Source organism: Sneathiella sp. (assembly GCF_036960985.1).
Lineage (GTDB): Bacteria > Pseudomonadota > Alphaproteobacteria > Sneathiellales > Sneathiellaceae > Sneathiella.
In genome coordinates this window covers 57672-153445 of sequence record NZ_JBALWD010000007.1, presented here as the reverse complement: position 1 = coordinate 153445, position 95774 = coordinate 57672, and the positions used below count along the sequence as shown (strand labels likewise).

General features: G+C 48.5%; 85 protein-coding genes (1 of these 85 only partly in view). 41 read left to right on the top strand and 44 right to left on the bottom strand.

Annotated elements, in window-relative coordinates; translation table 11 throughout:
* On the bottom strand, positions 1 to 1659 hold a 1659-nt coding region (locus tag V7723_RS06085), incomplete at its 3' end, for a cadherin domain-containing protein (RefSeq protein ID WP_335683551.1).
* Between the two features lie 324 nt (positions 1660 to 1983).
* On the opposite strand from V7723_RS06085, the gene V7723_RS06080 reads away from it, so the two are divergent.
* From V7723_RS06080 to V7723_RS06070, 3 genes are read left to right on the top strand one after another with little or no spacing between them, the layout of a single operon-like run.
* Positions 1984 to 3783, top strand: coding sequence for a peptidase domain-containing ABC transporter (locus tag V7723_RS06080; RefSeq protein WP_335683550.1), 1800 nt, complete (start codon positions 1984 to 1986; stop codon positions 3781 to 3783).
* Positions 3780 to 5909 carry a peptidase domain-containing ABC transporter gene (locus V7723_RS06075; protein ID WP_335683549.1) on the top strand — a complete coding sequence of 710 codons (2130 nt, stop codon included), beginning with the start codon at positions 3780 to 3782 and terminating at the stop codon, positions 5907 to 5909. Before V7723_RS06080 ends, V7723_RS06075 begins: the two co-directional genes overlap by 4 nt.
* Positions 5909 to 7288 carry an HlyD family type I secretion periplasmic adaptor subunit gene (locus tag V7723_RS06070; RefSeq protein WP_335683548.1) on the top strand — a complete coding sequence of 460 codons (1380 nt, stop codon included), beginning with the start codon at positions 5909 to 5911 and terminating at the stop codon, positions 7286 to 7288. Before V7723_RS06075 ends, V7723_RS06070 begins: the two co-directional genes overlap by 1 nt.
* A gap of 10 nt (positions 7289 to 7298) precedes the next feature.
* On the opposite strand, the gene hrpB is transcribed toward V7723_RS06070, so the two are convergent.
* Positions 7299 to 9830 (bottom strand): ATP-dependent helicase HrpB, encoded by a 2532-nt coding sequence (gene hrpB / locus V7723_RS06065; protein ID WP_335683547.1) that lies wholly within the window; start codon positions 9828 to 9830, stop codon positions 7299 to 7301.
* A complete protein-coding gene (locus V7723_RS06060) occupies positions 9827 to 11953 on the bottom strand; it encodes an efflux RND transporter permease subunit (RefSeq protein WP_335683546.1) in 2127 nt (708 codons plus the stop codon). Before V7723_RS06060 ends, hrpB begins: the two co-directional genes overlap by 4 nt.
* Positions 11954 to 12041: 88 nt before the next feature.
* Here V7723_RS06060 and V7723_RS06055 point away from each other — a divergent pair, with 88 nt between their 5' ends.
* A complete protein-coding gene (locus tag V7723_RS06055) occupies positions 12042 to 12788 on the top strand; it encodes a GNAT family N-acetyltransferase (RefSeq protein ID WP_335683545.1) in 747 nt (248 codons plus the stop codon).
* Here V7723_RS06055 and V7723_RS06050 read toward each other — a convergent pair.
* Genes V7723_RS06050 through V7723_RS06030 form a run of 5 tightly spaced genes read right to left on the bottom strand, consistent with a single transcriptional unit; the run spans position 12783 to position 16495 of the window.
* Positions 12783 to 13271 (bottom strand): ureidoglycolate lyase, encoded by a 489-nt coding sequence (locus V7723_RS06050; protein WP_335683544.1) that lies wholly within the window; start codon positions 13269 to 13271, stop codon positions 12783 to 12785. The two genes, V7723_RS06055 and V7723_RS06050, sit on opposite strands and share 6 nt — an antisense overlap.
* Before the next feature lie 5 nt (positions 13272 to 13276).
* Positions 13277 to 14281: an allantoicase gene (gene alc, locus V7723_RS06045; protein ID WP_335683543.1), complete on the bottom strand. Its 1005-nt coding sequence runs from the start codon at positions 14279 to 14281 to the stop codon at positions 13277 to 13279.
* Between the two features lie 37 nt (positions 14282 to 14318).
* Positions 14319 to 14831 (bottom strand): 2-oxo-4-hydroxy-4-carboxy-5-ureidoimidazoline decarboxylase, encoded by a 513-nt coding sequence (gene uraD, locus V7723_RS06040; protein WP_335683542.1) that lies wholly within the window; start codon positions 14829 to 14831, stop codon positions 14319 to 14321.
* 2 nt (positions 14832 to 14833) lie between these two features.
* Entirely contained in the window at positions 14834 to 15751 is a 918-nt protein-coding gene (gene puuE, locus V7723_RS06035; RefSeq protein WP_335683541.1) for an allantoinase PuuE, read from the bottom strand.
* Positions 15752 to 15763: 12 nt separating this feature from the next.
* The gene (locus tag V7723_RS06030) at positions 15764 to 16495 is read right to left on the bottom strand and encodes a GntR family transcriptional regulator (protein ID WP_335683540.1); all 732 of its coding nucleotides are present in this window, start codon (positions 16493 to 16495) and stop codon (positions 15764 to 15766) included.
* A 177-nt stretch (positions 16496 to 16672) separates the two neighbouring features.
* Between V7723_RS06030 and uraH the strand changes: the two genes are divergently transcribed.
* From uraH to V7723_RS05975, 11 genes are all read left to right on the top strand, one after another.
* The gene (gene uraH, locus V7723_RS06025) at positions 16673 to 17026 is read left to right on the top strand and encodes a hydroxyisourate hydrolase (RefSeq protein WP_443024196.1); all 354 of its coding nucleotides are present in this window, start codon (positions 16673 to 16675) and stop codon (positions 17024 to 17026) included.
* A 90-nt stretch (positions 17027 to 17116) separates the two neighbouring features.
* The gene (locus tag V7723_RS06020) at positions 17117 to 18487 is read left to right on the top strand and encodes a uracil-xanthine permease family protein (RefSeq protein WP_335683538.1); all 1371 of its coding nucleotides are present in this window, start codon (positions 17117 to 17119) and stop codon (positions 18485 to 18487) included.
* Between the two features lie 70 nt (positions 18488 to 18557).
* On the top strand, positions 18558 to 20024 hold the full coding sequence (gene xdhA, locus V7723_RS06015) for a xanthine dehydrogenase small subunit (RefSeq protein ID WP_335683537.1): 1467 nt from the start codon (positions 18558 to 18560) through the stop codon (positions 20022 to 20024).
* Complete coding sequence (gene xdhB / locus V7723_RS06010) at positions 20017 to 22365, top strand: xanthine dehydrogenase molybdopterin binding subunit (protein ID WP_335683536.1); 2349 nt, start codon at positions 20017 to 20019, stop codon at positions 22363 to 22365. The genes xdhA and xdhB overlap by 8 nt, the downstream gene beginning before the upstream one ends.
* Positions 22362 to 23417 carry a xanthine dehydrogenase accessory protein XdhC gene (gene xdhC / locus V7723_RS06005; RefSeq protein ID WP_335683535.1) on the top strand — a complete coding sequence of 352 codons (1056 nt, stop codon included), beginning with the start codon at positions 22362 to 22364 and terminating at the stop codon, positions 23415 to 23417. The genes xdhB and xdhC overlap by 4 nt, the downstream gene beginning before the upstream one ends.
* A 62-nt stretch (positions 23418 to 23479) precedes the next feature.
* A complete protein-coding gene (locus V7723_RS06000) occupies positions 23480 to 25033 on the top strand; it encodes an ABC transporter ATP-binding protein (protein WP_335683534.1) in 1554 nt (517 codons plus the stop codon).
* Complete coding sequence (locus V7723_RS05995) at positions 25023 to 26099, top strand: ABC transporter permease (protein ID WP_335683533.1); 1077 nt, start codon at positions 25023 to 25025, stop codon at positions 26097 to 26099. Before V7723_RS06000 ends, V7723_RS05995 begins: the two co-directional genes overlap by 11 nt.
* Positions 26099 to 27028 carry an ABC transporter permease gene (locus tag V7723_RS05990; protein WP_335683532.1) on the top strand — a complete coding sequence of 310 codons (930 nt, stop codon included), beginning with the start codon at positions 26099 to 26101 and terminating at the stop codon, positions 27026 to 27028. Before V7723_RS05995 ends, V7723_RS05990 begins: the two co-directional genes overlap by 1 nt.
* A gap of 42 nt (positions 27029 to 27070) precedes the next feature.
* Positions 27071 to 28150: a BMP family ABC transporter substrate-binding protein gene (locus V7723_RS05985; protein ID WP_335683531.1), complete on the top strand. Its 1080-nt coding sequence runs from the start codon at positions 27071 to 27073 to the stop codon at positions 28148 to 28150.
* A gap of 84 nt (positions 28151 to 28234) precedes the next feature.
* Entirely contained in the window at positions 28235 to 29257 is a 1023-nt protein-coding gene (locus tag V7723_RS05980) for an adenosine deaminase (RefSeq protein WP_335683530.1), read from the top strand.
* A complete protein-coding gene (locus tag V7723_RS05975) occupies positions 29244 to 30419 on the top strand; it encodes a cysteine desulfurase family protein (protein ID WP_335683529.1) in 1176 nt (391 codons plus the stop codon). Before V7723_RS05980 ends, V7723_RS05975 begins: the two co-directional genes overlap by 14 nt.
* 217 nt (positions 30420 to 30636) lie before the next feature.
* Here the strand turns inward: V7723_RS05975 and V7723_RS05970 are convergent, their stop codons facing one another.
* The 3 genes from V7723_RS05970 to V7723_RS05960 all read right to left on the bottom strand — a co-directional run bounded on the left by V7723_RS05970 (position 30637) and on the right by V7723_RS05960 (position 32870).
* Positions 30637 to 31665, bottom strand: coding sequence for a hypothetical protein (locus V7723_RS05970; RefSeq protein ID WP_335683528.1), 1029 nt, complete (start codon positions 31663 to 31665; stop codon positions 30637 to 30639).
* A 128-nt stretch (positions 31666 to 31793) separates the two neighbouring features.
* The gene (locus V7723_RS05965) at positions 31794 to 32711 is read right to left on the bottom strand and encodes a LysR family transcriptional regulator (RefSeq protein WP_335683527.1); all 918 of its coding nucleotides are present in this window, start codon (positions 32709 to 32711) and stop codon (positions 31794 to 31796) included.
* A gap of 21 nt (positions 32712 to 32732) precedes the next feature.
* On the bottom strand, positions 32733 to 32870 hold the full coding sequence (locus V7723_RS05960; RefSeq protein ID WP_335683526.1) for a hypothetical protein: 138 nt from the start codon (positions 32868 to 32870) through the stop codon (positions 32733 to 32735).
* 124 nt (positions 32871 to 32994) lie between these two features.
* Here V7723_RS05960 and V7723_RS05955 point away from each other — a divergent pair, with 124 nt between their 5' ends.
* Both V7723_RS05955 and V7723_RS05950 read left to right on the top strand, forming a co-directional pair.
* The gene (locus V7723_RS05955; RefSeq protein ID WP_335683525.1) at positions 32995 to 34194 is read left to right on the top strand and encodes a urate hydroxylase PuuD; all 1200 of its coding nucleotides are present in this window, start codon (positions 32995 to 32997) and stop codon (positions 34192 to 34194) included.
* A 111-nt stretch (positions 34195 to 34305) separates the two neighbouring features.
* Complete coding sequence (locus tag V7723_RS05950; protein WP_335683524.1) at positions 34306 to 34668, top strand: hypothetical protein; 363 nt, start codon at positions 34306 to 34308, stop codon at positions 34666 to 34668.
* Between the two features lie 68 nt (positions 34669 to 34736).
* Here the strand turns inward: V7723_RS05950 and V7723_RS05945 are convergent, their stop codons facing one another.
* Positions 34737 to 35849: a hypothetical protein gene (locus V7723_RS05945; protein ID WP_335683523.1), complete on the bottom strand. Its 1113-nt coding sequence runs from the start codon at positions 35847 to 35849 to the stop codon at positions 34737 to 34739.
* Between the two features lie 184 nt (positions 35850 to 36033).
* Between V7723_RS05945 and V7723_RS05940 the strand changes: the two genes are divergently transcribed.
* A complete protein-coding gene (locus V7723_RS05940) occupies positions 36034 to 37356 on the top strand; it encodes a hypothetical protein (protein ID WP_335683522.1) in 1323 nt (440 codons plus the stop codon).
* 268 nt (positions 37357 to 37624) lie between these two features.
* Here the strand turns inward: V7723_RS05940 and V7723_RS05935 are convergent, their stop codons facing one another.
* Complete coding sequence (locus V7723_RS05935) at positions 37625 to 38206, bottom strand: MarR family winged helix-turn-helix transcriptional regulator (protein ID WP_335683521.1); 582 nt, start codon at positions 38204 to 38206, stop codon at positions 37625 to 37627.
* A 60-nt stretch (positions 38207 to 38266) separates the two neighbouring features.
* Here V7723_RS05935 and V7723_RS05930 point away from each other — a divergent pair, with 60 nt between their 5' ends.
* The 4 genes from V7723_RS05930 (at position 38267) to V7723_RS05915 (ending at position 40794) form a co-directional block, all read left to right on the top strand.
* Positions 38267 to 39025: a hypothetical protein gene (locus V7723_RS05930; RefSeq protein WP_335683520.1), complete on the top strand. Its 759-nt coding sequence runs from the start codon at positions 38267 to 38269 to the stop codon at positions 39023 to 39025.
* Between the two features lie 104 nt (positions 39026 to 39129).
* On the top strand, positions 39130 to 39561 hold the full coding sequence (locus tag V7723_RS05925; RefSeq protein WP_335683519.1) for a hypothetical protein: 432 nt from the start codon (positions 39130 to 39132) through the stop codon (positions 39559 to 39561).
* On the top strand, positions 39558 to 40160 hold the full coding sequence (locus tag V7723_RS05920) for a LysE family translocator (RefSeq protein ID WP_335683518.1): 603 nt from the start codon (positions 39558 to 39560) through the stop codon (positions 40158 to 40160). Before V7723_RS05925 ends, V7723_RS05920 begins: the two co-directional genes overlap by 4 nt.
* A 229-nt stretch (positions 40161 to 40389) precedes the next feature.
* Positions 40390 to 40794, top strand: coding sequence for a VOC family protein (locus V7723_RS05915; protein ID WP_335683517.1), 405 nt, complete (start codon positions 40390 to 40392; stop codon positions 40792 to 40794).
* Here V7723_RS05915 and V7723_RS05910 read toward each other — a convergent pair.
* From V7723_RS05910 to V7723_RS05900, 3 genes are read right to left on the bottom strand one after another with little or no spacing between them, the layout of a single operon-like run.
* Positions 40791 to 42008 carry a serine hydrolase domain-containing protein gene (locus V7723_RS05910; RefSeq protein WP_335683516.1) on the bottom strand — a complete coding sequence of 406 codons (1218 nt, stop codon included), beginning with the start codon at positions 42006 to 42008 and terminating at the stop codon, positions 40791 to 40793. The genes V7723_RS05915 and V7723_RS05910 overlap by 4 nt on opposite strands.
* A gap of 45 nt (positions 42009 to 42053) precedes the next feature.
* Positions 42054 to 42899 carry a fumarylacetoacetate hydrolase family protein gene (locus V7723_RS05905; RefSeq protein WP_335683515.1) on the bottom strand — a complete coding sequence of 282 codons (846 nt, stop codon included), beginning with the start codon at positions 42897 to 42899 and terminating at the stop codon, positions 42054 to 42056.
* Positions 42900 to 42928: 29 nt separating this feature from the next.
* Positions 42929 to 43921 (bottom strand): zinc-dependent alcohol dehydrogenase family protein, encoded by a 993-nt coding sequence (locus V7723_RS05900; RefSeq protein ID WP_335683514.1) that lies wholly within the window; start codon positions 43919 to 43921, stop codon positions 42929 to 42931.
* A 141-nt stretch (positions 43922 to 44062) separates the two neighbouring features.
* On the opposite strand from V7723_RS05900, the gene V7723_RS05895 reads away from it, so the two are divergent.
* Together V7723_RS05895 and V7723_RS05890 are read left to right on the top strand one after the other, a co-directional pair.
* Complete coding sequence (locus V7723_RS05895; RefSeq protein ID WP_335683513.1) at positions 44063 to 44827, top strand: sulfite exporter TauE/SafE family protein; 765 nt, start codon at positions 44063 to 44065, stop codon at positions 44825 to 44827.
* A gap of 37 nt (positions 44828 to 44864) precedes the next feature.
* Positions 44865 to 45326 (top strand): YtoQ family protein, encoded by a 462-nt coding sequence (locus V7723_RS05890; RefSeq protein WP_335683512.1) that lies wholly within the window; start codon positions 44865 to 44867, stop codon positions 45324 to 45326.
* 22 nt (positions 45327 to 45348) lie between these two features.
* Here V7723_RS05890 and V7723_RS05885 read toward each other — a convergent pair whose 3' ends face one another.
* The 9 genes from V7723_RS05885 to V7723_RS05845 form a co-directional block, all read right to left on the bottom strand.
* Positions 45349 to 48099 carry a sensor histidine kinase gene (locus tag V7723_RS05885; protein ID WP_335683511.1) on the bottom strand — a complete coding sequence of 917 codons (2751 nt, stop codon included), beginning with the start codon at positions 48097 to 48099 and terminating at the stop codon, positions 45349 to 45351.
* On the bottom strand, positions 48099 to 48365 hold the full coding sequence (locus tag V7723_RS05880) for a hypothetical protein (protein ID WP_335683510.1): 267 nt from the start codon (positions 48363 to 48365) through the stop codon (positions 48099 to 48101). The genes V7723_RS05885 and V7723_RS05880 overlap by 1 nt, the downstream gene beginning before the upstream one ends.
* A 4-nt stretch (positions 48366 to 48369) precedes the next feature.
* The gene (locus tag V7723_RS05875; protein WP_335683509.1) at positions 48370 to 48762 is read right to left on the bottom strand and encodes a response regulator transcription factor; all 393 of its coding nucleotides are present in this window, start codon (positions 48760 to 48762) and stop codon (positions 48370 to 48372) included.
* Positions 48763 to 48927: 165 nt separating this feature from the next.
* Positions 48928 to 50868 carry an acetate--CoA ligase gene (gene acs, locus V7723_RS05870; RefSeq protein ID WP_335683508.1) on the bottom strand — a complete coding sequence of 647 codons (1941 nt, stop codon included), beginning with the start codon at positions 50866 to 50868 and terminating at the stop codon, positions 48928 to 48930.
* A gap of 129 nt (positions 50869 to 50997) precedes the next feature.
* Positions 50998 to 51723 carry an ABC transporter ATP-binding protein gene (locus tag V7723_RS05865; RefSeq protein ID WP_335683507.1) on the bottom strand — a complete coding sequence of 242 codons (726 nt, stop codon included), beginning with the start codon at positions 51721 to 51723 and terminating at the stop codon, positions 50998 to 51000.
* The gene (locus V7723_RS05860) at positions 51723 to 52481 is read right to left on the bottom strand and encodes an ABC transporter ATP-binding protein (protein ID WP_335683506.1); all 759 of its coding nucleotides are present in this window, start codon (positions 52479 to 52481) and stop codon (positions 51723 to 51725) included. Before V7723_RS05860 ends, V7723_RS05865 begins: the two co-directional genes overlap by 1 nt.
* Positions 52482 to 52491: 10 nt before the next feature.
* The gene (locus V7723_RS05855) at positions 52492 to 53640 is read right to left on the bottom strand and encodes a branched-chain amino acid ABC transporter permease (RefSeq protein ID WP_335683505.1); all 1149 of its coding nucleotides are present in this window, start codon (positions 53638 to 53640) and stop codon (positions 52492 to 52494) included.
* Between the two features lies 1 nt (position 53641).
* The gene (locus V7723_RS05850) at positions 53642 to 54658 is read right to left on the bottom strand and encodes a branched-chain amino acid ABC transporter permease (protein WP_335683504.1); all 1017 of its coding nucleotides are present in this window, start codon (positions 54656 to 54658) and stop codon (positions 53642 to 53644) included.
* A gap of 103 nt (positions 54659 to 54761) precedes the next feature.
* Entirely contained in the window at positions 54762 to 56111 is a 1350-nt protein-coding gene (locus V7723_RS05845; protein WP_335683503.1) for a substrate-binding protein, read from the bottom strand.
* A gap of 207 nt (positions 56112 to 56318) precedes the next feature.
* Here V7723_RS05845 and V7723_RS05840 point away from each other — a divergent pair, with 207 nt between their 5' ends.
* Positions 56319 to 57935 (top strand): helix-turn-helix domain-containing protein, encoded by a 1617-nt coding sequence (locus tag V7723_RS05840; RefSeq protein ID WP_335683502.1) that lies wholly within the window; start codon positions 56319 to 56321, stop codon positions 57933 to 57935.
* 17 nt (positions 57936 to 57952) lie between these two features.
* On the opposite strand, the gene V7723_RS05835 is transcribed toward V7723_RS05840, so the two are convergent.
* The 7 genes from V7723_RS05835 to V7723_RS05805 all read right to left on the bottom strand — a co-directional run bounded on the left by V7723_RS05835 (position 57953) and on the right by V7723_RS05805 (position 68223).
* Positions 57953 to 58498, bottom strand: a complete 546-nt coding sequence (locus V7723_RS05835) for a hypothetical protein (RefSeq protein ID WP_335683501.1) — start codon at positions 58496 to 58498, stop codon at positions 57953 to 57955.
* A gap of 144 nt (positions 58499 to 58642) precedes the next feature.
* Positions 58643 to 62389 (bottom strand): VWA domain-containing protein, encoded by a 3747-nt coding sequence (locus V7723_RS05830; protein ID WP_335683500.1) that lies wholly within the window; start codon positions 62387 to 62389, stop codon positions 58643 to 58645.
* 343 nt (positions 62390 to 62732) lie between these two features.
* Positions 62733 to 63950 carry an MFS transporter gene (locus V7723_RS05825; protein WP_335683499.1) on the bottom strand — a complete coding sequence of 406 codons (1218 nt, stop codon included), beginning with the start codon at positions 63948 to 63950 and terminating at the stop codon, positions 62733 to 62735.
* Between the two features lie 63 nt (positions 63951 to 64013).
* On the bottom strand, positions 64014 to 65006 hold the full coding sequence (locus tag V7723_RS05820) for an aldo/keto reductase (RefSeq protein ID WP_335683498.1): 993 nt from the start codon (positions 65004 to 65006) through the stop codon (positions 64014 to 64016).
* A 17-nt stretch (positions 65007 to 65023) separates the two neighbouring features.
* Complete coding sequence (locus tag V7723_RS05815; RefSeq protein ID WP_443024195.1) at positions 65024 to 65971, bottom strand: Gfo/Idh/MocA family oxidoreductase; 948 nt, start codon at positions 65969 to 65971, stop codon at positions 65024 to 65026.
* A gap of 1 nt (position 65972) precedes the next feature.
* The gene (locus tag V7723_RS05810) at positions 65973 to 66878 is read right to left on the bottom strand and encodes an NAD(P)-dependent oxidoreductase (protein ID WP_335683496.1); all 906 of its coding nucleotides are present in this window, start codon (positions 66876 to 66878) and stop codon (positions 65973 to 65975) included.
* Between the two features lie 121 nt (positions 66879 to 66999).
* Positions 67000 to 68223, bottom strand: a complete 1224-nt coding sequence (locus tag V7723_RS05805) for a LysR family transcriptional regulator (RefSeq protein ID WP_335683495.1) — start codon at positions 68221 to 68223, stop codon at positions 67000 to 67002.
* Between the two features lie 158 nt (positions 68224 to 68381).
* On the opposite strand from V7723_RS05805, the gene V7723_RS05800 reads away from it, so the two are divergent.
* The 8 genes from V7723_RS05800 to V7723_RS05765 all read left to right on the top strand — a co-directional run bounded on the left by V7723_RS05800 (position 68382) and on the right by V7723_RS05765 (position 75247).
* On the top strand, positions 68382 to 69119 hold the full coding sequence (locus V7723_RS05800) for a PIG-L deacetylase family protein (protein ID WP_335683494.1): 738 nt from the start codon (positions 68382 to 68384) through the stop codon (positions 69117 to 69119).
* Positions 69119 to 69790: a 4-carboxy-4-hydroxy-2-oxoadipate aldolase/oxaloacetate decarboxylase gene (locus V7723_RS05795; protein ID WP_335683493.1), complete on the top strand. Its 672-nt coding sequence runs from the start codon at positions 69119 to 69121 to the stop codon at positions 69788 to 69790. Before V7723_RS05800 ends, V7723_RS05795 begins: the two co-directional genes overlap by 1 nt.
* Entirely contained in the window at positions 69783 to 70838 is a 1056-nt protein-coding gene (locus V7723_RS05790; protein WP_335683492.1) for a 4-oxalomesaconate tautomerase, read from the top strand. Before V7723_RS05795 ends, V7723_RS05790 begins: the two co-directional genes overlap by 8 nt.
* Positions 70839 to 70850: 12 nt before the next feature.
* Entirely contained in the window at positions 70851 to 71756 is a 906-nt protein-coding gene (locus V7723_RS05785; protein WP_335683491.1) for an amidohydrolase family protein, read from the top strand.
* A complete protein-coding gene (locus tag V7723_RS05780) occupies positions 71753 to 72109 on the top strand; it encodes a protocatechuate 4,5-dioxygenase subunit alpha (protein WP_335683490.1) in 357 nt (118 codons plus the stop codon). Before V7723_RS05785 ends, V7723_RS05780 begins: the two co-directional genes overlap by 4 nt.
* A gap of 1 nt (position 72110) precedes the next feature.
* Positions 72111 to 72956, top strand: a complete 846-nt coding sequence (locus V7723_RS05775; protein WP_335683489.1) for a class III extradiol dioxygenase family protein — start codon at positions 72111 to 72113, stop codon at positions 72954 to 72956.
* Positions 72957 to 73086: 130 nt separating this feature from the next.
* A complete protein-coding gene (glpK, locus tag V7723_RS05770) occupies positions 73087 to 74577 on the top strand; it encodes a glycerol kinase GlpK (RefSeq protein ID WP_335683488.1) in 1491 nt (496 codons plus the stop codon).
* 46 nt (positions 74578 to 74623) lie between these two features.
* Positions 74624 to 75247 (top strand): 2-hydroxychromene-2-carboxylate isomerase, encoded by a 624-nt coding sequence (locus V7723_RS05765; protein WP_335683487.1) that lies wholly within the window; start codon positions 74624 to 74626, stop codon positions 75245 to 75247.
* 13 nt (positions 75248 to 75260) lie between these two features.
* On the opposite strand, the gene V7723_RS05760 is transcribed toward V7723_RS05765, so the two are convergent.
* The 4 genes from V7723_RS05760 to ugpB all read right to left on the bottom strand — a co-directional run bounded on the left by V7723_RS05760 (position 75261) and on the right by ugpB (position 79490).
* Positions 75261 to 76349: a sn-glycerol-3-phosphate import ATP-binding protein UgpC gene (locus V7723_RS05760; RefSeq protein ID WP_335683486.1), complete on the bottom strand. Its 1089-nt coding sequence runs from the start codon at positions 76347 to 76349 to the stop codon at positions 75261 to 75263.
* Between the two features lie 18 nt (positions 76350 to 76367).
* Positions 76368 to 77216, bottom strand: coding sequence for a sn-glycerol-3-phosphate ABC transporter permease UgpE (gene ugpE, locus V7723_RS05755; RefSeq protein ID WP_335683485.1), 849 nt, complete (start codon positions 77214 to 77216; stop codon positions 76368 to 76370).
* On the bottom strand, positions 77216 to 78097 hold the full coding sequence (gene ugpA / locus V7723_RS05750) for a sn-glycerol-3-phosphate ABC transporter permease UgpA (protein ID WP_335683484.1): 882 nt from the start codon (positions 78095 to 78097) through the stop codon (positions 77216 to 77218). The genes ugpE and ugpA overlap by 1 nt, the downstream gene beginning before the upstream one ends.
* Positions 78098 to 78173: 76 nt before the next feature.
* A complete protein-coding gene (gene ugpB / locus V7723_RS05745) occupies positions 78174 to 79490 on the bottom strand; it encodes a sn-glycerol-3-phosphate ABC transporter substrate-binding protein UgpB (protein WP_335683483.1) in 1317 nt (438 codons plus the stop codon).
* A gap of 246 nt (positions 79491 to 79736) precedes the next feature.
* On the opposite strand from ugpB, the gene V7723_RS05740 reads away from it, so the two are divergent.
* The 7 genes from V7723_RS05740 to V7723_RS05710 all read left to right on the top strand — a co-directional run bounded on the left by V7723_RS05740 (position 79737) and on the right by V7723_RS05710 (position 88103).
* A complete protein-coding gene (locus V7723_RS05740) occupies positions 79737 to 80633 on the top strand; it encodes a LysR substrate-binding domain-containing protein (RefSeq protein ID WP_335683482.1) in 897 nt (298 codons plus the stop codon).
* Between the two features lie 68 nt (positions 80634 to 80701).
* Positions 80702 to 81625, top strand: coding sequence for a bifunctional helix-turn-helix transcriptional regulator/GNAT family N-acetyltransferase (locus V7723_RS05735; protein ID WP_335683481.1), 924 nt, complete (start codon positions 80702 to 80704; stop codon positions 81623 to 81625).
* A complete protein-coding gene (locus tag V7723_RS05730; RefSeq protein WP_335683480.1) occupies positions 81622 to 82533 on the top strand; it encodes a DMT family transporter in 912 nt (303 codons plus the stop codon). Before V7723_RS05735 ends, V7723_RS05730 begins: the two co-directional genes overlap by 4 nt.
* 39 nt (positions 82534 to 82572) lie before the next feature.
* Entirely contained in the window at positions 82573 to 83685 is a 1113-nt protein-coding gene (locus V7723_RS05725; RefSeq protein WP_335683479.1) for a dimethylsulfoniopropionate demethylase, read from the top strand.
* 3 nt (positions 83686 to 83688) lie between these two features.
* On the top strand, positions 83689 to 85002 hold the full coding sequence (locus tag V7723_RS05720; RefSeq protein ID WP_335683478.1) for an O-acetylhomoserine aminocarboxypropyltransferase/cysteine synthase family protein: 1314 nt from the start codon (positions 83689 to 83691) through the stop codon (positions 85000 to 85002).
* Positions 85003 to 85005: 3 nt separating this feature from the next.
* On the top strand, positions 85006 to 85806 hold the full coding sequence (locus V7723_RS05715; RefSeq protein ID WP_335683477.1) for an alpha/beta fold hydrolase: 801 nt from the start codon (positions 85006 to 85008) through the stop codon (positions 85804 to 85806).
* A complete protein-coding gene (locus V7723_RS05710; protein ID WP_335683476.1) occupies positions 85803 to 88103 on the top strand; it encodes a 3-hydroxyacyl-CoA dehydrogenase/enoyl-CoA hydratase family protein in 2301 nt (766 codons plus the stop codon). The genes V7723_RS05715 and V7723_RS05710 overlap by 4 nt, the downstream gene beginning before the upstream one ends.
* 25 nt (positions 88104 to 88128) lie before the next feature.
* Here the strand turns inward: V7723_RS05710 and V7723_RS05705 are convergent, their stop codons facing one another.
* The 6 genes from V7723_RS05705 to V7723_RS05680 all read right to left on the bottom strand — a co-directional run bounded on the left by V7723_RS05705 (position 88129) and on the right by V7723_RS05680 (position 93959).
* Entirely contained in the window at positions 88129 to 88473 is a 345-nt protein-coding gene (locus V7723_RS05705; protein ID WP_335683475.1) for a RidA family protein, read from the bottom strand.
* 17 nt (positions 88474 to 88490) lie between these two features.
* Positions 88491 to 89540, bottom strand: coding sequence for a gentisate 1,2-dioxygenase (gtdA, locus tag V7723_RS05700; protein WP_335683474.1), 1050 nt, complete (start codon positions 89538 to 89540; stop codon positions 88491 to 88493).
* A 10-nt stretch (positions 89541 to 89550) separates the two neighbouring features.
* Positions 89551 to 90726 carry a 3-hydroxybenzoate 6-monooxygenase gene (locus V7723_RS05695; RefSeq protein WP_335683473.1) on the bottom strand — a complete coding sequence of 392 codons (1176 nt, stop codon included), beginning with the start codon at positions 90724 to 90726 and terminating at the stop codon, positions 89551 to 89553.
* A 52-nt stretch (positions 90727 to 90778) separates the two neighbouring features.
* The gene (locus V7723_RS05690; RefSeq protein ID WP_335683472.1) at positions 90779 to 91741 is read right to left on the bottom strand and encodes a hypothetical protein; all 963 of its coding nucleotides are present in this window, start codon (positions 91739 to 91741) and stop codon (positions 90779 to 90781) included.
* A gap of 120 nt (positions 91742 to 91861) precedes the next feature.
* Complete coding sequence (locus V7723_RS05685; protein ID WP_335683471.1) at positions 91862 to 93373, bottom strand: adenylate/guanylate cyclase domain-containing protein; 1512 nt, start codon at positions 93371 to 93373, stop codon at positions 91862 to 91864.
* A 166-nt stretch (positions 93374 to 93539) separates the two neighbouring features.
* Positions 93540 to 93959 (bottom strand): VOC family protein, encoded by a 420-nt coding sequence (locus tag V7723_RS05680; protein WP_335683470.1) that lies wholly within the window; start codon positions 93957 to 93959, stop codon positions 93540 to 93542.
* Between the two features lie 115 nt (positions 93960 to 94074).
* On the opposite strand from V7723_RS05680, the gene V7723_RS05675 reads away from it, so the two are divergent.
* Positions 94075 to 94677 carry a helix-turn-helix transcriptional regulator gene (locus tag V7723_RS05675; protein ID WP_335683469.1) on the top strand — a complete coding sequence of 201 codons (603 nt, stop codon included), beginning with the start codon at positions 94075 to 94077 and terminating at the stop codon, positions 94675 to 94677.
* A 314-nt stretch (positions 94678 to 94991) separates the two neighbouring features.
* Here the strand turns inward: V7723_RS05675 and V7723_RS05670 are convergent, their stop codons facing one another.
* Complete coding sequence (locus tag V7723_RS05670) at positions 94992 to 95201, bottom strand: cold-shock protein (protein WP_251935827.1); 210 nt, start codon at positions 95199 to 95201, stop codon at positions 94992 to 94994.
* Positions 95202 to 95492: 291 nt separating this feature from the next.
* Positions 95493 to 95774, bottom strand: partial view of a DUF1636 domain-containing protein gene (locus tag V7723_RS05665; protein ID WP_335683468.1) — the 3' portion only. The gene runs 147 nt beyond the window's last position; the window shows 282 of its 429 coding nt (coding positions 148-429); its start codon lies off the right edge, out of view; the stop codon is at positions 95493 to 95495.

The following is a 95774-nucleotide window of genomic DNA, read 5'->3' as shown; positions in this document are numbered from 1 at the left end:
ATAGAGACGATCATTACCCTCACCGCCAGTAAGCTTGTCCTTACCGTCACCACCATAGAGACGATCACTACCTTCTCCGCCGGTGAGTTTATCGTTGTCCGCACCACCGTTCAGGTAATCGTTGCCGTCACCGCCGGACAAGTTATCCTTGCCAGCATCCCCGACGAGTGTGTCGTTCCCATCTCCACCTGTCAGTTTATCGTTTCCGGCACCCGCATAAAGACGGTCATTACCATCACCGCCAGATAAATTATCTTTACCGTCTCCGCCGTTCAGGTAATCATTTCCAGTGCCGCCGGACAATTTGTCGTTGCCGTCTTCTCCATACAGAATGTCATTGCCTGCGTCACCATAAAGGCTGTCATTGTCGTCACCGCCGTATAGGCGATCATTACCCTCGCCGCCAAAAAGCTTGTCTTCGGACTCGTATCCGTAGAGAGTATCGTTCCCGCCGTTACCCGACAACGTGTCGTTATCTTCACCGCCATAAAGGCGATCATTGCCATCCGTTCCGTCCAAGTTTAGGCCCGATTTTCCATCTTTAACATCATCAATGTTAATGGTAAAAATCTGCTGTGTAATTTGCGTGCCATCGTCGACATTTACAACAAGTTGATGGTTTTCTGATGTTTCATAGTCCAAAGCACTCGCCACGGAAATTTCTCCCGTTGTGCTGTCGATGGTAAATTTTCCATCCGCATCATCACCCAAACTGTAAGTAAGCGTTTGACTTTCTGGATCTATAGCCGACACAGTTCCCACGACGTCACCAACTTCAGCATCTTCTGCAATGGTCTGATCATCCATGGATACTGAATGAGCAGCTTCATCAATGTCCGCAACAGAAAGACTAAAACTCTGCTGAGTGGTATTTACACCATCGAAGACATCCACAACTACTTCATAATTATCCGTCGTCTCGAAATCCAGAGCCGTGTTTACGGTAATCTCACCAGTGTATGAATCAATTAGAAAACTGCCGCCGGCATCATCGGCCAAACTGAAAGACAGTGTTTTGCCTTCAGGATCAACTGCAGAGACCGTTCCCACGACATCCCCAATATCCGAATTCTCTGAAACTGACTGATCGTCCATAGCTAAGGAATGAGGTGCTGCATCCGTTGCATCAACTACCTGCTGTTCTTCGCGCGATAGGCCTGCAGCTTCAGAAGAAAACCCAGTTACTGAGGACGACGTTTCAGATCCTTCTGCGGCGCTTCTTTCGGACCCTGCACTCGTTTCATTTTTTTCATCATTCCCCATGCCGCGGCGGGTTTCACTATTCTGATTGTCCTCCATGGAGTCGCCTTGACGGCCTGAAGAGCTTCCATCACCGGAAGCTGACGTTCCCTCCTGATGCTGCGAATTCTGATCATCATCTGCCTGTTCGCGCGCACGGGAATTTTCATCTTTATTATCGGTATCGGACACCTGGGCGGATTTGTCGTCGTCACTGCCTTGTTCATGTTTAAGATCATGATCTTTCTTGCCGCCCGTATGGATCGCTTCGCGAGAGCGGTCATCAACAGTATTCATTTCCCGCATATCAATTCTATCGGCACGGTTGCCAAGAGGGTCTCCTTCGACCTGTCCGCTAGTCTGCGTATTGTCCAGAAGCGCCTCTTTTGCGGCTTGATCTATTGCGACATCATCACTCATTACTAAATCCACTTATCATTAAGGCCTGGGGCGGCCTGAGAAAACAGATGATTTAAACCTAATCTTCCTAAATAAACCCAACGACTTAATGTTCCTTTAATATTTAGGTAAAATTATCCGAACATCTTCAACAAAATTAAGAACTTGTTAGGGATATTGGTGTTTATTCGAACCGCAGGAATCAAGGGATTTTTGAACCAATTCCGTCTTCCGGACAATTTGTCGGTGATAAAAATAAAATATTATGAAAATTAAATATTAATACTTTTGGCTTAATTTTTACGTTTACTTCCAATTGTTGGGCGTAATTTAAATGGTGAATAAATGGCGCTTTTTCAAAGACGGCGTGTAAAGACGGCTAATCCGGAATTGGACGATAAGCCAATGCTCCGGCAAGCTAGGTTGCCAAAGCTACGTCATGGTCGTGCCGATATTATTTACGCATCCGGCGCACTGAACGTGCTGGCCCTTGCTTTACCCATCATGATTTTACAGGTCTATGATCGCATAATTCCCAATAATGCTACGGAAACTCTACTGCTTTTGGTTATTGGCGTCGGAATTGCGTTGATATTTGAGACCTGCTTTCGGTTAGCGCGGTCTTATTTGACGGCGAGAGCCGGTGCTAGTTTCGAGCATATAGCAGGTTGTCGAGCTCTACACCGTACTTTGGGAACAAATATCGTACGATTTGAAAAAGAAGCCACAGGTGTTTATTTACATCGGTTCAACGCCATAGAGAGTTTGCGCGAATTTATGTCCGGCCATAGTTTGCTGGTTTTCATAGATTTACCATTCGCTTTCATATTTTTGTTTCTCGTTGGGTTTATTGCCGGGCCTCTAATTTTTGTTCCACTGATCCTTCTCATAGTATTTTCCGTCGTTACAATTGCTGTTGGGCATGGACTGAAAAAAGCGCTAAATGACAGATCTGTTTGGGATGAAAGACGATATAATTTCCTGATAGAAGTCCTGACTGGAATACATACTGTCAAAGGTCTTGCACTAGAAGCGCAAATGGTTCGTCGTTACGAGCGACTGCAGGAAACGACGGCCAGCGTCGTCCGCACTGTCGCTTTTAAAAATAATGTCGCTCAAAGTTTAGGGACTATTTTCTCGCAGATCACGCTTGTGGCGGTCGCAGCATATGGTTCCGTTTTGGTTATAAATGAATCACTAACCATCGGTGGACTGGCCGCCTGTACTTTACTTTCGGGCCGAGCATTGCAGCCGTTGTTGCGTGCAATGGGCGTTTGGACCCATTACCAGAATATCAAACTATCTCAAGACCGGGTGAAAGCAATATTAGAGCTTCCCCAAGAAAAGAACCATATTTCTACTGAAGAGACCAATTCATTTGCAGCAATGCCAATGCCAGTTGCGCAAACAGGTTCGCAAATAACTCTAGAAGATGTCTCCTTTGGTTATGGCGGAAACACGTCCCCTTTGTTTGAAAATGTGAGCGCAACTTTTACTGCAGGAGAAACAACCGCTGTTTCCGGTGCCAATGGATCCGGCAAGACTACTCTGCTGTGGCTAATGTTAGGTCTAATAAACCCCCAATCCGGCCGCGTTTTGTTAAACGGCGTTGATATCTCAAAAGCAGACCCAAACAAGGTTCGTCAACATATCGCCTACCTGCCACAAACTGGTATTGTTTTTCACGGCACGATTATGGAGAACCTTACCATGTTTCGCCGGGGGCAGATTGTCGATGAAGCAATCAAGCAATGTAATATTCTGGGGCTAGATTCAGTTATAAAACGATTGCCGAAAGGCTACGATACCGTCATCGGTGATGGCGCGATGGACAGTCTCCCTGGCGGTGTCCGTCAAAGAATTGCCATCGCCAGAGCTATCGTCACCAGGCCTGAAGTTATTTTATTCGACGAAGCCAATACGTCACTCGATATGGCCGGGGACGAAATCCTCAAAAATGCTCTGCTTCAAATGAAAGATCAAAGTACCATAATTCTAGTCAGCCATCGCCCATCGCTCCTAAAAATTAGCGACAGTGGATACAAGATACAAGATCGAAATGTTGTGCCGACACCTATTGAAAACCTTACCAGGTTCCGGCCGGTTCCGGCAGCACCTAAATTAGAAATGGTTTCCGGACAATGACGTTTCTTTCTCCTGCCAGCGATGCCTCCGGCAGAATGAACTGGGGCCGTGAAACACAGTATGCCGCGTGCATTTCACCTTTGCTAGAAGCCCTTGGCTGGCGCGGTGATGCAGCGCAAGTTATTGAAGCTATGCCGCATTTTTCCTCGACCATGGACCTGATGGATTTCAGAAGCTCGTTAGCAAATCTCAATTTCGAAAGCAAGCCGACGAAATCGACCCTATCTTCGCTCGATGGTCGATTGATGCCCTGCCTTTTCGATAGAAAAAACGGGTCCGTCCTAGTTCTATTTTCTACGAATAAGAATGGTATTCAAGCTTTTGATTCCGCCACACAAGAGAATATCGATATCTCGAAAGAAGAGGCTGAAGGTGTCCAGGGCACAGCTTTTTTCTTTCGACCTATCGATCAGGAGAAAATTGGCCAATGGAGTACGGGGAAAGATTGGTTTCAAAGCGTTCTCGCGCGATTTATGCCGCTGATCCGTCGCATCCTGATGATGACATTTTTGCTTAATCTATTAGCCCTCGCGACACCTCTTTTCATAATGGCTGTTTATGATTTAGTAATTGGATCTGGATCTTTTGATACGTTGAATTATCTTCTGGTTGGGGTCGGCCTAGCCTTGCTTTGTGATACCGGCCTACGCTTTATGCGCGGAACAATGTTGGCCTATATCGGCGCGCGTCTTGATTACATCATTGGCAGCGCTGTACTGCAAAAAATACTGTCCCTCCCTACGGCACAAACTGAGCGAACGTCTCTGGGATCAAAAATGGCACGGTTCAGAGAATTCGACATGATCCGCGAGTTCTTTATTGGCCCAATGGCAATCGCATTTCTGGAGCTTCCTTTTATATTCGTTTTCTTGATCGCTATTGGCCTTTTGGGAGGAAGCCTCGTACTCGTTCCAATTGCCATGTTATTAGTGTACGCCTTGATAGGATTTGGTCTCTTTCCGGCCATCCAGCGCAGAGTTACTCAAAATATTGCAAGTACAGCCTCTAAAAGCTCTTTCATAACGGAAAGCTTAAACAGTATGCGGGTTATTAAGCAATTGGGAGCAGAGGAAGTCTGGCTGGATCGTTACCGAGATATATCTTCCGTTAACGCTCGCTCAAATATGAGAAACAGCATGGTCGCCGCAAGTGCACAAACCTTTGCCCATGTTCTAATGGTGACATCCGGTGTCTTAACTTTAGCGCTGGGTATCTCACGCGTCTTTGAAGGATCGATGAGTGTCGGAGCACTCGTGGCGACCATGGCCCTTGTTTGGCGGCTTCTTGCCCCAACACAAACCTTGTTTCTCGCTTTTACGAAGCTTCAGCAAGTTGGGATTAGTGTGAAACGCCTTAATCAACTTTTCACAATGCCTAGCGAACGTAATCCGTATACATCGTCCGCCCTAAAAGAGTTTGATGGTGCGATTTCTTTCTCCAGAGTAAGTTTTCGTTATTCCGCCGATCAAGATCCCGCTGTAATGGGCATCGATTTAAAAATAAATCCTGGTGAAGTAGTCGCATTTGCTGGTGGAAACAGCTCCGGTAAATCTACTTTGGTAAAACTATTACTGGGCATGTATCAGCCGCAAGTCGGCGGCATCACGATTGACGGCATCGATATCAGGCAAATTGATCCACTGGATTTACGTAGATCAATTGGTTATATGCCGCAAAATTGTGAACTTTTCCACGGAACCATCCGCCAAAACCTTTTACTCGCCAACAGTGCCGCAACGGAAGAACAGGTTGTTGAAGCTTGCGAATGGGCAAACCTTGCGGAAGATATTAATGCACTTCCAGATCAGTACGACACCCGTATCGGCGATCAGATCCTGCGACAACTTCCAGCCGGGTTTCAGCAACGGCTCATTATGGCAAGGGCATTTATGACAGACGCCAAGATAATGATATTTGATGAGCCCGGAAACATGCTGGATGACGAGGGTGATCAGGCCTTTTTGGATGCGATTGAACGCATGCGCGGCAAGGCCACCATTATTATTGTTACCCATCGCCCAAGCCACATGCGGGCGGCGGATAAAGTTGTGTTGTTAAAACAAGGAATGGTACGGGCAGTAGAACCAGCCTCGACTATAATTCCTAAAATTATTGAAGGTGCGTAATGGCAAAACCATCAGATAACGAAGGCACTGAGCCCATCGAACAAGCGGCAGAAAAACTCGTGCTGAACAAGGGTAAACCTTTTAGCAATCGTCTTGGGTTGTCCATCATGCTCGAAGAAACCGGCCCAACACCATTTCTGCGCGCGGCCATGCTATTTGGCTTCGCCATTGTTGTCGCTTTTGTCATTTGGGCAAATTTTGCGGATATTGATGAAGTTGCCGTTGCGTCTGGTAAAGTCGTCCCTTCAGGTGCCGTGCAAATACTGCAACATATCGATGGCGGCACCATTAGCAACATAGCCGTCACCGAAGGGGAAATTGTCGAAAAAGGCCAGGTTATAGTGCGTCTGGATCCCACCGACTTACTCGCCGAAAAAAGTCAGATCACCACTCAACTCGTTATCCTAAAAATGAAAATTTCTCGCCTTGTTGCATTCACAAACAATGAGCCATTGGAATATTCGTTAGACAATGATCGATACCTGCCGTTCTTAAAAGAACAGCAAGCACTTTTAGAAGCCCAACGACTTGACCTCAAGAACCAGGTTGCAATTTTGCGGACGCAAGTAGAGCAACGCAAATCCGAAAAAGCTCTACTGAAAACACAGCAGATTGTCCTGGCAAATCAGGTAGCGCCGCTTGAAGAACAGTTAAACATTCGCCGGCGCCTATTAAAAACCAGCACATTAAGTCGGTTTGACTACTTGGAATCTGAGCGTTTATACCTCAAAGAGAAAGGTAGTTTACAGGAACTGGCGTTAAAATCTCGATCCGTTGATCAATCTATTTCTGAGGCAAGAAGCCGCCTTTCGGAAGTTGTAGATCATGCAAAACGCGAGGCGCTGGATAAACTGGCCGTAATAAATGCCGAAGCGGCCGAAATGGAAGAAAAACTTAACAAAATTATTAGCAAGCTTAGACGGTTGGATATTTTTGCGCCCGTAGACGGTGTCATTCAGGGGCTTGACATAAAGTCCATTGGTTCGGTCATCGCGCCCGGTAGTACTATCGTCACAGTTGTGCCTGTCGGGCAAGAACTGGTTCTGGAGGTTCAAATCCGTCCTGAGGATATCGGACATCTTGATATTGGTCAGCGCGCAACCGTAAAATTTGTTACCTATAATTACTCCAGGTACGGCTCTGTAGAGGGTGAACTAAACCATATTTCTGCTACGACTTTTCAGGATGAACAAGGTGAGAACTATTACAAAGGCAAAGTCAAACTTGCTCAATCCTATGTCGGAGAAGATCCAAATCGGAATTTAATTCTTCCAGGAATGACCGCGACAGCGGACATTCATTCTGGAAAGAAAACTGTGTTGGAATATCTTCTTAAGCCCATACATACAACCTTAGGACAGTCATTCCGCGAAAGGTGATTTTTCAAAATCAATCTCGCTTACGCTTTTTGACACGACTGGTCGCTTCTGCTTGAAGTGGGTCGTCCGGCCAATAATGTTTGGGATAGCGACCTTTCATATCTTTTTTAACGTCAATGTAGGTTGTCCGCCAAAAACTCTCCAAATCCGAAGTGACTTGTAGGGGGCGGCGGGCGGGCGACAGTAAATGAACAGTGACAGCTACGTTGCCTTTCGCAATTTTTGGTACTTCTCTAAGGCCAAAGATTTCTTGCAATCTAACGGACAGTACAGGAATCTGAGGATTAGAGTAATCCAGACTAATATTGGATCCGCTGGGAACCTTGATCGATGACGGCGCAAATACCTTCAGTCGTGCCTCTAACTCATATCCAATTTTGTTCTTTAAAATGCTTGCAAGATCTAACGATTTCAGATGTGTTAAGCTCGTCAATCCAGCAAGATACGGCAAAAGCCACTCTTCCAGATGCAGGGTAAGGCCTTCGCTGGAAAAATCTGGCCAATTTTCATCTGGCTCATGATATCTAGCAAATGCGACGCGGTCGGCAAGCGATTTTGTCGCTTCGTCCCAAGGAAGAATTTGCACCCCCTTATTGCGAATTACTGATACAAGTGCGGCGGAAATTTCTTCATCCGAAGCGTCTGTAAGCCGAGTACTTTCCATGACCAGCGCCCCAAAATACGTCTCGCGTACCGCTTCTATTCGCCGACGTTTTTCGTTCCAAAATACCCGACGTCGTGTTTCAAATTCTGCTTTGAAAGCGGATTCGATATCAGAATATGATAATGCCGCCGCTAAATATACCCGAGCGTCACTGCCCTTGCCATCCACATCTGCTGCAACCAGATAAGGCTCACCCAATAGTTTGTCGTTTGCGTCAAGCTTGGCTCCCCTGCCGCCGGATAAACGATAGTTCAATTGGCTATTATTTCGCAACTCCCCAATACGATCTGGATAGCCAAACGCGAGTAACATTCCGGCTTGATTTACGTCATATCTTCCTTCTTGTTGCTTCAAACGGCGCATCAAATCCGCGCTAGAACGATTTATCTGTCGCAAGGCCATATCATTAACATCTCGACGAGGAGCTGCTTTCTGTTGGCGTTGGCGATAAAGCAAATTCAATCTATCTTTTATATCTGAGCTTGGTGCCTCCCGATCCCGGCGCAAGATGTCTCGTTCCGACAAAAGGCTCGCAATATCACAGGCTAATTTAGAAGCAGAATATTCTGACGACTTTATAATCATCCTTGCCAAGCGCGGATGTAAGGGCAATTTAATAATTTGCTTGCCGAGTGTTGTTATCTTTTTTTGCTTATCAAGTGCACCAAGACTGACAAGCAATTCCTCCGATTGTGCCATTGGACCTGCTGGTGGAATTGTCATCCACGGGAGTTCTTCAACGTCCTGGACGCCCCAATTTGCAAGCTCAAGCACCAATGAACATAAATCGGTCGTCATGATTTCCGGTGGCGAATGCTCTACCAGGCTGCGATCTTCAGCCGCAGTCCATAATCGATAACAAATGCCGGCGGCCTGCCGTCCACACCGCCCGCGACGCTGGTCTGCCGATGATCGGGAAATTCTTTTTGTTTCCAGTCGGCTCATTCCGGAATTCGGATCAAAAATTGGTGACCGTGCAAGGCCCGCGTCGATAACAATCTTAACGCCTTCGATGGTCAAACTAGTCTCAGCTATATCGGTTGCCAATACTATTTTTCTACTTCCAGCCGCTGACGGTCGGAGAGCAAGGTCCTGATCTTTCTGACTGAGGTTTCCGTATAACGGCAAAACTGACACACCGTTTTCCTTATTGGAAGAAGCAACAAGCGATTGAACCCGATTAATTTCCCCCGCGCCGGGTAAAAAAACGAGAATGTCCCCTTTTTCTTGCCTTAGAGCCAGATCGATGGCTCGCACCACTTTTGTTTCTACACGATCTTTCGTGGGCTTCTCCAAAAAGCGTGTTTTAATTGGGAATTGACGCCCCTTGCTAGAAATCACGGGTGCATTTCCGAGAAGAGCTGACAATTTTTCTGTTTCCAGTGTCGCGGACATGATCAATATTCTCAGATCTTCGCGTAACACCTCCTGTATCTGCCGAGACAAGGCCAGCCCTAAATCAGTCTGCAGGCTCCGTTCATGAAATTCATCAAAGATCAGTATGCCAATATCGGACAATTCCGGATCTGCCTGCAATCGACGCGTAAGGACACCTTCCGTCACGACTTCAATGCACGTTTTCGTGCTTACTTTGCTGTCAAGCCGAATGCGGTAGCCCACCGTTTCGCCGACGTCCTCACCTATCATGCTTGCCATTCGTTGGGCTGCCATCCGGGCCGCCAACCGTCGCGGCTCTAGCATGACAATTTTTTTTCCGGGCTCCAACTGTTCTTGCAGTAGATAAAGTGGGGCAAGTGTTGTTTTTCCAGCGCCGGGGTCCGCCTGTAAAATAGCAATGTTATTGATTAAAAGTGCGTTAGAAATCTCTTCCAGCACCCCACCAATTGGAAGTTCAGAATTTAGGAAAACGTCGTTCATTTGCGGCGACCAATCTTCATAAAAAATTGGCCCAACACAGGAAATAGACTAATGGTCGCGCAGCCCGCAAATAAGGCTCCAATGACAATCGCTCCACCAAACCGTGCCGTTGGCGGGAAACCAGAATAGGCGAAAATTACAAATCCGATCGCTATTATGCCTGTTGAAGCCAAGACCCCCGGTGTTTGTTCCTTCAATGCCGCAGACCAAGCTTCACGGGCTTTCATCATCGATAAGCGCTGTCTAATTGCTATTGCCAAATGTATGAGAGCATCGACAGCAATTCCAAAACAGACGTTAGCTGCTGGGGCCGAGATAATGTCAACCGGAACTCGCAACCACCCCCATCCTCCCAAAATTGTTAATGGAATCAATGCCGCGGTCGCACCCAATGCGATAGTCAATGCCAAGTTGCGCGTAACAATAAACGCTATTCCAACAAACAAGGCGAGCAGGGCAAGGATGCCGGAGCTCAGACTGCTGGCAACGAGATCGGAAAGGCGGCCTTGCAAAACATACACGCCCCCCGACAAGCTGGTATCAAAACCAGCGTTATCAACAATTTCCTGCAACTCAGCCGTGACCACATTTCGATCCTGAAGTCTTCCTCCCTCTTTCATTCTTAAGATATAAAGCGCTTGGCTTCTATCCTTAGTCAAAAAACTCTCCGCTATCCTCTGGTTAAAATCAGAAGACAAGAGGCTTATTATTTCACGCCAAGGCAAAATGAATGCGAGGGGATGGTCATTGGCTTCCGCCATCAAAGCTGGCAGAGAAATGACGGTGCCCACATCCTTATGGGCAAGCAATGCATTGTGCAATTTCCACATCGCATCATAACTGGCTTCGCTATCAAGGCTTTCTCCGGTTTTCAATCGCACGACGAGCGACATCGGGCTGCTCCCGCCATTGGCGTCAATGAAGGTAAGGCCTTCGTGGAGATCATTCCCTTCGTCAAAATACGAAAACAAACTCGGATCCGTATTCAATCGCATTAATCCGGGAACAGAAAAAATTGCCACAACCAAAAGCAAAAATGCCGCAGATATACGGAGCCAATATGTCACTTTCGACTGACTTATGACCAAGCGCTTTTTATTCTTATTCGCGGCTTTACGGGTCGCGAACAATAGGAAGGCCGGATAAAGTAGAAAACTGCATAGCAGCGCTGATAATGCACCAACTATCCCACCCTCACCAAGTTGTCTAAGAGGTTCCGCCGCCACAAAGAGCAGGGTAGAAAATCCCAGCAAAGTCGTGATTGTGCACCATAGAGACGCCTTGAGTGTTTTCGAAACAGCCTGTCTGACTGCTTCCGTTTTTGTTCCGTTATGTATCTGGCGCCAATTAGACGTCAGATAAATCAACTGCGACTGAACCAACACAAATATAATAATAGCCAGGTTAGCCGTAAGAATTCCCATAGCTTGACCCATCAATTGCAGCACAATTAGGGTAAGAAACACAGCAGTAATACCGCTAACCGCTGCTCCGAGAGCGATCATCGGCGATCGGAAAACAAGTAACAGAACAACAGTAAAAATGGCCAAGGCGGAAGAGCTGAAGATCTTTATATCCTGCACCAGGCTTCGCCTGATCTGATCTACAATGTATGGCATTCCAGATAACCGAATCTGGAAACTACCCTCCGTATCAAAAAGCCGGGCTACGGCTTCTACTTCAGAAACAAGACTTCCAGGTGTTGGATTTTCGACGAAGGCAATTATCAGCGTCGCTTCCTCTCCTTTGCTGATAAGAAGGGGGCGCCAAAAAGGGCTATCCCTCGCCTCCTCGACACTTCCTGGTCCATCGGCAATACTTACCAGTCGAGAAATACCGTCAATCTTTTTAATATCCGCAGCCAGAATGGTTAAGTTCGCGAGGTATTTTGCCGAACCAATATCATCGCTGGCGACGCTCACAATCAAAAACTCGTCTGAAGGAAAAATAGAGCGTATCTTTTCTGACTGCGCCAGATCTGGATCGTTTGATCCAAAAAAGAAATCCGGGGTTACCTGCGGCCGCAAATCAACGAAGCCCAAGAAAACGGCAAAAATCAAGGTAACTACGCACAGACATCCGGCCAACAGCCGTGTCTCCAAAGACGAAAAACAAGAGCCCATATGCAGGTCAATTCTCCTGTGGCACAATGCCATTGATTATTGTTTGCTCCGCAGCGAATTCAAGAACAAAAGGATTATATCGCGCCTCATGTCAGCAATTATATCTGAAATCGAAGCACATGCACGTGCGGCGCTGCCTGCGCTAGATACCGAATTCTATGATGGTTGGCAATTACGCTTTGCCAATGGTCATACGCGTCGGGCAAATTCTGTGAATTTTATTCATCGGAGCTCGCTGCCGTTGGATAAGAAAATATCCCATTGTGAAACCGCCTTTGAACAAAATAACCAACCCTGTCATTTTCGGCTGACACCGCTGGCCGATAGTAGCCTGGATGCTTTGCTTTCCTCTAGCGGGTATTCACTTTCAGATCCAACGAATGTTTTAATCCAGCCTCTTAAGGAAATTACGTTTAGCAGACGAAACGCTGACGTTGTCATTGAGAAAGGTATATCAATCGAGGGCATTGACGCCATTGCCAGGCTTACAGGCTTGTCGCCAAAATCTCGTATAATTTTCAGGAAAATGCTTGAGCGGACTGAGTACAATTTGCTCTTGGCGATGGTAAAGAGCGAAGACAAAATTGTAGCTTGCGGACTAGGTGCCCTATCCAATACCTATTTGGGACTTTTCGAATTCGCAACTGATCCGGAATTTCGGCGGCGGGGGTATGCTGCAGCAATGGTCCATGAATTATTTGAAGAAGCCGTCAAAGTCGGTGCTGGCACCGCCTATTTGCAGGCCGTTCAATCGAATGTCGTCGGCACAAATTTTTGGAATAAAATGGGTTTTAAGAATTGCCTGTACAGCTATCACTATCGTAGCAAGCTATAGCCCTATCCAGATTTCCGGCTCGTCGAAAAAATACTCATCACAATTTGGTCCTTCGCCGCCGCGGTCAATAACGAGAAAGTCGCTGATCGCATCAAGGGCGAGAACCGGATGATGCCAAGTCCCTGCATGATAATTAATCCCTTGGTCTCCCCGCGCAGAGAAAATCTTCACATCTTTGACCGATACGGCCTCCCCTTTAGGCGCAACCGCAACTAAATATGGGCGATTATTGAGTGGGACAAATGCCTGGCTCCCCACTGGATGCCGCTCGACCATTCTCATGTTGAGAGGGTAATCCAAAGGCGTCGCCCGAAATATATTGACCAGCGTCCTAGCTCCTGCATCCAATTGTATTTCAGCAAGATCATGAAAACGTTGTGTCGAGCCATTATTTATCGGAAAAAAATCGGATCCAGCCGTTTCGATCACATCTCCAAATGGGCCGAAGGCTTCTTTGGTAAGCGGTTCAATGGATAGCTTCATGTTTTCTACCTCGAAATTTTACCAAACAGACGCAGTCGACTGACGCCGCCATCAGGAATAATATTCAACCGCACATGACTTATGGGGCCTATATCCTGAATTTCGGAATTGAATTTATGAATGTTATCCATGGAGAGTTTTTGTTCCGGCAAAAGTGTTTTCCAAAACATACTTTGTGTGACCAGTGACTCATCGGTTCCGGCAGTTACCATCGCGGCCTGAATAGAACAACTATCCGGAAAGTTACCTTTAAAATGAGCGGTATCCACTTCGATGCTCGAAATGATACCTGGATGGCCGAGGGAAACAATGGCCCAATCGTTACCAGGCTCCCGGCGCCGGCGTGTTTCCCAGCCGTCGCCCATATCCACACCGCGCCCCGGTGCAAGGATATTGGAGGGCGATCCGAAATGCTGGTCGCTAGCGACAATCCCGCGCCCCCCATTTACGAGCGCCGCAAGATCGATGACTTCATTCGCATCCCGACTTTCCCAATTACATTGCACCTGACCATAAACACGTAACCGGGCAACGCCACCGTCTGGATAAATATTCAGTCGCAGATGGCTCCAGGTGCCTTCGTTTTCTATTCCAACAAGATGATGACTATTTCCCTGTAGCGTAAACGAGCCAACAACTTCCGTCCAAACGGTTGCCGCATTTGGCTCACCGTCTACAAAACAAGCATCGATTGAGGCTGCCGGAGGGAAATTTCCCGTGAAATGACTGGTATCAATATTGACGCCATGAAGAATTCCCGGAAGAGCCAGTCGAATAATACAATGATCATACCCTTCCCCGCGCTTGCGGCGGCTTTCCCATCCATCCATCCATTTCCCATTGTCGTCGTATTTTCCTTCTATGAAGACGGGATCGGCGGGATCAATTAAGCGCGACTTATCCGCAAAAAAGTCATCAGTCGCGTAGGTTACTTCAGCTCCCAGCCGAGGCGATGCCAAATTCGTATATTTTGTCACAAACTCGGCGGAACCAGTGGATACCAGTGTCATGTAATTCTCCATCCGCACGGTTTGTGCGCCTATGTTACTAAAGTTCCAACAGTCGAAAGCGGGCTATCTTGTCTATTTCCAGCAATGCTGTCTTAAATTCCTTATCCGGATTGTTACCAATCCGCGCTGCAAACCCGGCCATGATTTCATGTCGGTTACTATTCTTGACGGCTTTAATGAACGGAAAACCAAACTTTTCTTTGTACGCTTCATTATAGGCTTGAAATTTCTCGAATTCGCTCGATGTGCACTCTCCAAGCCCAGCGCCGGATTGTTCCGTTGTTGAGGCAGCCGTCAATTCACCGCGAACTGCCGCTTTTCCGGCCAGATCCGGATGGGCGTTGATAAGCTTCATCTTGGTATCATTATCAGCGCTTTCAACTACCTTTGCCATACAAACTGCCAACGTTTCAATGACGTCATGTGTGGGCGCAATGCCAGCGCGCCATATCGCTTCCGCAACCCAGGGGGAATGTTCATAAACACCGCCAAAGGTCTCGATGAAAGTTTCCTTATCCATGGAGCTTGGGCGTTTCTTAAACTCACCCATAACTATTGAGTTCCTGTTTGAACTGGATGGTGGTCATGCCAATGCCGCGCTATTTCAAGTCGACGGCAAAACCAAACTTTATCATGGCTTTTGACGTACTCCAAAAACCGCTTCAAGGCGGCAATGCGCCCCGGGCGACCAACCAGCCGGCAATGCAAACCGACGGACATCATTTTCGGCGTATCGGCTCCTTCTTCATACAGCGTGTCAAAACTATCTTTCAGGTATGCGAAGTACTGATCGCCACTATTAAAACCCTGCAATGAAGCAAATCTCATATCGTTTACATCAAGTGTGTAAGGTATGATCAACTGATCTCGACCCGCCTCTTGTATCCAGTACGGTAGATCATCATCATAAGCATCGGCATCATATAAAAAGCCCCCCTCTTCTGCGACCAGCCGCCTCGTATTTGGACTGGTTCTTCCCGTATACCAACCAAGAGGTCGCTCTCCAGTCAATTCTCCTATGATGTCGATTGCCTTTCTCATGTGGTCGCGCTCAACGGCTTCGGGTACATACTGATAATTAATCCAGCGATAACCATGGCTGCAGATTTCATGACCAGCGTCAACGAAGGCCCTCGCGACATCGGGATGCCGCTCCAGCGCCATCGCAATGCCAAAGATAGTGAGCGGAATGTCGAATTTCTCAAATAAGCGCAGAAGACGCCAAACGCCCGCGCGACTCCCATATTCGTAGATTGATTCCACGCTGATATGACGCACACCTTCGAGCGCCTGTGCCCCGACGATCTCTGACAGAAATGCTTCGGAAGCCTCATCACCATGCAAGATGCAGTTCTCTCCACCCTCTTCATAATTCAACACGAATTGGAGGGCCACTCGCGCATTTCCCGGCCATTTGGGGTCAGGAGGGTTGGCGCCATATCCAATCAAGTCACGCGGATAATCCGTCATTAATACAGATCCTTAATTTTCTGAGGCTTTGGAAAAAACGGCATATAGATCACTTTTCGGCTCGCCACCGTTTAGATTGAGTTGATCCTCGCATGCCTGAAGATGTTCCAGCATTAAAGCTGCCGCCCGGTCTTCGTCCCGTGCGTCAATCGCGTCAATAATTTCTGAATGCTCGTCACAACTACACGCCGACAAATTCCCTTTCTGATACTGCACGATAATGAGGGAATTTCGAGAGACCAGCTCTTTAACATAGGCCGACAAAGTCTGGTTTCCGGCAATATCCGCTAACTTCAAGTGAAAGTCTCCGGACTGACGGATCCAGGTTTTATGATTACCTCTATCTAGACTCTCTTGTTCTTGGGAAACCATTTCGCGTAAATCATTTATCTCGGTATCTGTATGCTTGTTCACAGCCAGGCGAACTACACCTTCTTCAATTAGACGTCGTGCCTGAAGAACCTCACGTGCTTCTTCATGCGAAGGCTCTGCAACAAAGGCGCCTCGATTTGGCTGGATCTGGACAATCCGCTCATGGGCCAGCTGTTGAAGGACAATCCTGATGATACTTCGACTGACGCCAAATATTTCTCCCAGCGTATCTTCCGACAACTTGGTGCCGGGTGCCAGACGCTGTTCCAGTATGGCCGTCAGCATTTCCTCATATATACGAACATTCTGGGCGGCTTTGCGAAGTGGCCGTTTATCGGACTCCAAAGCGGTTATTGGGGCACTACTGCTCATTTTGTTTTTCAATTCCCTCGTCATTTCCCAACTGTTATACAATAAAAAATATAATTGTACACACTTTATCCAATAATATTGTTCACAAAAATAATAAAAAATGTAGACAATAAATTACTCCTCGTGCTAGGAGTCAGAATGTCCCATACTATTTTGGGTCAAGTTGTGGGGAGCAACATGGGGAAACTGACGACGCATATTCTGGACACGGCAGCTGGAAAACCAGGGCAAGGCATCAGGATTGATTTGTTCGCCGTCAAGGCGGATGTTCATGTACATCTCAAAACAGTAGTAACCAATGACGATGGCCGATGTGACTCGCCGTTACTAGAGGGCAAGGAATTATTAGTTGGCAAATATGAATTGGTTTTTCATGCTGGGGAGTATTTTGACCGTCAAGGAACACCCGTGACAACGCCCCGCTTTCTGAACGATATCGTCTTGAGATTTGGTGTCTCGAACGCGGCGGAGCACTACCATGTGCCGCTTCTCGTTTCGCCTTACAGCTATTCGACATATCGTGGGAGCTAGAACGGCGCACGAGCAAAACTAAAACAGGGTGGATGCTGGCTTAATCGGAATAATTCGAAGGGCCGATGCTTTCAACAAGGGGACAGACACATGAGTGAGATTTCATCAAACGCGTCCGCGGCAGGATCAGGATCAACAAATGTTCGCGATCCAAATCATATGCCACCGATCGGACAGGCAATCCCCCTTGGCATTCAACATGTCTTGGCTATGTTTGCCGGAAATATCACGGTTCCCCTTATTATTGCCAACGCGGCAGGATTAGCAGGTGCCGACACCGTTTTCCTGATTCAGATGTCAATGCTTGTCGCCGGATTGGCGACGTTGCTGCAAACCATTGGCATCGGTCCTATTGGCGCCCGCCTTCCCATCATGCAAGGAACGAGTTTTGCCTTTCTCCCGGTTCTTATCCCTGTTGCTAAAGCAGCGGGCGGATTGGCCGCGTTACCAATTATATTTGCCGCGACATTCGTCGGCGGGATTTTTCATTTCCTAATCGGAACCGTGATCGGACGGTTCCGCGGAATTCTTCCGCCTCTGGTCACAGGTCTCGTGGTTATGACCATCGGTCTTGCACTAATTCCGGTTGGCGTTGAATACATGGGCGGCGGTAAATTTGCAAAATTCGTCACCAAGGATTTCGGCGCCTGGTATCATCTGTTCCTTGGATGCCTTGTCATCGTCAGTATTCTGGCTGCCAAGTTTCTGACAAAAGGGATTGCTTCAGCATCCGCCATTCTTATTGGTTTGGTAATTGGGTATCTGGTGGCCATTCCTATGGGTATGGTCAATGCTGAGAAAATCACCAATGCCGCCTGGTTCTCCATCCCCGAACCTTTGAAGTACGGCTTTGATTTCACCAGCGATCTCGCCATGACGGCAATTATTGGGATGTGCTTGATGGCAATTGTCTCAGCGATCGAAACTGTCGGTGATATATCAGGTATCACCAAAGGTGGCGCCGGCCGCGAACCAACCGCCAAGGAAATCTCCGGCGGAACAATGGCCGATGGTCTTGGTACAGCGCTCGGTGCCGTCTTTGGATCCATGCCCAACACCTCCTATAGCCAGAATGTCGGGCTGATTTCCTTTACCGGTGTGATGAGCAGACATGTGGTTACAATCGGCGCCGTATTCCTGATCCTTGCGGCCTTTTTCCCTAAAATCGGCGCTATCGTCGCTGCCATGCCAAATGCTGTTCTCGGCGGGGCTGCTGTCGTCATGTTCGGTATGATTGCTGGCGCCGGTCTCAAACTGCTGAGCGACGTTGATATGGATCGCCGGAACATGGTGATTATTGCCCTGTCTCTTGGCGTTGGGCTTGGCCTGAAAGCCGAACCTGGCGTGGTTGCTGCATTACCTGGCTGGGCGACGATGCTATTAACATCAGGTTTGTTTCCAGCCGCTTTTCTGGCCATTTTCCTGAACCTGATCCTGCCAAAACACATTGATGAAGTGTAGGAATACGATAAACGAGAACTTTGTTTTTAGCTTGACCGCTATACCTAGACTATAAGACCCGGAGAGATTTATGAGACAGAAAATACGCTTTGTTCAACGAGGTGAAATTGTAGAGATGGAAAATGTCGATCCGACAAAAACCGTCTTGAATTTCCTCCGCTATGAGCAAGCGCTGACCGGGACCAAGGAAGGCTGCGCGGAAGGTGATTGTGGTGCCTGCAGTGTTGTCGTTGGTGAAATCGTCAACGGGGCCCTTCGGTATCAAGCAGTCAATGCCTGCATTCAGTTCCTGCCAACATTGGATGGCAAGGAACTGATTACCGTGGAAGATTTAAAATCCGAAGACGGCAGTTTGCATCCGGTTCAAGAAGCAATGGTTGCACGACATGGTACTCAATGCGGTTTCTGCACACCCGGCTTTGTTATGTCGATGTTTGCGGAAATGCATTCAGACAGCAATTCTGATCGCGGTCATATCGACAATGTTTTGGCGGGGAACCTTTGCCGCTGCACCGGCTATGGTCCGATTATTCAGGCCGCGCAGGATATTGCAGAGGGTAAACCTCGAGACAAATTCCATGATCAATCACCAGCCACAGTTCAGTTGCTATCCTCTCTGCAGGAAGACCCAAGCCTGCATCTAAAATTTCAGGATCGGCAGTATTTTGCACCAAAAACAATTGCTGAACTGTCTGAAATTTTAAGCGAAAACCCGGATGCAACTATTCTTGCGGGCGCGACGGATGTCGGCCTTTGGGTTACCAAACAACATCGTGAGCTTGCTACTGTCGTCTATCTTGGCCAAGTCGCTGAATTAAAAAACATGTCAGTTGAAAGGGATGAACTCGCTATCGGCGCCAGTGTCACTTATAGCGAAGCATGGGGGGAAATTGCCTCCCATTATCCTGATTTTGGTGAATTGATCCGCCGCATTGCGTCAACTCAGATCCGAAATACCGGAACTATTGGTGGAAACATTGCGAATGGCTCGCCGATCGGCGATACCCCCCCTGCCCTGATTGTCCTGAATGCCCGGCTACGGTTGCGTTCCGTTGAGGGATTCCGCGACATACCGCTGGAGGATTTCTTCATCGAATATGGAAAACAGGATCTGCGCCGCGGTGAATTCGTCGAAAAGCTTTATTTGCCTCTGCCCGAAAAGAATAATTTCTTTTCAACCTACAAAATTTCAAAGCGGTTTGATCAAGATATTTCGGCGGTTTGCGCCGCTTTTCATATGTCGCTTAGCAACAATAAAGTCGACAGCATCCGCATTTGTTACGGCGGGATGGCCGGAACACCCATGCGTGCTGCAAAAACTGAGGCAGCTTTACTCGGACAGGACTGGTCTCTCGCTACCGTTGAGCAGGCTATGAAAATCATGTCAGATGACTATCAACCCATGTCCGATATGCGTGCCAGTAAAGACTATCGTATGATGAGTGCTCAAAACCTTCTGAAAAAATTCTTTATTGAAACGTCGTCTCCCGACATCGATACCCGCATCGTTGGAGAAGGAAAAATGGCCTATGCATAATCCATCTTCTTCTGAGATCAAGGGCGCCATTTATAAAGGCCTGGCCCATGACAGCGCCGCCAAACAGGTTGCCGGTGAAGCCGCTTACATTGATGATATCGCCGAGCCTAAAGACATGCTTATGCTGTATGTGGCACAAAGCCAGAAGGCCCATGCGCGGCTGCTGAAGCTTGATGTCTCGGCAGTCAAAACCGCCCCCGGTGTTGCTGCAGTTCTAACAGCCGACGATGTGCCCGGGATCAATGACGCCTCCCCAATTGCTGGCGACGATCCTTTGTTCGCGGAAGATCTTGTTGAATGTGTTGGACAGTCCATCTTTGCCGTCGCCGCCGAAACCATTGAGCAGGCTCGATCCGCAGCCAAACTGGCCATCGTCGAATATGAAGAACTCCCGGCTTTACTGACCGTCGAGCAAGCGATCGCCGCAGATTCCTTTGTTCTACCCTCACGTGAAATTATCCGTGGCAACCCCGTTGAGGCTATCGAAGCAGCGCCAAATCGGATCAGTAACCGTATGGAAATAGGTGGACAGGAGCATTTCTATCTTGAAGGTCAGATAGCCTTTGCGGTTCCCGGAGAAGATGATGATGTTTTCGTATATTCGTCAACTCAACATCCGACGGAAGTCCAGCATAATGTCGCCAAGGTTCTAAAAGTTTCCGATCATTCCATTATCACTGAAATTCGCCGCATGGGCGGTGCTTTTGGTGGCAAGGAAACACAAGGTGCCTGGTATGCGGCAATGGCGGCGTTGGCCGCCGTCAAAACCGGGCGTCCTACGAAAATCAGGCTAGATCGTGATGATGATATGATCATGACCGGCAAACGCCACGATTTCGTCGTCAATTTCGATGTCGGCTTCGATGATGACGGCCGTATTCTTGGCGCCGATTTCGTCTTCGCGTCGCGTTGTGGACGTTCTGTTGATTTGTCCGCTTCCATTAATGACCGGGCCATGTTCCACGCGGACAATTGTTATTTCCTGGAAAATGTCTCCATTGTCTCTCATCGTTGTAAGACACATACCGTATCAAACACGGCGTTTCGAGGGTTCGGCGGACCACAAGGCATGTTAATACCTGAACGCGTGATGGATACCATTGCCTCATTCTTGAATAAAGACCCTCTAGAGGTTCGCAAAATTAATCTGTATGGCAAGACAGAACGCAATGTAACGCCCTATCAAATGACGGTCGAAGACAATGTCGCACCGGAAATAATCGATGCGCTTGTTACATCTTCAAACTATGTGGCCCGGCGTAAGGCCATTCGAAAATTCAATGAAACCAGCCCAGTTTTGAAAAAGGGTATCTCGTTGACCCCCGTAAAATTTGGCATTTCCTTTACTGCCACCCACCTTAACCAAGCGGGTGCTTTGTTGCATGTCTATACAGACGGCAGCGCCATGATTAATCACGGCGGGACGGAAATGGGACAAGGTCTCTATACCAAGGTTGCACAGGTAGTTGCCGAAATACTGCAGATCGATGTCGGCCAAGTAAAAATTACAGCAACGCGGACAGATAAGGTGCCGAATACGTCACCGACAGCGGCTTCATCCGGATCGGATCTAAATGGCAAGGCAGCCGAAGCAGCCGCCAATACAATCAAGGAGCGGCTCGTAACATTCGCTGCGGCCCATTATAAAGTAGATGAGGAAGCTGTTGTCTTCCTTCCCAACCGGGTTCGCGTCGGTGCAGAAGAAATGGCTTTTAAAGATTTAGTGCAAGCCGCTTATATGAACCGTATTTCTTTGTCCGCGACGGGGTACTATCGCACACCGAAAATCCATTATGATGCCGCCACATTATCCGGGCGCCCGTTCTATTATTTCGCCTATGGTGCGTCGGTTTCTGAAGTCGTCATCGATACCCTCACAGGTGAAAATAAAGTCGTCGCGGTCGATATCCTCCATGATGCGGGCAAGAGTCTTAACCCCGATATCGATAAAGGTCAGATCGAGGGTGGGTTTATCCAAGGCATGGGCTGGCTCACAACGGAAGAACTCTATTTTGACGCAAAAGGGGTTCTCAAAACTCACGCGCCGTCCACTTACAAGATACCGGCATGCAGCGACCGGCCTGAGATCTTCAATATGGAAATTTTTGAAGATGGCATAAATGTTGAAGATTCTATTTTCAAATCAAAAGCTGTGGGCGAGCCGCCACTGATGCTGGCCATCTCAGCTCTTTCAGCCCTTGCCGATGCGGTCAGCAGCGTTTCAAATTACAGGCAATATCCAGATCTGGATGCGCCCGCAACGCCCGAACGGATTTTGATGAGTGTTCGAGAAATGCAAAAGACTGCCCAGACGCAAATGTCTAGTGAGGCAGCTCAATGAATAACTGGCCCTGCATATTGGCAGCCATCGAAGGTCTGGAAGAAGAAGCCGTGCTTATCACCGTTGGTGAGGTAAAAGGATCAACACCTCGCGAAACAGGGGCCAGCATGCTCGTCACCGCAAGCGCACTTGCAGGAACCATTGGCGGCGGCCGGTTAGAATATATGGCTGTGGAAAAGGCGCGCACGTTACTGGAAGCATCTGGCGAACAGGCGTCCTTCCGGCTTCAATTACCTTTAGGGCCTGAACTCGCCCAATGTTGCGGTGGTCATGTTGATATACTCGTCAGCAAACTAACAATAGACGATTATACGATATTTAACCAGTTAAATAATTATAACAGGGAATCCGTTCTATTAACTCAATGGACAAGTGAAGATTGCCGACGACAGCTCCTATCGTCCACGGATACTAGGCTATATTTGGATAAACCTTTGCAGGCCGCAATTTACCGGAGACTACATAATCCGGGCGCCGAAATCGTCTCGTCCAGCAGTTCGAATGACGCAGCCTTCAGCCTGGTTCAATCGATGTCGACTTCTGAATTTCAAGTGACCCTTTTCGGCGCCGGACATGTCGGAAAGGCCGTCGTCACCGCACTATCACCGCTTCCATGTACAATCACCTGGATTGATGAGCGGGCCGATGAGTTTCCGGCATTATTGCCAAAAAATGTGATTAAACGCATTTCGAATTCTCCGGCTTCCGAAGTTTCAAAATGTGTGGCAGGTGGATATTTTCTGGTCATGACACATAGCCATCAACTGGATCTCGAGATTTGCGAAGCCGTTTTGAAAGACTCTGGCGAAAGCTATTTGGGCTTGATCGGATCTGCTACGAAGAAGAAAAAATTTGAAAAACGGTTGGCTGTTCGCGGATTGAAGACGAACGATATTCGCCGGATCACTTGCCCTATCGGGTTACGTGAACTAGGCGGAAAGCGTCCAGCCGAAATAGCCATCAGTGTTGCAGCGGAAATAGCAATGATGGTGCAAAAACAAGCGCAGACAATGGCGCCAAGTGAAACTCAAAGCGCAGGGGCGCGACAATAGAATAAAGCAGATCCATAAGCCGAAAATCGGCAACTGATTTGCATATCGGGGGAGATTGTTGAATGACGAGTAGCAGCGGAACGATACCGCAGCTTGAATTGAAGGGGATAACGAAACAATATCCCGGATGCCTGGCGAATGATCATATTGATCTGAAAATTATGCCCGGTGAAATTCATGCGTTGCTGGGCGAGAACGGGGCGGGGAAAAGTACCCTTGTGAAGACCATTTATGGTGTTCTGAAAGCCGATGAAGGGGACATCTTCTGGGAAGGTGAGCTAACTGAAATACCGAACCCGCATACGGCGCGGAAAATCGGTGTCGGCATGGTGTTCCAGCATTTCTCCTTGTTCGAAGCGATGACCGTGACCGAGAATATTGCCCTGGGCATGTCTGGCAGCCAGAACATGAAAGATCTGGAGAACCGGATCGTCGAGATTTCCAATAGCTATGGGCTGCCGCTGGACCCAAACCGGCAGGTCCATACCTTGTCAGTCGGCGAGAAGCAGCGCATCGAGATTGTTCGCTGCCTGCTGCAAAAACCCAAACTGCTGATCATGGATGAGCCGACATCGGTTTTGACGCCGCAAGAAGCGGATAAAATGTTCGAAACCTTGCGCCGGTTGTCGTCGGAAGGTGTCTCGATCCTGTATATCAGCCATAAACTCGATGAGATCAAAGCGCTGTGTCACAAGGCGACGATCCTGCGCGGCGGTAAATATATCAGCGAATGCGATCCCACACAGGAAACCGCAAAAAGCCTGGCAGAAATGATGATCGGCACGGATTTGAAGGCGCCGGAGCATCATGACGTGGCGGAGGCAGGCCCGGTCCGCCTGCGGGTGCGCAATCTAACCGTGGATGCGGATGCCGAGTTCGGCATAGATCTCAGTAGTATTAATTTTGAAGTCAGAGGCGGCGAGATCCTGGGGGTTGCCGGGGTCGCCGGTAATGGTCAGATCGAGATGTTATCCGCGCTCAGCGGTGAGACAACGGTTACCGATCTGGAGGCCGTGCAGCTGGATGGTCAGTCTATGAGCCGCCTCGCACCGGCGCAACGGCGGGATCTGGGGCTGGCGTTTGTGCCAGAAGACCGCCTCGGTCATGGCTCGGTGCCGGAAATGATGTTGACGGAAAATGCTTTCCTCAGCGGTTACCGCCGCATGAACCTGATGAAGGCCGGGTTTATTGATATCGGTGCCACATCGCGTTACGCGCAGGAAATTGTCGACAAGTTTGATGTGCGCACGCCGGGCATCAATCATACGGCAGACAGCCTGTCCGGCGGCAACTTGCAAAAATTTATTGTTGGCCGTGAAGTGTTGCAAAACCCCAATGTGATTATTGTCGCGCATCCCACCTGGGGTGTAGATGCCGGGGCGGCATCGGCAATCCATCAGGCGCTGATCGACATGACCGAACAAGGCGCGGCCGTGCTGGTCGTCAGTCAGGATCTGGACGAGTTGTTTGCCATCAGCAATCGCATTGCGGTGATTGCCGAAGGCCGGCTCTCACCTGCCCGCAACATTCAGGACATCACCATCGAGGAAATTGGCTTGCTCATGGGCGGCACCCACGGCTTGGGCGAAACGGAAGGGCAAACCAATGTTGCTTAAAATCGAGAAACGCGCCGAATATTCGCGCGCCATGATCTATTTAACGCCGGTTTTTGCGTTGGCCCTGACCTTGCTGACCAGCGTCGTGCTGTTCACCCTGCTCGGCGTCAGCCCTGTCGAAGCGCTGTATAACTTCTTCATCCTGCCGATCAATTCGGAATATGGCCTGTCAGAGCTGTTTGTAAAAGGCACGCCGTTGATCCTGATTGCCATCGGCCTGTCGGTCGGTTTCAAGGCCAATGTGTGGAATATTGGTGCCGAGGGCCAACTGATCATGGGCGCCATTGTCGGCAGTAGTCTCTTTATCTATTTCCATGAAATCGACAGCGTCTTCCTGCTGCCCGCGATGATCCTGCTCGGCGCCCTCGGCGGCGCAGCCTGGGCGGCCATCCCGGCGTTCCTGAAAACCCGCTTCAACGCCAACGAGATCCTGACCAGCCTGATGCTGGTTTATGTGGCCGAGCAGATCCTGTCGCTATTGGTACTTGGCCCGTGGCGCGATCCAGACGGGTTCAACTTCCCTGAATCCCGGACGTTCAGCGAAAGCGCCGACATGCCGATCCTGATTGCCGGAACGCGCATGCATTTTGGTACCCTGCTGGCCTTTATGGCGGTCTTTGGGGCCTGGATCATGATGTCGAAAACCCTGATCGGTTTTCAAATCAAGGTTATCGGCTCCGCCCCGACGGCCGGCGGCTATGCCGGGTTCAGCCAGAAAAAGATCATCTGGTTCGGCCTGTTGTTTGGCGGCGGCATGGCCGGTATCGCCGGCTTGTCGGAAGTCTCTGGTCCCATCGATCAGATCCTGCCCAGCATCTCGCCGGGTTATGGATTTACAGCGATTATTGTCGCCTTCCTCGGACGGCTGCATCCGGTTGGCATCCTGTTTGCCGGATTGCTGATGGCGCTGACATATCTCGGCGGTGAAACGGCCCAAATTAATCTTGGCTTGCCGGTGGCCGTCACCGGTGTGTTTCAGGGCATGATCCTGTTTTATCTCTTGGCGTGTGACGTTCTGGTTCACTATCGCTTTCGTTTGAATAGCTTTGGAAAGGCAGCGTCATAATGTCTGGTTTTGATTGGATCGTTCCGGTAATTCTTACCGTCATCACCGCGGCAACGCCGCTTGTCTTCGCCGCCCTTGGGGAACTTGTTACCGAGAAATCCGGCGTCCTTAACCTCGGCGTTGAAGGCATGATGCTGGTCGGCGCCGTGACCGGATTTGTGACTGCGACCGTCACCGGTAATTATTTTCTGGCCGTGGCCCTTGCCGCCGTCGCCGGCGGGTTTATGGCCTTCCTGTTTGGCATCCTGACCTTGTCCCTGATGGCCAATCAGGTCGCCACCGGCCTTGCCCTGACCCTTTTCGGTGTCGGATTGAGCGCGCTAATGGGTCAAGAGTTTGTAGGAGAGCCCGTGCAAGCCCTGTCCAAACTCAACATTCCCGGGATTTCGGATATTCCGATAATCGGCCCCATTGTGTTCGGGCAGGACGGATTAGTCTATCTGTCCTTTGTCATGGTCGCTGCCGTCAGCTGGTTCCTATACAAAACCAAAGCCGGGTTGATTCTCCGGGCTGTTGGCGATTCTCACGATGCGGCCCATTCCATCGGCTATTCTGTCATCGGCATCCGCTATATGGCGGTTATTTTTGGCGGCGCGATGTCTGGCATCGGCGGCGCTTATCTGTCTCTTGCCTACACCCCGATGTGGGCAGAAAACATGACGGCAGGCCGCGGTTGGATCGCTCTTGCCCTGATCGTTTTTGCCACCTGGAAGCCCGGCCTTGTTCTGGTTGGCGCCTATATGTTTGGCGGCATCACAATCTTGCAGTTGCATGCGCAGGCAGCTGGGATAGACTTACCGTCACAGATTTTATCCATGCTTCCGTATCTGGCTACAGTCCTTGTACTGGTGCTGATATCAAAAGACCAATCTAGAATAAGAAAACACGCACCGGCCTGCATTGGAAAGATATTCCACCCTGCGGCCTAAATTGAAGAAACAAGAAACGTTATTTAAACAGAGGAGAACGTAATGAAGTTAAAACATATCTCAACCCTGCTGGGTGCAGCCGCCGTTGCCGCCAGCATGCTGGTCGCGGGAAGTGCCGGCGCAGAAGACAAAGTAGGCTTTGTCTATGTTGGCCCCGTGGGCGATCATGGCTGGACATACCGTCATGACCTCGGCCGTCAGGCCGTCCAGAATGAGTTTGGCGACAAGGTCAAGACAACATTCGTGGAAAGCGTCAAGGAAGGCCCCGATGCCGAACGCGTCATCCGCAAAATGGCCGCCGATGGTCATAAGCTTATTTTCACCACCTCTTTCGGTTATATGAACCCGACATTGAAAGTGGCGAAGCAGTTCCCGGGCGTCAAGTTCGAACATGCCACCGGATATAAGCGCATGGACAATGTCAGCAACTATTCTGCGCGCTTTTATGAAGGCCGCTATGTGGTCGGTAAAATTGCCGGTAAGATGACAAAATCCAACGTTATCGGTTATATCGGCTCCTTCCCAATTCCAGAAGTTGTTCGGGGTATCAACGCCATGATCCTGGCAGCGCGCAGCGTCAACCCTGATGTGGTTGTCAAGGTTGCCTGGGTCAGTACTTGGTACGATCCAGGTAAAGAAGGCGATGCCGCCAAAGCCTTGATTGACCAGGGCGCAGACGTTATCCTGCAGCACACAGACAGCCCGGCCCCTCTGCAAGTTGCAGAAGCTCGCGGTGTCTGGGCTGTTGGCCAGGCTTCCGACATGGTCAAATTTGCACCAAAAGCGCAATTGACCGGCATCATTGACGACTGGGACGGTTATTATATCGCCCGCACCAAAGCCGTCCTCGACGGCAGCTGGAAATCAGAGGATACATGGGGTGGTTTCAACTCCGGTATGGTTCAGCTGGCGCCGTATAACAAGGCAATCCCGGCAGATGTCATTCAGCTTGCTGAAGACACGCGCAAAGGCATTGAAGACGGATCAATCAAACCGTTTGCAGGCCCGTTCAACAAGCAAGATGGTTCTGTCGGCGCAGCCGCAGGATCAGAACTTGATGATGGTACATTGCTCGGTATGAACTGGTATGTTGAAGGCGTTGAAGGACAGCTGCCTAAATAACCAGACGACCAAGATTATGACCCCGCCGATCTTGAATGGGTCGGCGGGGTTATTATTTAGGCCCTAAAGGATGAGGAGAATGAGATGCAGGACTTGAAGACATTCTATGAGGGCATGCCAAAAGCAGAACTCCATATGCATATCGAGGGCAGCCTTGAGCCGGAACTGATGTTCGAGCTTGCCGCCCGCAATAAAATCGACTTGCCCTTCGCCTCCGTCGAGGATGTGCGTAAAGCCTATGATTTTTCTAACCTGCAGGACTTCCTCGATATTTATTATCAAGGGATGGGAGTTCTGATGACGGAGCAGGATTTCTACGATCTAACCTGGGCGTATCTGACGAAAATCCATGACCAGAACGTTATCCATACGGAAATTTTCTTTGATCCGCAGGGCCATACGGGCCGCGGCGTGTCTTTTGAAACGGTTGTGGGCGGTATCTCCCGGGCGCTTGACGACGGCACGGCGACTTACGGTATATCATCAAAACTCATCCTGTGCTTCCTACGCCATCTCAGCGAAGAAGACGCGTTTGCAACCCTTGAGCTGGCCCTGCCCCATAAAGACAAGATCGCCGGCGTCGGACTGGATTCATCGGAACTTGGGCATCCCCCGTCGAAGTTCGCGCGGGTTTTTGCGGCCGCCAAAGAGGCTGGATTTCTGGCCGTTGCCCATGCCGGGGAAGAAGGCCCGCCAGAGTATGTTTATGAAGCGTTGGATCTGTTAAAAATCGACCGGCTTGATCACGGCAACCGGGCGCTTGAAGATGACGCGCTCGTGGCGCGTCTGGTCTCGGAAAATATGGCGCTGACGGTCTGTCCGTTGTCCAATTACCATCTGGCCGGTGTGTCCGATATGCGCCAGCATCCAATCCGCAAAATGCTCGACCTTGGCCTCAAGGCGACCCTGAACTCCGACGATCCGGCGTATTTCGGTGGCTATATGAACGAAAATTTTGACGCGGTGGTTGGCCCACTGGACATGACGAAGGATCATATTCTGACATTGGCCCGCAACGGCTTCGATGCCAGTTTTATTTCTGATCGCCAAAAGCAGGCGCTACAAGATAAGCTCACCGCCTATGTTGCGGATTATGACGCCGCGTAGCATCATCCATAAAGGCGCAACCATCGCCTTGCCGCTTTATCTGGACTATCAGGCATCGACGCCGCTTGATCCCGTGGTGCGGCGGCAGATGGCCCCGTATCTCGATCACTTATGGGGCAATCCCCATAGCAGCACTCACGGATTTGGCCATGACGCCCGCAATGCCATCGAGGCGGCGCGGCAGCAGATTGCCGAGTTACTGGGGGCCGAGCCGCAAGAAATCATCTTTACCTCCGGCGCAACCGAGGCCAACAATCTGGCTCTTCTGGGTCATGTGCGCAGCCACAACGGCGCCCGCCATGTGATCTCGGTAGCGACGGAGCATGAAGCGGTTTTGGCACCACTGAAACAGCTGCAAGCGGAAGGGGTCGAGGTGACGCTTTTATCGGTTGACGCCCGCGGCGGGCTGGATCTGGATCAGCTGAAACAGGCGCTGCGTCCCGAGACGGTGCTGGTCAGCGCCATGATGGCCAATAATGAAACCGGCGTCTGCCATGATCTGGACGTCCTCGGGCAAATTTGCCGCGATGCAGGGATTACCTTTCACAGTGATGCGGCGCAAGGGCTCAGCACAAAAGAGCTCGATGTCGGGCAGACCGCCGTCGATCTGCTCAGCCTGTCCGGACATAAGATTTATGGTCCCATGGGGATCGGGGCTCTCTATCAACGAGAGGAATGCGCCCTCACCCCGTTGCTGCATGGCGGGGCTCAGGAAAAAGGGCTGCGCGCCGGAACGCTGCCAACGGCGCTTTGTGTCGGATTGGGGGCGGCCTGTGCTTTGCTAACGGATCAACGAGAGGCCGATGCGACGTGGATTTCTGAGTTGCGCCGGCAGCTTGTGACCGGCCTTAGAACCGCGCTCGGATCAGCTGTTCAGGTGAACGAGGCGGCGGATCGACAAATCCCTGGATGTCTCAGTCTGCGCTTTGACGGCATTGAGGCCGAAGATCTGCTGCATGCGCTGCCCGATCTGGCCCTGGCGACCGGATCTGCCTGCACATCGCGCGATGCCCGCCCCTCCCATGTGCTGCTGGCCATGGGGCAAAGCGCCGTAGACGCCTCGGCGACGCTTCGTCTGGGCATCGGCCGAGGGACGACGGCAGGGGATATTACCTATGTGATCGACCAGCTGGTGGCCACTTACCCGAACCTCTCCGGGTGATGGGGATCCCAGCTTTGAAAGTACTGACGAGATAATTGACCATTTTTGCAGTCGCGACCGCGGATAAGAGCCGCCGCGACTGATCTGTCAGGCCTAGAAAACACTTTTCGCGCTATATCACCATCTCAATTTTCAGATATACATGGGTTGAGTAAAAAAGAGTGGCGCTGTCAGACAGGCTGATAGCAATCAGGCCAACTCCAAAGGCCTGGTTTTATTATTCGACTTCATCCATCTTGCTCATATCTTGCGTTACTAATGGTTGAATGGAGACGTCAATATCGTCCGCGCCAGTGTCGGGTTGTGCCAGATTATCCAGCTGACTAATTGAATTTAGACTTGCCTCAGCCTCGTCTTCCGTTCGATCCAGCAATTTGGGATTATCCTTTAGATCTTCGGCTATCAATTTTTCCGCCTCGTCCGTCGCCGTATCGACCCAGGGTATCTGCGAAAAATTTCCCATGTTGAGTTCGATTTTTTGGGCCCCAGATTTCTCTCTTCCAAGTTCACGTCCAGGCTGTTTCAAAGAAGCATCACCCCCTGGTTTATATAAAAAGAATGATCCTTTTGTCGGATCCAGATAAGCGTATCCTCGCTCTTTTGGTGCACCTGTCGCAAGGTCAAATTCGTCTCGATGCCGGACTATGCCGTCATAGGTCTCCGCTATCACATAACGATGTAATTTGTTGGCCAGGTCTTGTGCGAGATTTTTACCTAAAACTTCACTGTAGCGTCCCGCGGAACAGCTGAATAATCTAACATTTTTACCTTCGAGGTATCCGACAGCCAATTCAACGGTTATTTCTGATGCTTTTTTCTTGCCAACCTGTTGCGCAAGTTTTGTTTCATCGCCGTCAAAAATTTCCTTTAAATCATTAACTGTTACTGGCCATGCTCTGCTCATGGAAGCTTTCTTGGTTGTCTTGCTTGGATCTGGCTTCGCATCGCCATAAAGCTCCTCTTCATAAAACATCAGAACACTGGATATATCGTCCTCATCATCAAATGATGGTACGGAATGACCGACGATATCAACCCAGTCACTTCGCTCCGAAAAATAAGGTGTGAACAGACCTGCGGCCTCCGGTTCCCGAGTATCTGATATATGTTTACTAAATGCGACGACTGTAAATGGTTGAACACGACGTAATTGGTAAAATGGCTTGATAACGGGCTGTGAATGAGCAAGCGATTTTGTCGCTTGTTTAATGGCTTTTTTGGCATATTGGACGAGAAATGCTCTCATAAATTATCCTTCTCTTGTAGGGTTTAACGCTCCTATAGATTGTAATAATTTAATTAATTTCAATATTTAGTTGATATTTTTACGGTAGCTAGCAACTTTCCCTATATGATCGACCAGCTGTTGGCGGCTTACCCAAATCTCTCCGGGTGATGGGGGTCCCAGCTTTGAAACGCGCCGACCAGATGATCAATCCATAATCGAAGCCGCGGCGGCGGATAGGGTCCGCCAGGAAACACCGCCCATATGGGATGGGAATTGGGCGGATAGTCAAGCATCACCCGAACCAGCCGGCCGGCATTCAGGTCGTCGATGATTTCCCAGACGGACTTGACCGCCAGTCCCCGTCCTTCCAGCACCCAGTCGGTCAGGACATCTCCATTATCCGTGTCCAGATTGCCTTTTACCGGCACGGTGACCAGCCTCCCGCCCTCAATAATCTGCCATTGAAACTGGGTCGAACCGGGAAAGCGCAGCAATAAGCACTCATGCTTGAGCAAATCCGCCGGGACCTCGGGCGTGCCGGCGCGGGCCAGATACTCCGGCGTGGCACACATCACCCGATGGTCATGGGCTAGCCTACGGGCTTTCATGGTGGAATCGTCAAGATCGGCCATGCGGATCGCAATATCCACCTTGTCCTTGACCAAATCGACCAGCCGGTCGGTCAGCTGCAAGCGGAACTGCAGGTCAGGATGGGACTCGCAAAAGCGCGAGATCAGCGGCGCCAGACAGCGCCGGCCAAAGCTCACCGGCGCCGAAATGGTGATGCTGCCGCGCGGATTCCGGTCGGGCGGGGTCAGCGACGCCTCGGCATTCTCAACATCTCTCAAGATATTTTTACAGCGTTCGAAATAAATCAGCGCCTCTTCGGTCGGCACCACCTGACGGGTGGTCCGGTAGAGAAGGCGCACACCGATTTCGGTCTCCAGTTTGGCGACCCGGGCACTGATCACTGCCGTCGATTGTCGCAACTCCCGGCCGGCTTGTGAAAAGCTGCCCTGCTCCACCACTGCCACAAATGCCGCCATATTCACCAACGTTCCCATATCCCGCTCCCTCTCCTATTCCTAATCCCTCTCCGATTTCCAGCCCACCTCCAACTCCAACTCCGCTTCAACCTCGGTCTCAACCGTAACCGCGGCCTCCGCCTCTGCTTCCGCTTCCGCTTCCGCTTCCGCTTCCGCTTCCGCTTCCGCCGCGAACACACATGATTATCAATATATTTTTTATAGTAAATCATTATTTTTGTGATTTTGTAGATAATGGAAATTCTCTATAGTCGGTAATTCGCGGGGTAGATGCGATCAGGGGAAGAGGGAGACGAGATCCATGGCAGTAGAAATGATGGAATGGGTGCAGCTGGCAGTTCGCTGGATTCACATGATTACCGGGATCGCCTGGATCGGCGCCTCATTTTATTTTGTCTGGCTCGACATGAACCTGACCCCGCCCGAAAAAGACGGCTACAAGGACAAAGCCGGCGTCGGCGGTGAGCTGTGGGCCGTACATGGCGGTGGCTTTTACGAGGTGCAGAAATATCGCGCCGCGCCGCCGCAAATCCCGCCGACCTTGCATTGGTTCAAATATGAGGCCTATTTCACCTGGATCAGCGGTTTCATCCTGCTGACCATGCTGTATTATTTCGGCGCCGAGATTTACACCATCGACAAAAGCATCGCCGATATCTCGGTCGATGTGGCCATCCTCATCGGCATCGGATCGATCGTCGGCGGCTGGTTCGTCTATGATATGATGTGCCGCTCCCCGCTGATCAATAATCAAGCCGTCTTTGGCGTCGTGCTGTTTATCCTGCTGACCGCCAGCGCCTGGGGCCTGTCTCAGGTCTTCACGGGGCGCGCGGCGTATATCCATGTCGGCGCCATCATGGGCACGATCATGGTCGCCAATGTGCTGGTCATCATCATCCCCGGCCAGACCAAGATGGTCAACGCCGCCAAGCGCGGAGAACCCGCCGATCCGCTCCCCGGTTTGTGGGCCAAGCAACGCTCCTTGCATAACAACTACCTCACCCTGCCGGTGCTGTTTATCATGATCAGCAGCCACTATCCCATGACTTATGGCAGCAGCTATGGCTGGCTGTTGCTGGCCGGCATCGCGCTGGTCGGCATCCTCGTCCGGCATTTCTTCAACATGAAGAACCAGGGCAAGGCCAAACAGGGATTTATCCTGCTGCCCATCGCCTTCGTGCTGTTCTTCTTCATCGCCTATGCATCGACGCCAAAGTCCGACCTCGCCGATATGGCGCCGGTCCCCTTCGCCGCAGTCGAGAAAATCATCTATGACCGCTGCGCCAGTTGCCATGCGACCAACCCGACCAGCAAGGATTTCGACAGCCCGCCCAAAGGCGTCAAGCTGGAAACCCCGGCCCAGATTGTCCGCGAGAAAACCCGCATCCGCCAGCAAAGCGTCGCCACCAAGACCATGCCGCAAGGCAATATCACCAACATGACCGACGAGGAACGCAAGCTGATCGGCGGCTGGATCTATCAGGGGGCCAAGACGGACTAGACGCAGGGTAAAAACACCCCTCACCCCCCTTGGAAGCTTTGTGTTGGTTTGAGTGTGATTTGCGAAAAAATCGTCGTATAGTCGATTTATTTCTGCTGTCGGAGACCCCCTATGTCAGATTATCCAGCGTCCCTTGATCATATGCTTGCTGCCTGGAACGAGCCAGATAAGTCGCGCGTGCGAGAGCATCTCGAGCGGGCTCTGGCCCCCGATATCCGGTTCGTTGACCCGTCTATCGATGTGACCGGTATCGATGGGTTCGAGGCAAATGTCCACGACGTGCAAGCCAAAATACCGGGCGCTGTGTATTCGCGAACCAGCGGCGTTGACTCGCATCATGGCGTCTATCGGTATCACTGGGCTATTCACCAGAACCATAAACTGGTGATGGCCGGCTTCGATGTTGCGGAAGTTGACGCATCCGACCGCGTCGCGCTGGTAATCGGGTTCTTCGGACCTGTCCCGGAACTGTAGGACAGGTGGTTTTGCGCGTCCCGGCTGGATCGCGTAGGATGCGAAAATGGATAGAAAATTAATCTTCTCTAACCACTTCTCAACATGGTCTTCTCTCTTAATGCAGACAATATTGCAGACACATGTTCAGAAAAATCCATTCCGTTAGTTTCCACAATTTGACGAAGCAACACTTCAGTGTTTATAAGCGCATTGTCTGGTTCCGGGACGCCCTTAAGCGTAGTTAAAGTGAAATTGGAAATGTAATAATAGAGCTTACTTTCGCATTCATTCCCGAATATTTTTACTAGGTTTTTCCGAATCTCTGTATGGAAATCGGTTTTTCTGTGCGAGAAATCCTGACTAATAATATGATCTACAAAACCTTGCCAGCTCTTTGCCATTTGGTCTTTTTGGAAATCTGTCAACATGTGCTCACCTAAAGGAACCAACAACATTCGAGCTGCAATCGGACCCGCACTATCCATGGAAATCAGAGGGCCACACAATAAGTCAGTACCGCCAATTTGTTGCACTGCCTGAATTCTATAACCTAGGCTTTTCTTGGTATTACTGTTCCGCGCATGACCAAATAAATAGAGCGTACCGCTTTCATTATACACACCATTTCCCTGCACCTGCCAGGTGTGGTTTCCGCGTTGGTAACGGTTCAGATACCGGACAAACGGACTTTTTGTACCTTTTTGTTTAAATATTCTAAAATAGAACCTGACAATATCACCATTAATAGAACTTCGCCTGTATCCAATAAACTTGCCCAAGAACGCCTCGGGGACTTCGACATTAAAATCTGCTATGTCAACATCACGTGCTAGCCTGAGAAAGGGATTTTGACCACCAGCAACCTGTGCATTAAAATTCTTTTGAAGTTTTTCTATCTTCTCAATAATACCTTTTGCAGCTTTTTCCTCTTTTTGCACTGATCTGAGAAAACCTAAGGCGTCCAATGTTACAAAATCATATAACATTGCCCTAAGATCCGCCCGTTGCGGCATCGCTTGTTCTGTGAACAGTCTGTTGACTTTTTTCCCGTCGAAATCTTCCTCCAGATCTAAGTCAAAAATATGCTCGCGGAGTCTCGTTCTAAGACTTCGGAAAAGCCTGTTATGGAGTTTGATGGAAACATAAATATCCGTCAGGTCTTTAACGTGTGATTCGCGCAATGTATTCGAATATAACATATTACTACTATATAAAATTGAACATCATTTTTAAAGTAATATTTTCTTAATTTATTATTTTTCAATGAGTTAACATCGAAAATGGCACAGCACGGGGCATCCAAACCCGGAAGTGCGTCGACTTACAGTTTTGAATTAACCATAAATAAAATGGACACCAAACATGGTTAAGAGGAGGACATTCATGACACAGTATGGCGATACAAAAACAGCACTTAGACAGCAAATAAAAAAAGAAAATCGCGCAACTGCACATGGAGAAAAGGAAAGTATTGCACTGGAGTTTAACGATACAAAGCTTCTCAGCAATCGCCAAAAACTGGGCAGCATAATGAAGACTGCAGGGGATACTATTTATTTATCTTTCAACACGGTCGCTGGAATTGGTGCCCCTGTGGCGATCGCGGTTACCCTTGGCGTTACTGGGGCCGGCGCCCTAATTGAGAATGTGTTGTCGGGAAACTACCTGGCAATGATATTGGCAGTGACCAGTACAACTGCGTTAATGAGTGGCTCGTTATCGGCAGGTTTTCTTGTTCAAAAAAATCAATTTTCTAACCATCTAAAAGCAATGGAGGAGCACATGCGCGATCAAAGCAATCAAAAAATACGCGACCAAGAAACAAAAACAACCTTCGCCCGTATGATGAATGAAATTAGTGAGTCAGTCTCATTGCTTGCAGAACAGGTTAGCCTTCAAAATCAAGCGGAGTCCAGTCTTAGTCTATGTACGTCAAATCAGGCTTCTACCTGGACCGGTTGGAAAGATAATTCTAGACTGATCAGCGTTGGCGGTATGGCGCAATGTGATGTAAATGAATACCGAAACGGTGAGGGCGAGCTCCGCTACAAAGGCGATCAGGAGCGCCTAATCAACTGGCTTTCGCGATTTATGGGGGAAGAAAAGCTAAATCAAATTGACCTGCTTTTTATGGAAAAGGACCATAAGCTGCAGGGTGATTTCAGACCACCTGCTGCTCTAAAACGGGTATTAGCGGCCTATAAAAGTGTTAAACAAATAGCGATGAATAGTGGGCTCGAACAGTTCCTTGATTTTTCTCATGTAAAAGTTCACCTTTTTCCGTCGGAGTATCAGGTTACAAACGCCTTTTTTGTCGGTGAGAAAAAGATCCAGAATTCATCAGGCCGTAAAGATGTCGTGCCGGTATTGATTAAATACGATTCACTCGGGCAGGTTATTTCCAGTGTTACATCAATTCTCGAACCAAAGGTCTATATCAGTTTCGATAAGGAAGAGATACAATCGCATCGACACTTGGTAGATTCATGGCTACCGCATGCTTCACGCACATTCAGCATGAACGAACTAATGTTGAAGTATGAAGATCAAATTCTTTTGGATGAATGTGATTATAAACTGAGCTATGCAGAATTGATTTCGTTAAAACTACCGATTCCGGAACAAATGAGGCATCTTTCGCGTACTTTATTAGATGACTACCAGATCATCGATTCCGGAGATGGAAGCTTCAGTATCAACGGTTGAAAGAAAATCTGATCGCTAAATCATTGTAGTTTGGTCAGAGGGATTGCCTTCGTTCCCTCTGACCCCTTTCTTTATATAGATCTGGAACCAATTGAAACATGCCCTATCCGTCGGTTCCATCGTCAACAACAACTGTCCGGCTCAACAACTAATGTCCGCAAGCCGGTGTTGTTCAATACCAAAATAAACAGAAACGATGAGCGTCAAAGAGCGCAAACCGCCAGGCGGCTGGTTCGCGAAAGACACAAAAATCGCGGACACGACCCAGTTACGCAATCTCGGACTGTTCGTGGCAGATTTGGGTGGTTTCAGGAATTGAGAGGGGTTCGTCCAGCAGTTCACAAAACCCGCCCTGGGCGGTCTTTCGATGATAGACACATGTTTTGCAGATCCCAAAGGGACGCAACCCTCTCTGGTGCAATGTTGTGCGAACCAACATTTCAAGACCGGAAAGCAGCGACGACATGTCTGTGTCGTTCAACAAGGGTGCCGCGGCCTCAATTGTGCTGATTTTTTGAAAAAGTGCCTCACCTTGTTTGGTAACGGAATAAGAAATTGATCGCTTGTCCTGATCCGAGCGGACCTCTTTGACGAGTCCCTTCCTGGCAAGCGCCTTTAACGTTTGTGAGACCGTCCCTCTCGTTGCCGTCATGAAGTCGGAAACCTGTGAGGGGGAACGGGAGAATCTGTTGGCTCTGACCAAATAGGATAACGCTGTCCATTGAACAGGGTTTATATCTTCAGCCCATTCGTCGGCTGAATTGATACGGGCAAGCCGATCAATCAATTCCTTGACGCGATTTTGGTCCAGTTTACTCATCGCTATATAGTAGCGACTCGAAATAATCATTGCAATGTGAAATTTCCATGCTATTACTAGCGAGTCGCTATCACTTATATGGAGATCACAATGAAACCCCTAATCCTCACAACAATTGCTTTATCCCTGGGCGTCGGTTCTGCGTTTGCAGACGGCGATCCTAAATCCCACGCCCTTCATCAGGAAGGTGCTATTAAGTCTGCTGCCGACAGTTCGAAAGCCGCCGCCTTTGATATTCTGGCGGCCCATGTGCACCGTAACGGCAGAACGGTTACTTTTCACATGACCACCAATGGCGTTGCCGGTTCTGAAAAACCCGAGCCGGTCGGATCTCTTGGCGGCGCGCCCGTGCTTTCTTATGTCTGGCCGACATCCCTCGATCCCTCAATCGTTGGATTTGAGGGTAAGACCGGTATATTGGCCCTTGCCGCCACAAGCCATCCGGACTTTGATGACACCCCTCTTTATGATGAGGATGGCGACGGTGACCCGGCCAATGATGGTACGAAATGGCACAGCCACTGGGTGGTGCTAACACCGACCGAGGCCTGCGGCGAAGGCGCATTGGGCGTGCGAGACATTCCCAAAGGGGAAACACCGAAGATGCCGGCGACCTGGCCCGGACTGCCAATTTTTATCGACAGCCCCGGTTTTACACCTTTGTTTGATGGCCCGGAAATCAAGATCAATGTGTCGTTTGCGGATGCCGGCGCCATTGCCGGAGCCGGATATGACGGTGTCACATCGGCTTTGAAAGTGAATGCAAATGTCCATGCGCCGCTGCTGTGCATAACGGACGTCTTTGATGTCGCGTCGGGCGATCTTAGCCTCCCCGGTAAAATCAACTAGCCCCGGGCCCGCGTCAATCCTTGACCATAAAATCCCCGCGATGTTAAATGCATCCATTGGTAAGGAGATACCCGATGGTAAAAAAACGCATTGGCGACCCGTGGATGCCTGCCCCCGAGTATGGCCGGTCACTCACCGGGCTTGGGGTTAATCTGCTGGTGCGCGATATGGATCGCGCGCTGGCGTTTCAAAAGCAGGTGCTGGAGGCAGAGGTCGTCTATGCAGATCCGGATTTTGCCGTTGTCAGAGGCTATGGCGCCAGCTGGATGCTGCATGCGGATCATACTTATTCGGATCATCCGCTGACCGGCAGCCTCACCTCAGCGCAGGCGCGCGGCGTTGGCGTTGAGCTGCGTCTGCATGGCTGCGATCCCGATGCCGCCGAAGCCAGAGCACGGGCGCGCGATGACACCGTGCTGGCAGGTGCTCTAGATAAACCCCATGGGCTCCGCGAAGCCTATCTCGTCGATCCGGATGGATATTTATGGGTTCCGGATGTGCCGGTGGCCGCTGATGAGGGCGGAGAGACGCCGTGACGTTCGAACATTTACTCGCCTTCAACCTCGCTTTATTTGCCGCCATCGCCAGCCCCGGTCCGGCGTTGTTGGTGGCGATCCGCACGACATTGAGTTCGGGTCGGCGCGCCGGCATTGCCATGGGTGCCGGGTTGGGTTTGGTTGCCGCCTTGTGGACGCTGGCCGCTTTGTTGGGGCTTGAAACCATCTTCACGTTATTTCCCTGGGCCTATACCACAGCGAAAATCGGCGGGGCGCTTTATCTGCTGTATATCGCCTATAAAATGTGGGCCGGTGCCCGGCAGGCTGTGACGGCGACAAACAAGCCGACATCCCATGCTTTTCGCCAAGGGCTCACAATCAATCTGCTCAACCCGAAATCAGTTTTATTTGCGGCCGCCGTTTTGATCGTGATCTTTCCCGCCAACATGACCCTGGCGGAAAATATCGTCATCGTCTCCAACCATCTGTTGGTAGAGATTGCCTTTTACACCCTGCTGGCCCTTGTCATGAGCACCCCCGCGGTCAGCGAAAAATACTTGCGGGCCAAGGTTTATATCGACCGCGTCGCGGCGGGAATTCTCGGCCTGTTGGGCCTTCGTCTGATCACCGATCGATAGAAGAGGTTACTTATTTTTTTATGCCATTCTTGTGGAAGAATATTTCATATCTTGTTGTAAATAAGTAGTATTCTAATATTTAAATTTAAACCGGTTTTATTTTTTAAAATGGTTTATTTTTTTGTTTGTGCATTGCGGCCTGCAGGTTAGAATTCCCCGTGTCGGCACCGAAATTCAGGCTGGATTGTTTTCCGCGTGACACTCATATGTTCTTATAAAGGAGCCCCTCATGGTCAATCATACCAGCTCGCCGTTTAACGCCATCAAGGCGATTGACTATACGGTCGTCTATGTTCGTGAGATGGGCGCCATGCGGTCTTTTTACGAAGACGTTCTGGGCTTTGCGTGCCACCGGGAATTGTCGCCCGACTGGATTGAATATCAAATTGGCCCAAATACACTGACCCTTGCCAATCCAAAACGAACGGAAACCGAGGCACCCATTCCACCGGGAAGTGCCGCCTTGCAGCTGGCTTTTAAAGTTTCTGTGGCCGACGTAGATCGATGCGCCGATGAACTACTTTCCCATGACATTGATCTTCTCTCTCCGCCGACCAATCAATCTTTCGGCCACCGCACTCTGTTCTTCCGTGATCCGGATGGCAATGTGATGGAAATTTACGCGGAGATTTAGTCGATCAGCGCCTGATGGACCAGCGTCCGCAATTCTTTGCGCAGCGGATACTGACTGCTGGGGGCCAGTTGGGTCAGGAACAGCACGGTCATTTCCTCAACCGGATCAACCCAGAACACCGTGCTTGCCATGCCGCCCCAACCGAAGTCGCCAACCGATCCCATCATCTGCGATTTCGGCGGATCCAGCATAACCCAACCACCCAGGCCAAAGCCCACGCCCTCAAATGAGATTTCGGAAAAGACCGGCTGGCCATTCTCCGCCAGATCCCCGACCAGATGGTTTTGGGTCATGTAATCGACAGTGCGCGAGCCCAGTAATCTTTCACCGTTGTACGCGCCTCGTTGACGGATCATTTCAGCGAATTTGAAATAGTCTCCCGCTGTCGACATTAAACCGCCGCCGCCTGAATAACATTCCGTCCGGCCCGCACGGAACACGGATTTCGACGCCGCATCCAGAAGCTTTATCTTACCATCAGGGCCACGGCCATAGAGGGACGCGAAACGGTCAATTTTTTCATCGGACACATCAAACGCTGTATCGGTCATCTTCAGCGGGCCGAGAATATGGTCGCCCAGGAAGCTGCGCAGGTCCGATCCGGAAATCACCTCCACCAGCCGGCCGACCACATCTGTCGACACCCCATAATTCCACCGCGCCCCCGGCGTGAAGAGCAGTGGCAGCTCTGCCAACTTGTCCACCTGGCTTTCCAAGCTGCCGCGACGAGGTCCAAAATCCATTTTGATGGCGGCGTACGCCTCCCCCAATATCCCGCCGTTAAAATCATATGTCAGACCCGACATGTGCGTGAGCAAATGACGAAGGGTCGGTTTGACCGTAGCCGGTTCCGTATCTTCGATGGTTTGCGCATTGGGTCGCAACACCTGCATGTTCTTGAAAGCCGGAATAAACCATTCCACCGGGTCATCGAGATGGCATAATCCCTTTTCAAATAACATCATCAAGGCAACAGACGTCACCGGTTTGGTCATGGAATAAAACCGTGAAATGGTATTTTCATTCCATGGAATATTATTGTCAATATCGGCAAACCCAACATTTCGCGAATAGACGATCTGACCGCGACGGGCGATCAAGGCGCTGGCTCCCGCTAGTTTCCCGCCATCCACATAGCGGTTCATCCAATCTGTTATGGCTTCCAGGCGATTGCTGCTAAATCCAACCGATTCCGGTTTCTGTGTCACATTCATTTGTTCGCGTCCTTTTTATTGTTTTTTCGCCAACGTTATTGGAGATTACGCCTGCACCATCTTTTGCGTCTGTGTTCCCAGCCCATCAACACCTAAAGTCACTGTTTGCCCGGCTTTCAGATAAACCGGTTCAGGTTTGTGGCCCATGCCAACACCTGGAGGAGTTCCTGTCGACACCACATCCCCGGGCTCAAGCGTCATAAACTGGCTGAGGTGAGAGATGATTGTCGCAACGTCAAAAATCATGGTGGACGTATTGCCGGTTTGCTTGCGCTCCCCATCCACATCCAGCCAAAGATCCAGCACTTGCGGATCCGGCACTTCATCAGCCGTCACAAGCCAAGGACCGATGGGACCAAAAGTATCGTGGCTTTTGCCTTTGGTCCATTGACCAGAGCGTTCCGACTGGAACGAGCGCTCGGAGACATCATTAACCGTGCAATAGCCCGCGACATAGTCCAATGCCTCGGCAACCCCGACATATTTGGCGCGCTTACCTATCACAAATCCCAGTTCCACTTCCCAGTCCGTTTTCTGGGAGGTACGCGGTATTTCCACATCATCATCCGGGCCGGTGATGGCGGTCGTTGCCTTCATGAAAACAATGGGTTCGGCGGGCGGTGTCTGCCCGGCTTCCGCCGCATGATCGGAATAATTAAGGCCAATGCAGATGAACTTTCCCACATTGCCAATACAAGGACCAATCCGTGGATTGCCCTCGACTTCCGGCAAGTCTTCAAAATCCATGGCGTCCAACCGTTCCAGATCACCGCCGGTAAAGGTATCGCCGGTGATATCATCGATCATGCCGCTGAGATCACGGACAATGCCGTCCTCATCCAGAACACCGGGTTTTTCTTGACCCTTCGGGCCATAACGTAACAATTTCATAGTCTTCTCCTTGGGAAGGACCTGATCCCTCAAATAGAAATAACGATTTTTCCGAAATGCTGGCCGCTTTCCATCAAATGATAGGCGTCTTTGGCATCCTTGAAATCTACGACTGTATCGATGACGGGATGGATATCGTTATGAAGCAACGCCGCGTTCATACGCGCGAACATATCCCGCGGCCCGACATAGATACCCTGAAGACGGATAGATTTGCGCATGATTGAGGTCGGATCCATCTGCCCGCCGGTCAGCACACCCACTAGTGAGATACGGCCGCCAATGCGAACCGCTTCAACAGATTTGGAAAGAGTGCCGGCCCCGCCGACTTCCACCACAACATCCACACCGTGACCGTCTGTCAATTTGCCAACCTCAGCCTCCCAATCCGGGATACTACGATAGTTGATCACTTCATTAGCGCCGAGGGTCTGCGCTCGCGCCAGTTTATCGTCACTGCTCGAGGTGAGGATTGTTTTTATGCCCGCCGCTGCCGCCATCTGTTGCGCGAAAATCGATACGCCGCCAGTACCGAGCAAGAGGGCGGTCTGGCCTGCAGCTGCCCCGCCCGCCTCTATCAGGCAATTCCAAGCCGTTAATCCGGCGCAAGGCAACGTTGAGGCTTCCTCAAACGACAGATGTTCCGGGATCGGGAGCGCACCATTTTCATTCAAAACAGCATACTCACAGAGCATACCGTCAATGGCACCCCCCATGGCGCTGTTCATTACATCGTCGCGGATGGGCCCACTATCCCAATTTTGAAAAAAGGTGCCGACAACACGGTCGCCCTTCTTGAACGCCGTCACACCCTCACCAACTTCTTCCACGAGCCCGGCACCGTCGGAATTCGGAATGCGCCCATCGGTCGGGCCGTTCTTGACCATCATCAAATCGCGGTAATTAATGGCATTGGCCTTCACCTTGACCAGAATTTCGCCTGAGCCCGGCTTGGGAATATCTTGTTCTTTGAGACTTAACTCATTGATACCACCACCACCTTGAATGACATATGCTTTCACTGATCTTCTCCTGCCCATAAAGGCTCTGTTGAATTACCGCTTGTACTCCCGCTTAAAACGGGTAAGCATTGAATGAATTAATCCGTTTGCTGTAAAGCAATATTTCAACTCTTTCTTCGGAACCGCGTCTGTACATCCCACATGATCACAGAATACCTTCCTGAATTCAGCTTATTTCACCTCTTCGTGGTCTGTGCCGCCTTGTCATTAGGGGGAATAGTCAAAGGCATCAGTGCCTTCGGGTTGCCGACAATTGCCATGCCGATCATTGTCTTTTTTATGTCACTCCCGTCGGCGGTCGCCATTATCGTCTTGCCGATGATCGTTACCAATTTCGTGCAGATGTTGGCTACTGGCCATATTAAATCGACTGTTGCCCGGCATTGGCGGTTTCTACTCGCCCTCTATGTCTCCATGCCCTTTGGTGTCTATTTGTTGTCAACCGTAAACACATCCTATTTACTGGTTGGTGTGGGGTGTTTTCTGATCTTCGTAGCCAGTCTAGAAATGTTCGGCGTATCCTTCGCCTTTGTAACAGACCGGGAGAAAATCACCGGGCCCATCATTGGCCTGTTTGCCGGAATTGTTGGCGGAATTACGACACTCTACGGAACATTACCCATCTTTTTCTTCGTCGCGCTTGGCTTGGAGAAAGAGAAATTTGTTGCTGTTGTCAGTGTCTTGCTGTTCACCGGTAGCCTTGTTCTGATGGCGAGCTTGCATGGGGGCAATTTCATAGGTCCCCTCGAACTTGTATATGGCCTTGTGGGGCTTGGTCCCCTGTTTGTCGGGATGTGGGCCGGCACCAAAGTCCGGCATCGCGTTGACCAGGCGACTTTCAAGAAAATTGTTTTAGTGCTGGTGATGTTAATCGGCGTTATGCTGATTTACCGCGCCCTCGCCTGAGACTATACTCACCGTTCAAACAAACCAAGGAGCTGACATGAGCCGTATCTGGACAATCTATCTCTCAGGCGAAATCCATAGTGACTGGCGTGAACGGATCACCGATGGTGTAAAAGCAGCCGGTCTACCCGTGGAACTCAACGGACCCAATACGGTGCATGCAGATAGTGACGATTGCGCTGTGGCCATCTTCGGGCCTGAGCCGGATAAATTTTGGCATGACCATAAAAGCGCACGCCTCAATGCCATGCGCACGAGAACCTTGATCCAGGAAGCTGATATCGTTGTCGTCCGCTTTGGCGAAAAATACAAACAATGGAACGCCGCCTTTGATGCCGGCTTCGCTGCCGCCATGGATACCCCATATATTACTCTGCATCCTACGGAGCATGATCACGCACTCAAAGAAGTCAATGCCGCCGCAGCCGCGACGGCCCGGACCCCGGAACAAGTGGTTCAAGCTCTGGCTTACATCATAAACGGAAAAATGCCAGGTTAGGTCTCCCCGACTTTACGTCACCCTATTCTGCCGATAATCGCTCTTTTTGACGATCCGCACGCGGAACCGTAAAGGAAAATTTTGCGCCACTTGCCGGTTGATTTTTCACCCAGATCTCGCCGCCCATAAAGGTGACAATTTCGCGACAAATGGCCAAGCCAAGACCGGACCCTTGTGGTTTATCCTCACCCGTGCTGACGGACTGATGAAATTTCTCGAAGATATCCAGTGTCCGGTCATCCGGAATTCCTTTGCCATTGTCAGAAACAGTGACCAGCAATACATCTTCTTCCGTGGTGACGGAGACGTCAATTTTCCCTGCCGTTTTGTCACAAAACTTGATGGCGTTGGAGACTAAGTTGATCATAACCTGAATAAGCTGATCGTGATCGGCGAGAACTGGCGGCAATTGGTCGGCCAGTTGGATGCTGACATCAACGTCATTTTCTTTGATTAACCCTTCGAGAGCAGCCAGCGCCTCGCGGATCGTCGCCCCCATATTTACTTGATCGAACGACCAGTCCATTTGTCCCGCTTCCATGCGGGCCAAATCTAGCAGTTGATCGATTAATCGGGTCAGCCGCCGGCTTTCCTTGATGATCACATTGAGGAACTGGGTGCGTTCCTCAATTGAAACTTCTGGATTATCAACCAGAATTTCCCCAAACGCCCGGAGGGATGTGAGCGGCGTCCGCAACTCGTGGCTAACCATGGACAGGAAATGATCTTTTAGAGAATCCAGCTCCTTCAAACGCTCATTGGCATTTCTCAATTGCGCCGTTGCTTGTTCCAGTTCCAAAGACTTTTGTTCAAGCTTATGACTATACTCAATCACCTGGCTCGTCTCATCAACGATGCGGTAAACTTCATCTAGGCCAACGATCTCACCTTTAACCACCGACCCCATCATCACGCGAGCGGTCGCGGAACCAATGGCCCCGGCCAGCATTTTTTCTGCAAAATCAAGCATGGCGGCGTCTGCCGATTGACTACGGCGAGCTGTCAAACCACGATCGCGAAGATATCCATCAAAAGCTACCGCGACCCTTTGTCCCCCGACGAACCGACCAACCAATTGTTGCAAGTCCGCTATCGTCGCCGATCCGCGCCAATAACGACTATCGCGCTCATCCTCAGTATGCCCGAACACATCCACGAATAAGGTTCCCTGAATGCGTTCAATAGCTGTTTGTTGAGACAACAGCGACACAATCCAGTAAGCACCAATATTGACCAGCATGCTCCAAAACAACGCATGCGTCAGGCGATCAAAGCCTTCCATGCCAAAAAGGGCATAGGGTTTAAGCAGGGCAATACCCCAAGGTCCTTGATCAATAAAACTAATGGGCAGCCAGCCCGATTGAGCGAAAGACGGAAGTAACAAGGTATAAAGCCACATGGCAAATCCGAGGGCCAATCCGGTCAGCGCTCCCCGGTAAGAAGCGCCTTTCCAAAAAATCCCGCCAATGATCGCCGGCATAAATTGGGCGGCAGCCGCAAAAGAAACCAAGCCAATCGTAACTAAAGAATAGGACTCGCTCGCGATAAGGTAATACACATAGCCCAGTATCAGAACGAGCAGAATACTGACCCGACGGATTGTCAGTAGCAAACCGGTCAAATCATCATTCTTGTTGATGTTGAGGCTTTTTGATCGCAACAACAACGGCATAATCAAGTCATTGCAAACCATGGTACTCAGCGCAATCGCCGCAACGATCACCATGGAGGTCGCCGCCGACAACCCACCAACGAAGGCAACCAATGCCAAAACACCCTGATTGTGGAAAAGCGGCACGGTGAGCATAAACATATCCGCATCTGCTGTCGTTCCATCGAAGGCCAAGCGTCCCGCGAGTGCGATCGGTAGTACGAATATATTAATAACCAGCAAATATAACGGAAAAAGCCACGTTGTTTTACGTAAACTGGCCTCGTCCGGGTTCTCCACTGCCGTAATATAAAATTGCCGTGGCAAACAGATAATTGCTGCCATTGAAAGTAACGTCATCGTCATCCAGAGCTTGTAATCGCTGTCTTCATTGACGGTAAAAAGCTGCTCTAGTCCTTGATCGGCGGCTTTGGAAAAGAGATCGGAAAAGCCATTATAGACACCAAAGGTCACGAAAAACCCGACGGCCAGAAAGGCGATTAGCTTGACCACGGATTCGAAGGCAATGGCCGCCACCAGACCCTCATGATGCTCACTGGCATCGATATGGCGGGTTCCGAAAAGAATGGCAAAAAGGGCAAGGGCAAGGGCTACAATCAGGGTCGTATCAATAAAGAAAATGGGATCACTTGGGGCATTGAGCAATACGGTTTCCGAGGAGCCAACAAGGATACGAAAACTGGTGGCGATAGATTTCAGCTGCAAGGAGATATACGGCATGGTGCCAACCACGGCGATTACGGTCACAAGCCCGCCCAATCCGGCTCTCTTACCGTAACGCGAGGCAATAAAGTCGGCGATAGACGTGATCCGGTGGACCTTGCAAATTCGCACAATCTTCACCCAGACAACGGACCAAAGAACGAAAACAAATGTCGGTCCCAGATAGATCGGCAAAAAATCAAGCCCTCGATTGGCTGCCAAGCCAACGCTTCCGTAGAAAGTCCAGGACGTGCAAAAAACAGCAATGGACAATGTATAGATATAAGGATTGCGAGTCAGAGGACGATTGGTTTCAGCCCTGGAATCGACGAAATGAGCGACCGCAAACAAAAGACCAAGATATAGAACAGAAACGGTGAGAACCAAACTACCGGGCATTACCGCCTCTCCCGTCCGGAACCGGGCCGTAAATCTTCAAAGCGGGGTTGCTCCGGAGTGCCTTTTCCAACTGTTCGCCGCCGGGCGCCAAGTGCCGTGAACAAGATAACGCCACCCCAGCTCCCGAATAGATAAAGAAAACTCATGGGGATGCCGAAAACCAGATCACTTTCATCAAAAATAGACAGGACCGGCGGCATGAAAATTATCAGGCAGGCGACAAACAATAGGATTGACCATTCTTTTTTGCGGCCAGTCCGGATCATCTGCTTATTTCACGGAGGAAACCGCAGGCTTGATCGCCACGATATCCTTAACCAATTTGCCCAGCACTCGCGTCGAAAATGGCTTCGTTACGAAATCGTCCGCGCCCAGCGCCAAGGCGCGTTCCTTGTCCGCCTCTCGGCTTTTGGCGGAGAGCATGATGATTTTCACATTTCGGCAATTTGTATTGGATCTAATTGCTTCACAGACAGAAAAGCCATCTTGTTTCGGCAGCATGATATCCAGTAGCACCAAATCCGGAACATAGTCGTCGATGGCCCGCAACGCTTGATCTCCATCCCGCGCCACGCGTACGACAAACCCAGCCTGCTTCAGAATAAATTGTAAGGACAATACGATATTGGGCTCGTCCTCCACCACAAGCACTGTATGCGACATGCCTTTGCTCACTCCCTCCCAAAGATTGAGGCTTTATTATTCTAATAGAGCTTATAGCGATCCGTTATCGGTCTTCTACAATAAGTTTCTTTTCAGCCTCAAACCAGAGTGTACCGTATTCCGTGGGTCATTGTCATCGGACAATCGAATCCAGCGGCGTCGGCCTTATCTGTTCATCCGATTATCAATCAATTCGTCGACCACAGCCGGATCTGCCAATGTGGATGTATCACCTAAGCTGCCATACTCATTTTCGGCAACTTTGCGCAATATCCGCCGCATGATTTTACCGGAGCGGGTCTTTGGAAGGCCTGGCGCCCATTGAATTAAATCCGGTGTTGCAATTGGACCAATTTCTTGCCGCACCCATTTTGCCAGATCGCTGCGTAATTCCTCAGTCGGTTCAACACCCGCCGTCAACGTCACATAGGCATAAATGCCCTGCCCCTTGATATCGTGAGGATAGCCGACCACAGCCGCTTCTGAGACTTTACTATGAGCCACCAAGGCACTTTCGACTTCTGCCGTTCCCATGCGATGGCCGGAAACATTAATTACGTCATCAACACGTCCGGTAATCCAATAATAACCATCTTCATCACGACGTGCACCATCGCCCGTAAAATAACGACCGGGGAAGGTCGCAAAATAGGTTTGGTAAAAGCGCTCATGATCGCCATACACCGTCCGCATCTGACCAGGCCAGCTATCCTTGATACATAAGACACCTTCACAGGCACCTTCCAGAACCTTGCCTTCTGTATCGACCATTACTGGGTCAATTCCGAAGAAAGGACGGGTCGCAGAACCTGGCTTCAAATCCGTAGCTCCCGGCAACGGCGTGATCAAGATACCTCCGGTTTCTGTTTGCCACCAAGTATCCACAATTGGGCAACGGCTATCTCCAACCACTTCGTGATACCAGCGCCAAGCTTCCGGATTTATGGGCTCGCCAACAGAACCAAGTAACCGTAGTGAACTGCGTGAGGTTTTCTTGACAGGTTCATCGCCATCACGCATCAACGCCCGGATGGCCGTTGGCGCCGTATAGAATATGTTGACCTGATGCTTGTCGCAAACTTCCCAGAAGCGCGATACTGTGGGGTAATTGGGCACGCCTTCAAACATCAATGTGGTGGCGCCATTGGCCAAGGGACCATAGACTATATAACTATGGCCAGTTACCCAACCCACATCGGCCGTACACCAGTAAACATCTCCATCATGATAATCGAACACGTAACGGTGGGTCATGGCCGCATAAACGATATAGCCACCCGTCGTGTGCATGACACCTTTGGGTTGGCCGGTTGATCCGGAGGTGTAGAGAATAAAGAGCGGATCTTCAGCGTTCATTTCTTCAGGTGGACAATCCGCATCGACCTTCGCCATTTCTTCGTGATACCAAACATCGCGACCTTCAGTCCAACCGGTCTTGGCACCGGTTCTGTTTACAACGATACACGTCGTGCAATCCGGACAATTCTCCAGCGCTTTGTCCGTATTTTCCTTGAGCGGAACGGTTTTTCCGCCGCGTAGCCCTTCATCGGCTGTGATCACGCAATTGGAGTCGCAATCGCGAATACGGCCGCCCAATGCATCTGGAGAAAATCCGCCAAAAACAATGGAATGAACCGCTCCGATGCGAGCACAAGCCAACATGGCAACAGCAGCTTCGACGATCATGGGCATGTATAAAGTAACTCGATCGCCCTTTTTAATGCCCCGAGCTTTAAGGACGTTAGAGAATTTACAGACCTCTTCATACAGCTCTCGGTAAGTCAGGGTTTTGTCATCACTTGGATCATCGCCCTCCCATATAATCGCTGTGCGATCGCCCTTGGTTTCCAGATGACGATCGATGCAGTTATAGCTGACATTTAAAGTTCCATCATAATACCATCGGATGTGTAGATCATCCTTGGCGTAAGACACATCTTTGACTTGCGTATAGGGTTTAATCCAGTCGATGCGTTTACCGTGCTCTCCCCAGAAAGCTGCTGGATCTTCGACCGAGGCGCGGTACATGGCTTCGTAACTTGCCTTATCAGCCCATGCCGATTTCGCCAGCTCCGCTGGTACCGGGTATAATTCCTCAACGGTCATAATTGTAGATCCTTTCGCGACTGGCAAGCTGCGGTAAATTTCTCCGCGCCTCCCCTTATGGAAAACTTCTCGAATAAAAAAGGCTATCTCAGTGTTGCAGCTACTGCAACTTTTACGATGGAAACCTTGTCAGATTGCTAAATATTCATGGCGTAATTCTTGATTTTCCAGCACTTCTTGAGCAGTTCCACGGAACGCTATTTGCCCCATATCCAGAATCAACGCCTTATCCGCCAGCTGAAGTGCAGCAACAGCATTCTGCTCGACGATAATTGTCGTGATGCCAAGCTCTTTGACTTCCAGCAATATCTTCTCGATTTCCTGCACAATAACAGGAGCCAATCCTTCATAAGGTTCATCAAGAAACAACAATTTAACGTCACGTGCTAGAGCTCTGGCAACAGCTAGCATTTGTTGCTCGCCACCAGACATAGTAATTGCATCCTGTGTACGCCGTTCGCCGAGCCGGGGGAAATGGTCGTAAATACGCTCAATCTCCCACCCCTTAGGTTCCGCGACTTGCGCCAATAATAAATTTTCCTCAACGGTCAATCCGCCAATAATTCGTCGATCTTCCGGCACTAACTGAATACCTTCACGCGCCGCTTCAAAGGCTTTCAATGGGTGTATTGCTTTCCCACCAAGATAGATTTCACCTTGAGTTAAACCCGGGCTGTCGACACGAGCGAGCGCTCGCAGCGTCGAGGTTTTTCCCGCGCCATTGCGACCCAACAACGCGACAATTTCGCCTTCTTCGATATCGAATGAAACACCCTGGACAATATAGGATTCGCCGTAATAAGCATGAACGTCTTTCACACTAAAATAAGGCATCTTTTCTTCGCTAGCCGACATTAATGCGCCCCTCCCAAGTAGGCTTCCTTAACTTTAGGATCTTCCCGCACCGCTTCAGGATCACCGCCTGCAATAATCTGCCCTCGGGCCAGAACGCTCACCTTGTCCGCAAGACTGAACACCACGTGCATATCATGTTCGATAATGACTTTGGTCATGCCTCGCGATTTGATTTTCTTCAAAAGATCAATGGTCGCATTGGTATCATGCCGTGCCATACCAGCTGTTGGCTCATCAAGCAGCAAGAGACGCGGGTGAAGGATCAAACACATTCCAAGCTCGAGACGTCGCTTGTCGCCCCGCGACAGACTGCCCGCCTCCGTCATCATTTGCTCTTTTAAGCCGACATCTTCCAGAATATGTTCGGCTTCGTCTCGGATTTCACTTTGCTTGCTGAGTAATTTCGACGCGTTGAATTTAAACGCCCCGTCTCGATGCGAAAAAGCCGGCAGCATAACATTTTCGAGAAGTGACATTTCTTGAAATATCTCTGGCGTTTGAAAAACCCGAGCGACACCAATTTGGGCGATCTCATGAGGTTTTTTACCAGTTAGTTCCTGACCGTCGAAGGTCACCGATCCGGTATCAGGCTTCAATCGGCCGATACAGACATTAAGCAATGTAGATTTACCTGCACCGTTTGGTCCGATGATCGCATGTGTCGTTCCTTCTTCAACATGCAAATTGACGTCACCAAGTGCCTTCAAACCACCGAAGCTCTTATTGATATTTTCTAAATGAAGAACAAGATCTCCCATTGCGTAACCCCTACTCGCCCGTTTGGTCTTGTGACGTCACGGTCACGGTTTTATTTTTCTTGCCGGATGTGAACAACTTAAAAATACGATTAAAGCCTTCGACAAGTCCGCCAGGAAGGAAAATCACGATAACCATAAACAACAATCCAAGTGTTAAATGCCAGCCGCTGCCGACAAACAGGCCTGCGACCGAAACGAAGACATCAGCTACTGGCTCCGGCAGGAATGAGAAGAATTGTTGTAGGACGCTATCGCCAAAGGAAGAGAAAATATTTTCAAAATACTTGATCAACCCCGCGCCGAGCATCGGTCCGATCAACGTCCCAACGCCACCTAAAATGGTCATCAACACCACCTCACCAGACGCTGTCCACTGCATCCTCTCTGCCCCTGCCAAAGGATCTGTAACCGCTAGCAGGCTACCGGCCAATCCTGCAAACATGCCCGATATAACAAAAGCAGTCAGCATGTAAGGCCGTGTATTCAATCCCGTATAGTTCATGCGATTTTGGTTCGACTTTATGCCGCGCAGCATCAGACCAAAGGGCGAACGGAAGATACGCATGGAAATAAAGAAACATATCAGCAACACAACCGCGCAGAAATAAAACCCCGGATAGCCGCTCATGGTAATTCCGAATAAATCAGTCGACGGCAACCCACCACCAGCCGGAGCGTCGAAAAATAGGCGATCGATTAACCGTGGGTCCGATTGCTTGAGCTGAAGTCCGGTTTCACCATTTGTAATAGGTGTCAGCACTGAATAGGCCAGGTTATAGGACATTTGGGCAAAAGCCAGAGTCAGAATGGAAAAGTATATCCCGGACCGACGTAAGCTCAGGAACCCTATTATCAATGCCAGAATTCCAGAGAACAAGACACCAAACATCACCGCAGGAATAACGTTCATAGTGAGTAACTTGAACGACCAGACAGCCGCATAAGAACCAACACCTAGGAAAGCTGCATGTCCAAAAGACAAATATCCTGTCAACCCAAACAAGATGTTGAAGCCGATGGCGAAAATTCCATAAATGGCGAATTTCTGCAGAAGATCCGGATAGGCCGCTCCGAAAGGCTGCAGCCAGATGGGCATCAAAAGAACGACAGCGGCGACAATGAGGAGGAGTAAGTTATCGTTGAGAAAAGGCTTTTTCATCTTAATCATCCATCACGCCGGCTCGACCCATCAATCCACGAGGCAAGACCAGAAGAATAATAACTGCAACGAGGTAAAGGATAATCTGGTCAATACCAGGGAAAATCTCTTTTACTTCATTCATGGATGCAAAGGATTGCACAATCCCCAGCAGGAAGCCGGCACAAACCGCTCCGCCCAAGGATCCCATACCGCCAACAACAACAACCACAAAAGACAGGACAAGGAAGTCCATCCCCATATGGTAATCCGGAGGCAAAATAGGCGTGTACATGACACCCGCAACGCCGGCGACAACCGCCGCAATGGCGAAAACAATGGTAAATCGCCGCTCAATATTAATGCCTAACAGGCCTACCGTTTCCCGATCACGCATACCGGCACGAACAACCATGCCGTAAGTCGTGAACTGAAGGAAAGAGAATACCCCGGTTATAATAATTCCGGAAAAAGCCAGGTAAATAAGTCGCCACCAAGGGTAGACCAAGTTGTCGCCCAGACCAAACCACGCCCCTACATTGGCACTACCGGCCAAGATTTCTGGCGCCGGTTGAGGTATCGGATTAGCGCCAAAGTACGCCTTTATGATCTCTTGAATGACGATTGCCAAACCGAAAGTGACCAGAATCTGCTCTGCATGCGGTCGTTTGTAAAAATGCTTGATTAAGCCTCGTTCCATGACGAAACCGACCAACAACATAAAAGGGATGGCAACAAGAATAGACAGCGGCACCGAATAATCGATGATTGTCGCGCCAGTATCACCAAACCATATTTCCAGATAAGGCTGTTCTTTATAGGCGACAAAAGCTGTTACGCCTTCATCTCGAACTTTCGAAGATATAGTCAAAATCTTTTGGAACGTAACGGCACAAAATGCACCCAGCATGAACAATGCACCATGGGCGAAATTGACGATCCCCAAAGTTCCAAATACCAGGGTCAATCCAAGCGCAATCAGCGCATAAGCAGCGCCTTTGTCCAATCCGTTCAAAATTTGAATAAAGATGGCATCCATTAAATTCTACCTGCAAGGCCCCCACCGGCAATCGCCAGTAAATTTAAAATGCAATAAGCGATCGGATTGGCGGCTCTAAAACCGCCAATCCGTATTTAGTTATCTATTCAACAACATATGGTCCCAAAGAACCACCAAAAATGTTCCAGTCATACTCGACCTGTGCCCGTGGCGTCACATCGACCACTTTCAGCAGATCAAACTGGCTGGATGGGTTCTCATTACCCTTCACAACAAGGACGTCCTTGAAGCACTGATGGTCTTCCGCACGATACAAAGTCGGACCATTACCCATGCCGTCGAAGTTAAAGCCTTCAAGTTGCTTGATAACTTCTGGTGGGTAGAACGTGCCAGCCATTTCACAGGCGTTCGCATACAACAATGTCTGTGCGTAACATGTTTGCGCAGCCATTGATGGAGGCGCACCATATTCCGCGCCAAAGGATTTAACGAAAGCTTTGGAGCCATCATCCTGTAGCGACCAGTTCCAGTTGGTCGTACCAAGAATACCCTTAATCGCATCTCCAGCACCCTGCGCCATGAGACGTGAGAATAGTGGAACAACAATTTCGAAATTCTTGCCGTTGACTTGCTTGTCCCGAAGGCCAAACTGAATAGCCTGACTGAGCGAGTTGATCATATCCTTACCATAATGGTTCAGGATCAAAACGTCGGCACCGGAGTTCAGAACCGGTGTAATATACTGTGAAAAGTCACCAGCACCCACGGGTGTTTTAACGGTCTGTGCTGTTTGCCAGCCAAGAGCTTCCGTTGAATTTCGGATGCTTTCTTCTTGCGTCCAGCCCCAAGTATAATCGGCTGTAAGATGGTACGCGCGACGATCACTACCATATTCCTTGTTCAACACAGGCGCCAATGCGGCACCCGACATATACGCGTTGAAGAAGTGGCGGAAGCCATAACGACGCTTGTCTTTACCGGTCGTGTCATTGGAATGGGTCAAACCCGCCATAAACACAATACCCTGCTCCTGACATAACGATTGCACCGCAACTGCCACGCCCGAAGAGGATCCGCCGGTGATCATCAAGACACCATCTTTTTCAATCATACGCTTAGCAGAGGCACGAGCCGCATCTGATTTAGTCTGCGTGTCCCCTGTCGCAAAGGTAACTTTTTTGCCAAGAACGCCCTTACCGGTCAACATAGACGGTTTAAAGGTATTCAGCATTCCGCCGTCGCCCTCTCCGTTAAGATGTTTCACTGCAAGTTTATAGGCCCGGAGCTCATCAGCACCTTCATCCGCATATGGTCCGGATTGGGGAACGTTAAAGCCCAGCTTTAATTCGCCAGTATTTTTCGGGTTATTCCGAAATTCGGCAGACCAAGCATCTTTGATAAAAAAGCTCGGTGTCGACGCAACCAGACCAGTTACGGCGCCAGCCTTCAACAGGCCACGGCGCGAAAAGCCTGGTTTTTTGAAGTCACTCATTAGGTATCTCCCATTTTGCAAAGTGATCGTCTCCGTTACGGAGAAATTGTGTTATTATCTTCCCGGAGAAAGCAAACCCACCCTGTAAAAATTTCACAAATTCAATATTATTCCCAACAAAACGTTGAAAAGTGGTACTTTTTTATGTAAATTATTTCCATATAGTTTTGTAAATATGTAAATTTTTGTAAATTATCGAGATCCTACATGGCCAAAGCCCCTCGCCTCGGAACGCGCCTAAGGCGTCTACGCAAAGATAAAAATTTGACGCAAGTCGACCTTGCCGACCAGTTAGGTATCTCTGCCAGCTATTTAAACCTTCTTGAACATAACAGGCGTAGCATCACTGTTCCGATACTTTTGCGATTGAGCCAAATTCTCAAAGTTGATCCGCTTATTTTCTCAGCGCAAGATGAAAGCCATCTCATTGCAGAAATTACCGATACATTAAAGGATCCGTTGTTTGAAGATGACGCGTTCGACGAAACGGATATCGCAACCATGGCAGCTGAGGCGCCGGACTTGTGTTCCGCACTAAAGAAAACATACGACGCCTATAAATCCACCCAATCAGATATGCAGCTCTTGAGTGAACGTCTTTCCCAAGATTTGCTCTTTGCAGATTCTTCTTTTCGATTAAAAACTTTAGTCACGTCCATTCTGTCATCGACAGAAATTGTCCATGACAACGACGATTTGAGTGCGAAGGACCGCAAAGAATTTTTAAAGATCGTACTCAAGGACAGTGAAAGTCTAGCGGACACTGTTAGCGAAATGCTGGGGTTTGTCGGAGGTGACGGTTTTACGGACAAATCATCCGCCCCCCCTCCTGTCGAGGCGGTCTCAGACTTTATCCAATCAAGAAATAATTATTTTGAAGCGATTGAAACGGCGGCCGACGATTTTCGCGGTACTTTACGAGAAGATATTGCACCAACGCAAACCATGGCGGAGTATTTGCGACGTGAACACGGTGTAAAAGTTGAGTTTGCTGACCAGGATCGGCATGACACTGAAGCTACTTTGTATGATGATCAACATCGACATCTCATCCTTTCTAAATCACTTCCCCAAGCAAGTGTAGATTTTCATTTAGCTTTGCTTTGCGGCCAACTCGCATTTCCAGATTTATTCGCGAAAATCGCAACAGGCCCAGAGCTGGTAAATGAAGCGGCCACAGCCAAAGCCATTGCAGCTCTGAGTAACTATTTTGCAGGAGCTTACTTGCTCCCCTATGACATATTTTTAACTGCTGCCGAGAAATTACGTTATGATATCGAATTGCTACAGCAACAATTCGGCGCAAGCTACGAACAAATTTGCCATCGATTAACAACCCTACAAAAACCGGGTGAAAGTGGCATCCCTCTGCATTTAATCCGCAGCGATATTGCAGGCAATATTTCCAAACGGTTTACGGCGTCAGGTTTGCGTATTCCAAGATATGGAAATTCTTGCCCGCGCTGGGTTTTACATTCAGCATTTCTGACACCCGGTGTCATTTGCCCACAAATATCGGAAATGCCTGATGGCGGTCGTTATTTTTCCATTGCGCGTACTGTAACCAAGCCTAGCCTCGGCTACACTCAGCCCAAACGACATTACGCCATTAGCCTCGGTTGCGATGTTAATCACGCCCATCATCTGGTATATGCCGATGGAATGAACCTAGCTGCACCGCGTACTGTCGTGCCTGTTGGTGTCACCTGTCGGTTATGTGATCGCCCCAATTGTGCGCAACGCGCTGCGCCACCACCGTCACAGGCTCGCGACACAATGCTTACTCGGAAACGCAATATATCACCTGGCATCGGTGAATTTTAGTTCAGAATTAGTTAGGGTTATTTACTATGGAGTATTAATCGACCTCTAGCCGTTCGGCGAATGGCACCATCTCTAATGGCTGTAAATTCCAATTCCATATTCAGACCTGTTAGCGTGCGTTTATAGACTTGCATATCATAGTCCCCCGTATCGCTCATCGCCATGACGTAAATTGTCAAAGTCTGTTTTCTTATCTGCGCCCATGAAACTGTATCACCGGCATATACATCTCCGCCTTTGCTATCCTTCCATACACCCGGCTTGTCTGTTATTACGAAAGTCAAAGTGGTTTCCTTTAACACTTCCTTCGGGCTTGACGGGTTGCCTTTTTGCCGTAGCAATGTTCGCCAGGTAATATTAAAGCCTCCGGCGGCGTCGGGACGGATATCTACATCGATATCACGGCTCGTTATCGGAAAGTTTACACTGACATTATTTTCCGAAATTGCATTACCACGCCAATCCCCTTTAAATGCAGAAATTGGCACGTCTTTCGCTGAGCCGACGGTTGGCAGTGCGACTATAAATAACGCAATTGCCAATAATACTTTAATCCGAGCCATAAAAGCCCCCCACTCCAATAATTTACCCTGTTTCGATCATAATAGGTCAAGGCCTATTACCTGCCTACAACTTTTATGAATGCGATGAACAAATAAAAGGCCGCGAATTATCGCGGCCCCTTAATCTTTTATGCCGTAGAAAGTTTAGCTTTCGTCGACCTGAATTGCTGTACCAATATCACCATTGTCCAAAGTCGTACCTTGCACAACTATTGAAAAATCTGAGACGACTGCATTACTGCCATCCGTGACCGTAATTGTCGTATCAGAACCCACTGTATCTAGAATGACATGATCAGATCGATCTCCTATGTCGATCCCGAGCTCCTCAAAAACCGCCGACAAGTCGATGACGTCGGCACCGGTGTCAAAGCCGATGATTGTATCATTTCCTTCCGTTGCTGCGTCTAGGAAAGTAAAACGATCATCGCCCCCATTTCCTCTGAGAGTATCATCACCGGATCCACCGATAAGCGTATCACTGCCGCCACCACCTCTCAAATCGTCGTCGCCAGAATCGCCGATCAATAGGTCACTGCCACCGTTGCCTCTAAGTGTGTCCTCGCCGGAACCACCTTCAAGCGTGTCCGCATTGGCGCCACCACGAAGATCATCATTTCCAGATTCGCCCATCAACGTATCATTTCCAGCGCCACCCAATAGCTGATCATTGTTAGAGCCGCCATCCAGATAATCATCGCCGTCGTCGCCTTGTATTTCATCGGCACCTGAACTACCCAGCATATAGTCATTTCCATCGCCACCGGACAATGTGTCGTCGCCCCCCTCACCTGCAACATAATCATTACCCGCACCAGCCGTAATGATGTCATTGCCCGAGCCGCCCGTAAAAGCGGGATTGGGGCTAATCTCAATAACTAGATCAGCAGTACTTGTAAGCCCTTCGGTATCTGTAATCGTGTAACTGAATGTATCCGTCGCAAAATTATTGATATCCGTTGTCGCTTTGTAAATATAGTTACCGGTCTCGAAATTTATTTCCAAAACTCCAAATAGGCTGGTTAATAATAACACTGTACCGACAACCGCGACATTCGGATTGCCGCCGCTCGTCAAATCATACGTTGTGCCGTTATGCTGAATTTGTGTAATTGGTACATTTGCTAAAGGATCATTTCCAGCAGAATCGTTGGTTAGAACATTTCCGCTTACGAATACATTTCCTGTCGCCAAGCTACCATCTAGATCGGCAGCCGAGTTCAAGAACAGGAAATCACTTCCTGGACTATTATCACCATCTGTATTGTCGATCAGGGCAAGTTCCGTACTATTTTGTACAGCAGCACCGACGCCAACAGCATAAACATTAACTGTATCTGTCTGGCCATCAACCCAAGTATTAAACTCGCTGATACCACCAGCAGTATCACCAACAATGGGTTTACCGTCGGAGATAAAGTATATTGATTTGTCAAAACCGGGCTCGAAATCGACTGTTTGAACGAGATCGAGAGCAGAATCATAATTTGTCGCGCCGCCCTGCTTCGTATCTAAGTCATCTAAAGCGGCAATGACACTCTGAAGACTGTCGTAGGTGACATCGTCTCCATTGAGAAAATCGGCACTTGAATCAAAATCGATAAGAGTAATTCGCGTTCCCAAAGGGTTTTGTGTAAACAAATCCTCCGCTAGGTTTTTGAGGGCCTCTTCCATCAACTGTAGGTCTGCAACGCTTATACTTCCAGAAGTATCAATAACAAATACCGCATGAACGTCGTTCGGCTCCTGAATTGCTTCTGGACCATCCATAACCGCAACTGGCCCCTCATCCGTTACAGTTACAACGATATCAAAGGAAGTAGATGCGCTATTATCATCGCCCTGAACTTCAACGCCGGCTTGCTCTGTGGCGCCTTCGGTCGCGGTTGCTGTAACCTTCAGCGTAAAATCTGTTTCATCATTTAACGGGGACGTCACAGTGAGGCTATCCAACGCCCAATCAGTAACGTCAACATCACGAATTAAATCAGTGGCGATGAATTCGTTTCCATTTCCATCTGAAAGCGTCGCACCGACCGGCACATCACTTATAGAGATCGACAGATTTTCTGAATCATCAATATCATTCGTGTTGGCAGTTATGTCCGGCAACTCAATCGCAGTATCTTCTGCACCTGAGACAGCGGCATCACTTACAGTACCGTCAAGTTGAAGCGTTGGAATGTCAGCCACCGCATCTATTAAAACGTTTATCGTACCGGGAGTACCCGCAACCGCCGGCGCACCCAGCGCTTTTGACCATGGCGTGACGGTAATCGAGAAATCAACATCGCTGTCTTCAGGAAGGCCTGAGATCTCCAAATTCGCCAGTTCGTCTTTAGTCACGATCCAGTCGCCGCCAACCTCGGCTCCAACAGAAAATTCAACACCGTCAGGATAATCGCTTAGGACGACCCAACCCTCATCTGCCCCAGCATTACCAGTTTGCAAGTCGATGGATAAGGGTATGTCCCCTAGCGCTGGTTCTGGAATAGACACAATTTGATCTGTAGCGTTCCCAAGATCTTCTTTTCCAGCGGCATCCGCAACTATAACAGTCGGCGCTCCGGATACCGGATCAATCGTTACGGAAATACTAAAGGTTGTTTCGGCAGTATTATTTGCCTCCGTAATTTCACCAATATCACTTTCGACGGCAGTTTCCTTGGCAGTTGCCGTAACAGTTAATTCAAACGAGCTAACGTCATCTGCTTCGCGGGTAATTGAGAGATTTTCCAGATCCCAACCAGTGACATCTGCATCACCCACACCATCGCCCGTATATTCATTGGCTCCATCTGTCAGGAGCGCGCCATCCGGGACGCCGCCAATTACGACTGTTAATTCCTCAGAGCCATCTTGGTCTACCAAATCTGCAACAATAGCAGGTAAATCAATAGGTTCACCTTGCAAACTGGTGACATCGCCATCTGCACCAGATCCGCCGATTGTTACGTCGGGTGCATCTGCTACGGCATCAATAATGGCCAAAGCTACTGCATCGGCCTCAACGTCACTATTCTCAAATTTTGCTGTAACGTTTACAAAAAAATCTTCATCGCTATGTGTTGGCGGCAGGATGTATATTTCTGGCAACACCCCACCAATGGCCGCAATGACATAACTTCCACCGGATGGAAAAACTTCATCCCCTGCATCCGTTCCACCGACAAATAGCCGTGCTCCGACTGGAATGCTAGGGATCTCGATTTGTTCAAGGATTTCGCCTTCGCTATGGCTGGCGTTCACTACCATCTGCATCGGAAAAGACGTTGTGTCTCCGGTGTTTCCAAACGGCGTCCAATCCTCATATCCTCCGCCAGCTGCGGAAGACTGAGTGCTAGGGGTTTCAAACCTTACGACAACATCTCCTGTAGGATCATCAGGCTCGTCATCTGGAATGCCAGGAATTAAACCATCTTCATTTTCACCAATGATTTCTTCGATTATTTCAAGGTCAAACGCCAATTCTGTTGGTGGCAGCAACCCCTCAATCCCAAGTGGGTCGCCGATGTTGCCTTCGCGAAAACCGCTAAAATTTGCACCCCCACCGGCGCTAAAATCTTCATTACCTGCTTGCGGGTTGATATCAGCCACAGAAAGGCCTTCAACAACCTCTGTTATAGCGTCAATCTCTAAAACCTCGCCATCTTCGAACTGGATTTTTGGCGGATTTTCTGTCGATCCGAACGTCAAAAACTCTTGTAAAAGAAGAGATTCTCCACCCTCAACTGGGATCAAGAGCAACCCACCAGCAGACTGCAGAAATTTGACATCCTCCGGGGATTTAAAAGGAACCTTAACAGTCTCTCCAGGCGCTGTTTCAATAACCGTTCCAACCGATGTATCGGCGTTACCGCTGACTTTGCTGTCATTTGACGAAGTTGCCATCTCTTAATCCGCTCCAATTACGTTCGCAATTTGCCACCAAAATACCCGTAAAACTTAGAAATCTATTTTGATAAACCGGCAAGTGCCTATTCATTAGGTACCGGTTTACTATGGAATTCTAACTGCTTTCATCCCCTAAACGAGTGATAGAGAAAAAAAACATCAAATTTTATGCTTCTGTTTGCGCAAGTATGGTTCCTTTGTGTCGAGAAAGTGTCCTGCGTTTGGTGTTTGCCGAAAACTAGTTGATTCTGCTCAATTTACCGAAAAAAAGTCAACAAATAGTAAGTAAAGTGAAAATATGCCCTACAAAACCGAATACGCCTATCCAAGCGGTTAGATTCTATCTTGCCTTAAGTGCCAATTTTGCAAGAGCCGAACTAACAATTATAATGCCGATGGAAAATAAAACGATATGTTGCAGGGTAAAATCAACATCCAATGCCCACCCCATAAATACCGGCCCTAAAGCAGACCCAAAAACCATCACAACCGTCGCAACAGAACGAATGGCGCCTAGATGTCGGGTGCCATATAACTCTGGCCAGAGAGAAGATAAAACGGGATTAGTTGCGCCTGCACCAAGGCCCAAAATAAACATAACGGCGGCAGCGTAGATAGATGGCCCTGCATACGAAAACACCAAACTACCAATCAGAAGCGGGAACAGGACAAAGGGGACAAGCCTCCTTGCCCCAAATTTATCGACAAGGATTCCCGACGCAATGCCACCAAATACAGATGTTCCTGCAAATATTGTAAAGCAAAGACTCCACCATTCGAAGTTCCAGCCTTTTTCCGATACCAGGAATACCTGATGAAAAAAAAGCCCCGTGAAAATTCCTGATTGCGCCATGGCAGTTGGCGCCAAGAGGTAAAAATTTTTATCCCGCAACATTTCGGCCCGCGTCCAATGTTTGGCCTCTTCATCTTCAGCCACCAAATCTCGAACACCATGTCCATCCTGATTTGCTGTATGATGGATCAGATAGGGAATAGTTGGAAGCAACGTTATCGCCGCCAATACTGCCATAGCCGGCCAAATATAGCGCCAATCGACTACGCCCATAGCAAGGACAATTAGCGGTGGAAACAGAGCTTCCCCTATGGGAAAGCCTAACGCGGCAATCGCTACCGCGCGACCTCTCTCCGCTTCGTATCGGCGAGCCATTGATGTGAACGCAATATGGGTCATCATCCCCTGGCCAAGAAACCGAACCGCGATTATTCCCAGAAAAAGTGTTATGGGTCCTTGCACGAAGCCAAATGCGACCATCGCCAGGAGCATGGCAATCGCTACTTTGAAAACGAATTGTCGCAGTGGCAAACTATCAATAAGCGGGCCGGTTTTCCAAAGAAGAGCTGCACATATTAACGTCGCCAGAGTGTATATTGCTCCAAAATCGCCGTGTGAGAGTGAAAAATCTTCGCGGATATGTCCGCCGACAACTGAAATCACAAAAGTCTGACCAGGGCCAGACCAGAACGCCAATAAGGTTCCAAAAAGCAGAAAGCGCCATTCCTGACGCATAAATGTCCATGTGCCAGTTGCGTGAAGCATATTTTTACCAGTTTTCTGGGAAATTCAATGTCTCATTGCCGCATGATTAATTTGTTAAGTCAATCAGGCAAATTCTTCAGTATCGATTTTCGACTGAGCTGCTGCATCATATCGAGAACCATGAACTGTTTGTTGGTTAATGAGTTGATCCAGACATTTCACAACGTCCTCACTTAATGAGATACCATCCGACTTGGCATTTTCACGCATGTGTTCAATATTTTTGGTTCCAGGAATTGGAATAATATAATCGTGTTTCGCCAAAAGCCACGCCAAGGCCAATTGTGCCATGGAGCAATTGCTTTCTTCAGCAAGGTTCGCGTATTCCTCTAACAAATCGAGATTTTTTTGATAATTATCAGTTTCAAACCTAGGCATACCATGCCGCAGATCACCTGTAGGCAACCCCTGTGGATCTTGCAATGTCCCCGTCAGAAACGCCCTCGCTAACGGGCTGAAAGCCACGAAAGCAGCGCCAATATCTTTACAGGCATCCAGCACAGCTATTTCTGGATTTCGGGTCCATAAAGAATATTCTGATTGTACGGCCGAGACCGGGTGCACAGCATGTGCCCGGCGGATAGTTTCTGCCGACATCTCCGATAATCCAATTGTTCGGATTTTTCCTTCCGAAACCAGATCCGACAGCGCACCAACGCTTTCCTCTATGGGAATTGTAAAGTCTAACCTGTGCAGATAATAAAGGTCGATTACGTCAGTCTGCAACAACTTGAGGCTTTCTTCACAAACCTTTCGAATTTCGGACGGCTTGCCGTTAATCGTCCGAACACCCTCTTCATTTTTGCTAATCCCGCATTTACTCGCGAGCATATAGTCATTGCGTCGCGATTTAAGTGCCTCACCGATCAGGGTTTCATTGGCGCCATTGCCATAAAGAGCTGCGGTATCAAGCATTGTATATCCAGCATCTAGCGCCTCATGCAGCAATTTCGCCCCGTAGACCGAATCCGGTACATTTCCATACCCGAAAGACAAATTCATACAGCCAAATCCAATTGATGAAACAGAGAATTCCCCGATTTGTCGCGTTCGCATTTTTTTCTTCCTTATTTTTACGCGCCGAAGCTTTTCTCTATTCGATCCAGTGTTTCCATTGCCGGCAAACATTGAGCGACACTGCTATTAGGTTCACGTCCCTCACGAATGGCGGAGAAAAACTCTCGGTCAATGAGCTCTATTCCGTTATTGGACACTGCAACATTCGAAAGGTCCACAGGTTTTTCGTAACCATCGACTAGATCATCATAACGAGCGATATAAGTACCTTTATCGCAAATATATCTGAAGAAAGTTCCGAAGGGACCGTCATTATTGAAGGAAAGAGATAAAGTACAAAGCGCACCGCCTGGAGATTTCATCCCAATACTCATGTCCAAGGCAATACCAAGGTCGGGATGTACCGGGCCCTGAAAGCCAAAGACTTCTGCGGCCGGCGCCCCGGTTTGATACTGAAATAAATCCACCGTATGACAGGCATGATGCCAAAGAAGGTGATCCGTCCAGCTTCGCGGTTTACCCAATGCATTGGTATTAGTTCTTCGAAAGAAATAGGTTTGCACGTCAAGTTGTTGTAGCGCCAGTTCACCCGCTTTTATCTTGTTGTGGATCCATTGATGGCTCGGGTTAAACCGTCTTACATGTCCGGCCATGGCGACCAAGCCAGTCTCTTCTTGAGCGGCAACCAGTCGTTTTGAATCGGCAAGATTATCTGCCATCGGAATTTCTACAAGCACATGCTTCCCCGCCTGAAGACAAGCTATTGCTTGATCCGCATGCATTTGTGTCGGCGTCGAAAGGATCACGCAGTCTACATCGTCGCGCTTTAGGCTTTCCGACAGGTCAAGTGCCCAATGAGCGATATTCCGCACTTCAGCAGCGGTGGCTGTCGCCTCCGCTTCTCTTCCGACTATTGACGTCACTTCGACACCATCAATTTGTGCGATGGCATCCAGATGTTTCTGGCCAAAAGCTCCGGCGGCCCCGGCAACACATACTCTCATTTTATTCATTCCGTTCAATATCCCCAAGTGCTTCAAGAAGGGCGTCCGCACGCGCGCCATACTCATTTTCGCCGGCAGGCTTGCCAAGTTCCCCAATTCGCTGTTGCCATTTAACTGTGGCTTCGGCCATATCTGCCGGTAGGCCTAACTCTGCAACGGTCAAAACGACTTCCTTCATTTCAGCGGCCCGTCGTTCCCCGTGCTCCATCATTCTTTCGAACATATATGCAGATTTGTCAGCGAAACCGAAACCGGGATATGTCTGTTCCAGAGATGCAATAACTTTTTCATCCACCCCAGCGCGGCGACCTGCAAGAACGCACTCTGAAAACAAAGCTTCAAGACCTTTCATCATGATACTGCGGATCATTTTTACTGACGAGGATGTGCCGACACCCCCTTCCATTATATTTGCATCCATCTGTAAACACTCAAAGACAGTTTTGGCTTCTGCCATAAACTCGCCACTTATGAGCAGCGGTGTTCTATGAAGCTTGGGATAGACTGGTGCCATGACAGCGACATCAACGTAACGGACACCAATATCTGAGATAATTTTAGAAGATCGCTTCTTCGTGCCAGGGGCGCATGAATTACAGTCTAGAAAGAACGTCTTTTTCTGAAGATATTTTGCAGCTTGCTCGGCAGCAAAATAGGCCCGATCCGCCGTGACTAATGAAAAAACAACATCTGCGTTTTTTAAAGCCTCCTCCATAGTCGAGCAACCTGAAACATTCGCCTGCTCATAAGCCGCCCATTTACCGTCAGCCTCACCTTTTTCGTGACTATCAGTCTTTATGTCAAATGCTGAAATCGAGAGGTTAGAGATTGTATTCCAGCCAGAGACAAAAGCACCCGCAGCTTCGCCAAATCCAAGCAGCGCAATATCTAATTTCTCTGGCTCCACTCTTCGTTCCTATTCGTTCTGCATAGCACGCGGTAGATCTCTCTACGTTAGTTAGTTACTCTGTGTTTAGCTGTTGCGACAATTAAAAAAATATATCCCTAATTGAATTTTTGAATAGCCGTCAACTTGCAGCGACATCTCTACCCGCCTTTCGCAATGCGTCTATAAACTCGGCCTGACTGCCCGTAGGAAGCCATTCTTTTCTCGTCGTCAACCCTATAGGCCGTTGTGCATCTGACAAATTGAAAGAAAGCAAACTCAGCAATCCCCATTCCTTTTCCTTGCGAACTTGATGAGCCGACAAAATCGTTATTCGATCGCTGTCCATCAGCAAACCACGTATAAGAACAAGTGAACTCGCCTCAACAATACTCGTGGGCCGCAATCCGGGAGACGCGGCAAACAACGCTTCAAATTTTTCTCGTGTCGGCGAACCTGGCCTTGGGGTAATCCAAGGGTATTTAGCTAATTGCTCAATAGTAATCTGCTCATTTTTTACTAAAGGATGACCGCTCCGCACGATAAGTGCCAAACTATCGTCAAACAAATTCTCCTCAAGAACATCATCAATCGGGGGTGGATCTCGAAGGGCACCAATAAGCAAGTCAATCTCGCCATGCCGCAGACTATGGAGCAGCTCCTCGTAGCGCCCATCAATTACACTTATCTCGACGCCCGGCCTATTTTGAGTGACTTGATTGATGGCAGAGGGCAAGACGTAACTGCGGGCTAAGGGCATCGTGCCGACAACAATACGTCCTGTATCAATCCCTTTAAATTCTTCGATTTCCATATAAGTTTGTGATAATTCCGAGAAGGCGAGTTTCGCGTAACGTGCCCAAACGATGGCTGACGCCGTCAAACTGATCCCGCGACTATCTTTCTTGAAAAGCGTTATTTCAGATAATCGCTCAAGGTCCCTCGCCGCCCTGTATAGTGATGGCTGCGAGATACCTATACTACGCGCTGCTAAGCTAAAGTTTCCCGTTTCTGAAACGGCAATTAGCGCCCGCATTTGCACGCCAGAAATCAATTGATCCAGCTTTGCGAAACCACTTTTCTTTTTTGCTCCCGACACCGCAAGGGCTTCATCTATTCCCTTACGCAAATAGTAATCTGCTCTTTCTGTACGTTGCAAGAACAGCTTTCCAGCGTCTGTTAAGAATACTCCGTCTGTTCGTCGCGAAAAAAGTTCGATGTTCAACGCTTTTTCTATTTTCGCTATTGCTTGTGTTATAGCGGGTTGAGACAAAAACACCTCTTCAGAGGCCCGGCTTACACTATTGTGATAAGCCACCGAACGGAAGGCACGCAAATGCCGCAAATTTGGCGCCGTTCTGTTCATATAATTATATCACTCTTCAATTTTTTGGGTAGCTATAGGAAAAAATTATATCACAAATGCGATTTTGAAATAGTAAATTATGTCGCATGGGCCGAAAGTATATGCTGCAGAACAATCAACTTTGCATTGGATTTGTTGTTATCTTCGGGAGTTTATAGATGGCCAAAAAAAAGACCGCATTGGTAATAAGCGCCCACGCTGCAGATTTCGTCTGGCGCTGTGCGGGCGCCATCGCGTTGCATCAGGAAAAAGGTTATGACGTCACAATTGCCTGTTTGTCCTATGGAGAGAGGGGTGAGTCAGCGAAACTCTGGAAACAAGAGGGCGGTACAACCCTCGAAAGCGTAAAAAAATCACGACGTATTGAGGCCGAGAACGCTGCAAAGGCTCTGAATGCATATGATATCGAGTTTTTTGATCTCGGTGATTATCCTCTGGAAGTGACCCGAGACGACAAATTTAAACTGGTCGATCTAATCCGTAAGGTGCAGCCAAGTTTTATGCTCAGCCACTCACAATATGACCCCTATAATACTGATCACAGTTTCGCAACCACATTGGCAATGGAATGTCGAATGATTGCACAAGCTTGGGGGCATAACCCAGGAGAAAAAGTATTAGGGGCGCCGCAATTGTATTTGTTCGAACCACATCAAACCGAACAAATGGGATGGAAACCTGATGTTTTTCTGGATATCACCGATGTCTGGGATAAAAAGCGTGCCGCCATTGAATGCATGCAAGGACAAGAGCATCTTTGGGATTTTTACACCAATGTCGCTGAAAATCGTGGCAATCATTTTCGCCGCAATTCTGGCGGCCAGGCTGGAGGTCTCTCCGCGAAATATGCGGAAGGCTTCCAATCAATTTACCCTCGCACAGTGGATGAGCTGTAATGAGTATCGTCGTGCAAAACATAGATCGTGCTGAAAAAACCGTAGTTGCCCGTCTCGGCAAATGCGGTGTGGCAACTGTTCACGAAGCTCAAGGACGTAAAGGCCTGCTCGCTTCCTATATGCGACCAATTTTTACGGGCAGTTCTCTTGGCGCTTCAGCTGTTACTATTCTAGCACCCCCCGCTGACAACTGGATGCTTCATGTCGCGATAGAACAAGTTCAAGCTGGCGATATTCTGGTTCTGGCCACGACGTCATCTTCCGATGCCGGGTACTTTGGAGATTTGCTTGCGACATCGCTACAGGCTCATGGTGGTGTCGGGCTAATCATCGATGCTGGAGTTCGTGATATTCGAGATTTAACGTCTATGAAATTCCCAGTCTGGTCCAAATCCATCTGCGCAGAAGGCACAATTAAAGAAACATTGGGATCTGTAAATATACCTGTTGTCTGTGCAGGTGCACTTATTAATCCCGGCGACGTCATCGTTGCCGATGACGATGGGGTCTGTGTCGTTCGCCGAGAAATGGCTTCGGAGGTTGCCGAAAAAGCGGAAGCACGGATTGCATTGGAAGAGGAGAAACGCATCCGCCTAGCAAGCGGAGAGCTCGGTTTGGATATGTATAAGATGCGGGATCGATTGACGCAAAAAGGCCTGAAATATGTTTAGCGCTCCTTGCATGTGGATGCGCGGGGGAACCTCCAAAGGTGGATATTTCCTAGGATCAGATCTTCCCAAGCAATCAAAGGAACGGGATCTTTTCTTGATGGGTATCATGGGATCACCTGATCCGCGTCAGATCGACGGCATGGGCGGTGCCGATCCGCTCACCTCAAAAATTGCAATCGTTAAGCCCTCAGCGCGCCCAGAAACGGATGTGGACTACCTGTTCTTGCAAGTTGCCGTCGACCGACCCCTTGTATCTGACGCCCAAAATTGCGGCAACTTACTCGCGGGGGTCGGGCCTTTTGCCATCGAACGTGGACTAGTCTCAGCAACAAAGGGTACAACAAGTGTGAGAATTTTTATGGAGAATACCGGACAGACAGCCGATGCCATAATCAATACGCCTGACGGCAGCGTCGAATATAACGGAAAGGCCAAAATTGATGGCGTACCCGGCAGCGCTGCCGCTATTTCCATAACCTTTAAAGATACGGCTGGATCAACTTGCGGTGCGTTGCTTCCCAGCGGAAATTTCATTGATACGATAGATGGCGTGGACGTGACGCTCATAGACAACGGTATGCCATCTGTCATATTACGAGCCCGTGATATGGGTATTTCCGGACTTGAAAGCCGCGAAGAGTTGGAAGCAAACGCGGCATTGAAACAACGGCTTGAACAGTTGCGTCTGAGGGTCGGGCCAATGATGAATTTGGGAGATGTCGCAGAAAAAACCGTGCCAAAAATGTGTATGGTTAGGCTGCCTACTAACGGCGGGGCAATTTCGACACGCACCTTTATTCCTCATCGCTGCCATGCGTCAATTGGTGTTCTGGGGGCGGTTACAGTTGCAACCGCTTGCGCAATTGAGGGATCTATCGCCGCAGACTTGGCAAATATACCTGCTGGCTACCAGAAAGAACTGGACATTGAGCATCCGATTGGGATGACGACAGTTATGCTGGATATAGGTGATGATGGGAAAGTCGGTAGCGCTGCTATACTGCGAACCGCTCGTAAACTTTTTGATGGAATTATATATGCACCTTAAGGACAATTAAACATGGATGCAGATTATCTTCCATTTCATCCGAATCCTGCGAAACCGTCTTTTGTGGCACCGCCTGGTGCAGTCGATGCGCATTGTCATGTATTCGGCCCTGCAGTTACCTTTCCGTATGCTGCCGAGCGCAAATACACACCTTGTGATGCGCCAAAATCCAAATTGGTCGAACTGCGTGACCATCTCGGATTTTCCAGGAATGTGATTGTCCAGGCCTCTTGCCATGGCCGAAACAATGCTGCCCTCTTGGATGCCCTGGTTTCATCAAATGGTCTTGCAAGAGGTGTTGCCGTCATTGACCCCGATATCTCAGATATCGAACTTGAGAAAATGGATGCCGCAGGTGTTCGAGCTGTTCGGTTTAACTTTGTCAAAAGGCTCGTGGATTCGACGCCAAAAGAAATCTTTCTAAGGATTGCGGATCGAATTGCTAAGCTTGGTTGGCATATCGTCGTCTATTTCGAAGCCCCCGACCTAGAAGAACTCGTCCCGTTTCTAAAAAAACTACCTGCTATCGTGGTAGTCGATCATATGGGGCGACCGGATGTTCTTAACAATCCATCACATCCGGACTTCCAACGCTTTGTCAAGCTCATGGAAGACAATCAAAATTTTTGGACAAAAGTCAGCTGCCCCGAAAGGTTGACGACGCAGGGGCCACCATATGACGACGTCATTCCTTTTAGCCGTATTCTAGTAGAAATGTTTCCGGATCGGGTTTTGTGGGGTACGGACTGGCCGCATCCAAATATGAAATCCCATGTACCCGATGAAGGAATGCTAGTTGACATCATCCCGAAAATTGCGAAAACCACGGAACTTCAACATAAACTGCTCGTAGCGAACCCAATGCGGCTATATTGGCCAGAGGAAATCGCTGCATCATCGAAAGGACTTTTGCCATGACACAGCTTCGGAAAAGTAATCCTATTCCGGGCACCATGATATTTGATGGTGATATGGCAATGAAAGGATATGCGTTGAATAAAATGTGTTTCTCTTTCAATTCAGCTGAAAACCGCAACGCGTTCAAAGCAAATGAAGACGGTTATTGCGATAAATATGAAATTACAGATGCGCAACGGGCTGCCGTTAAAGCAAGAGATGTCCTGGAACTTTTGAAACTTGGCGGAAATATTTACTATCTGGCAAAGTTGACTGGGATGTTTGGACTAAACATGCAAGATATTGGCGCCCAGCAATCCGGTGTTTCGCTTGACGATTTTAAAGCAAAACTTCTTGCGGCAGGAGAGCAATAATATGGCGAGACTACTCGGCGGAATTGGAAGTTCACATGTCCCGGCAATCGGCAATGCGATTGAGCAAAACCTTCAGCAAGATCCCTATTGGAAACCGTTCTTCGCTGGTTACGAACCTGTTTGGGACTGGCTAGAAGAAAAGAAGCCTGATGTCGCAATCCTTGTCTACAATGATCACGGTCTCAATTTCTTTTTGGATAAAATGCCAACATTTGCGATCGGCGCTGCTTCTGAGTATCAAAACTCTGACGAAGGGTGGGGCTTGAAACCTCTGGAGCCCTTTCCGGGCCATCCTCCGCTGTCCTGGCATCTCATAAATTCGTTGGTAAATGACGAATTCGACATTACGAGTTGCCAAGAAATGTTAGTTGATCACGGGTTTACGGTCCCAATGTCGTTGATGTGGCCTGATCGAAAACTTACGGATCAGATTAAGGTTATCCCTGTATGTGTTAATGTCGTTCAATCTCCCTTTCCGACAGCAAATAGATGTCTGCGATTAGGCGAAGCCATCGGACGAGCGGTCGAAAGTTATGGGGAAGATCTGGATGTCGTTATTCTAGGTACAGGCGGATTGTCACATCAATTGGATGGGGAAAGAGCAGGTTTTACGAACCGCGCATTCGACACCGAGTTTTTAGAAAAACTAACCAATGAGCCCGAATGGCTATTGCAATATAGCAATCATCAACTTGCTGAACTGGCAGGGCCACAGGGCGTTGAGATGATTATGTGGCTGATCATGCGGGGAGCTCTTGGCAAAGAAGTGAAGGAGCTTTCTCGAAACTACCACATCCCAATTTCCAACACGGCCGCTGGCGTTATTCTACTGGAAAAGACAGCGTAAATTTTGTTAATCGAGGTTTGCTGCCCATTTCTATTTTGTCAGATATCATAGAACAAGCTAGCACTTCATGAAATTCAATGGCAAAATATACGCTCCAGAAAATTCAACATGAAAAAAAGAAAGTGCCTGAATGTCACGTTATATTCTCGCCTTTGATCAAGGGACCACGTCGAGCCGAGCCATAATTTTCGATAAAGACTATTTATCAGTTGCTACTGGCCAACAGGAATTCACCCAACATTATCCAAATTCCGGTTGGGTTGAACACGACCCGGAGGATATTTGGCGGACGACTGTGGAAACCGGCAAGCAGGCGTTAGCAAATGCCCAAATTGACATCAAAGACATAGCCGCCATTGGTATCACCAACCAACGTGAAACAACGGTGGTTTGGAACCGTGCAACAGGTAAACCCATATATAATGCGATTGTTTGGCAAGATCGGCGGACAGCAAATTTATGTAATGAGCTTAAGCAAAAAGGGTTAGAGGAAACTTTTTCTGAGAAAACAGGACTGTTGTTAGATCCTTATTTTTCCGGCACCAAAATCTCGTGGATTTTGGATAATGTAGATGGCGCTAGGGATCAGGCTGAAAAAGGAGAACTTGCTTTTGGAACAATTGACAGTTTTCTCCTGTGGCGCCTGACTGGCGGAAAAATACATGCGACGGACGCCACAAATGCTAGCCGCACACTGATTTATGATATTCACGCGGGTGCTTGGTCCGATGAATTGTTGGAAATATTGCGTATTCCTAAATCGTTACTCCCGGAAGTTAAAGACAGTGCAGCTGAATTTGGCGCTTTAGATCCTGAATTATTTGGAGCTGCCATTAAAATTACGGGCGTGGCTGGAGATCAACAGGCCGCAACAATTGGCCAAGCTTGTTTCGATCCTGGAATGATGAAATCAACCTATGGAACGGGTTGTTTCGCATTGTTAAACACCGGGGATACACCTGTTAAATCTAAGCATAAACTTTTAACAACGATTGCCTATCAGCTTGACGGCAAGACAACTTATGCGCTCGAAGGATCCATTTTCGTCGCCGGGGCTGCTGTTCAGTGGCTTCGAGATGGCTTGGAAATAATTAGCCATGCAGGACAATCCGGTGAATTCGCCGAGGAAGCAGATCCGACTCAAAATGTTATAATGGTTCCGGCTTTCGTCGGGCTGGGTGTTCCCCATTGGGATGCAGAATGTCGCGGCGCAATTTTTGGTTTAACGCGAGCTACTGGGCCGCGAGAATTCGCAAAAGCTGCTCTTGAAGCTGTCTGTTACCAAACCCGCGATTTGCTTAACGCCATGCATGCAGATTATGCAGGAAACCTGGAGACTGTGCTCCGCGTCGACGGCGGCATGGTAGCCTCTAATTGGACCATGCAACGACTAGCAGATATGCTAGGTGCGCCGGTTGATCGTCCTGTTTCTGCTGAAACTACAGCTTTGGGAGCCGCTTACTTAGCTGGCTTGCACATAGGCTTTTACCCGGACCCTGAAACTTTTTCAAAGGCCTGGAAATGTGAAAAACAGTTCACGCCCTCGTGGTCAATCGAACAGCAAGAGGATGCCTATGCCCGGTGGCAAGATGCTGTCCGCAGGACGCTTACAAACTATTGAACTAGTTCCGAATTGGCGCCAAAACTTAATAAAAAGAAAGCACCTCATGTCAAAAATCGAATATTTTTACGCCGGTTACTCCGCCTTCGCATATATCGGCTCCGCCGCCTTCATCAAAATAGCTGCAGACGCTGGACGTGAGATCGATCATCGTCCAGTAGATTTACGTGCTGTCGTTGCTGCTATGGGACCAACCCAGTTTGGAAAGCGTTCACCAGCTCATATGAATTACTATTTTGGCAGAGAAATCGAACGGTGGGCGGAACAACGAGACATTCCAATTATGGACGGTACACCGACTTACCACAGCAATGATATTACACTTTCTAATTGTATGTTGATTGCCGGATTGGTGCAGGGTCTAAATATCGACACATTAGCTCATGAAATGTTGCGAGCTCACTGGGTAGATGATTATGACCTTGATAATCGGGCAGATCTTATAAAAATAGGTCATACCGTTGGTTTAGACCCAGAGTCTTTACTCGAAACTGCGGGAACCAGCGAAGTGAAGAAAATTTATGCAGACAACACGAAAGAAGCAATTGAACGTTCGGTTTTCGGATCGCCGACCTATTTTGTCGATAGCGACATGTTCTACGGTCAGGACCGCCTGGAACTGGTTGCACGCGCGCTCAAGATACCCTATGCCGGAAAATGGCCCAAATAGCCTCGATTACTGCTTAATCCTCGAGACGCTTTTCCGTCGCCGGATCAAACAAATGCAAATGATCCGGTGATACGCGGATAGGTAGCGCGTCCCCTGGATTAATATATTGAATTCCCTCAATGCGAACGGTCAGAGTGGATTTACTTTCCCCAAAATGGCCATGGATTAAGGTGTCCGCTCCAAGATGCTCTATCATTGATGCAATCAGCGGAACGGCATCCACCTCATCCCTAGCCAGCTCAAGATGTTCCGGGCGGATGCCTAACGTTACATCTTTGCCGGAATGCTTTGGCATTCCGCCATTTCCAAGCGGCAATGCAGCCTGACCTGATATGGTAACATTCTTACCTTCGGCATCTATTTTTGCGTCCGCGAAATTCATGCTGGGCGATCCAATAAATCCAGCAACGAATAACGATGCAGGTCGTAGGTAAAGCTCAATCGGCGTTCCCAGTTGCTCGACATATCCCGCGTTTAATACCATCAAACGGTGACCAAGGGTCATTGCTTCAACCTGATCATGCGTGACATAGACGCTGGTAATACCAAGTTCAGACTGCAGTTGCTTGATCTCAAGGCGCATTTGGACCCGCAGCTTTGCATCGAGGTTTGACAAAGGTTCATCAAACAAAAAGACGCTGGGTTCCCGAACAATTGCCCGACCCATTGCGACACGCTGCCGTTGCCCACCACTTAATTGTTTTGGTTTACGGGTCAGCTGTTCTTCGGTCAACTCCAGAATATCGGCTGCTTTTTTAACACGTTGTTCAATTTCTTCTTTAGGCAGCCCCATGATTTTAAGGCCATAGGCCATGTTCTTGTATACGCTCATATGTGGATAGAGGGCATAATTCTGAAAAACCATCGCGATATCCCGTTCCGATGGCTCAAGATCATTTACCCGCCGATCACCAATACTTACGGATCCTTCTGTCACAGATTCAAGCCCTGCTATCATCCGAAGAAGGGTAGATTTACCGCAGCCCGATGGCCCGACAAGAACTAGAAATTCCCCCTCTTCGATAGCCACATCCACGCCATGGATCGCTTTAAATCCATTAGGATAGGTTTTTCGAACATCTTCAAGAATTACGCGTGCCATAATATCGCTTTCTTTATCTTATTTCTCGGTTTCCGTCAGACCTTTGACGAAGAGGGTTTGCATAAATACGACGACACAAACAGGTGGTATCATGGCCAATAGCGCTGTCATCATGATAACATTCCATTCCGGCGCCTGCTCTGCCGCTTCCAGCATCTGCTTAATACCCATCACCACCGTATACATGTCGTTATCTGACGTGATCAGGAGTGGCCATAAATATTGGTTCCAGCCATAAATAAACAGGATGACAAACAGTGCTGCAATGTTTGTGCGAGACATAGGGATTAGAATGTCCCAGAAGAACCTCATGGGTCCGGCACCGTCTATGCGCGCGGCTTCCAGCAATTCGTCCGGAATCGTCAGAAATACCTGTCGGAACATAAATGTTGCTGTTGCCGATGCAATAAGTGGGAGGGACAGGCCCCAATAAGTGTCCAGCATTCCAAGGTTTGCCACGACCTCATAGGTTGGTAAAATTCGTACTTCCACAGGTAACATCAGGGTAATGAAGATCATCCAGAAGAAAAACATCCGGAAGGGAAAGCGGAAATAAACGACGGCAAAGGCTGACAGCAATGAAATCACAATTTTTCCAACAGCGATCATCATTGCCATCACAAGACTGTTCCACAACATTCTAGTGACGCCTTGCCCGCTTTGCCCCGACATGCCTTTATTAAGGGCCAAATCGAGATTTTCGAAGAAGTAGCCACCAGGCAGCAATGGCAATGGGATTTGCGTCATACGAATGTCAGTATGCGTCGCCGCCACGAAGGTAACCCAAATCGGAAAAGCGATCATCGCAACACCGAGAATCAGTATCAGATGCGAGAAAATAGTAAGAAGGGGCCGATTTTCTATCATTAGTATGCCACCTTCTTTTCTACATATTTGAACTGGACTACGGTCAGACAGATTACGATAAACATCAGCACTACAGATTGGGCTGCGGACCCACCAAGATCCAGCCCGACGAAACCATCGCTGAACACTTTGTAAACCAGAATATTTGTCGCCCCTGCCGGGCCACCAGCGGTCATAACGTGGATGATACCGAATGTATCAAAAAACGCGTAGACGATATTGATAACCAGAAGGAAGAAGGTGGTGGGTGACAATAGCGGAAAAATAATATCCCGAAACCGTTTTACCGGACCGGCACCATCAATGGCAGCCGCCTCTATGAGTGATTTGGGGATCGACTGCAACCCTGCCAGGAAGAAGAGGAAATTATACGCTACCTGCTTCCAAGCCGCTGCCATAACGACGAGCGCCATGGCTTCGCCGCCGTTTAATTTATGGTTCCAGTCATAGCCCATGGCCGACAAGCCGTAAGCGACAATACCCAAGGTCGGGTCAAACATGAAAATCCAGAGCGCCCCCGCTGTTACAGGCGCGACGGCATAGGGCCAGATAAGCAGGGTTCTATAAGTGCCGGACCCCTTGATAACTCGATCTGCAAGAACTGCAAACAAAAGCGCGAAGGACATGGAAAGGATTGCGACGAGTGTCGAAAATACAATTGTCCGGCCAAAGGAATTTCGATATTGCTCCTCACCAAACAGAGTAACAAAATTTTCAAACCAGACAAACTCAGTCTTCAAACCGAAGGCGTCCTGAATCAATAGCGATTGATAAAGAGCCTGACCTGCAGGCCAGATAAAAAAGACGATCGTGACGATTATCTGCGGCGCCACTAGTAAAAATGGCAATACCGAAGGCCCAAAATGAACATTCTTCAGCATAAAGCTAAGATCCCCTTTAAAAATCCGTTGCGGCTTTCAAAGCCGCAACGGACGATAGATTGAAGTTTATTGAACGTTAGGATCCGTTCGCACGTTCAAACTTCCGAAGCAGAACATCGCCGCGTTTTGCAGCTTCATCCATGCCTTCAGCACCGGTCTTGTCGCCACTCCAGATAGCTTCCATTTCTTCGTTGATAACGTCTCGGATTTGAACAAAGTTACCGAAACGGATACCACGAGAGTTTGGTGTCGGCGTATTCAAGCTAAGCTGTTTGATCGCCGTATCCGTACCAGGGTTTGATTTGTAGAAACCCTGTTTCTTTGAAAGCTCATACGCGGGCGTGGTAATCGGCACATAACCTGTTTCCTGATGCCACCAGGCTTGTACTTCTGGTGACGACAAGTAGTTCATGAATTGAGCAACACCTTTATATTCATCTGCTTCTTTGCCTTTTAGAACCCATAATGTTGCTCCCCCAATGATAGAGTTTTGAGGCGATTTAATAACTTCTGGATAATAAGGAAGCATCGATTGGCCAAATTCAAATTTTGCCTGTTTCTTAATTGAGCCATAGTAAGCAGAGGAATTCATCCACATTCCACATTCACCGTTTGTAAACATGGACAAGCTATCACCACGACGGCCGCCATATACAAACAGCTTATCTTTAGACCAGTCCTGCAAATTCGTCATATGAGTCTTTACGATATCATTGTTAAATTCGAAGATTGTGTTGGTTCCCGTAAAACCGTTTTCCTCTGTGCCCATTGGCAAATTATGCCACGAGCTGAAGTTTTCGACCATAACCCAAGACTGCCATCCAAAAGAGAAGCCGCATTTATATCCAGCAGCAACAAGTTTTTCGGAGGCGGTTTTCATTTCAGGCCACGTTTTTGGGACGGAAGCAACGCCAGCTTTTTTGAAGGCATCGGCATTATACCAAAGAACAGGCGTCGAGCTGTTGAACGGCATAGAGAGGAGTTCACCACCTGATGTCTGATAGTAGCTGATCACGGCCGGCAGATACTGAGATTTGTCGAAAGGCTCGCCCGCATCTTTCATCATCTGTTCAACCGGATAGACAGCGCCCTTGGCGGCCATCATCGTCGCTGTACCGACTTCGAATACTTGCACGATATGAGGCTGCTTCTTCGCGCGGAACGCTGCGATCGCTGCTGTCATTGTTTCGGTGTAATTGCCTTTAAAAGTAGGAACAACCTTGTAATCGGATTGTGTCGCGTTGAAATCCGCAGCAATTTTATTGACGCGTTCACCATTGGCGCCGCCCATGGCATGCCACCACTGTACTTCCGTGGCAGCGGATGCCAGGCCCGCGCTACTTGCGACTGCCGCAAGAACAGCAGGGACAAAAAGTTTTTTGAATATCGACATTAATCTTTCCCTTAAGGTTGATTGAATAGCCCCGGGAAAATCCGAAGCTTGAATATAATTATTTCTGACGGAGACAACCCTTCCCCTCTTTCAGGGTAACCGTATTTGTTAGCCCTTCAATGACCGTTTAATGATAGAGGGCAAATCATCTCATAAATTTGGCGTTTTTGGGAGTTTATGATAAATCAAAGGAATAACTCTATAACATGGTGTTATGGAAGGCGAAGAAGTTTTGGGTATTTTGTAATGAATCGGTTGCGACAACTAGAGGCGTTTAGGGCAGTTATCATTTCCGGTGGTGTTACACCGGCCGCCAGTATGTTGAGCATTTCACAACCAGCAGTCAGCCGTTTAATTGCAAGTTTGGAATCAGCCTTAGAATTGCCCCTTTTCGATCGCCGTCAAGGCCGTCTGCACCCAACAGCCGAAGCCGATTTTTTGTTCGCCGAAGTTGACCGTGCAATCGCAAACCTTGAACATATCTCCCAATTGGCAGCCGATATTCGCAATCAAAAGGCAGGCCATTTGAGAATAGCCTGTCTCCCAGGTTTTGCGACATCATTGCTCCCTCGGGTGGTTTCAGAGTTTTTGGAAAACAGACCGGATGTAACGATGTCAATACAAACGCGTAGTTCGGACAGGGTAAGGGAATGGATCGCGGCACAGCAATATGACATTGGTATAGCTGACGAGTTTGAGGGGCATGACGCTGTCAACCATGATTCCTATAACATTCGTAGCGTCTGTGCTCTTTCCTCGAAGCATCCACTGGCTAGAAAACCCGTCATCACTGTCCGTGATCTTGATAATGTACCCATGATTATTCAGGATCGCGAAAATCGCTTTTACCGCGCTATAAAATCCGCATTTGATTCCGCTGGCGTCATTCTCAATCAACGTGTCGAGGTACGACAGTTCGCTACCGCCTGTATTTTGGCTGAACAAGGTACAGGAGTTGCAATCGTCAGCTCTATAGACGCGGCGGAGTATATCGGCAAAGGCCTAGTAACTCGCCCTTTCGAACCGGAATTACCTTTTCGCCTCGATATCCTTTATCCCAAATATCATCCGCGTTCTCTTTTGATGCAAGATTTTATAGGAAATTTTCTAAAAGGCTTGAAGCCTTTCATCTTACCAGATTAAGGCAGTTTAGTAATTTAATTGACTCAGTCCACTAAATTACTAGATTAATCCTGATACAGGAGTAGACAATGAAAAATTCCATATCAGATATTGATGCAATTCGACACTTCAACAGATTCTACACGCGGCATGTTGGAGCCCTTAATGAGAGCCTGCTAAACAGTGACTTTACGCTTACTGAAATGCGTATCCTTTATGAACTATATGCAGGAGAGAGTTTAACGGCGGCAATGTTGAAAAAAGATTTGTCGCTAGATGCTGCCTATTTGAGCCGAATTATAAAAAAATTTAGTACTAAAAAACTAATTACTACGAAACCAAGTACGTTGGACAGGCGTAAAACTATCCTCTCGTTGACCAATTTAGGTCGCGCTACTTTCATCCCATACCTTAAATCTTCGCAACAGGAAGTTGACACTATTCTTTCTGGTTTATCTGATCAGCAAAGAAAAGAATTGCTTCGTTCAATGAGATCCATTTTGACAATTTTAAGTGATGAACCCGTTGCGCCAAATGTCTTCCATATCCGTTCTCATCGGCCAGGGGATATTGGTTGGATTATTCACTCGCATGGAAAATTCTACGCTGAAGAGTACGATTTTGACGCTACGTTTGAAGCGATGGTTGCGCAAATTGCCGGAAGGTTTCTAGAAAAACATGACCCAAAAACAGAACATTGCTGGATTGCTGAAAAGGATGGCCAAATTCTCGGATCAATTTTTCTGGTCCGAAAGGACGACGACACGGCTAAACTCAGAATGCTCTATGTCAGTGCTGACGCCCGAGGCGATGGTGTCGGACGACAATTAATCAGCACATGCCTGAGCTTCGCCCGCCAAGCGGGATATAAGAAGGTTACTTTGTGGACGAACGACATTCTCACTGCGGCGATCAAACTTTATATCGAAGCCGGTTTCCAATTGGTCCATGAAGAAAAGCATCTCAGTTTCGGTCAAGAACTCACCGGTCAGACTTGGGATCTCACGTTGTGACACAACGAAGCATGGCACTGACGGCAGCAGCTATAAGTGCTTTTATAGTGGGTATTGCACTGGTGGCGACTGGCTCGATTGCGCAGAATGTCGGGCCGGCAACAATTGCGTTTATGCGCTACTTTATTGGCGTTTTACTTTTACTGCCACTGGCCACTGCTGGCAGGTGGCGTAAGGTCCGACCCAGAGACTATGCACCCATTGCGTTGCTTGGAATTTTTCAATTTGCTATTTTGATAGTTCTGCTTAATTTTTCGATTATCCATATTGAGGTCGGGTTAGCTGTTCTGATCTTTGCGACACTGCCTCTCCTCACGATGTTAATTGCAGTTGCGCTAGGTCAGGAAGGTTTCACAATGCGCAAGATAATTGGCATCGTAATTACCATTATTGGCGTCTCAATTGCCGTCGGAAGTACTGCGATCACGGTCGAACTTGGATCTAAGGGTTGGCTTGGGATCGGGGCTGCCTTCTTGAGTGCCTTTACAGGAGCAATTTGCTCTGTTTTCTATAAACCCTATTTACAGCGCTACCCCACGTTACAAATAAGTATTATGGCGATGACGGCATCTGTCCTCTTTCTCTTCGGTCTAGCGATTTACGAGGGAATTCTAGATAATCTAGTCGGCTTTGATGCCTCTATATGGTTGGCGTTCCTTTTTATCGGTATTTGCAGCGCCATTGGGTATTTTACTTGGTTATATGCTCTAACTCATACGTTTCCGTCAAATGTAACGGTATTTATGGGCCTTAGCCCCGTAAGTGCTGCGGTGTTCGGGGCAATATTCATAGCGCAGCCTTTGACAATTCAGGATGTCGTCGGATCTGTATTCGTGGCCGTCGGTCTCATGATATCCTTATGGCAAAAAACAGATGAAAACTCACTGAAAGTAAAACGAGTGCCTTAAGGGCTCGCTCCAACTATGCTCTAATGAAGTGAGGCTACGATGGCGACACATATCACAACGTCCAAGCGACTCCGTTCAACTCCATTTACAAGCCGTGTCGAAGCCTGCGGGGTAAAAGACTATACTGTTTACAACCATATGCTGCTGCCAACTGTCTTTCGGAGTTTGGAAGAAGATTACCAGCATTTATGTGAACATGTACAAGTTTGGGACGTGTCTTGTGAACGTCAAGTCGAAATCGCGGGACCAGATGCGCAAAAACTAGTGCAAAAGATGACACCAAGAGACCTCTCTAAAGCAAAAACTGGTATGTGTTTTTATGTTCCGCTTTGTGATGAAACCGGTGGAATGATCAATGATCCTATCGCTATCAAGCATAACGATGATCTCTGGTGGCTTTCCATTGCCGACACAGATGTCATTCTTTGGGCTAAAGGATTGGCGGCCGGCTTGGGACTAAACGTACAAATTTCTGAACCAGATGTTTGGCCACTTGGTATTCAGGGTCCTAAAGCGGAGGAATTGACAGCAAGGATATTTGGCAGCGACGTGCATGATATTCGTTTTTTCCGCTATAAAATGCTTTCCTTCAAAGGCACGGATATGTTGGTTGCCCGCTCCGGCTGGAGTAAACAAGGCGGTTTTGAAATCTATGTAAATGACGCCGCTCTCGGTCGTGACCTTTGGGACGAGCTTTTCCGGGTTGGTGAAGATTTGAATGTTGGCCCCGGCTGCCCAAATCAAATCGAACGAATGGAAAGTGGTCTGCTTTCTTTCGGAAGTGATATGGGGTTTGAAACGACGCCGTTTGAAGTCGGCCTCGACCAGTATGTCAGCCTAGATGCTGATATTGACAGCCTCAGTATCAATGCCCTGCGCACTCGATATTCAAAAAAGAAACTTGTTGGCATTGTCGTCAATCAGCCGATCGATTTCCTGGACAATTTCATTTATCAGGATGAATCTGTGATCGGAGAAATCACCTCATTGGTTTGGTCGCCTCGTTACCAATCACAATTAGCCTTTGCGTTATGCGATTTATCCGCTATTTCTTCACAAACACATGTTCATGTCCTTAGTAGTGAAGGGCTCAAACAAGCTCGAGTAGCGAAACTACCGTTTGATTTTGAGGCACTCGGCTTAAAAGGATAATTAATGACCAAATCTTCATTTTTGGGTCCAGATACAATCGCATTGCATAGCGGTTATCAGCCAGAAGCCGAACATGGCGCCCGTGCCGTGCCAATTTATCAAACAACCTCCTATGTTTTTGACAGTGTCGATGAGGGTTCGGCACTCTTCAATCTTGAAAAAGGAGGTCACATCTATAGCCGTTTAACCAATCCAACAGTAGCGACATTGGAGCAGAGATTAGCTGCTTTAGAAGGCGGTGTCGGCGCCGTTTGTACCGCTTCGGGTATGAGCGCTATATTTGCGACAGTTGTGAGTCTCTGCTCTGCCGGTGATCATATTGTCAGTGCATCGCAGATTTATGGATCTAGTGTAACGCTTTTCCAAAATACTCTGAAACGATTTGGCATAGATTGTACATTCGTTTCAATTAACGACCAGGAAGCACTTGAGGCTGCGATACAAGAAAATACGAAGATGGTTTTCTGTGAATCCATCGGTAATCCAGGCCTAGAGGTTTCGAACCTTCCTATGATTTCCGCGGTTGCCCATACCGCCGGTATCCCCCTCATAGTTGACGCAACATTCGCAACACCAGCCCTTTGCCACCCCTTCGATCATGGTGCAGATGTTATCATTCACTCCGTCACGAAATGGATTGGAGGGCATGGCGTTGCAATTGGCGGCGCTGTCATCGACGGGGGGAGCTTTGATTGGAAGGCAAGTGGTCGTTTCCCCACTATGACAGAGCCGTTTGAACCCTATCATGGTATTCGCTTTTGGGACGAGTTCGGACCCTCTGCCCTTTCCATGCGGATACGCGTCGAAACCATGCTGAATATAGGCCCGTCCATGAGTCCAAATTCCGCGTTCCTCTTTCTACAAGGACTAGAAACGCTCAGCTTACGCATGAAACAACATGTTGCTAATGCGCATGCTCTTTCCCAATGGCTGGCCGAACAGGAAGCTGTTGCCTGGGTTAACCATCCAGATCTAGAGGGAAGCACTACTCATGGTCTTGCGAAACAACTATTCCCAGAGGGTGCGGGATCCATGCTATGTTTTGGCTTAAAAGGCGGTCGCGATGCTGGCGCCGCGTTTATTGAAAATGTCAAAATCTCCTCTCATCTAGCTAATGTTGGCGACGCCCGGACATTGGTCCTGCATCCGGCGAGTACGACACATTCACGTCTGGATGATGACGCCATGCGCGCCGGCGGATTAAGCCCGGACATGATCCGAGTGTCTGTTGGCATCGAGACATTCAAAGATATTAAGGCTGATTTTGCCTTAGGCATAAAAGCCGCAGCGAAAGTCGCGGCGAAGGCGGAAAATTAAGCCATGTATTTAACAGTTGATAATCAGGAAATTTTCGTCGCGACCGGTGGCGTTGAGTTCGATGCGAACAAGCCAACAATTGTATTTCTTCACGGTGCCGGTATGGATCACAGGGCATGGGCACTGCAAACTCGATATTTTGCCTTTCACGGCTATTCCGTTTTAGCTCCCGATCTACCGGGCCATAGTTTGTCGTCTGGAGAGCCTCTTGATAGTGTTGAAGCAATGGGCAACTGGTTGACGAAGATAGTTGACGCCGCTGGCGCTGAGTACGTGCATCTGGTCGGGCATTCGCAAGGTTTTCTCATCGCTTTAGAAGCTGCCACAGGATTGGGCAACCGCTTGCAATCAATTACCGCCGTCGCAACAGCGGCCGCTATTCCCGTAAATCCTGCACTCATCGAAACTGCTCAAAAATCTCCTGATACTGCTGCAGGGATGATGCTACAATGGGGTTTCGGGCAACGTACACAAATGGGCATGAGCCCCGTCCCAGGCCAACAGCCTATTGCAGTCGGCCGTCAAATCATGTCTAAAAATCCTCTCGCAAAAGATCTCATCGCTTGCAGTAACTATTCGCTCGGGGCTCAACGATCTAAAGAAATTAAATGCCCAACTCACGTTATTCTTGCGGCGGAAGATAAAATGACGCCCGTTAAATCTGGATTGGCTCTTGCTGCGGACTTAGGGGTCACAGCAACAATCATAGAGAATGCGGGGCATATGCTGCCGGTTGAAGCACCCGCCCAATGCCTTGAGGCCATGGGAACTTTTATCCAATCACTTGAGGAAAAACAAGCGTGACGAAAAAAATAAGAAAGGTAGCCGTCATCGGTGCCGGCACGATGGGATCAGGCATTGCTGGACAAGTCGCAAATGCTGGTATCGATGTGCTCTTGCTCGATTTGCCAAGTGAAGGTTCGTCTGTCAATGCATTATCCGAACGAGGAATGGAGCGTTTGCGAGATCCGGCGTCCCCTGGACTGATGAGTGATGAAGCGGGTAATCGTATTGAGATTGGCAACACACGCGATGATTTTCATAAACTGGCGGATTGCGATTGGGTGGCTGAGGCCATTGTTGAGCGCCTGGATATCAAACAAGACCTGTACAGACAACTTAACAAGACATGTAGTGACGACGTTATTGTAACATCTAACACGTCAACAATCCCTATCAGGTTGCTAACAGAAGGCTTACCGCAATCCTTCGCAGAACGCTTTGCCATTACACATTTCTTTAATCCAGTGCGCTTTATGCGCCTTTTAGAGCTGGTGCGTGGTGAACATACGCGTGACGATATAGTGCAAATGTTTGATACATTCTGCGAGCAACAACTTGGCAAAGGTGTCGTCATATGTGCGGATACACCAGGCTTTCTCGGAAATCGTGTTGGTGTTTTTGCCATTCAGTGCGCCTTACATACTGCCTTTGATATGGGGCTTTCCCCAACGGAAGCCGATGCACTTTTCTCGCGCCCTATGGGGATCCCGAAAACAGGTGTATTTGGTCTCTACGATCTGATCGGTATCGATTTGATGGCCGATGTGGCGCAAAGCCTCGTTAACATTTTACCGGCTCATGATGCATTTCACAAATATGGTCGCCCTCTTCCATTAATGACGAAAATGATTGCGGACGGCCGAAAAGGCAATAAATCAGGACAAGGGTTCTATCGCGAAAAAGATGGTGAACGGGAAGTCCTCGATCTCAACAGTGAAGATTACGTTGCTTTTGAAAGACTGGATTTACCCCTAGCAGCGCGTGCCGAACGCAATGGCGTTATCGAACTGTTTAACGACAATAGCCAATATGGTGAATATGCATGGCGTGTTTTATCACAATCTCTTTGTTATGCAGCATCTCTGGTCCCAGAGATTGGGGACGATCCGGTTCCAATCGATGATGCCATGAAGCTAGGCTATAACTGGATACACGGGCCGTTTGAACTTATTGACCAGATTGGTGTTGATCGCTTCATAGATCGACTAGAATTGGAAGGATCGGAAGTTCCGCCCTTTCTTCAGAAAACTCGAGGATCAAGTTTCTACACTGTCGACAATACTGTCCTTCAGAATAAGTGGGAAGATGGTGCATTTCATCCGTTAATTAGAGCCGATGGCGTCTTACGCTTTTCAGAAGTTCGCCAAACCCTCATTCCAGTAAACAAGAATGCATCAGCCAGCTGGTTCGAATATGAAGGTGCGGCCGTGGTTGAATTCCACAGCAAGGCGAACGCGTTGGACGGCAATTCCATGCACATTTTGAGAGATGCCATCACGCAAGCGCCTAAACACGGCCTTAGCGGGATAATTGTACATAATGATGCACAGCATTTTTCCTGTGGTGTGAATCTCGGTGGTGTCAGAGCGTTTTTTGAAAGAGAAGATTATGACGGACTCGATCAGTTTCTTGATCAAGATTTTCAGCAGGTAGTCCTGTCAATGCGGGACTGCCCACTTCCTGTCATCGCTGCCCCTTCAGGATTGTCCATCGGTGGTGGATTTGAGGTCGTTCTGCATGCCGATCATGTTATTTGTCACGCAAATTCGGTGATGGGTTTGGTGGAGTCTCTTGTTGGTGTTGTCCCAGGCGGCGGCGGCTGCAAGGAAAATCTTTATCGGTGGCATGAAAAAACTGAAAACATGGAGAAAGCAGCCTGGAATGCCTTTATGAACATTGGGATGGGGCGCACGGCCACTTCACCCGTCCTCGCGAAACAGCAAGCGATGTTAAGAACAGGCGACGAATTTCTGATGAACCGGGATAGATTGCTAAGCTCTGCCCTCGCCGCGTTGCCAAACGTCAAGAAAGCAGCGCCGCGCGCACCACTTTCTCTCGCGGGCAAAGCATCCTTTGATAAGATGCAGGACTGGCTTAATACGGCAAAAGATAAAGGTATGGTAATGGCCCATGATGTAACGGTAGGTACTGAAATTGGTCGCATCGTCACAGGTGGCAAATGCGAAGCCGGCACTCAAGCAAGCGAGCAAGATTTGTTTGATGCCGAACGCAGAGCTTTTCTAACCCTCGCAAAAACTCCAGAAACTCAAGCCAGAATTGTCAGCATGCTTGATACTGGAAAAACGCTGAGGAACTAGGTTCCCCAGCATTTAGATATGGTTCTTAGTTTGCCGCAACAACAATAATCTCGACTGTGTAATCGGGTGTCGCGAGCGCACTTTCACCGCATGCCCGGGTCGGCGGGTTTACGGGATCAATCCAGGCATCCCAGACTGCATTCATTTCCGCAAAGTCCTTCATGTCTTTAAGCCAGATTGTAGCTTGCAATAGCTTTGATTTATCTGTGCCTGCTTTATCAAGCAAGCTATCTATCTTGCTCAAGACAACTTCGGTTTGCGCCGTGACACTCTCTCCTGCAATGCCAACTTGTCCAGCGAGATAAACCGTGCTCCCATGAATAACAGCCTGGCTCATCCGGGATCCGACGCCTATACGTTCAATACTCATATTTTTTCCTCTATCAGTTAATTATGCTGACGATCTTCACGCCAGTATCCTAATTTTTGCTGTGCGGCACGATCCGAAAAACTAAACAGTACCGCATCGTCACTAACAACATGAGTGACCCATTTCCAACTGGGAACAACAAATATATCCTTCGGTCCCCAGTCAAATTTCTGACCATCGATAATCGTTAATCCACGTCCTTCCGTCACAACGAATATTGTCGCGTCAGTTGACCGGTACGGCGCTGTGGAAAAACCCTTGGGTAAGAGTTGCAAATAGGTTCCGATGGTCGGCATGGCGAAGCCGCCATCCACCGGATTGATATATCGCAATTTGAGCCCGTGGCAAGGATCCCATTCCTCTTGCCGCCTCATGACATCAAGGCTTTCCCGACTTCGCGCATAGGGATAATTAAAAATCGGAGACGCTAAACCGGTTGCATTAAAATCCACCGGCAGCATATTCGCCCCAAATCGAGCTGATGAGTCCCCTGTCCCCTTGCTCAAGGGTTGCGCGTCTTGGTCAAATGTTTCCGCAAAAGAAGCGTCGTACAAAGACACCATAGGAATATCAAGACCATCTAACCAAACCATTGGCTCTTCACTTTGGTTACCATGATCATGCCACGCCATAGGTGGCGTAATCACGAAATCTCCAAAATTCATAATCGTCTTTTCGCCGTCAACGGTGGTATGTCCGTTCGCACCATCCATTACGAAACGTAATGCGGACTGAGTGTGTCGATGTGCTGGCGCAATCTCACCAGGCAGTACCAGTTGCAGTCCGGCATACAGCGAAGTCGTTATTTTGCTGGTTCCGCGCAGCCCAGGATTTTCCAGGACAAGTACTCTTCTCTCCGCCTCTTTTGCCGTAATCAATCCCCCCGATTCCAACAAATAGCGTTTCAAAGGTCCATATTGCCAAAGATGAGGGACGCAGGCACTGCTGGGCTCCGGTGTTACAAGGTCAGATAAGACAGTCCAAAGCGGTGCCAGATGCTCCTTATCAATTTTCTCGTAGAACCGCTCTCTTTCAGTCGTCAAAGCGGGCTTATCTTTATTGGTCATTATTTATCCTCTAGCCCAGCCCGGTTTTTCCATAAATCCAGTCAAGACGCTGATAATATTCTTCCGGACGCCATGATTGTAAGACTTGGTCTCGAACCTTAGCTTTTGCCCCGTCGGGATGGTAAATATATTCACCGATCAAACGTGAACTTATTTGAACACGGGCTGTACGAGCGACACGCTGTGCCTCATAGGCTGCAAGCGCTTCGCTTGTTGTGGCGTTGTTATCCATCATATGAGCCAGACAAACAGCATCTTCCAGCGCCATACAGGCACCTTGTGCAAAATATTGCAACATAGGATGCGCTGCATCCCCCAGCAAAGCGACATTGCCATCACGCCACTGATCAATTGGTTCTCGGTCACACAGAACCCAAAGCTTCCAATCGTCCCCGTGCTCTATAATTTGCCGGGCTTTAGGATGAATATGCTCAAATCCCTGACGTACTTCCTCCTTTGCCACGGGTTTTCCAGCCACCGGATCAGGTGCATCATTATGATAAGTCACAACCAGATTGAAATACTTCCAGCCGGTAAGCGGGTAGTGCACTATGTGACATTTGGGACCAGCCCAGAGCGTCGCCGCATTCCACCTCAAATCTTCCGGCATATGATCAAACGGAATAACGGAACGATACGTAGTATGTCCCGAGACAACCGGATTCCCATCACCAACGAGTTGCCCACGAATTTTAGACCACAAGCCATCTGCAGCAATTAAAAAATCACCTTCGACGTCGTGCTCTCCTTCTATGCTAACGCGAACATGATCTGATATATTTTCGTATGACTGAACATTTTGGGCTGTGCGCAATTGGACCAGTTCACTCTCCTCGCAAGCCTTCAAAAGAACCATGTGTAAGTCAGCACGATGGACGACAGCGTAAGGGTTGCCAAAAAAGGCACGAAAATCTTCACCAAGCGGTATATGTGTTATTTCCTCCGCCGAAACTGCATCCATTAAGCGCAATTTATCGATATATACAGCCTGCGATCTTGCTTGATCTCCAATCCCAAGATAATCAAACGCATGAAAAGCATTGGGGCCCAATTGGATACCGGCACCAATTTCACCAAATCGAGATGCTCGCTCCAGAACGATTGAGTTTATGCCTTTTTGCGCAAGTCCCAACGCCGTCGCCAGCCCCCCAATTCCGCCGCCGGCGATGATCCCTGTTCTCAACATTTAATATTCTTCTCTCATCTATCCACGTTGATTATACAATTACTGATACATATTATATTTTCGGCGCTGGACTCTTGCGAAACTCCTTAAAAATCCATCTTTCGAGTAATGGAGTCAGGTAAATTGGCACCTGATAAAAAGCCAGAAAAACCACCACTCCTGCGAAAACATCTGCAGGCAGAGCCGGTACCATCAACGCAAAGTTACGGTTGCCCGCCAACAAGCCAATACTCGCTGGCATTTTTTCCGGTTTCCTAAACTTACCTGAATGCAAAAATTCCGCCACAAAAGCAAATACAATGTTTGTTCCAAAATTCGCTGCCAAGGCAATGAGACAAACCATGATAGCGACGCTAGGCTCTTTGATTAGAACAGCGCTGCCGGGGCCCATAACTGCCATCAAAAAGGCAAGTAGCAAAATTGTTGTAATGCCATCAAATATCACACCGTTCCGGCGAATTCGATCAACACCCAAGGTGTACCTAAGAATACTGCTGACAATCAGTGCCCCGCCAACGATATAAACTAGTTTGATAAAAATTGTCCAGGCATCAAGATCGATGTCGAACCCTGCAGATAATGTGAGTATTGGCGGAGCAATAAAGGGAAGTAGAAGAGCGCCGACTACTGTAACGTTAAGACAGATTGCGCTGTCCATGCCGATCATCAAGGCAATGTTGGTTGTTGACGCAAGCGGTGGTGCGCAAGCAAACATCATAAGTGCTAGAGCAATATCCGGCGGCGGCGATGTGACTAATACGATTCCCATCATAACTAATGGGGACAAAATAAACATTGCCCCAAGAACGCTTAAGAGAAGTTTGGGTTTCTTCAACTGCGCCACGACGGGGGCAAAATCAACGCGTAAAAACGCGATCCCAAGCAAAGCAGATACAAGCACGGGGAAAGCCGGCATCAGATAAGTGTCAAGTTCCGGTAAAAAGAAAGCGACGACGACACCGGCGGCCAAGATGATGGCAGAATGCTTCCCAAGAAAACGCAACATTAACATCATAATGGAAGACCTAGAATACTTAGGGCAAGTTACTGCCAGATTAAAGCTCTAATCTTAGGAGTGTACTCAACATGTCAATAAAAATATACGGTGATTGGTGCAATAGGTGCTATTCAATTTTTAAACATCCGATATTTCATAAACATCAATTTTGTTAGTTTTGCCGCGCACCGATTTTGCTCCTTTTGAGGTAAAAACAACGCCTGCATCCGTCAAATTGGAGGCAAGAGCGCAGGTTGCACCACTGGCTAATATCGTTGTTCCAAGATCTTTATTCATGGCTTCCAGGCGCGACGCCACATTTACCACATCACCATAGGCAGAATATTCCAGTCGATGATCGGTACCAACAAGGCCCGCAACTACGGATCCGCTATTGATTCCAATACGGGTCGGTAAATAGATATCGTTTGAAAAACCGGTTACCTTCAATATTTCATCCAGTTCTAAAGCACACCGGACAGCATTTTCAGCGTGATCAGGATCTTCTTTAGGTACATTGAAAATGGCGTAAACAGAGTCACCGCTATAGTTCAACACAAGCCCTTCATGTTTCCGGACGGTTTTTGAAACGGTATCGAAATATTCATTGAGAATACCAATGAGTTGAACAGGCTCTATGGATTCAGAGAGCCGAGTAAATCCGACTAAATCCGTGAATAATACAGTAGCCATTCGCAGTTCGCCAGATAAGCGAGGATCGTTCATATCGGTCGAGATCAGAAGATTGGCAACATCCCGGTTCACGAATTTATGCAGTGTTCCACGAATGGCCTCCTTCTCTCTTAACTCTCGGACCATATTGTTAAATTGCCTGGACAACTGACCCAATTCATCGTCCGTCATTTCGGCGACCTTCACAGTGTCCAAATTATTTGAAATACCTCCCATGGCATTTTGCAAATGCTTGAGTGGTTGCGTGAAAGATCGGGTCAGAAAGAAAACGCTAAGGCAAGCCGTAATAACCGTCGCGGCGACGTCCAGTATAATTGCTTGATCCAAGGTTAGCCCTTGTAACGCACGTACATCGACAAAATACAACGCGTCCAGAACGATAATTGAAGCAGGAAGAAACGTAATAATAATCATGCCAAATATGACTCGCACCGCGAATGATCTCCGTTGTGATCGAAGGACCAGGCTATGGCGCTTCAGCAACCACTTACGCGCGTATGCCGCGGTATCCATTCCGATAAAGTAGGCAAATAAAGAAAACTGACAGGCATAAACAAAGGAAAACCAACCTATTGCTGCCAGCAGCTTTTGGTTGGGCACTTCCAAATCACCATTTTTTGGAAGAAGAAAGGTCCCGAAGGAAAAATTCAATCCAACGAAGAACAAGGTAAGGCAAAATACCCACAGACATGCTAACCGAGGTAGATTCCTCAGCCGCCGCGTCAATTTCTTTTTAGAAATAATCTGGTTCTCTTCAGCAAGCCGAACTGGATTGATCAAGATACGGCCGACAATGACGTTTAGGCCGCCCAGAATTATAAGATTCAAAAGAGTTGCTTGACCGAGAACATTCCAATTTCCCGATAAACCGGCATAAAGAAGAGTAAATGCCAGGTCAATCAATGCCAAAGAAGGCAATAGAATCAAAAAATAAGTACTTGGGCGCAGGCCATACATGGAAGTATCTGACAAATAAAAATTGGATTATCAAAGCTTATACGGAAAAGATGCGAATTTGGATTACTGTCACGAAGTGCCGAAATTCCATATTAAGAGATGGGCGTCAAACGGCGGCCTGTCCAACGCAAATCCGCCGCACGAATTATCTCAGTCGAAAGCGCGACTAGCTATACATATTTCTCTCAGTGGCGATGTCGCTGAAATACTGTACGAATTCAAATTCGAATCCCGCCGGATCCAAAAAATACGCGTTGCGCCGAAACTGATTATCATCTCCTTGTAGATGCGGTTGAAAACCAGATTTATCTAGGCGGTTTATCAGGCTTTCCAGATCATCAACAGCAAAGCCCAGATGGGCTAGTCCAGTACTGTGCCCTTTGAGGTTACGATTCGTACCCTCCCCGTGATCATTGAGCGTTATGTAATTATCGGCCGTACCAAAATGCAGCCAGTTTCTCGGCTTACCATACCAATCATTGGATCCCTTACCGCGAACTTCCCAATCGGGGAACGCGGCCTGTAAAAAAACCAGGGTTCGGTCTAAATCGGACACAACCAGATTTGCATGTTCGAATTTAATCATAAAATATCTCCATTTTAGAAAGTATTTTCTTTATATAATAGCTTGAATTTATAAAGCAAATAATTTATAAAAAGAAATGGTGAAAAACAGCCCCGATAACACAGCGCGTCGAAGTATGATATTAGACAGCCTGAAGCGGAATGGTCCGCAATCAGCACATACGCTTGCAGAACAGTTTACCGTGACGCCCATGGCTATCAGACTTCATCTCTACGATATGGAAAACGAAGGACTGGTTTCCTCAGAAAACCAATCCGTGGGACGCGGGCGTCCACTCAAAATATGGGGCATCACGGAAGATGCAAACCGTATTTTTCCGGACGCCCATCAAACTTTGGCTGTGGACTTGATTAATACCATGGGTGAGCTTTTCGGCAATCAGGGTCTCGATAAAATCGTAGAAGCCCATGGCGCACGGCAAAAATCAGACTATCTCATTCGACTGAAACGCACGACGACTCTCGAAGGCCGCATAAAAGCACTGGCCAAAATTCGGACGGATGAGGGCTATATGGCAGAAGCACTACAAGATGGTTCTAGTTGGCTTCTAATCGAAAACCATTGCCCAATTTGTTCTGCGGCCAAAGCCTGTGCTGGTCTTTGTAAAAACGAGTTGGAAATATTTCAAGAAATAATCGGGCATGATGCACTCGTTACCAGGGAAGATCATATTTTAGCAGGAGCGCGGCGCTGCACCTATCGAATTACTGAGCTATAAAATTTTCTTAGGATGCGAAGTCATTGTACAAGGGCAACATTTCTCTAATTGAATTGCCATTTAACTTTCTGACAAAAGCAAGTCTTTTGACCAAACGCCAAGAATCCCTTTCAGCACCTATAATAACGTCATTTAGTCGCGTAAAGGAACAGGAAAAAGTTCGAAGGTGGTGCAGAAGTTATGGAATTTTTTGAGCGTTTTTTGATTGCGATCAAAAACAACACCAACCGTTATTTATTCTGGGGGAAATTTAGATTTTCTTTGCGCAAGCAAAGCAGCCGCTTCCAACGAATTGGAAGCGGCGCGTTTCGTCTTTAGTCGACGACTGACAAGTTTTCGGCAGATGATTTGCCGTTTTTGCCAGCTTCAAGTTCGTAAGAAACTTTTTGGCCTTCATTCAATGTGCTCAAACCAGCGCGTTCTACGGCTGAAATGTGAACGAAAGCGTCGTTTGATCCGTCTTCAGGCTCAATGAAACCAAAACCTTTTGTTGGGTTGAACCATTTTACTGTACCAGTAGCCATTATCTTAATCCTTCAATAGCAACGTGAACTCCTCGCCTCGCACCATGCAAAAGCGGGGTCTTTTAACGATCACATTGTCAGCGGATAACGAAGCTAATCGGCGTACCGGTCATCTAGGCAAGTCAGAACAAATGCAACACGTACGCGCTATGTAGACCTTATCAACAAGAAGTCAAGGTATTCTAACCATCATTTCACGAAGCTGTTGGCGTATAATGCAATCAAAGCACACTGTTATCCGAACTTCTAACCTGTGGTTTATTACTTTTATATAGTTGATTAGCTATCGCGCTATCGGAAAGGCACTGGCGGCAATCGCGAGATTACGCCTTTTCGGAAAAACGGGGGCCGATCGATCATTGCAGGAACTCCGCTCTCTGATTTCAAGATGCTATGGGCTACGGACAGTATGCCTTCGCTATCTCCCTCCGCATCAACACCACCAATTACATAGGTCCATTTCTGGGGGCTAGTAAATGCGATGGTAACGGATTTATCACAAACAGCCAGACAGTCTACAGATTGGATACTAATATGAGGCTGCGTTGCCGCAAGAGCCTTTAGATCATTATG

Excerpts from the sequence above, each read along its gene's own strand:
- V7723_RS06080 (WP_335683550.1), top strand. The coding sequence starts at position 1,984 with ATGGCGCTTTTTCAAAGACGGCGTGTAAAGACGGCTAATCCGGAATTG.
- V7723_RS06075 (WP_335683549.1), top strand. The coding sequence starts at position 3,780 with ATGACGTTTCTTTCTCCTGCCAGCGATGCCTCCGGCAGAATGAACTGG.
- V7723_RS06070 (WP_335683548.1), top strand. The coding sequence starts at position 5,909 with ATGGCAAAACCATCAGATAACGAAGGCACTGAGCCCATCGAACAAGCG.
- hrpB (WP_335683547.1), bottom strand. The coding sequence starts at position 9,830 with ATGAACGACGTTTTCCTAAATTCTGAACTTCCAATTGGTGGGGTGCTG.
- V7723_RS06060 (WP_335683546.1), bottom strand. The coding sequence starts at position 11,953 with ATGGGCTCTTGTTTTTCGTCTTTGGAGACACGGCTGTTGGCCGGATGT.
- V7723_RS06055 (WP_335683545.1), top strand. The coding sequence starts at position 12,042 with ATGTCAGCAATTATATCTGAAATCGAAGCACATGCACGTGCGGCGCTG.
- V7723_RS06050 (WP_335683544.1), bottom strand. The coding sequence starts at position 13,271 with ATGAAGCTATCCATTGAACCGCTTACCAAAGAAGCCTTCGGCCCATTT.
- alc (WP_335683543.1), bottom strand. The coding sequence starts at position 14,281 with ATGACACTGGTATCCACTGGTTCCGCCGAGTTTGTGACAAAATATACG.
- uraD (WP_335683542.1), bottom strand. The coding sequence starts at position 14,831 with ATGGGTGAGTTTAAGAAACGCCCAAGCTCCATGGATAAGGAAACTTTC.
- puuE (WP_335683541.1), bottom strand. The coding sequence starts at position 15,751 with ATGACGGATTATCCGCGTGACTTGATTGGATATGGCGCCAACCCTCCT.
- V7723_RS06030 (WP_335683540.1), bottom strand. The coding sequence starts at position 16,495 with ATGAGCAGTAGTGCCCCAATAACCGCTTTGGAGTCCGATAAACGGCCA.
- uraH (WP_443024196.1), top strand. The coding sequence starts at position 16,673 with ATGGGGAAACTGACGACGCATATTCTGGACACGGCAGCTGGAAAACCA.
- V7723_RS06020 (WP_335683538.1), top strand. The coding sequence starts at position 17,117 with ATGAGTGAGATTTCATCAAACGCGTCCGCGGCAGGATCAGGATCAACA.
- xdhA (WP_335683537.1), top strand. The coding sequence starts at position 18,558 with ATGAGACAGAAAATACGCTTTGTTCAACGAGGTGAAATTGTAGAGATG.
- xdhB (WP_335683536.1), top strand. The coding sequence starts at position 20,017 with ATGCATAATCCATCTTCTTCTGAGATCAAGGGCGCCATTTATAAAGGC.
- xdhC (WP_335683535.1), top strand. The coding sequence starts at position 22,362 with ATGAATAACTGGCCCTGCATATTGGCAGCCATCGAAGGTCTGGAAGAA.
- V7723_RS06000 (WP_335683534.1), top strand. The coding sequence starts at position 23,480 with ATGACGAGTAGCAGCGGAACGATACCGCAGCTTGAATTGAAGGGGATA.
- V7723_RS05995 (WP_335683533.1), top strand. The coding sequence starts at position 25,023 with ATGTTGCTTAAAATCGAGAAACGCGCCGAATATTCGCGCGCCATGATC.
- V7723_RS05990 (WP_335683532.1), top strand. The coding sequence starts at position 26,099 with ATGTCTGGTTTTGATTGGATCGTTCCGGTAATTCTTACCGTCATCACC.
- V7723_RS05985 (WP_335683531.1), top strand. The coding sequence starts at position 27,071 with ATGAAGTTAAAACATATCTCAACCCTGCTGGGTGCAGCCGCCGTTGCC.
- V7723_RS05980 (WP_335683530.1), top strand. The coding sequence starts at position 28,235 with ATGCAGGACTTGAAGACATTCTATGAGGGCATGCCAAAAGCAGAACTC.
- V7723_RS05975 (WP_335683529.1), top strand. The coding sequence starts at position 29,244 with ATGACGCCGCGTAGCATCATCCATAAAGGCGCAACCATCGCCTTGCCG.
- V7723_RS05970 (WP_335683528.1), bottom strand. The coding sequence starts at position 31,665 with ATGAGAGCATTTCTCGTCCAATATGCCAAAAAAGCCATTAAACAAGCG.
- V7723_RS05965 (WP_335683527.1), bottom strand. The coding sequence starts at position 32,711 with ATGGGAACGTTGGTGAATATGGCGGCATTTGTGGCAGTGGTGGAGCAG.
- V7723_RS05955 (WP_335683525.1), top strand. The coding sequence starts at position 32,995 with ATGGCAGTAGAAATGATGGAATGGGTGCAGCTGGCAGTTCGCTGGATT.
- V7723_RS05950 (WP_335683524.1), top strand. The coding sequence starts at position 34,306 with ATGTCAGATTATCCAGCGTCCCTTGATCATATGCTTGCTGCCTGGAAC.
- V7723_RS05945 (WP_335683523.1), bottom strand. The coding sequence starts at position 35,849 with ATGTTATATTCGAATACATTGCGCGAATCACACGTTAAAGACCTGACG.
- V7723_RS05940 (WP_335683522.1), top strand. The coding sequence starts at position 36,034 with ATGACACAGTATGGCGATACAAAAACAGCACTTAGACAGCAAATAAAA.
- V7723_RS05935 (WP_335683521.1), bottom strand. The coding sequence starts at position 38,206 with ATGATTATTTCGAGTCGCTACTATATAGCGATGAGTAAACTGGACCAA.
- V7723_RS05930 (WP_335683520.1), top strand. The coding sequence starts at position 38,267 with ATGAAACCCCTAATCCTCACAACAATTGCTTTATCCCTGGGCGTCGGT.
- V7723_RS05925 (WP_335683519.1), top strand. The coding sequence starts at position 39,130 with ATGCCTGCCCCCGAGTATGGCCGGTCACTCACCGGGCTTGGGGTTAAT.
- V7723_RS05915 (WP_335683517.1), top strand. The coding sequence starts at position 40,390 with ATGGTCAATCATACCAGCTCGCCGTTTAACGCCATCAAGGCGATTGAC.
- V7723_RS05910 (WP_335683516.1), bottom strand. The coding sequence starts at position 42,008 with ATGAATGTGACACAGAAACCGGAATCGGTTGGATTTAGCAGCAATCGC.
- V7723_RS05905 (WP_335683515.1), bottom strand. The coding sequence starts at position 42,899 with ATGAAATTGTTACGTTATGGCCCGAAGGGTCAAGAAAAACCCGGTGTT.
- V7723_RS05895 (WP_335683513.1), top strand. The coding sequence starts at position 44,063 with ATGATCACAGAATACCTTCCTGAATTCAGCTTATTTCACCTCTTCGTG.
- V7723_RS05890 (WP_335683512.1), top strand. The coding sequence starts at position 44,865 with ATGAGCCGTATCTGGACAATCTATCTCTCAGGCGAAATCCATAGTGAC.
- V7723_RS05885 (WP_335683511.1), bottom strand. The coding sequence starts at position 48,099 with ATGCCCGGTAGTTTGGTTCTCACCGTTTCTGTTCTATATCTTGGTCTT.
- V7723_RS05880 (WP_335683510.1), bottom strand. The coding sequence starts at position 48,365 with ATGATCCGGACTGGCCGCAAAAAAGAATGGTCAATCCTATTGTTTGTC.
- V7723_RS05875 (WP_335683509.1), bottom strand. The coding sequence starts at position 48,762 with ATGTCGCATACAGTGCTTGTGGTGGAGGACGAGCCCAATATCGTATTG.
- acs (WP_335683508.1), bottom strand. The coding sequence starts at position 50,868 with ATGACCGTTGAGGAATTATACCCGGTACCAGCGGAGCTGGCGAAATCG.
- V7723_RS05865 (WP_335683507.1), bottom strand. The coding sequence starts at position 51,723 with ATGTCGGCTAGCGAAGAAAAGATGCCTTATTTTAGTGTGAAAGACGTT.
- V7723_RS05860 (WP_335683506.1), bottom strand. The coding sequence starts at position 52,481 with ATGGGAGATCTTGTTCTTCATTTAGAAAATATCAATAAGAGCTTCGGT.
- V7723_RS05855 (WP_335683505.1), bottom strand. The coding sequence starts at position 53,640 with ATGAAAAAGCCTTTTCTCAACGATAACTTACTCCTCCTCATTGTCGCC.
- V7723_RS05850 (WP_335683504.1), bottom strand. The coding sequence starts at position 54,658 with ATGGATGCCATCTTTATTCAAATTTTGAACGGATTGGACAAAGGCGCT.
- V7723_RS05845 (WP_335683503.1), bottom strand. The coding sequence starts at position 56,111 with ATGAGTGACTTCAAAAAACCAGGCTTTTCGCGCCGTGGCCTGTTGAAG.
- V7723_RS05840 (WP_335683502.1), top strand. The coding sequence starts at position 56,319 with ATGGCCAAAGCCCCTCGCCTCGGAACGCGCCTAAGGCGTCTACGCAAA.
- V7723_RS05835 (WP_335683501.1), bottom strand. The coding sequence starts at position 58,498 with ATGGCTCGGATTAAAGTATTATTGGCAATTGCGTTATTTATAGTCGCA.
- V7723_RS05830 (WP_335683500.1), bottom strand. The coding sequence starts at position 62,389 with ATGGCAACTTCGTCAAATGACAGCAAAGTCAGCGGTAACGCCGATACA.
- V7723_RS05825 (WP_335683499.1), bottom strand. The coding sequence starts at position 63,950 with ATGCTTCACGCAACTGGCACATGGACATTTATGCGTCAGGAATGGCGC.
- V7723_RS05820 (WP_335683498.1), bottom strand. The coding sequence starts at position 65,006 with ATGCGAACGCGACAAATCGGGGAATTCTCTGTTTCATCAATTGGATTT.
- V7723_RS05815 (WP_443024195.1), bottom strand. The coding sequence starts at position 65,971 with ATGAGAGTATGTGTTGCCGGGGCCGCCGGAGCTTTTGGCCAGAAACAT.
- V7723_RS05805 (WP_335683495.1), bottom strand. The coding sequence starts at position 68,223 with ATGAACAGAACGGCGCCAAATTTGCGGCATTTGCGTGCCTTCCGTTCG.
- V7723_RS05800 (WP_335683494.1), top strand. The coding sequence starts at position 68,382 with ATGGCCAAAAAAAAGACCGCATTGGTAATAAGCGCCCACGCTGCAGAT.
- V7723_RS05795 (WP_335683493.1), top strand. The coding sequence starts at position 69,119 with ATGAGTATCGTCGTGCAAAACATAGATCGTGCTGAAAAAACCGTAGTT.
- V7723_RS05790 (WP_335683492.1), top strand. The coding sequence starts at position 69,783 with ATGTTTAGCGCTCCTTGCATGTGGATGCGCGGGGGAACCTCCAAAGGT.
- V7723_RS05785 (WP_335683491.1), top strand. The coding sequence starts at position 70,851 with ATGGATGCAGATTATCTTCCATTTCATCCGAATCCTGCGAAACCGTCT.
- V7723_RS05780 (WP_335683490.1), top strand. The coding sequence starts at position 71,753 with ATGACACAGCTTCGGAAAAGTAATCCTATTCCGGGCACCATGATATTT.
- V7723_RS05775 (WP_335683489.1), top strand. The coding sequence starts at position 72,111 with ATGGCGAGACTACTCGGCGGAATTGGAAGTTCACATGTCCCGGCAATC.
- glpK (WP_335683488.1), top strand. The coding sequence starts at position 73,087 with ATGTCACGTTATATTCTCGCCTTTGATCAAGGGACCACGTCGAGCCGA.
- V7723_RS05765 (WP_335683487.1), top strand. The coding sequence starts at position 74,624 with ATGTCAAAAATCGAATATTTTTACGCCGGTTACTCCGCCTTCGCATAT.
- V7723_RS05760 (WP_335683486.1), bottom strand. The coding sequence starts at position 76,349 with ATGGCACGCGTAATTCTTGAAGATGTTCGAAAAACCTATCCTAATGGA.
- ugpE (WP_335683485.1), bottom strand. The coding sequence starts at position 77,216 with ATGATAGAAAATCGGCCCCTTCTTACTATTTTCTCGCATCTGATACTG.
- ugpA (WP_335683484.1), bottom strand. The coding sequence starts at position 78,097 with ATGCTGAAGAATGTTCATTTTGGGCCTTCGGTATTGCCATTTTTACTA.
- ugpB (WP_335683483.1), bottom strand. The coding sequence starts at position 79,490 with ATGTCGATATTCAAAAAACTTTTTGTCCCTGCTGTTCTTGCGGCAGTC.
- V7723_RS05740 (WP_335683482.1), top strand. The coding sequence starts at position 79,737 with ATGAATCGGTTGCGACAACTAGAGGCGTTTAGGGCAGTTATCATTTCC.
- V7723_RS05735 (WP_335683481.1), top strand. The coding sequence starts at position 80,702 with ATGAAAAATTCCATATCAGATATTGATGCAATTCGACACTTCAACAGA.
- V7723_RS05725 (WP_335683479.1), top strand. The coding sequence starts at position 82,573 with ATGGCGACACATATCACAACGTCCAAGCGACTCCGTTCAACTCCATTT.
- V7723_RS05720 (WP_335683478.1), top strand. The coding sequence starts at position 83,689 with ATGACCAAATCTTCATTTTTGGGTCCAGATACAATCGCATTGCATAGC.
- V7723_RS05715 (WP_335683477.1), top strand. The coding sequence starts at position 85,006 with ATGTATTTAACAGTTGATAATCAGGAAATTTTCGTCGCGACCGGTGGC.
- V7723_RS05705 (WP_335683475.1), bottom strand. The coding sequence starts at position 88,473 with ATGAGTATTGAACGTATAGGCGTCGGATCCCGGATGAGCCAGGCTGTT.
- gtdA (WP_335683474.1), bottom strand. The coding sequence starts at position 89,540 with ATGACCAATAAAGATAAGCCCGCTTTGACGACTGAAAGAGAGCGGTTC.
- V7723_RS05695 (WP_335683473.1), bottom strand. The coding sequence starts at position 90,726 with ATGTTGAGAACAGGGATCATCGCCGGCGGCGGAATTGGGGGGCTGGCG.
- V7723_RS05690 (WP_335683472.1), bottom strand. The coding sequence starts at position 91,741 with ATGATGTTAATGTTGCGTTTTCTTGGGAAGCATTCTGCCATCATCTTG.
- V7723_RS05685 (WP_335683471.1), bottom strand. The coding sequence starts at position 93,373 with ATGTATGGCCTGCGCCCAAGTACTTATTTTTTGATTCTATTGCCTTCT.
- V7723_RS05680 (WP_335683470.1), bottom strand. The coding sequence starts at position 93,959 with ATGATTAAATTCGAACATGCAAATCTGGTTGTGTCCGATTTAGACCGA.
- V7723_RS05675 (WP_335683469.1), top strand. The coding sequence starts at position 94,075 with ATGATATTAGACAGCCTGAAGCGGAATGGTCCGCAATCAGCACATACG.
- V7723_RS05670 (WP_251935827.1), bottom strand. The coding sequence starts at position 95,201 with ATGGCTACTGGTACAGTAAAATGGTTCAACCCAACAAAAGGTTTTGGT.